Genomic DNA, 113,162 nt, shown 5'->3' with positions numbered 1-113,162 from the left:
TGGGGATATTGGACGGCGGCGGATTTTGCCTCTCATCCGGAGGAGTCGGCCTATTTGCGCGCTCACCAGCTCGGATGGGACGTCACCGATTTCGGATCGAACCGGTTTGCCGAATGCGGCCTCGTGCTGTTTTGCCTGCGCAATGGCATCGTCGATACCGGGGGCCACCGCACCTATGCCGAAAAGCTGCTTTTCGTCGAAGAAGGGCAGCTCACGCCGGCGCACCGGCATGCGGCGAAGATGGAAGACATCATCAATCGCGCCGGCGGCGATCTCGTCATCGAATTTGCCGCAACCGATGCCGACGGCAATCTGCTGAAGGAGGATGTGACGGTTCCGGTCGACGGCCTGCCGCACCGGCTGGCTGCATGGGAACCGCTGATCCTCAAGGCCGGCCAGAGCGTGACGATCCGCACCGGGCTTTACCACCGCTTCTACGGCCGCAAAGGCGGCGGACCCGTGCTCGTCGGCGAGGTCAGCCAGGTCAACGACGATAACAGCGATAATTTCTTCCTGGAGCCGATCGGCCGCTTTGCCGCGATCGAGGAAGACGAGCCGCCGCTCAGGCCCTTGTGGAACGAAGGGGACTGCTGATGCGCCATCACGGCAGTCGGAAAGAGGGCGGCATCGTGTGCGCCGGCAACTTCATCGTCGATCGCGTCCACACCCTGTCCTATTGGCCCGAACAGGGCAATCTCGCCCATATCCTGCACCAGGATCTCGGCGTGGGCGGCGGGGCGGCCAATGTCGTCACCGATCTGGCCTCGCTCGGATTTTGCGGAAAGCTGGCAGCGGCCGGGTGCATCGGCGCCGATCCGGACGGTGAGATCGTCAAGGCCCGCCTTGCGGTCGCCGGTGTCGATATCGGGGGGCTGACGGCACTCGCCGACCGGGTAACGGCGCACACCCATGTCATGAACGTGCCCGGCCAGAACCGGACCTTCTTCTATCATGGCGGCGCCAGCGATGCCGTCACCGACAAGCTTATTTCACCCGCGACCTTCGCTGAGGCCGGCTACCGGCTGTTCTATCTCGGTTATCTCATGCTGCTGCCGGGTCTCGACCGCATCGGTCCCGACGGCCGTTCGGGAGCGTCGCGCCTGCTCGAAGCCGCGCGCCGCGCCGGGCTGACGACCTGCGTGGACTTCGTCTCGAGCGAAGACCCGGAATTTGCAGCCAAGGTCGGCGTCGCTCTGCCCTTCTGCGACTACTTGATCATCAATGAGATGGAGGCCGGCCGGGCGACCGGCGTTGCCGTCCGCGACGCCAAGGGAGATTTGATCGAGGCGGGGCTTTTGACGGCGGGTGAACGCCTGCTGGCCGCAGGCGTCGCCAAGGGAGCGATCATCCACGCGCCGGAAATCTGCTTCTGGTTTGCGCCTGGCGCTTCGCCGATCAGGACACAGTCGCGCGCCGTCGATCCCGATGACATCGTCAGCACGGTCGGCGCGGGAGACGCCTTTTGTGCCGCCGTGCTCTACGGCCTGCATGAGAGCTGGCCGGTCGAGCATATCTGCGCCGTCGCCCATGCCGCGGCTGCGCGCTGCCTCAAGGGTGCGACGGCCACCGACGGCATTCCCGATATATCAGTCCTCCTTTGCGAGGCAGAGGAGACGAACGCGCAACCCGCTTAGCCCCAGACGCCGCCTCAGGGGAAGGCAACGGCGATCGGCGTCGAGTCAGAATGGAGGAGCAGAAATGAAGCTATTCGTTATGTCAGCCATGCGCGGCACACTCGTCGGCTTAAGTGCAACCGGGGAGGCGGGGCGATGACCCATACGGAAACGGCGCGGCTCTGCGGCAAGGTGGCGCTGGTCACTGGGGGAGCAAGCGGCATCGGCAAGGCGGTATGCGAACGCTTCGCCGCCGAGGGCGCCAAGGTTGTCGTAGCGGATCTCGATGGCGAACGATGCGCCCGGGTGGCGGCAGCGATCGGTCCGCATGCCTGGGGCGTGGCGCTCGATGTGACCAGCCAGGACAGCATCGAAGACGCTGCACGCTTCACGATATCGACCGCCGGTCAGATCGACATCCTGGTCAACGCCGCCGGCATTTACGACGTCGAGTCCATTCTTGAAATATCCCGGGAACGGACCGCTCGGGTCTTTCAGGTCAATATTGAGGGCCTGATCTTCATGACGCAGGCCGTCGCCCGGCACATGGTGGAGAGAGGGGCAGGTGGACGCATCATCAATTTCTCGTCCCAGGCCGGGCGTCGGGGCGAAGGACCTGCCGTGGCTTACTGCGCGTCCAAGGCGGCCGTCATCAGCATCACGCAAAGCTGCGCTCTGGAACTGATCCGTTACGGGATCAATGTCAACGCCATCGCTCCGGGCGTCGTCGATACGCCGATGTGGGACGTCGTCGATGCAAAACTCGGCAGCCGGGAAGGGTTGCAACCCGGCGACGTCAAGCGCCGCGTGGCGGCCGCCGTTCCCGCCGGGCGATTTGGCGCCGCTGAGGAACAGGCCGCCATGGCTGCCTTCCTCGCCGGGCCGGATGCGGCATACATCGTGGCGCAGTGTTACAATGTCGATGGCGGCAATGTCATGAGCTGAGCGCTTCGCTTCATCGGCAGGAATAGGCAATCGAGCTTGAGGTCTGGAGGAGTGGAATGAGAGCTGTACGCTTGGAGTCGATCGGGTCTTTGACCATGCGCAGCGTTGAGAAACCGGTTGCCGGGCGGGGCGAGCTGCTTGTCCGGGTCGTCGCCGCCGGCATCTGCGGTTCCGATCGCCACATGTACAAGGGCGAATATCCGACCGCGATCCCCGTCACGCTGGGCCACGAATTCTGCGGCATCGTCGAAGAGATCGGTGATGGCGTCACCCGCTTTGCCGGCGGCGAACTGGTGACGGTCGACCCGAATATCGCCTGCGGCACCTGTCCGGCGTGCACGCGGGCGCGGCCGAACCTGTGCGAAAGACTGACCGCCATCGGCGTGACGCGGGATGGCGGCTTTGCCGAATATGTGGCCGTGCCGCATGCGCAGGCCTTCATCCTGCCGGCCGGCCTCGATCCCGTTCACGGCGCCTTCTCCGAACCGCTGGCCTGCTGCATCCACGCCATCGACAAGGCCCGGATCCGTCCGGGCGACAGCGTCGCGATCCTCGGCGGCGGTGTGATCGGCCTGCTGATGGTGCAGCTGGCCCGTCTGGCGGGGGCATGCGAGATCATTTTGGTCACGCGGCAGCAATCGAGACGCCAGGCCGCCCTGCGCCTGGGGGCGACGCACACCTTCGACCCGAATTCTTCGGACACGGTCGCGTCGGTTCGAGAGCTCACCAAAGGCGGCGCCGATGTGGTCATCGAGTGCGCCGGCGTCAGCGACACGCTGCAAAGCGGTCTGAGAATGGCGCGGCGCGGCGGCACCTTCGTGCTTTTCGGGGTCACGCCTGCGGGCGTCGAGGTGCCGGTTCTGCCCTTCGATCTGCTGGTCAACGAAGTCGATATCAGGCCGGCCTACCTCAACCCCTTCACCCATTCGCGCGCTGCGGCAATGGTCGCAAGCGGAGCATTGGAACTGGACGCGTTGGTTACCAGAACCATCGGTCTGGAGGAGGTCGCCGACGTGGTCGGCAATGCGCCATTGCCGGGCGAGATCAAGGTCATCGTCCGGCCCTAACTTCGCAGATCCATCTGCTCAGTTGCGAACGGGACCGGTGGAGTCGCGCGCGATCAGCCTGACCGGCACTTTGACGATCGCACCCTGCCGGGATTCGTCGCCTGTCTGCTGCGCCTCGATCAGCGCTTCCAGCAGCCGCGCTGCCTGCTGCCCGACATCGCGGATCGGCTGTGCGACCGTTGTCAGCCGTGGAAAGACGTAGGCGGCCTCCGGCAGATCGTCGAAGCCGACGACCGAATAGTCGTTCGGAACGGAAGATCCGCGATCCTGGATGGCATGGATGGCGGCAATCGCCGAAATGTCGGTCGTGCCGATAATCGCGGTGACCTCAGCGCGCGACGCCAGCAATTCCCGCGCCAGCCGGTAGGTCTCGGCAAAGCTGTGCTCTTCCGCCATCGCCACGACGGCAGGCGCGATCCCGTCTTTTGCCATTTCCGCCGTGATGCCCTGAAGGCGAAGCTGGATCGGCTGGCTGTGTGCCGGCGCCCCGACGATGGCGATCGCCCGGTGGCCGAGGCCGATCAGATGGCGCGCCATCAGCCGTCCGCCTTCCTCGTGATCGGCCATGACAGCGTCGTCGGCGATGCCGTTCAACTCGCGGTCGATGGCGATGACCGGAATGCCCGCGTCCCGCAGCACTGCGAAATGCTCGATGCTGCCGAAAGCGCTTGCGACGATGACGCCGTCGACACGCTGGGCGAGCAGCATGGAGAGATAGCGCACCTCGTGATCCATATTTTCCGCCGTGCTGCAGATCAGCGTCTGATAGCCGTGCTGGAACAATTCCTGTTCGATGGCATGGGCGAGGATGCCGAAGAAAGGCACGTCGATTGACGGCAGCATCAGTCCGATCATCCGGCTTGGCGCACCGCGCAGCATGCGCGCACCCTTGCTGGGCGTGTAGTTCAGCGTTCGGATCGCCGCTTCGACGCGGTCCCTGAGTTCAGGCGAGGCATAACCGCTGTTGTTGAGCACGCGAGAGACCGAAGAGACTGACGTTCCCGCAAGTTTGGCGATATGTCTGATGCTGGTCGTCACGTGCTCGCATTTCTTTCTGGCGGTCGAATGGGACGGATGCTGAACTTCACCTCCATTTGTCAATCACTAGATCACTAGCGGGACGCCGCATCAAGCGCGCCGCAACAATGGAGCGCTTCGGACGGATGGCTATCCGGCATTGGTCGACAACGTCCCTCTTGAAAGCTACAGGATAGTGCTGATCGATAGCGGCACGTTGGCGGATCCATGATGAACGACACGGTCATCCTTTTTCACGGGATTGCCCGGACAAGAAGAAGCATGCAGAAGCTCGCCAACTTCCTGTCCGGCAACGGCTATCGGGTTGTCAATGTCGGCTACCCCTCCACCAGGTTTTCGATCGGCGACCTCGTCGGCATCGTCCGGCCGGAGATCGACGGTGCCGTGAAGGCGGCAGGCGAGGGCCGTGTCCATTTTGTCGGTTATTCGATGGGTGGACTGATCATCCGCGCTTTTCTCAGGAACGATCGCCCAGCCAATCTGGGCAGGGTGATCATGGTCGGAACGCCGAACAACGGCAGTCAGGTTGCCGATTTCCTCAAGGACTGGCCGCTATACAGGACGTTCTATGGACCGGCGGGCCAGCAACTGATTACCGATCAAACCGCAATGACCGAGCTGTTCGGCACGGTCGATTACGAACTCGGCATCATCGCCGGCAACAGGACCATCGACCCGGTCTCCTCCCTCATCATTGGTCGAAGGGTGCCGAATGATGGGAAGGTGTCGGTGGAGAGCACCCGTCTCGACGGCGCGGCAGCCCATATCGTCATTCCCGCAAACCACACTTTCTTGCCCGTCAACAGGACCATGTGGAGCCAAGCCCTGTCGTTTCTGAAAGATGGGCGGTTCACAGCCTGAATTTCCGGATATTCAAACATCCGCCACATGCCCTCGTCTTAATCTCTGCCGCACCGGTATCGAAGGAAAATGCAATGACCGCCATCTTGCGAAAGAAAGTTCACGGCGCCTTCACGCGCGGGCAGGTGATCGATGGCGCCGAAGATATCGGCGTCGCCTATCAGGTGTTTTCCGATACGGTGATCGAAGACGTTATCGTCAAAAATTCACCGCGCGGCTTCAAGTTCCACAATGGCAAAAACCTCACGATCCGGCGCTGCGAAACGGAGAACGTCAACGGCGACGGCATTTACCTGACGAAGACGACGGACGTTCTTCTGGAGAACAATCGCATTGGCGCAGCACCCGGTCAGGGGGCGGACTGCTGCCAATTCGCCTACGAAAACAAGGACGACTATGTCAGTTCCAATGTCGTGATCCGCGGCAACCTCCTGCTTCAGTCGCCGACCAGCACCTCCAACAAGGGCGCGCTGGTCTGCGATAAAACCCGAAACTACCTCGTCGAATACAACTTCATCGGCGGCAAGAATTTCTCCTTTTCGTCGATCGGCGATGGTGCCGTCGTGCGCAGCAACATCATGCGCGACGGCAGGATGAATGATTATTCCTTCGGCTACGGCATCGGCGACAAGGTCGACCATACCGGGCACCACGTCTATGACAACTGGATCGAGAACACCAATCGTGGCGTCAGCCTCAGCGGCTTTTCGGATCAGGAACAGGCATTCCGCAAAGACATCGATATCCACGACAACGTCATCAGCCAATGCGACATCGCATTCTTCGCCAACCGCCCGTGGTCCGGCAGTTTCCGGCGCAACATATTCCTGCGCTGCGAGCAGGATATCGTTCTGAAGGGAAGGGGCAAGGAGACCGCCGGCGATGTCGACGGCAATTATGCCAATGACGGCAGCTTCCTGAACGTCACCCCGCCGCCGCTTGTCTTCAAACCGGACGGAAAAGCCTCCGTTTCATCAGGCCAATGGACATCCGAGCCCGATGAGATCCGCATCCAGTGGCGCGACAAGGGGATCGACATCCCAGGCGCCAACCGGCCCTCCATCGCCGTTGCGCCCGGCATGGAATTGTCCTGCGTGCTCTTGGCCCGCAAGGATCAGAACTGGATGCTGGCGATCGCCGAGACCGCCTATGACGACTTCACGCCGCGCGCATGGCAGGAGCACAGGCTGCCTTGGCAGAAGCGCTATCTGTCGATTTGAGCGGCGTGGTGGTGTCGCGTGCAGTTGGGGCACGCGACCGCCATAAGCCCACCCGATGGCCGACAAAGATGACCGCGACGAGAACGGTGGAATGAGGCGCTCAGACGTCGAGCACCCCTCAAGTCTGGCGCAGATTCCGGTTTGTCCGCAACCTCGGACGCAGTTCCGAGAGCGCGATGACCATATGTGGCCAGAGAATGAAAGGTGCCAGCATCATGCCTGCCTCGGTCATGGCTCCAAGCATGATGAGGATGATGATAACGATCTCCTTTCGCCTCGCGCCGGATTCTGCCGGGTCGGGGTCGACGATCGTCATCTTCCTGAACAGGCGGGTCAGCAAAAATAACGTCCATGCGGTGATGCCTGGAATGCCGATATTCAGCGCCAGCTCGAGATAGGTGTTGTGGGTCGATCGTGCATCGAAGGTAACCTTGACATACTCCTCCATGACCTCCGGCTGGCGGAACATCGCAAAGCCGTAACCTGTCAGAGGCCTGTCCCATATCAGCGGCAACAGTTGTTCCCAGATATTGGTGCGGCCAGAGAAGGTAATATCTTTGCCGAATGCTTCTGCAACGGCTGAGGCTACTCCGAGATAGACGAAGCTGGCGCCGAAGCCGACGATCAGGAACAGCAGGAAGACGACGAAGGAACGAAAAAGACGGTTCGGGTAGATGTGAATCACGCGAACGCCATACAGCATCATGCTGCCGAACATCGTCAAGACAACAGCCGTCGAGGACTTGGTTGCGACGATCAGGACGAGAAGGCAAAGCATTGCAGCCCAGCGTATCAGGGTACTGTAACGAAGCCGGCCGAGCTTCTCCGTCGACAGCAGGCAGACAAAGCTGACCGAGCAAAACTGCCCCAGCGTGTTCTTATGGTAAAAGGCACCCTTGACCATGCCCGCATAGCTGCCGCGCATGATGGCGAATTGCGGGAAAGCGGCTGTGTAGACGACGTTGATAAATGCGGCGGCAATCGCAAAACGCCCGAGTACTTTGAAGGCTTCGACATTGCCGTAGCGCGCGCGGTAGAGAAGAGGCGGAACCGCAAGAACGATGACCGCAGCCAATCCCTTCAAGGATGCGCCTCTGTCGATCGAGAAGGCGATGGATGTGAGGCAGGAAATGCCGACAACGACGATAAACGGCGAAATCCGTGAGAAGACCCGCAGGAATTGTCGTTGCTCCAGCAGAAAATATAAGCCCGATAAGGGAATAAGGCCGTAAAGCAGGAGTTTCATCGGCAACGGGTCGACCGCTGCGCCATCGTCGAAGTTCGCAGGCAGGCCGTACCACATGCCTGTCGCCCGCCAAAGCGACGCGTAAAATGCGATCGTCAGAACCAGCTTTGCCAGCACATCGCGCCTGACGCGCCACCGGGGTGCAGCCCGCCGATGGTAGCCGGCTGGATAGTGGTTTCTTGCTAGTGCTGCATTTTCTATCGTCATCAAAGGCTCTTATAAATCAATCTGCAGAAGCCCGGCGTTCGCCTCGATCAAGGCATGCCGGTATTCGATTGAACGGAGGCGGGAGCTGATTTTGTGCATCCTCGCTTCCTCTCCGGAAGAACGAATTCATTTGGCCGTTCGGCAACTTCCCAGTTTCGCAAACTGCCCTTCCGGTGGGCGAAACAGCCAGGGCAAGCTTGTCCAGTGGCTTCAAGCCTGTTGAAGCGGCACTCTCACTTCGCCATGCGGCGCGACCTTAAGCGAACTTATTCCGTGAATCCAGCCGATAAAACCATGTCATCATGTCGCGCCGTTCTCCGTCCGATCGGCAGTCCAACAGAAACTGCGGCGCAGCGGGTTTAACGGCAGCGTTCATCGGTTGCGTTTTCGAGCTGTTGGAAGAGCCGGGCGCCATTGGCAGAAAACCGCAATTTTTGGAACCAAACACCGCATCCGCCGTTGATTGCCATGCCCAACCGTGTCCGGGAGGCAGGACAGACATGGCACGTCAGACATTCTGGAAAGGCTATCTCAAACTCTCGCTGGTCACCGCCGCCGTTTCGCTGACGCCGGCGACGACGGAAAGCAACAAGGTGCGGTTCCATGTGCTCAATCGCCAGACGAAGAACCGCGTCGAAAGCCGCTATGTCGACAGCGTCACCCATAAGCCGGTGGCCGATCGGGACCAGGTGAAAGGCTATCCGCACGGCGAGGACGATTATATCATGCTCGAAGACGAGGAGATCGAGGAGGTCGGGCTCGAAAGCACCCGCACCATCGACATCGACACATTCGTGCCGCGCGGCTCGATCGACTGGATCTGGTACGACAAACCGCATTTTCTGGCCCCCGAGGATAAGGTCGGGGTGGAAGCCTTCTGCGTCATCCGCGAGGCGATGAAGGCGAATGATGTCGTCGGCATCGCTCGCCTCGTGCTCTATCGTCGCGAGCGTGCCGTGCTGCTGGAGCCGCAGGGCAAGGGCATCGTTCTCTGGACTCTGCGTTATGGTGACGAGGTGCGCGAACCGGTGGCCGAGCTCGACAGCGAGGCGGCGATCGACAGCAAGCTGCTGGCGCTGATGAAGCAGCTGGTGAAGGAAGAGACGAAGGATTGGAGCCCGGCCATGGTGCAGGATCCGATCCAGAAGCGCCTGAAGTCGATGATCCGCAGCAAGCAGAAGAGCCTGAAGCAGGCCGCGCCTGCGAAAAAACCCGCACCGGTGAAATCGACCGGCAACATCATCAATATCATGGATGCGCTGAAAAAGAGCCTGGCCGCGGAGGACGGGAAGCCGTCGCCTTAAATCACGTCACCTGATAGGTTCGAAGCCGCCTCAGCTTGCCTTCTTCCTATGGCTGTCGCCGCGCGCCGGCGTCTTCTTCGCCGGGGCCTTCTTTGCCGAACCCTTGCTGCTCATGCCGGCGCTCTGGCGCAGTGCTTCCATCAGGTCGACGACCTTGCGTTCCGGCGGCTGTTTCTTCTTCGGCGGTGCCCGGCCCTCGATCTTCGCCTTGACCAGTTCGACAAGGGCAGCCTCGTAGCGATCCACATATTCGCTCGGTTCGAAACTGCCCTGCTTGGTGCCGATGATATGGCCGGCAAGCGCGATCATCTCCTTGTCGAACTTGATGTCGGGAATGTCCTTGAAGACGGTGTCGGCCGAACGCACCTCGTAGTCGAAATTCAGCATCGTCGCGACGATGCAGTCGTCATGCGGGCGGATCAGCAGCGTCCGGTTGCGCCGGAACAGCACGGCTTCGGCGAGTGCTGCGACCTTGCCGTCGCGCATGCCCCTTGCGATCAGCGACAACGCCTCTTCGTCATGCGCGTCGACGGGGGCGAGGTAATAGGGGCGGTCGAAATAAAGCTTGTCGATACCGTCATAGCCGATGAAGGCCGTGACATTGAGGATCTTGTCGCTTTCCGGCATGAGTCGGGCGATCTCATCGCCCTCGATGACGATGTAATCGCCATTCTCCATCTGGTAGCCCTTGACCTGATCGTCCCGCTCGACCGGTTTGCCGGTCTCGCTGTCGACGAATTGCCGTTCCACCCGATGGCCGGTCCTGCGGTTGATGATATTGAAGGAGACGCGGTCGGAGGAGGAAATGGCGGTGTAAAGCCCGACGGCGCAGGCAAGGTCGCCCACCTTCAGATGACCTTTCCAGCTTGCCCGCGCGGCCATTCCATCCTCCGTTGTCAATCAGAGCCGACCGTTGCTCTTGTCGGTTTCGAGTTCCTGAAATGCCCAGCCGCGCCCATCGGGCGCGGGATAGGCCAGCAGCGCGTCGCCATCGCCGATCTTCTGGCGCGACGCGGCGTCCCTGGCGTGAACGATCGCTTCCTCGGCCGTCGCATAGGTTTCCGACAGCGTGTCGCCGAGCTTGTAGGCCCAGCCCTTGTCATGCGGCACGACCTGATAGGTAATATCGGCCATTTCGGATCTCCTCTTCTCAATTGGATAGGGAGCATGACGGCATCATACTCTAATTTCGATTGGTTTTGCGCCTTTCGTCGAGGGCGATGATTTTCTCCACCGAAGCGATATCCTCGCTGGTGACGACGGGAACCGGATCGGTGGCAATCGCCTCCAGCACCTCTTGAGAGACGGCGCCGTTGCGGATCGCCCATTCCAGTGTCTCGCGTGTTTCCCGCTCGGCCTTGAGCTGGGCATAGAGCGCGACGATCAGCCGATCGCGTGCGTCCATGCACCCGCCCTGGCGATCCATTCTGCGGACATGCGCCATCGCAATCCACCTTTGTCACTGATTTCGTTCAGGTGTAATCAACTGCTGACGGATGGAAAGGTTCCGAAACCGGCAGCCAGCCATTGCCCGGTGCGGCGCCGGGCTGACATTGTCGTCTGCAGAATGTTCACGAGAGGATTTCATCATGGTCGATCTCAAGGCTCGTCCCCGCCCGACCGGCGCCACCGCCGTTCTCGGCCGCACCGGTTTTCCGCATGTCACCTCCGCCACCAGGGGCGAGATCGATATCGTCACATCACCGTCGCAGCCGGGCTTCAATCCGCTCGACCTGCTCTATTCCTCGCTGTCTGCCTGCCTCGTGCTCAGCGCCCGCATGGCCGCCAGCCAGTTGGGCGTTCTCGACAGGATCAGCGAGATCACCGCCGAGGTCACCGGCGAGAAGGCGACCGAAGGCCTTTCGCGGGTTGCCAGGTTCAACATCGCCTTCTCGATCAAGGGCGATATCGACGAGGAAAGCCGGCGCAAGATCGTTCATGCGGCGGAGGATGAGATCTGCACGGTGAGCAATACGATCCGCGGCAATCCCGATTTTTCGACGACGATATCCGGATAGGCTGAATCTACATAATAATTATAGACAATTGCCGGCAGAGGATTGCGCGAGCAATATCCGACTTCTATGCTCGGACATCGCAAGCAACATCCCGGCCGCCATGCATTCCAAGTCTCCTCCGACGTCCGAACCGCCCGTCGTCGCCATCATCGGCGGCGGCGTCTCCGGCGCGGGTGTTGCCTATCATCTCGCCCGGGCGAGCCGCGGCGAGCATCCTGTCATCCTGGTCTTCGAGCCGCGCGCCGAGCTCGGCCGCGGCCTTGCCTATGATACCGACGATCCGGCCCACCGCATCAATGTTCCAGCCGCCAAGATGAGCCTGCAGCCCGACGAGTTGGGCGAATTCCAGGCATGGATCGAAGCCCGTGACGCCGCCGCCGACGATCCCGGGGCAAAACGGCCCGATGGTTCGCTCTTTCCGCGGCGCCGGCTCTTCGGCGATTATGTCGCCTCCCTGCTGAAACCGTTGCTGGAAGACGGCAGCGTCCGTCACTGCCGCGCTGCGGTGACCGGCGTCGAGCGCCATGCCGGTCGCTGGACGATCCGCGACGATAAGGGCGGCGTCACGCAGGCCGATATCGTCGCGATTGCCACCAGCCATCCGCCGCCCGCCGCCCCCGGCCGGCTTGCGAGCCGGCTTGCAGCCCATCCCCGTTTCGTTGCCGATACCACTAGGCCCGGCGCGCTTGCCGTGGTCCGCCCGCATGACCGGGTGCTGGTCATCGGCAACGGCCTGACGGCTGCCGATGTCATCGCCTCGCTGGCCGAGCGCGGCCATGACGGTCCGGTCACTGCGATCTCGCGCCGCGGCCTGCGCTCGCGCGGGCATGCGCCGGTGCCGCAGCAGCTCTTCGGCGATTTCATTTCCGATGCGGCCCATTCTGCCGTGTCCCTGCTGACCGCGATCCGCGCCGCCATCGACGCGGCGAAGGCGCAGGGCATAAGCTGGCACGGCGTGCTCGATCAGGTACGGGCGCAGGGATATGATCTCTGGCAGGCGCTGCCCATTGCCGAACGCCGCCGCCTCGTCCGCCATCTCAGACCCTATTGGGACGTGCACCGGTTCCGGATCGCGCCGCAGGTCGAAGCCGTGCTCGACACGGCGGTGGCCGCCGGCCGCCTCGAAATCCTCGCCGGCTCTGTCGCCGATGCGCGCGTCGACGGCGAACTCATCCTGGCCACGCTGCAGCCACGCTATCAGCGCCAATCGTTGCAGCGGAGCTATGACGCCGTCGTCGTCACCACCGGCCCGGCGCATGGCGGCATTCTCGAAACTCAGCCCTGGCTCGCAGCCCTGGCCGCAAGCGGCCACCTGTCGCTTGATCCCACAGGCCTCGGCCTTGCCTGCACCGAGCACTCTGAGGCGATCGGCCCGTCGGGAAAGGCAGATCCTTCGCTGCTGATCTCCGGCCCTTTGGCGCGCGGCACCTTCGGCGAACTGATGGGGCTGCCACAGGTGACCGAGCATGCCTTCTTCATCGCCACCGAGATCGCCGGGAAGTTGCGGGTGAACGACACGCATACCGCCTGAATTTATATCCCAATGTCGTTCATCGGCTGTCGTTGATGAGCGACTTCTGATAGGCAGGCGGCAGCCACACCCCACCGCCTGCTTTAGGCCATCAGAAAATATCGAGATCATGTCACAGGCTGCCTCCACCCATTCCGAAGCCGCGCCTTCCAGCCGCCTTCCCCTGGCGGCGCTCGTTCTCGGCGGGGCGGCGATCGGCGGCTCGCCGATCTTTGTCCGGCTTTCCGAGGTCGGGCCGATGGCGACGGCCTTCTGGCGCGTGGCGCTGGCGCTGATCCCGATCGTCTTCGTCTCGCTCATGAAGACGGAGAGGGGACGGAAGCCGCAAAGCCTTTCCGACTACGCCCTGCTCATCCTTCCGGGCGTCATGCTGTCGCTCGATCTCGCTGCCTGGCACCTTTCGATTACGATGACATCGGTCGCCAATGCGACGCTGCTCGCCAACCTCGCGCCTGTTTTCGTCACCGTGATCGCCTTTCTGTTTTTCAAGGCGCGGATCAGCCGCGTCTTCCTGCTCGGGCTTGCCTTGGCGCTCGCCGGCGTCGTCGTCTTGAAAGGCGGACCGGCAGCGATCGGCAATGGAGACCTGCACGGCGACGGCCTGGCGATGATCGCCGCCTTCTTCTATGCCTGCTACATCCTTGCGCTCGGCAGCCTGCGCAGCCGGTTCGATACGATGCGGATCATGCTGTGGAGCACGGCGTCTGCCGCCATCTGCATCTTTCCGGTCGCCTTCTTCATCGAAGGACACATGCTGCCGGCGACCGTCTATGGCTGGTCGATGGTCTTTGGCCTCGCCTTCATCAGCCATGCCGGCGGGCAGGCGGCGATCACCTATGCGCTGGCCTATCTGCCGCCGGCCTTTTCTTCGCTGACGCTGTTGCTGCAGCCGGTCATCGCCGCGATCCTCGCCTGGGCGCTGCTCAATGAGGCGATCGGGCCGATGCAGGCGCTGGGCGGCGCCATCGTGCTTGCCGGGATCATGGTTGCCCGAACATCTCGTTCTCCGGCTTGATCGCCTGCTGCTGAAGCGGCGGTGGATCGTCGCCCATTCTCTGCAGCAGCCACTTCTGGATGATCGGCACATCGGCATCGCCGAGGTCGTGGCCGCCGGCGATGACGTCTGAATCGACGGTGGCGCCCGAACTTTTCAGCCTTTCCTCCAGCTCGCTCGCATATTTGCCATAGGCGTCCGTCTTGCCGCTGATGACGAGCAGGTCCGTGCCCTTCAGATCGGCATGCGGGTAGTCGCTGAGGACAGGCATGGAGCGCAGCAGCACCGCCTTATGAACCAGGTTCGGGTGCAGGTAGAGCAGCGAGTTCAACAGATTGGCGCCGTTCGAATAGCCGACATAGACGATCTTCTTGGGATCGAGCCCATAGGATTTGACGGCGCCCTCGATGAAGGCCGCGAAGGCCTCCGCCTCGGTCTTGATGTCGTTCTGGTCGAAGGAGAACGGCGTAATGCGCTTGTACCAGCGCGGAAACCCTTCTTCCGTCGCCCGGCCACGCACGCCGAGCAGCGTCGCGCGCGGTGCCGCCTTGTTCAACAGCGGCATCAGCGTCGTCTCGTTGCCGCCGGAGCCGTGCAGCAGCACGAAGACACTGCCGTCGGGATCGGGCGGCGTATAGAAACGGTGGACGAAGGGCAGCTCGCGATAATTGATGCGCGGCTGGCCGGGCATCGAAAATTGCGGCAGCACCACCTTCAGATCGTGGAGATTGGTGATGGCGTCGGGCGGCGCGAACAGCTTTGTCCCAAGGGCTGCATGCTCTTCGTCGACGATCATGCCCGGCTTGTCGGTCGCAAGCTCTATCAGCGTGCCGCCGGGCTCGCGGGCATAGAGCGAGCGGAAATATTTGCGGTCGTGCAGGTTGGTCGGCGATGCGTCGGTGGTTTCCAGCGCCTTGCGGACGGACAGCAGCGTCGCCTCGTCGGCGGCGCGGAAGGCGACGTGATCGACCGTGCCGGTGCCGGGCGCGCCGGACCAGAAGCCGCGCGCATCGCGCACGTCGATGACGTCGCCGGATTGCGAAACCAGCCTGTCGATCGTGCCGCGATTGGCCTGGAAGCGGTAGCCGAAATGGCGCTCGAGAAAGCCCCGGCTTTCGGCGGGTTTCTCCGTCAGCATGGTTGCACCGCGCACGCGCTGGACGGCATGCTCGACCGGGATCGAGCCGCCGTCCCAGACATCAGCCGATGTCAGGTTCTTGGCGCCTGCGAGCTTGAGGATGATGTTGTCGGGGTCCTTCAATCTCAGCACAGGTTCGCCGAATTCGTCGGCCGGGCCTTCCGAGCGCAGGCCGAAGCTCATGGCGCGCGTCAGCCAGTAGCCGATGCTGGCGGGGTCGATCGACAGCGATATTTCGCTGATCTGGCCGTAGCCGGCCCGGCCGGGCGCCCCATCTTCCCAGGCGAGGAAGGTCAGCAGCGACCCCGGTGTTCCCGCCGCATCGCCGTAGAAGAGATGCAGTTGCGTCGCGTCCTCGTAACCGGCCGTCTGCTTGACGAGCCGCATGCCGAGAAAGCCGGCGTAAAAGTCCACATTCGCCTGCACTTTTCGGGTGACGGCTGTGATGTGATGTATGCCTGATACCATCTGGAGCAGTCCTGATTGAAGCGGCGTCGTCAGGAGCGCGAGTATGAAAGCTGCGAAAGTCATACCGTTGCCAATGACCATCGCTTAGTTTTGTTCCGCACAAAGTGCAAGCGAATCGCCGCGCTGCAGCAATTCCAGATGATCGACATCTTCGAGGGCCTCCTCCAACTGCTGCAGGGTCGGCGGCTTGACCATATAGGCGCGCGCGCCGAGATTTCTGGCCCGCCGCCTGTCGCTTTCGTCGCTTGACGTGCTGAGAATGCAGACCGGGATTTGGCAAAGGCGGACATCGGCGGAAAGCGCATGCAGCACCTCGAAGCCATCCATGATCGGCATGTTGATGTCGAGCAGCATCAGGTCGATCTGCGGTACGTCGGCGATGCCGGCGCGTTCTTCCAGCAGCCGCATCGCCTCGCGTCCGTTGGTGGCGACATGCAGGTTGAAATTCACCTTGTCCCGCCGCATCAGCTTGATCTTCAGAAGCTGGATGTCGGCCGGGCTGTCCTCGACCAGCAGCACTTCGGCGAGCCTGCCTGCCCCTTCGCCCGGATGCTCGGCCGGTTTGCCGCTATGCGGGATGGCCGGTGTGGCTGGCGGCGCGGGCCTCGCCTCGGCGAGCGGTACGTCGACAATGAAGGTGGCGCCCGGCCCGTTTTCCGCCTCGCACCAGATCGCGCCGCCGTGCAGCTGTGCAATGCGGCGGCAGATGGCAAGGCCGAGCCCGGTGCCCTCTATGCCGCGGCCGACGAGACGCTTGAACGGCTGGAAGATCAACTCGCGATGCTGCGGATCGATGCCTGGTCCGTTGTCGCGCACGGTGAGGCGGCACATGTCGCCATGCGCTTCGCCCGAGATCGTCACCTCGGGAATTTTCTGCTCGCAGTAGCGGACGGCATTCGACACGAGGTTCTGCAGGAGCTGGGTCAGCAGCGTCGCATCGCTCATGACCTCCGGCAGTGCGCCGCGGATGATGACGGCGCCGCGGCTTTCGGTCTGCTGGCGCAGATTGTTCTCCACCTGATCGAGCACGTCTGAGAGCGAGACCGGCGTCAGCTCAGGCCCACCGGAAGCCTCGAGCCTGGTGAAGCCGGAAACCTTGACGATCAGGTCTTCCATATGGTCGGCGGCGCTGAGCACGTAATCCAGCAGTTCCCGGTCGTCGGCCGGCAGTGCTTGAGAACCGTGCAGGATGCGGCTGAAGGATTTGATCGTCCTCAGCGGCTCCTTCAGATCATGGGCCATGGCGCGCGTGAAAATCTCGAGCGATTGCCGCTTCTGCTCCAGCCTTGCTTCCAGCATGCCGTGCATGATGGCGTTCTGGATGCAGCGATGCAGGGTTTCCGGCGACAGCGAATCCTTCGTCAGATAGTCGCGCGCGCCGCTTTTCATCACCTCGACGGCGACGGTTTCGTTACCCTGGCCGGTCAGCATGATGACGTTTGCGACCGGGTCGTGTTCCAGGATATCGGCCAGAACGCCGAGCCCGTTGCGTCCCGGCAGCGAATAGTCGAGCAGGATGCAGTTCGGCCGTTTGCGGCTGTTCAGCGCCAGGCCCTCTTCACCCGTCTCCGCCTCCAGGACGGTATAGGCGGTGCTGGAGACACGGCCCAATATCCGGCGATAGACCTCGCGATCGTCGATATTGTCGTCGATGATGAGAATGCTGCAGTCTTCCGCCAATCTGTCAGTCCTCGAGCGGCAGGATGGCGATTTCGAACCAGTATTCCTTCAGGCGCTGGATCGCGGCGAACAGCCCGTCGAGATCGACCGGCTTCTGCACATAGGTATTGGCGCCGAGCGCATAGCAGCCTTCGATGTCGCGCTCGTCGTCGGAGGTGGTCAGGATCACCACCGGGATTTTACGCCAGCCGGCGTTCGATTTGATCGCCTCCAGCGTCTTGCGGCCGTCGAGACCCGGCATGTTGAGATCGAGCAGGATCAGCCCCGGTTTCGGCACCATCGCCGCGAGCATGTCGAGCGCTTCCTGCCCCGAGGCCGCCCAGCGAATCGAATTGCGCAGGTTGGTGCGTTTGAAGGCCCGCATCGTTGCTTCGAAATCGTCTTCGCTGTCCTCGACGATCAGGATCGGTTGCGTGTCACGCTGCTGCATTCTGCCCCTCGCGCTTTTTTCCCAGGGTGAAATAGAATGTGGTGCCGGCGCCGACCTCCGATTCCAGCCAGATATCGCCATTGTGCCGCGCGATGATCTTGCGGACGAAGGTCAGGCCTGCACCGGTGCCGTCGTCTGAATCCTGCGACTTTTCCAGCCGTTTGAAAATGCGGAAAATGTCCTCATGGAATTCCTGGGGTATGCCCTTGCCGTTATCCCTGACGAAAAACACGTTGCGGGCGATCGTGCCGTCCTTGCCGACGAACCGATCGAGATAGCCGATCGACACGAGCGGCGCCGGCTTGTCATTGTATTTGATCGCATTGGTGATGAGGTTGCGGAACACTTCCGTCAGCCGCGGCGCGTCGCAGACCACGTCAGGCAGTTGGCCGTCGATGATGACCTTGGCATGCCGCTCCTCCAGCAGCAGTTCCATCGTCGCCACGACATCCTTGACGATGAGGCCGATATCGGTGCGTTTGACCGCCAGCTGCTGCCGCCCGAGCCTAGAGAAATAGAGAAGGTCGTTGACGAGTTTCTCCATGCGCTGGCTGAGCCGCACCAGCCGGTTCAGCCGGCGCACGCCGTCGACGTCGAGCTTGTCCTCATAGTCCTCCAGCAGGAAACGGGAGTGGTTGTGCAGGCCGCGCAGCGGTTCCTTGAGGTCATGCGAGGCGATATAGGCGAATTCGTCGAGGTCGTGGTTGCTGCGCTCGAGTTCGGCCGTATAGGCCTCGAGCTGGGCCAGCGTCGTTTTCATCCGCTCTTCCTGCCGGGCGCGCTCGCTGATGTCGCGCACGATACCGACGAAGATCTTCGAATCGCCGGTGGCGACGGCGCTGATGGAAACGTCGATCGGAAAGACGATGCCGCTCTTGCGCCGTCCGGAAACCATGCGCGTCGTGCCGATGATACGCTCCTCGCCGGTCTGCCGGTAATGGGCGAGATAGCCGTCATGCTCGGAATGGTAGGGTTCGGGCATCAGCATCTTGATATTCCGGCCGATCGTCTCCTGCGGGGCGTAACCGAACATGTTTTCGGCCGCCGGGTTGAAGCTCCTGATCGTTCCACTCTCGTCGATGACGATGACGGCATCGGGCGTTCCGCGCACCAGCGCGCCGAAGCGGACCCGCTCGGTTTCGAGGTTATGATTGTTGCGCATGAAATAGAAGACTAGGATGGCGATCAGCCAGAGCGTCGCCGCCGTGATCGTGCGGTTGGCGATCTCCTGCCAGAATGCCACCTCGTTGTGCCTGACGGCGAAAAAGCCGAGCATCAGGAGCACGGTGCAGACAAAGGCGAAGAAAAGCGGCGCGTTCCTGTTGCCGAACCAGAGCGCCGTCAGGACCAGCGGCACGTAGAGAATGCCGTTGGCCACACCGAGCGGCGTGTAGAGATCGACGAGAAGGCCGGTGAAGCAGACCGCAGCCGGGATCCAGAGCGGGATCTGCGCCCGGTTTGCCGGCTGCCTCCACCAGGAGCGGGCGAGAAGCCCCGAGCCGAAGATCACCATGCCGACCGCCGTATGCAGCGCCATCGCCGCATAGGGGCCCCAGCGGTAACCCTGTTCGGCATCGGTGACATAGCTGGCGAGCGCGATCATGCCGAGGGTGATGACGACGTAGCTCGTCAATTCCTGCACGACCTGGCTTTTCCGTTCCGCGTGGAGAGCGAGCAGCAGCGAAAGATTGGCGATCAGGAACACCAGCGCCGTGTTCGGCCCCATGCCGCCGCCGATCTCGGCGATGAATTCCGGTGGAACCAGGAACTGCGTGATCAACACATCGACATTGTGGAAAGTTCGCCCGATGGTGATGATTTCCAGCAGCCGGGCCGCCGCGAACGCCGCCGCAAGCCCTGTCACGATCGTTGCCGCCAACCGAAAGCGACGGGCAGCCAGCGTCGAGGCTGCAAGCCCCAGGCCCGAAAGCACGAAGCAGAGCGCGGTGTTGAAGGCCATCGACGGGAAGCCGGGGACGAGCGAAATGATCACCTTGATCTGCAGCAGCCAGCCGGCAATCGCGCTCAGCCCAAGAAGGACCATCAGGCAGCCGACCGCAATCGCAAAGCCACGGTAGCGTTGCCGCCGCCGCTGGTCCTGAAGGTCCACGTTGCCCTTATCCTGCACCCGTCGTGTCCTCCTCGCTTCGCGTCGCCATTTTTTCCGAAATCGAGGAATACTCAATAGGCAGTGGAGGGCGGCGCTCCGCTTTTCGCGAAATGATTTTTCGATCAGATGGATCGAATTTTCGTGAAATCGCGGTATCGTGACATTGAAGGACAACGAAGTTCATTCGAACAATATCCAAATCACGGTGCTGGATGCCTACCATAATTTACGTCGACGACAGCAGGGATGATCTCTTCTATCTCGACTATATCCGCAGGAAGCAGCAGCTAGAGGTCGACCTATTCTGTTTTTCGACCGCCGAGACGGCGCTGGCGGCGCTGGAACAGCGCGCGGCGGAAGGTTGGGCTCTGCCGGAACTGCTGGTCGCCGATCTCTACATGCCGCTCGACAGCGGCATCGGCCTGGTGAGCAGGCTGCGTCTGGACGATCGTTTCAAAGCGATGCGGCTTGCCGTCTGCAGCGGATCGGATGCGGCCGAGGATCGGGCGCGCTCACTTGCCGCCGGCGCCGATACCTATCTGGAAAAGCCCCTTGACCTTGCCAGCATTCTTCTCAATCTTGAGATGTAGGAAACGGCGCAGGCCCGCCAAGCCGTTCCCTGTCCTTTGTCCCGGCCATATGGCAAGCTGCGATTGACAAGGTCGAGGACGCATCACAAGATGCAACCGAAGCGAAGGAAATGCTTCGCAAAATAAGCGTTGAGAGAGCCGATCAACCCGTGTTCGCCGCCACGAACATCAGCCAACCCCTTAGCTGAATGGGCCGCCAGCTCTCTCTCGCGCTTACGTCTGGCACTGCCTTCGCGCATTCATGGATGTTGAATGCGCGAAGAATACGACACCCAGGTAAGAACTACTGCCCTCAGTAAATTAAACCCGTGCATCACCTGTAGTTGAGATAATTGATGATTTCCGCCTTAGATATCGAAAGTCCCCGTTTTCGATCTCCGTCATCAACCGTCTCGCAATTTTTGTAGCTCTTCGCGTTTAGGACGTATATCCCAAGATTTCGGGATTGGAGGCATTGGCGGAGGAGAGGACGAGTGGGAATGAATAATGCCCCGGCAATTCCCTTTCATGCCGGACCGGAGCTCAGCCGGGCGATCAACCGCACCGATTTTTTCCGGCTGCTGAAGTCGGCGGCGCAGCACTACAACTTCGATAATTTCGTGCTGGCCCGCATTTCCGAGGCTTCGGCCCCTTTCGGTGAACGCGATATCGTCATCACCAATGTCGCCGAACGGCGTGTCGGGCTTTTCATTGCGACGTTGAAGGAAACGCTCGGCACTGTCCGGGCAAAATCGGCCCAGTTTCTGGCAACGCCGGTTCATGGCAGGGGCGCACGGCCGGAAGATTATCGGTCCGATCTCGTTTTCAACGAGTTCCTGAGCGGCGTCTTTCTGTTCATCCCGTTGTTCACCCCGGAAGGGCGGCGCTATTGCCTGGTGCTCAGCGGCGAGCGTCAGGAGCCGGATCAGAGCGAAATCGCCGACATGCTTCTCGACGCCATGCGCATTTTCGACAAGCTTTACGAGGAAATCCTGACGCCGGAAATGTCCGGACGGCTGACCCAGCGCGAATCGGAAATCGTCAAATGGACGAGCGAAGGCAAGACATCGGCTGAGATCGCGATCATTCTCGGTCTCTCCGAACATACGGTCAATTCGCACATCACCGCGGCCGCGCGCAAACTTGACGCTGTCAACCGCGTTCATATGGTGGCGATCGCCTTGAGAAACGGTTTGGTTACGTGAAGCTGGTTTCGGGATTGGGGAATTAAGACGATGATCACCGAAGCGGGCCGAAGGAACGCCGTAAAGGTTCTTTTTGTCGACGACGAATTCATCGAATTCCGTGCGCTCAAGAAGAAGATCGCCGATCTCTCCGAGCCGGCCGTCGAGGTTGAATATTCACCCTCGATCGGTGATGCGCTGGAAAAGATCCGCCTGGCGCGTTTCGATCTCATCCTGCTCGACAACCGCCTTCTGCCGAACGTCGATTTCCGCGAAACCGTGCCGGAACTGCGCGGCATCGGTTACACCGGCCCGATCGGCGTCGTCTCGACCGATATATCGGGCGGCTATTTCCAGGAATTCCCCGATTACGGCGTCGATTTCCGCATCGGCAAGGATGAAATCGATGCCCAGACGCTGCAGCACATCATCCGCGAATATGTGAACTATGACGTCCCGGATTTCTGGAAGGACGATTACAGCATCTAAACCTCCAGCAAAACTGCAGCGGTTTTGCTGGAATTGCGCGACGGCAAAGGGGAGAGCCTTCCCCGGGGGAAAGGCTTGAGCCTCAGGCAATCGGAAGGCGGATGATGAAGCGGCTGCCGCTTGCATCCGAATGCTCCAGGCCGATATCGCCGCCAAGCGCGGTCAGGAACTCCCGCGCCGTCGTCAATCCGAGGCCGGCGCCCTGGACCGTTCCCGCCTTCGGCAATTTCCAGAACGGCTCGAATATCCGCTCGCGATAGGCGGGATCGATACCCGTCCCATTATCGGAAATCCGGATGAACCAATCTGTTCCCTTTCGCTCCGCCGCAATCGCCACATGCAGCGGCGATTCGCTGCGAAAGGTCAGCGCGTTGGCCAGCACATGCCTCAGCACCAGGCCGAGCAGGGCAGGATCGGTGCGGATGGAGGGCAGGCCCCCGCTTTCAAGCGTCGCCTCGCCAATCTCGGTTTCGTCGGTCAGCTCGCCCCAGACATTTTCGGCCAGCGCCTGCAGATCCACCTCTTCGGGTGTCACCTGAGGGGCTCCGCCGGCAAGGCTCATCAATGCCTTGGTGAGGCGTTGCGCGGTCTGCGCTTTCTCCATGATCATCCTGAGGCTCTGAAGCTGTTCGCCGTCCAGCGTTTCCCCGAGGTCGTCGAGCAGCAGCTCGGCATACATGGCGATATGGCGCAGCGGCGATTGCAGGTCGTGCGAGGCGGTCGCGAGAAATCGTTTGATGCGCTCCTCGTTGTCGCCGGCAATATTGGGTTCCGATTGTCTCGTCGGGTCGGATGACATCTTACGGTTTCCGATCTCTGTGGCAGCGCCGCGTTTCTTTTCAGACGCGCAAGGGACGCTGTAATCCTTTGAAAGGCTGCATGATTTTATCCTTGCAGTCACCGACAATAGAAAGAGGGCGCCGGCTCTGCAACCGGCGCCCTCTTCAAGCATGCGTCAACAGCAAATTTTTTAGCTTGCCGACTTGCGGGAGCGCCCCTGTTCCGGCGGGATGATTTCAACGGCCGTATCGTCTCCCGATACCGCCTTGGCGTGGCGGCGGCGCCAGTCGCCGAGGAAGAGCAGGATCGGGGCTGCGATAAAGATCGAAGAGGCGCCGGCGACGAGAATGCCGAAGACCATCGGGATGGCGAAGCTCGAGACGGCGCTGCCGCCCCAGATCGCCATCGGCACCAGGGCGAGGAAGGCCGTCGCATTGGTGTAGAGGCTTCGGGCCAGGGTTTCGTTGATCGACTTGTCGATGATTTCGCGCAGCGGCATCGATTTGTAGAGGCGCATGTTTTCGCGCATGCGGTCGTAGACCACGACCTTGTCGTTTACCGAGTAACCGACGAGCGTCAGGACGGCGGCGATGGCCGTCAGGTTGAAGTCGAGGCCGGTGATCGCGAAGAAGCCGATCGCCTTGGTGACGTCGAGCACCAGCGTGACGATGGCGCCGACGGCAAACGGCCATTCGAACCGCACCCAGATATAGATGAGCATCGCGAGGCTGGCGATCACCACCGACAGGATGCCGGCCGAGGCAAGCTCGCCGCTGACCTTCGGACCGATGACGTCGGTGCCTTCGACGGTGGCGTTCGGGTCGATCTTGGCGACTTCGGCCTTCAGCTTGGTCACCGCAGCCGTCTGCGCCTCTTCGCCGCCTTCCTGCCGCTGCGCGCGCACAAGAATGCTGCTGTTGTCGCCGAAGGTCTGCAGCGTGATTTCGCCGAGGCCGAGACTATCGAGACCCTCGCGGAACTTCGCAAGATCGGCCGCGCCTTGAGTCTTGACCGACATCTGGATGCCGCCGCGGAAGTCGACGCCGTAGTTGAGGCCGGGATGGATGAACAGCAAGATGGAGGCGATCGACAGCAGCGCCGAAACGCTGACGCCGAAGAAGCGCGCCTTCATGAACTGGATGTGCTTGTCGTAAGGGCTGAAGGGGATCAGCGGCCGGATGTTCAGCACCTTGAACTTGCGGCGGCGGGTGATCTCGATCATCGCGACGCGAACGAAGGCGACCGAGGTGAACATCGAGATGATCAGGCCGAGCGCCATGGTCACGGCGAAGCCGCGAACCGGCCCGGAACCGAAGTAGAACAGGATGGCGGCCGCGATCAGGGCCGTCATGTTGCCGTCGATAATGGTCGAATAGGCACGGTTGAAGCCGGTATCGATGGCGGCAAAGGCGCTCTTGCCCTTGCGGGTTTCTTCACGAATACGCTCGTTGATGAGGACGTTGGCGTCGACCGCAAGGCCGATGCCGAGAACGACACCGGCAATGCCTGGCAGGGTCAGCGTCGCACCCACCAGCGTCAGCGCCGAGAAGGTCAGGATCGTGTGGATCAGCAGCGCCACATTCGCGAGGATGCCCCAGGTGCCGTAGAGAACGAAGATGAAGAGTGCGACGAGCGCAAAGCCGACGAGGCCGGAATAAATACCCATCTTGATGGCATCGGCGCCGAGGTCGGCGCCGACGGTGCGTTCCTCGATGACCGTCAGCTTGGCGGGCAGGGCGCCGGCGCGCAGCATGGCGGCAAGCGTCGTTGCGCTGTCGGCCGAGAAATTGCCGGAGATCTGGCCGGAACCGCCGGTGATCGGCTCGCGGATATTGGGCGCGCTCAACACCTTGTCGTCGAGGACGATGGCGAAGGGATTGCCGACATTCTGGCGGGTGATATCGGCAAAGCGGGTGGCGCCGGCGCTGTCGAAGCGGAAGCTGACGACCGGCTCATGCGTGTTGGGATCGAAGCTGACGCGGGCGTCCGAAAGGCGGTCGCCGGAGATTTCGACGCGGTCGAGAACAGCATAGGACCGGCCTTCTTCGTCCTGCATCATGGTGATGCCCGGGCCGGGCTGATTGTTCGGCGCCACCATGTGGAACGACATCTTCGCCGTGGAGCCCAGAAGCTGGCGCAGGCGCGACGGGTCCTGCGTACCCGGAAGCTGAACGAGCACGCGGTTGGCGCCGATGCGCTGGATGGTTGGTTCGGAGACGCCGACCTGGTCGACGCGCTGGCGAATGACTTCAAGGCTCTGCTGGACCGCGTTGTCGACATTGGCGGAGATGCCGGCCGGCGAGAAGCCGATGGTGATCGTGGCGCCGTTGGCGGTGACATCAAGATCCGCCTTGCCGGCGCTGATGCCGGTGCTGATCGGATTGGCGAGCGTCTTGAGGTCGGTAACGGCGGCATCGCTCTGGGTGGCATCGGCGAGCGTCACGACGATCTGGTTCTGGTTGCGTACGACGGCCTTCGGCTGGATGCCCTTTTCGCGCAGCACGCGGCGTGCGTCCTGCAGCAGCGATTGCAGCCGCTCCTTGGTCAGATCCGCTTCGTCGACTTCCAGAACGAGATGCGAGCCGCCGCGAAGGTCGAGGCCGAGCGACACTTGTGCATGCGGCAGCCATGCCGGCACGCGCTGGAGGACGGATTGCGGCAGGACGTTCGGCAGGGCGATCAATAGGCCGAAAAAGATGATCACCGTATAGGTGAACACCAGCCATGGTGAAGTACGCATGTTGTATTCCTTAGATAATCGGGGGCCGGCGTTCGGGCGCTGGCGGCATGTCGTCAGATGTCGGAAGCGCGCTCGGCGCAGACGTCAGGCAGCCGGCGGTGCGCGCGGCTGATGGGTCTTGGAGACCGCGGCATGAAGCAGAACTTCGGATGCCGGAAAGACGGCTGATGTGTTCCAGCCGGCGAAATCGAAAGCCGGGGCGGCGGCAAGGGCGGGAGATCCGCTGTCATGGGCTGCCTGCTTTGGCGCAAGCTTGCGCTCGGCGGCGAGCAGCCCGCGCACGGCGTCGCGCGCAGTCAGCTGCGGCGGCTGCGGATCCCGGCCGGAAGAGGACAGCGTATTGACGGCAGCAGTCGGTGAGATGATCAGATTGCCGCCGAAAAGCAGGCCGAGATAGGCGAGGATGGCAACGAGGAGCGAAGCGGCGACACGGCTGGTCAGACGGTGCTGGTCCAGCTCCATCTTCTCCGTCCCGGCGATGTCACTCCCGTATCGGCTCAAAAGCGCGCCAATCTCTCATTCTCTTTGCGGCGGAGGGTCATCCGCCGGGATAATTGTATCAGGCCCATGCCCGTCTTCATAGGGCACACTGTCATGATGCACTTGGGCGAGCCGGTCAACCATGCCAAGCGCAATTTCACGCTCGCCCATGATGACGGTGTCGGCGCCGTATTGCTTCAATTCATCGACTTCGGCGTCGGAATGGGCGCGGGCGACGATGAGGATCGACGGATTGACGCTGCGCGCCTGCTCGGCGATGCGGCAGGCCTCGAAGGCGTTCGGAATGGCGATGGCAATGCTGCGGGCGCCGGCAAGATTGGCGAGGTCGAGCGTTTCCCGCATCACCGCATTGCCCATCAGGGTTTCGACCCCCTGCACCTTCAGCTCACCGATGCGCTTGTCGGAATCCTCGATGACGAGAAAAGGTGTGGCTGACGATTTGAGATTCTGTCCGACGATGCTGCCGACCCGCCCGTAGCCGACGAGAATGGCGTGGCCGTTGAGCGCCGTCGGATGCACCTCGTCGTCTTCGGGCGGCGTCTCCTCCGGCACGGCTATCGCATCTGCGGCGGCAGGGTCCGCCACGATGTCTTCACGCTTTGCGCCTTCGAAAAACGGCCGCATGCGGTCGCAGAGGAAGAACAGCAGCGGATTGAGGATGATCGAGATGATGGCGCCGGCAAGGATCAGATCGCGGCCTTCCTCCGGCAGCAGCCCGAGTTCGACGCCGAGGGCGGCGAGGATGAAGGAGAATTCGCCGATCTGGCCGAGACTGGCGGAAATCGTCAGCGCCGTGCCGAGCGGCTTCTTGAAGGCGAGCACGATCAGCAGCGCGGCGACGGACTTGCCGATGACGATGATGAAGATGGTGGCGAGGATCGGCAGCGGCTTGTCGATCAGGATGTTCGGATCGAACAGCATGCCGACCGAGACGAAGAAGAGCACGGCGAAGGCATCGCGCAGCGGCAGGCTTTCCTGGGCGGCGCGATGGCTGAGCTCGCTTTCGGCCAGCACCATGCCGGCAAAGAAGGCGCCGAGCGCCAGTGACACGCCGAAGAGCTTTGCGGCGCCGAAAGCGACGCCGAGCGCGATTGCCAGCACGCCGAGCCGGAACAGCTCGCGCGACCCGGTATGGGCAATGCGGTGCATCGTCCATGGAATGAGCTTGCGGCCGAAGACCAGCATCAGCGCCACAAACAGCGCCACCTTCACCAGCGTCATGGCGATCATGCCGCCGATGCCGAGATCGAGCCCGAACAGGCGGTTCAGCCCGGCCGAGAGCGGCTCGACAGGAGCGTGACCCTCACCGCCGATGCTGGCCGCGGCCGGGATCAGCACCAGCGCCAGCACCATGGCGAGATCTTCGACGATCAGCCAGCCGACGGCGATCCTGCCGCGCTCCGTCTCGACCAGGCGCCGCTCCTGCAGGGCTTTCAACAGCACCACGGTGGAAGCGACGGAAAGCGCCAGGCCGAAGACCAGGCTGCCGCCGGTCGGCCAGCCCATGAAGGCGCCGAGCCCCCAGCCGAGCAGGGTGGCAAAGGCGATCTGCGCGATGGCGCCCGGCACCGCGATGCCGCGCACCGAGAGCAGGTCTTTCAGCGAGAAATGCAGCCCGACCCCGAACATCAGCAGGATGACGCCGATTTCGGCAAGCTCCGGCGCCAGGCTTTGGTCCGCCACATAACCCGGCGTGTGCGGCCCGACCAGCACGCCGGCGATCAGATAGCCCACCAGCGGCGGCATGCGCAGCCGATGGGCAAAGGCGCCGAAGATGAATGCCAGCACGAGGCCGCCGACGATTGTCGAAATCAAGGGCGTATCGTGTGGCATCGCCGTCTCCCGATCTGGAAATCCCGTTCGTAATGTGACATATATGATCTATATCGACCAATATGGGTAAATTGAAATCATGGGTCAAGGCGCAAGGGAAACAATTCTCACCCCGGCTCTCTGCCGGGCGGCACGCGGATTGCTCGACTGGACCCAGACCGATCTTGCCGAAAGGGCAGCCGTCTCGCGCAGCACCATCCGCGATTATGAGGGTCGTCACCACGACATCCACCGCGCCACCGAGGCGCAGCTGCGCCTCGCCTTCGAGGAAGGCGGCGTCAAATTCGTGGAGATCGAAGGGGCGGGCACCGGCCTCTGCATGGCTCCTTAGATTGGAATCCGCTCAGGGCGCCAGGCAGGCGGCGGAGACCTTGTAGAGGGAGAGCGCCTTGCCCTTGTAATAGCCTTCGGTCGGCTGCCAGTTCTTCAGCACCTCGGGCGTCTCGGTGGCGCAGCTGAAGGACCCGAGCGTCAGGTAAAGCACCTTGCCGGTAATGTCGGCCGGCAGGGCGAATTCCTGCTCGTAATAACTCTCGGGAAGGCCCGCCGGCGGGCGGGCATAGATCCTGTAGGATGTGCCGCGCAGCGTATAGAAAAGATCGGCGACCATATCGCGATCGTTGGTGACGATGATGTCGGTGCCGGCCTGGCCGGCCACGGCCGCGGCCTGGCGGCTGACCTCGGCACGGCCGAGATAGCGCTTCATCACCTCGTCGCCGTTCGGCAGAAGCAATTGTTGCGGAAAGATTGTCGCCAGCGGAAACAGCAGGCTGGCGATGCCGTTGATGGTGAGCGACAGCCTGAGCCCTTTCGGCCAGAACCGATGGAGCAGCCAGACGGCCAGGATCGTCCCGGCGACATAGGCGGTCACGGCCCAGTTGGCATAGGCCTTGGCGACCGTTGCCTGCAACGTGATCAGCAGCACCACCGGCATCGACAGCCAGACCAGCAGCTTTTCCCGGTCGTCGCTCCTGCCCTTGATCATGCGATAGACCGCCCAGAGCATCGCGAAGAAGACGATCGGCCCGACGACGCCGAATTGGGCGGAGAAGAATTCAAGCCCGCGACGGAGATTGATGCCGAGCTCGCTCCAATGGGCGATGTCCTGTGTGTGGCGCACCGTCGTATTGTCGTGCTGCAGGTTCCACCAGAGATTCGGCAAGGCGACGACCGCGGCGACCGCGACCGCGATGATGAAATCCCGAATGGCGATGCGCGCCGAGGGAATGAGGAGGAGGGCAAGCGCGCCGCCCGGCACGACGAACAGTACGGCATATTTCGTCAGGAAGGCGAGGCCGACGCCAAGGCCCATGACCAGCGCCAGCCCCGCCGAGCGCCGCTGCGTCAGGCCGAAATAGGCAAGCAGGGCGATCGCGATGAAGAACAGCAGGATCACGTCGGTCGAGAAGAACACCGAAGACAGCGCGACGCCCGGCAGCGTAATGTAGGTAGCGCCCGTCCAGCCTTCGATCTCCGGCCCGACGAAACGCTTTGCCACCTTCATCAGCACCAGCGCCGCCGCCATGTGGATCAACGGTCCGGCGAGCCTGATCCAGTAGATGGCGTCGGAACCGGAAAGCTCGGTCATTGCCCGGATCACCCAGGCGATCATCGGCGGCTTGGAATAATAGCCGAAATCGAGATTCTGCGACCAGAACCAGTACTGCGCCTCGTCGACGAACAGATCGGTCGCATCGAAATGCAGCGTAACGACGCGCCAGAGCGTGAAGCCGAGAACGATGAGGAGACCTGATCTGGGGGACATGAACCGACTGTTCCGCTGACATGAAAGGCGCGAGTGCGATTACACCAAAGGCGCCGGACTGCCAACGGGAAAGCTCCAAAGCCTGTCGCGACAAACTGTGCAGCGGCTTTGCGGCAACGAGATGCGTAAAAATAAGGAGCTGAAGCGCAAAGGCGAATCTGAAAGATCGCGACGCGCGTTAGAATACCCGAAGCCCGCGGATATCGCGGCTTGCGGTGAGAAAATCGAGGCAGGCGACGGCGGCAAGCAGCGTCATTGCAATCAAGCAGGAACCCAATCCGAGAACAATCATTGCTCAGTCCTTGTCGACGTCATGTCTTGGTTATCGACCGGCCTATAACACAGAGCTTGCGTGTGCCTTGTAGCAGCCGTGCAACTCCGCAGCAGTATTTATTGCCAACGGCCTTGAATTGCTTCAAAAGCCGGCATTGCGAAAAGGCTTATTAACCTTCAAGCAAGGAATTAACCATAAACATTGGTTTACACGTCGGAATGGGAAGATGCACTCGTTCCCACCAGGCATGACGCCGTCCCGCCGTACCGGGTTGATCCGGTATCCATCTCTTCAGACAGCTCCGAAACATAGCTGATCAGGGGGCTCGACCCGCCGGTTGTCGCCGGTGGCAAGAACCGTCTCCACGCTTGGCGTTTATCGGATGCTGCGAAAGTTTTTAGCCGGGCATCTGCCTGGAAAGCGGGTTGGGGACAGGTGTTGAGGCAGGACATGCCATCAGATCAGGCTCGTGGAGCGCAGGCAGGCAGCTTGCGCGACCGTCTGCGCTTTGCCGGTCTCGATGCCGAGCAGTGCGACCTGGTGCGCCGCAACCGGCCGGCCCTCGAAGCCCATCTGAAGGCGGGTCTCAGGGATCTCTTCCACCGGTTCCAGTCGTTCCCCGACGCGTCGCGCAATTTCGAGAGCGAGCGCCAGGTCGAGCGCCTGCATGATCTGCAGTCCTCGCATTGGGACGTGCTGACCGATGCGCGGTTCGACAGCCTCTATGCCGAGCGCGTCAAGGTTCTCTCCGATACCGAGAGCAAGATCGGCCTCGACCCGCGCTGGCACGTGGCCGGCCATGGCGTGATGCTGGAGCATGTCGTTTCCGGTCTCGCCGAGGAAATTGCCGGCCGTCCGCTGCTGCCGTCTGCCAAGCGCCGCGCCCGCGAAATCTCCGATCTGATGACGGCGATCATCCGCATCGTCATGGTCGATGTGGAAATTGCCGTCTCGCTCCGCTTCAACGCGCAGCGTGCCGGAGAGCAGCGTGCGCTCGCCAGTCAGCGCGCCGACAACGAGGCCGAGATCGCCAGGATCTTCGGCGATGTCATCGAAGGCCTGTCCGCCCGCGACCTGACGCGGCGTGCCCCCGTCGAAGGCGAGGGCGCCTATGCCGGGATCGCCGCCGCGCTGAACGGCGCGCTGGATGGTCTCCAGGCCGAATTCACAGCCATTTCCGAGCGCACGCTCAAGGCCGAAGCGGCGACCGGTTCGCTGGCCGGCCTGTCGCGGCAGTTCGCCGGTACGGCGTCCGGCCATGCCGACCGGCTGCAGCTTTCCGCCGCTGCCCTTGCCGGCATCGCCGGCAGTGTGCGCGACGGTGCTGCCGAAAGCCGCGCTGCCGAACAGGCGGCCGCCTCGACGCGCGCCGCGGTCGAGGAAAGCGGCGAGGTCGTCGGCCGCGCCATCAGCGCCATGGCCGATATCGAGCAGTCGGCCGAAAAAATCGGCCAGATCATCGGTGCGATCGACGAGATCGCCTTCCAGACCAATCTCCTGGCGCTGAACGCCGGCATCGAGGCCGCCCGCGCCGGTGATTCCGGCCGCGGTTTTGCCGTCGTCGCTCAGGAAGTCCGCGCGCTGGCCCAGCGCTCGGCCGAAGCCGCCCGCGAGATCAAGACGCTGGTGACGGTGACCAAGGCGCAGGTCGATGCCGGCGTGCAGATGGTTGGCCGCACGCAGGATTCGATCGGCAGCATCGTGCGCCAGGTCACCGACATCAACGCTGCCATATCAGGCATCGCCACCCGAACCGGCGAACATGCCGAAAGCCTCGACAGCGTCACTTCTGACGTCAAGAGCCTGGGCGGCGAGGTGGCCGGCAGCGCCGGCTTTGCGGAACGCTCCGCCGAAGGCGCCGATCACCTGCACACCGTCATTGTCGAGCTCGGCCAGACGATTCGCGAATTTCGCATCGCCCGGGAAAATGCCCATGCCGGGCGCTTGGGCCCGGCGCGCGTGACACCGCCGCGCGCCATCGAGGCCGCCGCCCGTCCGGCACCGGCCGAGAACGAATATGAAAATGATGATTTTAGCCTTCCGCAGCCCTTCGCAAGCGTCGGAGGTGGGCGGAATGTTTACTAACCTATCGGATGATTACCCCAGCTCGTCTTCTCGAGCCGGGGACAAGGGGACAAGGAAAAGCTGATGGCAGCAAAGAAGAGTGGCAAGACGCTGGATCTGACAGCGGTGCTCGACCTCAACGAGGCTTCCGCCTTGCGCGATAAACTCCTCTCCCTCAGGGGCAGCGGTCTGTCGATCGACGCTTCCAGCGTCGAACGGATCGGTGCCCTTTGTGCCCAGGTTCTGATGTCCGCCGAGAAGACCTGGGAGCAGGACAAGCAGCCATTCACCTTTTCCAAGGTGTCCGACGCATTTCAGAAAACCATGCAGCTGGTGGGCGTCAATATTGATCACCTGCTTGCCAAGGAGATTCGGCAATGAAGAAAAAAGTTCTTACCGTGGATGATTCCCGCACCATCCGAAACATGCTTCTCGTGACGCTGAACAATGCCGGCTTCGAGACGATTCAGGCGGAAGACGGCGTCGAGGGCCTCGAGGTTCTCGAAGAGTCCAATCCCGACGTTATCGTCACCGACATCAACATGCCGCGCCTCGACGGTTTCGGCTTCATCGAAGGTGTCCGCCGCAACGAGAAATATCGGGCGATCCCGATCCTGGTCCTGACCACCGAAAGCGACGCGGAAAAGAAGAACCGCGCCCGCCAGGCTGGCGCCACGGGCTGGATCGTCAAGCCTTTCGACCCGGCCAAGCTGATCGATGCCATTGAGCGTGTAACCGCTTAAACCCAGGATTTTCTCCTATGGATATGAACGAAATCAAAGAGATCTTTTTCCAGGAGTGCGAGGAACAGCTCGCCGAGCTGGAATCCGGTCTTCTGAAAATGAATGATGGCGATCGCGATCCGGAAACCGTCAATGCGGTGTTCCGTGCCGTGCATTCGATCAAGGGTGGCGCCGGCGCCTTCGGCCTTGATGATCTGGTTGCCTTCGCCCATGTTTTCGAGACCACTCTCGATTGCGTTCGATCCAACAAACTCGAGCCGAACCAGGACGTCCTGAAGGTAATGCTGAAGTCGGCCGACGTGCTCGCCGACCTGACGAATGCTGCGCGCGACGGCGGCAGCGTCGATGAAAGCCGCAGCCGCGGCCTCGTCAAGGAGCTCGAGGCACTGGCCAATGGCGAATTGCCGTCTCCCTCGGCAGTTGCCGACGCACCGGCGCCGAAGGCCGCCGCAAAGCCCGCGGCCAAGGCCGTTGCGGCCGCTCCGGCACCGGCCGTCAAGCCGACCGACGACAGCGGCTTCCAGCCGATCCCCTTCTCCTTCGACGATTTTGGCGGCGAGGGCGACGAGCTGCCGGCCTATGAAATCACCTTCAAGCCGCGCTACGAACTTTATTCCAAGGGCAACGACGCCACGCTGCTGCTGCGCGACCTCTCGCGCCTCGGCGAAATGACTATCTATTGCAATACGGATGCTCTGCCCGGCCTCGACGAACTCGATCCGGAAGGCGCCTATCTTTTCTGGAACGTCACGCTCAAGACGGACAAGGGTGAGGACGCCATTCGCACCGTCTTCGAATTCGCCGAGTGGGATTGCGAACTGACGGTGAAGCCGGTCGAGGACGCAAGGGGCGACGCGGCCAGCAACGAGGAACTGCCGATGGTGCCGGTTCCCTTCGATCTGTCGATCCTGGATGAATCCGGCGCAGCCGAAGAGGTTTCCGGCGCTGCCGCCGATACCGCCGCCGCCGTTGCCGCTGCAGAGACTGCCTCCAACGTCACGCAGATGGCTGCCGCTGCCGCCCGCGTCGAGAAGAAGGAATCGGCCGCCGCCGCAGCGGCTGCTGCAAGTGCTGCCGCCCAGAACAATGCCGCCGGCGCCGGCCAGACGATCCGCGTCGATCTCGACCGCGTCGACCGCCTCATCAACCTCGTCGGCGAACTCGTCATCAACCAGGCGATGCTGTCGCAGAGCGTCATCGAGAACGACACGACCGGCACATCCTCGATCAACATGGGCCTGGAAGAGCTGCAGCAGCTCACCCGCGAGATCCAGGACTCGGTCATGGCGATCCGCGCGCAGCCGGTGAAGCCGGTGTTCCAGCGCATGTCGCGTATCGTCCGCGAAATCGCCGACATGACCGGCAAATCGATCCGTCTCATCACCGAAGGTGAAAATACCGAAGTCGACAAGACGGTCATCGACAAGCTGGCCGAGCCGCTGACCCACATGATCCGCAATGCCGTCGACCACGGCATCGAAACGCCCGAAAAGCGCGCCGCCGCAGGCAAGAACACTGAAGGCACGGTCCGTCTGACCGCCAAGCACCGTTCGGGACGCATCCTGATCGAGCTTGCCGACGACGGCGCCGGCATCAACCGCGAAAAGGTCCGCCAGAAGGCGATCGACAATGACCTCATCCCGGCCGATTCCAACCTGTCGGACGAGGAAATCGACAACCTGATCTTCCTGCCGGGCTTCTCCACGGCCGACAAGATCTCCGACATTTCAGGCCGCGGCGTCGGCATGGACGTCGTCAAGCGTTCGATCCAGGCGCTCGGCGGCCGCATCAACATCACCTCCAAGCCCGGCCACGGCTCGGTCTTCACCATGAGCCTGCCGCTGACGCTTGCCGTCCTCGACGGCATGGTGGTCACCGTCGCCGGCCAGACTCTGGTCGTGCCGCTGACGGCGATCGTCGAAACCCTGCAGCCGGAAGCGGCCTCGATCCATTCCTTCGGTGCCAACCACCGGCTGATCTCGATCCGCAATTCCTTCTGCCCGCTGGTCGATGTCGGCCGCATCCTGAACTTCCGCGCGACCCAGGCCAACCCGGTCGAAGGCGTGGCGCTCCTGGTGGAATCCGAAGGCGGCGGCCAGCGCGCCCTGATGGTCGATGCCATCCAGGGTCAGCGCCAGGTGGTCATCAAGAGCCTGGAAGCGAACTACACCCATGTGCCGGGTATTGCCGCCGCCACCATTCTCGGTGACGGGCGCGTCGCTCTCATCCTCGATGTCGACGCTGTTGTCGGCGCCTCGCGCGGCCAGTCGCTCAAAGCGGAAATGTCGTTAGCAGCGGTAGGATAAGGGCATGTCGTACGCCGTAAAAAATCTGAACGAGGGGGATCGCGAGCTGATCGCGTTCCGCATCGGGAATCAGGAATTTTGCGTGAACATCATGTCGGTTCGCGAGATCCGGGGCTGGACCCCGGCGACCGCGATGCCGCACTCGCCTGCCTATATGCTCGGTGTCATCAACCTGCGCGGCGCGGTGCTGCCGATCATCGATCTTTCGGCCCGGCTCGGCATGAAGCCGGCCGATCCGACGGCCCGCCATGTCATCATCGTCGCCCAGGTCCGGCGCAAGGTCGTCGGTCTCCTGGTCGATGCCGTCTCCGATATCCTGACGGTCACCGACGAGACCATCCAGCCGACGCCCGAGATCTCCTCCGAGCTCGAGCGTCAATTTGCCCGCGGCATCCTTGCCATCGACAAACGCATGATCTGCCTGATCGAACTAGAATCCCTCTTTCCCGAGACCGAAAGCGAAGCCGCATGAGTGCAATGGGCGCAAAAGATCAGAGGCAGGGAGCCGACGAGGTCCTGGCGAGCGGAGAATATCCGCTGACGCGCCGCGACCTCACGGAGATCGCCGCGATGATCTATTCGGATGCCGGCATCTTCCTCAACGAGACGAAGGCCTCGCTCGTCTATTCGCGCCTGTCGAAACATATCCGCAATCTCGGCCTCTCCGGCTTCCGCGAATATTGCGACCTCGTCGCTTCGCCGGCCGGTGCTGCGCCGCGCCGCGAAATGCTGTCGCATCTGACGACCAATTTTACCCGCTTTTTCCGCGAGAACCATCATTTCGAGCATCTGCGCGACCATGTCCTGCCGGAGCTGCTGCAGCGGGCGCGATCGGGCGGCCGGGTGCGCATCTGGTCGGCGGCTTCCTCCGACGGGCAGGAGCCCTATTCGATCGCGCTCACCGTGCTGTCGCTGATGCCGAACGTCGCCGATTACGACTTCAAGATCCTGGCGACCGACATCGACCCGAAGATCCTGGCGATCGCCCGGGCAGGCGCCTATGACGAGAACGCGCTCGAAACCGTTTCGCCGGCCATGCGCAAGCAGTGGTTCAGTGAAGTCGAAGTGCAGGGCCGCAGGAAGTTCCAGGTCGACGACCGCGTCAAGCGGCTGATCACCTACAACGAGCTGAACCTGATGGCGCAGTGGCCGTTCAAGGGCAAGTTCGACGTCATCTTCTGTCGCAACGTCGTCATCTATTTCGACGAACCGACGCAGATGAAGATCTGGCAGCGTTTCGCCGGCCTGCTGCCGGAGGGCGGCCATCTCTATATCGGCCACTCCGAGCGCGTGTCGGGCGAGGCGAAACACGTCTTCGACAATATCGGCATTACGACCTATCGCTACACGACCAAAGGTCTCGGGAGGAAGGCATGAGCGCTCCGGCAAGAGTTCTCGTTGTTGACGACTCGCCGACCATGCGAGGGCTGATCACGGCCGTCTTGAGCTCCGACCCGGAGGTCAATGTCATCGGCCAGGCCGGCGACGCGTTGGAAGCGCGCGAGGCGATCAAGCGGTTGAACCCCGACGTCGTGACCCTCGACATCGAGATGCCGAACATGAACGGCCTCGATTTCCTCGAAAAGATCATGACGCTGCGTCCGATGCCGGTCATCATGGTCTCCACCATGACCCATCGCGGCGCCGAGGCGACGCTTGCGGCGCTGGAGATCGGCGCCTTCGACTGCGTCGGCAAACCGGGGCCGGGCGATCTGCGCCCCTTCGGCGACCTCGCCGAGAAGGTCAAGGCCGCCGCGCGCACGCAGCGCCAGTTCTCCCAGCCGGTGACGGCCGCCGCGGCACCTCCGCCCTCCGTCGCCGATTTCCGTGTCGGCCGCAAGATCGTCGCGATCGGCTCGTCGACGGGCGGCGTCGAGGCGCTGATCGCCGTGCTGCAGAAGTTTCCGGCCAATTGCCCGCCGACGGTTATCACCCAGCATATGCCGCCGACCTTTACCAAGAGCTTCGCCGAACGGTTGAACCGCCTCTGTGCGCCGGTGGTGCAGGAAGCGACCGATGGTGCCCGCCTGGAAATCGGCAAGATCTATCTGGCGCCCGGCGGCGAGCGTCATCTCCAGGTCAGCGGCGCCTCGGCGCCCTGCTGCCGTCTCGTTGACCGCGCACCGGTCAACGGCCACCGGCCATCGGTCGACGTGCTGTTCGATTCGGTCGCGGAACTGGCGGGCCGTAACGCCGTCGGCGTGATTTTGACCGGAATGGGCCGCGACGGCGCCGCCGGATTGTTGAAAATGCGCCACGCGGGCGCCAGAACACTCGGCCAGAACGAAAAAACCTGTGTCGTTTACGGAATGCCAAGGGTTGCCCACGAACTTGGCGCCGTTGAGCAGCAGTTGCCCCTGTCTGCCATCGGGGAAGAAATATTGAAAATGACAGCCGCCCGAAAGGAAGGGACCGAATAAATGTCGATCGCGGAGAAAATCAAAGTTCTGATCGTCGATGATCAGGTAACGAGCCGGTTGCTGCTCAGCGATGCGCTGACCCAGCTCGGTTTCAAGCAGATCACGTCCGCAGGCGACGGCGAGCAGGGCATGAAGATCATGGCCGAACAGCCGCACCACCTGGTGATCTCGGACTTCAACATGCCGAAGATGGATGGCATCGGCTTTCTTCAGGCCGTGCGCACCAACCCGAACACCAAGAAGGCGGCCTTCATCATCCTGACTGCCCAGGGCGACCGCGCGCTGGTGCAGAAGGCAGCCCAGCTCGGCGCCAACAACGTGCTCGCCAAGCCGTTCACGATCGAAAAGATGAAAGCGGCTATCGAAGCCGTGTTTGGAGCCTTGAAATGATCAATGAGGGGGCCGCCCGTCGCGTGCACATCATTCAGGGCGAGTACAAGGTTCTGAGCGATCCGAATGCGGTCCTCTCGACCATTCTCGGCTCCTGCGTGGCTGCGTGCCTCCGGGACCCCGTCGCCGGCATTGGCGGAATGAACCACTTTCTGCTGCCCGGTTCGGCGACGTCGCCGACCTCTGGCGGCGATGCCACGCGTTATGGCGTGCACTTGATGGAACTGCTGATCAATGGTCTTCTGAAGCAGGGCGCCCGGCGCGACCGGCTGGAGGCAAAGATCTTCGGCGGTGCGAAGACGATCTCGACATTCTCCAATGTCGGTGAGCAGAACGCGGCCTTCGCCATGCAGTTCCTGAGGGATGAAGGCATTCCGGTGGTCGGTTCCTCCACCGGCGGAGAGCATGGACGCAAGCTTGAATATTGGCCGGTCTCCGGTCGTGCCCGGCAATACCCCCTGACCGGTGCCGAAACGCAGAGAACCGTCGCACTCGAGCAGCGCCCCGCCGCTCCGTCGAAGCCCGTCGAAACCAGTATCGAATTCTTTTGATGGTGAGGATTTTTATATGACATTTAACCCGGTCATGGAGCCGCCTGCGCCCGTCGAAGCGCTGAGCGACATCCTGATGCGCATCGTTTCCGAACTTCACGATGTTGCCTACCTCATCGAGCGCATCGAGCCGCAGCTTCTCGACCTCGGCGGCGCCGAAATCCTCAATTCGCCTGATGCCATGAAGGTCATGCAGGGCATCGATCTGGCCGTGCAGAAATCCCGCGGCCTTGCCGAGTTCATCGACACCATCACCGGCGAAATCCCGCACGGCTGGGCAGTTGACGTCGCGACCGCGCTGAGCCTCGTCAAGCTGGCGGAGATGCAGAAGGCGCTGGGTGGGGCCACCCGCCACGGCCATTCCCAGCCGCTGAGCAAGGCGGCCGGCGACTTCGATTTCTTCTGATGCATGCCGCCGCGACGTGTGCCGCGGTTCCGGGATAACGACTGCATGAAACAGGGAGCCTTTCGCTCCCGCACGCGCTTTACGAAACGCTCGCACAAGTTTCGCCGATTATTCGTCAGATGAGGCAATAAGCCTGCTTTGTCTTTGACGGATCGCGCGAGAACAGAATGAATCTGTTAAATCAATTAGTTCAGATCTTTAAGAACTTCGGTTCCCTTGGCCGAACACGCCTGATGATTCTCGGAGGCGTCGGCGCCGTCTCCATCGCAATCGTCCTTGCGGCCGCCCTTTTCGTCAACAAACCGGCACAGGAAACGCTCTATGTCGGTCTGGACCAGCCGGATCTCAACCAGATCAGCATGGCGCTTGCCGAAGCCAACATCAATTTCCAGGTTGGTACCGACGGCTCCAGCATCAGCGTTCCCGCTGGCATGACGGGCAAAGCCCGCCTGATGCTTGCCGAGCGTGGCCTGCCGAACAGCGCCAATGCCGGTTACGAACTCTTCGACAATGTCGGTTCGCTCGGTCTGACTTCCTTCATGCAGGAGGTGACGCGGGTTCGAGCGCTGGAAGGCGAAATCGCCCGCACCATTCAGTCGATCTCGGGTATCACCGCCGCGCGCGTGCATATCGTCATGCCGGAGGTCGGAAACTTCCGCAAACAGGAGCAGAAGCCGACAGCCTCCGTCATGATTCGCGCCAGTGCGGTCACCGGGCGGAGTGCGGCGACCTCGATCCGCCACCTCGTCGCCTCGGCTGTGCCGGGGCTTGACGTCGATGACGTGACGATCCTCGATTCCGCCGGTCAGTTGCTCGCCTCCGGCGACGACGCAAGCAACAGTTCGCTGAACCGCTCGCTCGGCATCGTCCAGAACGTTCAGCAGGAAGTCGAATCCAACATCGACAAGGCCTTGGCACCCTTCCTCGGCATGGACAACTTCCGCTCCAGCGTCACCGCCGACCTCAATACGGACGCCCAGCAGATCCAGGAAACGACCTACGATCCCGAATCCAAGGTCGAACGCTCGGTCCGTTCGACGAAGGAAGCCCAGCAGTCGCAGCAGAAGCAGTCCGATAGCGCAACGACCGTCGAGCAGAACGTTCCGCAGGCCGCTCCCGAGGCCGGCGGCTCCGGCGGACCGCAATCGGAGGACAAGTCCGACAAGCGCGAAGAGCAGACCAACTACGAAATCAACAGCAGGACGACGGCGACGACCCGCAACAGCTACAAGGTCGAGAAACTTTCGATCGCCGTGGTGGTCAACAAGGGCCGCATCGCCAAGATGGTCGGCGAACCCGCCGACCAGACCAAGATCGACGCCTATGTCGCCGAGATGCAGAAGATCGTCGCTTCGGCGGCCGGCATCGACGCCAAGCGCGGCGACGTCGTCACCGTTACGGCCATGGACTTCCTCGAAAACCAGCTGCTCGAAGACGCCACCGGCGGTGTCCGCGTCATGGACATGCTGAGCCGCAACCTTGCCGGCATCATCAACTCGCTGGCCTTCGTCGCGGTCGCCTTCGTGGTGGTCTGGATGGGCCTGCGGCCTCTGGTGCGCAGCGTCAGCGGCAATGGCACCACCTCGGTTCTCGGCGACGCGACACCGGAAGCGGCCGGCCTCGAGCTTCCGGACTTCGCGCCGGCGGCGGGCGCCCCCGGAGGCGCGCTCATGGACGGCTTCGGCTCCGACTTCGGCTTCGACAGCACCGAAGATCTGCTCAGCCTCGGCGACGACGACGGCAACTTCAACCGCCGCGTCAAGGAAGGCCCGGAACGCAAGCTCTCCCGCATGGTCGAGATCAACGAGGAGCGCGCCGCGAAAATCCTCCGGAAATGGGCGATCGACGACGCAGCATAAGAAAAGAGGCCGGGCAACCGGCCTTTTTTCTATCGGTGCCAAGCTTCATTTTCTGGAACGGGTTGTGAGTATCCACCATCCCCCGCATTGAATGCCGCTGCCGGGAACTCGATGGCCTGACTCGCGTAAAAGGCGAATGAAGTTGCGAGACCGCCAGAATCATCTTAGCCTCCCCATATCTTGATGGGGGTAGAATTGATCATCGAATCAGTGCATGGGCGGCAGCGGAAGTAAATCCCTAGAAGTCGGAGATGGCGATTTGCATCGGCTGGCTTACCCTTAGGTGATTCGAAATGGGATTCGAGCGGGACTTGAATTGAATCCCTTATACAAAAATTGCTGTTGCACCGACTTTGATCGTTTCTCAGCCGCAGGACATTGCCAATGGATATGGACGTAATTCAGGCGAGCAAGGGCGAGAGGCAAATGTCGAATTTCGCGAGCGCGGTGGTGGCGGATCTGTTGCCGCGCGATGAACTGCTCCAGCGCCTGCACGGTGTCGCCGACACTGGCAGGTTGCAGTCTGGTCTGCGCGCGCTGACGGAGTATGTCGGTGCGTCGCACTACCTTCTGGCGCGCTGCGATCTCCTCCAGGAAAGCGGCCTCGATTTCATCGTTTCGTCCGATTGGCCCTTCGACCTGGTCAGGGATATCGCCAATGATCTGGTGCGCGGCTATGCCCGTTCGACGGAGCTGGAAAAATGCATGCAGGTCTTCCAGCCGAATTTTGCGCTTATGCCTGATAGCGCTGACGTGCCGGACGGCGCCAGCCGCCAATATTGTTCGGTGACCTTCAATGTCGGCCGGTCGCGACTGGCCCTGATGTTCCTGTTCGGCGAGGGCTTCATCCTTTCGCCGGAGCGCCTGCGGGATGTCGGCCTGCTTGCAGGTTACGTCGCGAGTTTCCTTCGCTGCGGCGGTACCAGGGTCGACCGCGATTTCGATTTGACGGATCGCGAGTTGGAATGCCTGTTCTGGATCGCCGAGGGCAAGACCAGCGACGAGATCGCGATGATCCTCGGAATTTCCCGCAACACCATCAACAACTACATCACCAGCGTGATGCGCAAGACGGCGACCAAGACCCGGTCCGAGGCGATTGCCTTCGCCGTCCGCAATAATCTCGTATAGGGGGATCTATGGGGCATCCATCAGCCAGGACGATGAGCAGCGCCGAGCAGCTGCGCATGGTGCGTGTGAACAGGATTTCCAGCCGGTCCGATCTTTTCCCGCGGCTGATTGCGATGCAGAAGCTTGCCGATGCGCAGGGGTTCGCGATCTTTCGCGTCAGCGGCTCGGGTATTCCGGCAAAGCAGCGCCTGGTCTGCGAACTCGAGAATTGGGGTTCTGCCAATGCCGGTTTCGGCAAGGCTTTCACGGATGCCTACGGCGATATTCTTCTCGACCATATCGAAAAATCGTTGTTGCCGCTCTCCTGGGCCGGCGGTTACGACCGCGCGGCGCCCGGTCCTGCCGACTTCGCGCCGTTCATGACGCGGCTGCAGGACGGTATCCTGCCTTTTTCCGGCCTTGCCTTTCCGGTGCGGCTCGGCGCCGTCGGCAACGGTTTCATCCTTTTCACCGGCGACGAGATTGATCCCTCGAGCGATACCATTGTCGAGCTGCACGGTCGCTGCTGCCATATCATGATGGATCTGCTCTCGCTCGACGAACGCCGCACGGCTGCCGCCGAGGCGCTCAGCGAACGCGAGATCGCCTGTCTCCAGCTTGCCGGCGACGGCCGCATCAGCGAAGAAATCGCCGACAAGCTCGGCCTCTCCGTGCACACCGTGAACGCCTATCTCGGCTCGGCGACCATCAAGCTCGATTCCGTCAACCGCATCCAGGCGATCGCCAAGGCAATCCGGCTCGGCTACATCAGCTGAACCCGACCGCGCATGGCACGCTGACGGCCAGGCCCGGGCTATCCATGAGTAGTTTCGCTCACGATGATGGGTCCGAGACCGCTATCGCTGCAGCAGCGGCCCTCCAGCACCTTGTCGCGGTTGAGAATCGCTCCCGGATCGAGCGCTTCCTTGACGCGGTGCATGAGGGCCAGTTTCGCCGGACTTGCCGTAGCCCGCAGGGATCCCGCTCTCTTTGTGCCGATTCCATGTTCGGCCGAGAAGGATCCGCCGATCGCGCCGAGATCCCTGTAGAGGATCGCCTCGATAGCTCCTGCCTTTTCAGCCGGGACCTGCCCGCCGGCTGCGTTGAGCACAATATGCAGATTTCCGTCGGCGAGATGGCCGAACACATATGGATCGAGCGCGGCATCCAGTTCTTTCAAGGCGGTGAGGGTGCGATCGAGATAGGGTTTGACCTCCGAAAGGGGGACGGAAACGTCGTAAGAGGGAGCGCCCGGATATCTGCGGTATATGAGGTCCGTATCCTCGCGCAGCCGCCAGATCTCCGCCTCCTGCGCACCTGATGATGCGACGACGGCCGACGTATCGGGATGATCCGCAATGACATCCCCATAGATATTCTCGAGTTCGGTCTGTAGCGCCGCCTCTTCACCACCGCCGAGCGATATCAGCAGGTTGACCGGATGGTCGGACCTATAATCCGTGGCAGACCAGCGGTGATGGCCGGAAGTCAGGCCGAAATAGGTCTTCCAGATCGCCTCCGCCGCGCGCAACTGTCCGTATTGTGCGTAAAGTCCTCGACGAACAGTCGCGAGTGCCGCATCCACCGATGGCAAGCCAAGCAGCATTGTGGCGGCTGCGGACGGCTGGGGTTCAAGCCGGATTGCGAGACGGGTAATGACGCCGAGCGTGCCTTCGCTGCCCACGAAAAGATGCTTGAGATCGTAGCCTGCGGCATTCTTTATGACCCGTGTAAGATCGCAATAGATGGAGCCATCCGCGAGCACGGCTTCCAGACCGAGAATGCGATGCCGCATGACCCCGTAGCGAAAGGCGGCGATGCCTCCGGCGTTGGTCGCCGCCATGCCGCCGACAGTTGCCGAGCCGCGCGACGGAATATCGATACCGGCTTCGAGACGATGTTCTGCCGCGGCCGTCTGCAGCGCCTGCAGGGTCACGCCGGCCTCAACAACCGCAACATTCTCTATTGGTGAAATGCTCTGGATGCGATTGAGGCGGGCGGTGGAGAGCACCAGTTCGCCCTGCCGGGATATTGCTCCGCCGACGAGCCCGGTCCGTCCTCCGTGGGTCACGAGCGGGATCGCGTTGGCGCGGCAAGATTTTACCACCGCCGCCACTTCCTCTGTCGTTGCCGGCAGGACAACGACGCCTGCGCCGAGGTTTTCAGGCGCCACGCCATAGTCGAGGGTCGACGTGGCCTCTGCCTCTTTGAGATTGGCGCCACCGACGATCTTGCGGAGTTCGGCGATGAATTCTGGTGGCAGGCGATGCATTGGAGACTTCCTGTTGCGGGTGTGAGGCGATCGTGGAAAATCGTTCAAGGCATGACTAGCGAGGCAGGTAGCGCGTGAGATGTGCCTCCAGGAGGCGGACGAACGTGATCAGGACCAAATTGATCAGGAGGTAGAGCACGCCGGCGATGGCGAATACCTCGAGGATCGCATAGGTCTGGCTCATAAGGCGCTTCGCATGGCCGGTGATTTCGAGAACGGTGATCGTGGAGGCGAGGCTCGTACCTTTAACGACCAGCACGAGTTCGTTGCCATAGGCCGGCAGCGCTTGCCGGATGGCGAGGGGAAAGGTGATCCGGCGAAAGCGCAGAAACCGCGACATGCCACAGGCCTGAGCCGCTTCGACGAGTCCTGCGGGAATTGACATAAGGCCGCCGCGCAGGATCTCCGACGTATAGGCCGCCGTGTTGAGGGCCAGCGCCATGACGGCGCAGTGAGCTCCATCACCGACGATCCACCAGAGTACGGGGTTGTCGCGTACGATCGAAAGCTGGCCGAGACCGTAGTAGAAGAGAAACAGCTGGACCAGCAGCGGCGTACCTCGGAAGACGGTGCTGTAACCCTTGGCAAAGCCGCTGAGCATTCTGTTTTTCGACAGGCGCATGACCGCGAGCGTCAGTCCGAGATTGAAGCCAATGGCGACCGAAGCTAGCGTCAGCATGGCGGTCAGCCACAATCCTTTGGCAAGAGTCGGAACGGCAAGGCGAACGAGTTCAAAATCCATGACCTATGTCCTCGCACTTGGGCGCAGAAGGCGTTCGATCCGGTCGAATCCACCCTGGCTGACCAGCGTGATCGCGAGATAGACGACGGCTGCGATGAAATAGAAGACGAAGGGATGGCGGGTCGATCCCGCCCCGACGAAGGCGGCGCGCATCAGTTCCTGCAAACCGACCACGGAGACGAGGGCCGTGTCCTTGATTGTGGTCTGCCACACATTGTTCATGCCAGGTACCGCAATACGCAGCATCTGCGGTGCGATGATGCGGCGGAAGATGCGTCCTCCCGGAATGCCAAGCGCCCGTGCTGCCTCGATATGACCGCCGGGAATGGCCGCGAGCGCGCCGCGTACTACCTCGGTCGAATAGGCTCCAGATATGGCCGCGATCGCAACGACGGCAATGACGAAGGCATAGCCGTTTCCGGCCAGCCCCTCATAGCCGAATGCCGCAGCGACGCGGGTCGCGAATTCGACGGAAGAAAAGAAGAGAAGATAGATGATCAGGAGTTCCGGGACGCCGCGCACGATCGAAGTGTAAAAGTCGACAACCAGCGTCAGCGGAAAAAGCCGCGCCCATTTGATGAGGCCGCAGGCAACGCCGATGATGATGCCGAAGGCCATGCTCGCGCCCCCCAGGGCGATCGTTATCGCTGCGCCACGCAGGATCGCGGTAATCCAGCCGCCCTCCCATACCTGCCATAATCCGAGTTCCATCGAACCTGCCCAACCTGTCTGTTTGTCCTGTCTGATGCGGCGTTCCCGAGGAAAGCGTCTTCCCTCGGGAACGCCGTGTCGGCGTTACTTGCAGGGACGGGAGATGTCCGCCTTGAACCAGGTCTGGCTCGCCTTGCCGATCGAGCCGTCAGCGATCAGTTCGCAAAGCGCTTTGTCGATGCGAGCCTTCAGTTCGGTGTTCTCCTGCGAAATGCCGACGCCTATGCCTTCGCCGAGCGATGGATCGAAGGTGCTCTGCACCTTCACGTCGACGAATTGGAAGTCTTTGCCATCGGGACGGGCAAGGAAGTCCTGAAGAGCTGATGCGTCTGCGAAGGCGGCCTCGACGCGACCGCTGGCGAGGTCGATCTGCATCTGGTCGAGCGTGTCATAGGTCTTCAGCACGGCGGAGGAGGCGCGCTTTTCCATGAAATGAGCATGGGTTGTGCCGGCTTGCACGCCGACAGTGCGGCCGTCGAGCGCTTTCAGCAGTGTGTCGATGTCCTTGATGCCGGCAAGATCGGAATCCTTCTTCACAACGAACATGTTTGCGAGTTCCGCATAGCCGACAGAGAAGTTGATCTGCTTCTTGCGCTCGGCAGTGATCGACATGCCGGAAATGATGATGTCGAACCGCTTGGCTTTCAGCGCCGGAATGAGGCCATCGAAGGCCTGCACAACGAAGTGACACTTCATTTCGAGTTTTGCGCAGAGCAGGTTGCCGACATCGGCATCGAAACCGGTCACGTTTCCGGCGGCGTCCGCCATGCTCCATGGCGGGTACTCGCCCTCGGTGCCGATAGACAATTCGCCTTCGGCCGCATGAGCCGCACCGAGGCCGGCGGCGAAGAAGGTGGCGAGCAGCAGACTTTTTAGCTTCATGTTCTGGTTCCCCATTTTTTACCGTTGTTGTTAAATCCCGTCCGGGATGTCTCGGACGGGCGATGGCCGGCGAAACGTCAGAGCGTACGGGCCAGGAACTGGCGCATGCGGTCCGAACGCGGATTGGTGAACACCTCCGCCGGGGCACCCTGTTCCTCCACCTTTCCCTGGTGGAGAAACAGGATCTTGTGCGAGACCTCGCGCGCGAACTGCATTTCGTGCGTCACGAGGATCATCGTATTTCCTTCTTCGGCAAGTTGCCGGATCACGCGCAGAACCTCCCCGACCAGCTCGGGATCGAGCGCGGAAGTCGGCTCGTCCAGCAGGATCAGCTTCGGGCGCATGGCAAGTGTGCGGGCGATGGCGGCGCGCTGCTGCTGGCCGCCGGAAAGTTGGCCCGGATACTGGGCATGCTTTTCGCTGAGGCCGACCTTCTTCAGGAGGGCATGGGCATGGTCGATGGCCGCCTGCCGCCGCTCTTTCAACACGTGCAGCGGCGCCTCGATGATGTTTTCAAGAACCGTCAGGTGCGGCCAAAGATTGAAATTCTGGAACACCATGCCGACGCGAGAGCGAATGCGTTCTACCTGACGCGTATCGACCGGGATCGCATTGCCGGTCGACGTTTTCTTCATACGGATTTCCTCGCCGTCAATGACGATACGGCCGTCATACGGTTGCTCAAGAAGGTTGATGCAGCGCAGGAAGGTGCTCTTGCCCGAGCCTGAGGAGCCGATCATCGAAACGACTTCGCCGGGCTGCGCCGAAATGCTGACGCCGTTGAGTACCGAGATCGGGCCGAAGCGCTTGTGCAGGTCGTGCACTTCGAGCGACGGCCGTTCGTTTGCTCGTGGCATCGCCGTCTCCGCATGAGTGACGATGGCAATGGTGGCGCTAGGAGCGATGGGCTTTTCAGCGCCTGCGCCACCGATGGACTTGAGGTCGGCTAAAGCGCGGTCGAAATATCGCAGCGAGGCCGTCACGCAGGTGCGTTGCCAATCCACGTCTTCAGGAATGAAGGCAGCGCGAAGAGTCTCCTTGATCCGGCCACCGAGCGGCGTGTCCACCTTGCCGAACAGGTGAAGCCAGTTGTCTGCCTGAACCGCGTCAGAGATTGCGGCCGCATCGAGGGTCCCGCATTCGATCACCAGTGGCAGGACGCGGGCTTCAGACAGCGCCTTTCGCACGGCCGCCGAGACATAGCCGGTCGCCGTCGCGGCGATACCGGTAAGAGTTGTCGCCTTGTCGCCGGTGAGGACAATGGAGAGGGCAGGTCCGAAAGTGCGCCGTCCCCATTCCAAGCCGGCATGCTCGCCTTCGGTAACGGAGAGCAGGGCAGGGTAGCCATAAGGCCCCGCGCCGGTATGCAGGTCGAAAGCGATGACTTCGACGGCTCGTTGCGCGAATGTCGAAAGGATTTCGACGAGGGTGCGGTTCGACCAGACAGGACCGTTGCCTCCATAGAACAGGCCGTCTGGAAAGTCGTACTGGCCGGCTTCCACGATGGGGGCGACGCCGGCATAGCCGGCAAGTCGCTGTTTGGCCGCTTCGTAGGCCTGCGTTGCTGCATCCCGCTCGGGACCTTCCCAAGCACGACAGACGAGGGCCCCGTGCAGTTCAGCATAGTATTCGTTCTTCGGCGGTGCCTTGTGCCAATCCACAAAGTTGCGGTTGACGTCGACATTGTCTTCGTTCACTCGCCGCGACCAGGCGGTGCCCCACGGGTTGATGAGGTGGATCATGAGAACAGCGGTGTCGTCTGGAAGTTGCCAGGGAGAGTTTTGCGAGAGCCAAGCAGTCTGGCACGCCGAGCCGAAAGCACCTTCTACGCCGTGCGTACCGGAAATCAGCACCATGAGTTTCTTGGCGTCGTCGCGCCCAAGATAGGCAACATCTGTAGCAAGGCGCTCGCCGGTCGGGCCATGCAGCGGATGCAGGTATTCGACCACGCTGGCTCCGGCTGTGCGCGCGGCGGCAATAAAACGGGCACGGAGGGCGGAGAAGTCGCCGGCAAGAAGACCGGATGGCGCTGAAGGGGACATGTGAAGGGGCTCCCGGTTTGCTCTGTGCAGATTTGCGTTTGCGCTCATTTTTCGTTCCCGCGGGGTCGTGGTCCGATCCCTGTTTTCTCGTGGCTTGACGGTCGCTGACGCATCACCCGGTAGTGAGCATACGAAGGGCGTCTATAAAGCGGTCGTTCTCCGTTGGACTGCCGATCGTCACGCGGATGAAAGTCTCGTAGCCTTCTTCCTTCCACGGTTTGACGATGATGCCTTGGGACAAGAAGTGGTCGAGGGCCGACTGGCTGTCCCTGCCGATGTCGATGAACAGAAAGTTCGTCTGCGATCTGGCGGCCGACAGTCCCATGAAGGCGACTGCATCGGCCACGCGAGCCCGCTCGCGCTTCAATGCTACGACGGACGAACGCATCCACGCCTCGTCGTCCAGAGCGGCGACGGCGGCGACCTGCGCGGCAGCATTGACGTTGAACGGCGTCTTGGCGGCGGCCACGGCGCGGGCCAGCCTGGCATCCGACGTCACCGCGTAGCCCACGCGCAGGCCCGCCAGGCCATAGGCCTTGGAAAACGTTCGCAGTACGACCCAGGAAATGTTCGTGCTCGACAGCGCGGCAAGGCCGTCGGGCATGTCGTCGTCCGTAAATTCGAAATAGGCTTCGTCCAGCACGAGAAGTGTCTGCGGCGCGACCGCTGTGAGAATACGGTTAAGGCTTTCACCATCGAGCGCCGGGCCGACCGGATTGGAGGGCGAGGATAGGAAGAAGATGGCGGGCTGCCGTGCCAGCATGGCGATGATCGCCGGTACATCGAAGTCGAGGTTCGGCTGCATGCCGACCTTCTCGACCCAGGCACCGTTGGCGAGCGCTTCGATCTCATGCAGTCCGAATCCGGGGGAGATCATTGCGACGAGGCTGCCGGGACAGACGACCGCCCGGCACACAGCAGCGATCATCTCTTCTGAGCCGTTGCCGGCAACGATGCGTTCAGGGGGGATGCCGAGTTTGTGGCTGAGCGCCGCCCGCAGTGTCGTACAGGCCGGGTCGGAGTAACGCGAAGGGTTCAGGCCGGCGAGCGCCACTGCGACATGCGGCGAGCAGCCGGCCGGATTCTCATTGCTGGCAAGAGCCGCGATGTCCGGTCGACCGCAGTGTTTCTGTGCGGCGGCGATGTTCAAGCCGGCATTGTACGGCGGCAAGGCTGCGACATGGGGGTTGAGCGGGATTTCGATACGCAGCGGCTTGGTCACGGTTTTTCCTTCAACGGATTGGACGGCATGTTCGGGCCAGGGCTTCATCGTCGGAGTGGCTAGAGATCGAGCACGATTGAGGATCTCGGTCTGGTGCAACACAACAGGACTCGGCCCTCCGCAATCGCATCGAGCGGCTCCTCAAAATAGTCGACCTCTCCAGAAACGAGGCTCTGCTCGCAGGTTCCGCAAACGCCCGCCCTGCAGGAGAATTCTGGCTCCATGCCCTGCGCCTCCAGGAAGGCAAGGATGGATTCGCTTACGCCGTCCCATGCGAGGCTACGCCCGGACTTCTGGAGGACGATACGAGGACTGCTCCCCTGGGCTGCGGATGCTGCCGCCGGCGGCGTCTTGGGCTGCGCCGATACTCGTCCGGCTTCAGACAACAAGCTCGCCGGGCCGAAAAATTCGTAGGCGATACGTTCCTGACGCACCCCCAGGCCGGTGAGAATGTCGTAAAGAGCGCGCATGAAGGGCGGCGGCCCGCACATGTAAATCTCGTAGTCATCCAGCGGCAAAAGGCTCTGGAGCGTGGCGCGTGTCAGGAACCCGGCCGAGTGACACCGAACCGTATCGAGATCGTCGGCAGCGGCAAACCGGTAGCAGAAATGTATGGAAATGCCTGGCCGCAAGGCTGCGAGATACTCGACCTCTTCCCGCATCGCGTGAACGGCCGCATTGTCGCAGGCATGGATAAACCAGACGGGACGCTGGCTTGCCCGCGCCAGTACGTCCAGCATCGAGATAGTAGGGGTCAGGCCAACGCCGCCGGAGAGAAGCACGACGGGCCGTGTGCTCGCGCCGTCGAGCTTGAAGGCGCCACGCGGCGGGTCGATCTCGATGACTGATCCCGGCTCGACCTCGTCATGGAGCCAACACGAACTCAAGCCCTCCGGCACGTCCTGCGATGGCGCGTTCTCGCGTTTTACGGTGATCCGGTAGCTGCCCTCCTGATGCGGGGAAGAGGAAACCGTATAATTGCGCAGGACATATCCGCCGCTGCCGTCCGGCACCCGCATCGTGAGGAACTGTCCCGCCTCGAACGGCCGCCAATGCTGCGCATCAATAGGCTTTAGTCGGAAAGACGTGATAGTGGTGCTTTCGCGCACCTTCGAGACGACTTCGAAGGGGCGGAAGCGCGAGACGGCTTCATCCAGCATCCGGATCGATCCCTATTCAGCCGCTTCGCTGGCGGTCTCGGCCTTGGCTTCGGCGGCAATCAACTGAGCAAGCTTGCGGCGGAAGCGCATCGGGCCGACGTCGATCTTCAGATCCAGATTCGGCGTCTGCTTGTTGGCCATGCCCTGATGGACCGCCTCCAGCACGATACGGTCCTCCTCGAAGGCACCGCGCACAGATTTGGCAAAACGCTCGGAAACCTCGGCATCATCGGGCGCGAAGTTGCGCATCTGGAACCAATAATATTTTGTTCGGTGTTCATCGACCGGCGTCATGAAATTGTAGCTGTCCATCAGGAAGGTGTTATCGGGCAGCGCACGGCCCTCACCACCCGTGAAGGCCGGCGCGAAGATGGCTTTGATGATCGCGTTGCTCGGATAGCGCACCTCATAATGCTGCTTGCGGTCGGTATTGCCCTCGAACTGCAAGAAAGGTGCGTAGAATGGGGCCGGCTCGGAATCGATCATCCAGCGCCAAACGGTGACACCGTCGTCCTTTACCGTGGTCTCTAGGGGTGTTTCCTCGCATGCAGAACTTGCAAACGACGACTGATGGACCCAGGCGACGTGGGACGGGTCCAGAAGGTTATCCGTCATGTAAAGATAATTGCAGTTGAGCGTCATGGACTCGCCAAGATTGACGCCCCATGCCGGGTCGCCGAAATACTCGACTTCGAAGATATCCTTTGGATTCGCCGTGTCGGCATCGCCCATCCAGATCCAGAGCAGGCCGTAGCGCTCGTGCACCGGGTAGGACCGCACCTTGGCGACGTGCGGAATCCGCTCGGCGCCGGGAACCCGCGTGCAGGTGCCCGAACAGTCGAAGGTCAGCCCGTGATAGCCGCATTCGACGTCGTCGCCCTTGATGCGGCCCATGGAAAGCGGCAACTTGCGATGGGGACAGGCATCCTCGAGCGCGGCGGCCCGGCCATCCTGCCTGCGGTAAAGGACGATGTTTTCTCCAAGGATCGTGACGGGTTTCAGCGCGCGGCCGACCTCGTGGTCCCAGGCGGCGACGTACCAGGCATTCTTGAGAAACATCTCGCTCTCCTTGCTTTTTGATAATTCAGTGTTTGCTGTTTTTTTTCCGCCAACAAGTTGCCAGGCACTGCATTCTTTTTTAGAAAATCTAAATTGGAGATCTCTTTAGGGAGCAAAAGACAGTGCCGAATCCGTCCTTGCGCGGCTTGCAGGCATTTGAAGCGATTGGACGGTGTGGCTCGGTCAGCGCCGCAGCGGAGGATCTCGGCGTGTCGCCGGGCGCTGTCAGCCAGCTCGTACGAAATCTGGAACAGTGTCTTGGCCTGACGCTGCTCGAGCGGCGCGGTCGAAGGGTCGAATTGTCGTCATGGGGACGGTTGTACTACGTCGAGGTCGCCAAAGGCTTTCAGCAGCTTTCCCATGCCGCCAACGTGCTCACGCGTGCCAGGAATGAGACGGCAATCACGGTCAGCGCGCTGACGTCGGTTGCCAACAGATGGGTCGGCCGAAAGATTTTCGACTGGCAGTCCCTCTGTCCGGAATCCAGCGTGAGGGTTTTCGGCCACGAGCAGGAGCCTCGCATCGGCGTCGAGCCGGTGGATTTCCGTATTACCTACGGCCGTCGCGCCCACGTGCACGAACACGTCGCCAATCTCTTCACCGATTGGGTCGTGCCGGCCTGTTCACCCGCGCTTATCCTCGGCCATGTCTTGACCTCTCCGCACGATATTCTCAAATTCCCGCTGCTCAACGTTGAATGGGAGGCAGACTATAAGGCCTCACCACAATGGAAGGATTGGGCAGCCTTGGTGCAAGCCGATGGTCGCCAGACATTCTCTGGCCTTTCCTTCACCCTGTCCAGCAGCGCCATTGATGCGGCCGTCAGCGGACGAGGATTCGTACTCGCTCAGATTTCGATGATCCAGGACGAGCTTGCCTCCGGAACCCTGGTCGTTCCTTTCGACATCCGCATGAAACTGTCCGAAGCCTACTATCTCGCCTGGGACAGGGCGGCGCTGGAGAAGCCTTTCGGTCAGAAATTTCACAAATGGCTGCTTGGAATTGCGAAGCAGCAGCATCTTATGTCGACGCCTAGCCTTCCCGGGTTGGATTGAGCCAACCCCTCTCGCAGATTTGCCTCGCGAATCTGAGACTTAGAAATCGCCGGACGCACCTGGCATGTCGCGCAAAACCGCTGCACAGTTCTGCGCGACATGCTCTATGCGCTGTCGAAGGGCGGATTCGGTTATCCTGAGAGACCTCAGCTGGCCAGTGCCCGTGGCGGCTGGTTGACGTTGTAACGCGATTCCCGAAGGCTCTTTTTCAGGAAGATGGTGTTCTCGTCGGGATCGGCCGAGGGATTCTGGAACGCGATATGGTTGATCTCGATGCCGGCATGGTCTTCGGCAAGGGTGAGCTGGGCGTAGACGGTGACGCCGCGCGGCTTGATTTCCAGATCGAGCACGACTTCAGGCTTGCCGCCCCATTCCAGCGTATAGTTGCCGCCCAGGCCGAAATTCACCGTGCCGGGATGAAAGAAAAGCTCGGCTGCCGAGGCGACGAGATCGGAAAGATTGCCGTAATACTCGAAGCGCAGCAGTGAAATAAGGTCAGAGGCATCCAGAAGGCGCAGTTCGGTGGCGACCGGGCTGATCGCTTCTGCCAGGATTTTCTCACGCTGGGTAGAGTGGGGGCATTTTTTCATTCGGCTTATCTTACCCGTTTGTTCTTGGCGTCTGCGGCGTAGACCCGGTGGATCAGCTCCGCAACGGCCTTATAGAAGACTGACGGGATGACACTATCGACCGAGACTTGCGCAAACATGGAGCGCGCAAGCGGCGGATCTTCGAACACCGGGATACCGTTCTGCTCGGCGATCTCCCTGATCTTGAGCGCGATGAGGTCCTGGCCCTTGGCAAGCACCACCGGCGCGTCGTTCTCTTCACGCGCGTAACGCAGCGCCACCGCATAGTGCGTCGGGTTGGCGATGACAAGCGTTGCGCGGTGCACGTCGGCGATCATGCGCCGGCGCGCGCGGTCGCGCATCAGCGAGCGCTGCCGGCCCTTGACGAAAGGGTCGCCCTGCGCCTGCTTGTTTTCTTCCTTGACCTCGTGCCGTGTCATCTTCAGTTCGGTGAACCAGTGATGGCGCGTCCAGAAAATATCGGCGATCGCCACGATCGCGGTCGCGATCAGCACGACGATGATGATCTTGCGCATCGCCGTCGTGATCCGCACGAGGATCGTCTGCGGGTCGGAAAACATCGCGTCGATCGAGTTGAAATATTCGCTCCGGAGCACGAAAAACAGGATCACGCCGACGACGACGACCTTGAACAGCGACTTTCCGAACTCGATGAGGCCTGGCAGGCTGAACAGCCGTCCCCAGCCTTTGGCGGGAGAGATGCGCGAGGCCTGCGGACGGATGCGTTCGAGCACCGGCGTCGGCAGGTTCTGGAAGACGGAGGAGGCGATGCCGAACACCATGAACATGATGAGAGCCGGCGCCACCAACGCCGCGGTTGCCCAGCCGAGCCGGACGAACAGCGAAAGGATGTCCGGCCCCGTCTCGATCTTCCATTGGTCGGGCTGCTCGAAGATGTCGCGCAGCGTTTCCGTCATGCGCGCGACGCCCTCGGGGAGGAAAAACACCAGGTAGATGTAGGTGGCAAGGATGGTCGCGAAAATCGACAGCTCGCGTGAAGACGGCAAATTGCCTTTTTCCGCGGCGTCGGATTGCTTTTTCGCGGTCGGGGCTTCTGTTTTGCTGTCCTTGTCATCGTCTGCCAAGTCGCAGCCCTCCATAAAAGAAACAGGCCGCAGCCAATGCATGCCCGCCGAAACTGCGAAGTGGTGTTCGGATGGCGGTCTGCATCAGCATAAAGAGCGAAAGCGCATCGCGTGAACCAGGTCCGTGCGAGGCGCTTTAGCGCAACCTATTGCAGGAAGGGTAGTCGCCTCAGCGATGGCGATCAACAGCCGCCGTTCGGCATGCCTGATTTGTCAACAGTCTCGCGGTACCAAAGCATGTCGCCCGGAAGGGCGCAGCGCTTCCGGGCGACATGATGAAACGAAGGGACTGAAGTGCGTCGCATGAATTCAATGCGATCCGCTTTACGCGGCTGCCGAAGCGTCGCCTTCCTTCTCCTTGAGCTCGATCTGACCTGAGTTGGCCAGGCGAATCGCCTCCTGCGCCACGGCGCGCCGCGCAATGGCGATCTCGCGCGGATTGACGCCGCCCATGCCGCTCTGCAGATCCGATTCGATCATGCGGCGCTGGCGCGGGCTGATGGCGGAGAGAACCGATTCGCGAATCTCGGCCGGCGAGCCGCGCAGCGCGACGGTGAGCACATCCGTCGAGATGTCGTTGAGCAACAGCACGCGGCTGCGCTGCGGCATGTACATGAGGTCTTCGAACAGGAAGATCTTCGGGCGGACCTTGTTGACCGATTCGCGGCTGATCGATTCGAGCGAGGTGAGCAGCGTATCGACCTGCGGCTTGTCGAGTTCGTTCATGAGATCGGCGACCTTCGTCGAGCCGGCGGCATTGCGCTCTGCCTCGATCTCGGCAAGCAGCGTCATCACCTGGTTCTCGATGATCTGCGCAGCCTTCGGGCTGACGGTCTTCATGTTGACCGTTCGGTTCATGATGTCGGCGCGGCGATTATCGGGAAGCTGCAGCAGCACCTTGGCGCCGAAGTTGGAAGGCATCATCGAAAGAATATAGGCGACGGTCTGCGGATGTTCGCGCAGCAGGAACTGGGCGACGAACGTCGGCTCCGCCTCGCTGAGGCGATCCCAGATCGAGGTTTCGTAGGCCTGGAATGCCGTGCGGCGGCCGAGCAGGCTGTCGACCTCGTCGGGCGTCAGGCCTTCTTCCAGAATGGCCTCGATCGCCTTGGCGTTATCCATCAGTCCGGCGCCCTCGGTGAAGAGGTCTTCGAATTCGGAAACGAGCGACAGGAGCTCGTCCGGCGGAATGGCGCGCAGCGACTGAGCGGATGCGATAATGGTCTGCAGTTCGGCCTGGGTGAAATATTTCAACAGCCGGCCGGCGACTCCCTTTCCCATAGCGAGAAGAACAGCCGCCGCCTTTTCAGCCTGGGTCAACGGTTTCCCGGCTAGCGCGCCGCCGAAATCGTCAAAGTCCATCATGGTCTAACCTCTCCGTCCCACACAGGGATCAGGCTTTTTTCGTACTCAAAACTTCTATCAGTTTCACACCGAATCGGGTGTCGTCGTTATCAAGCACCGTAATTTCGCCGCGGGCAATCCTGCGGCCGTTCACCATAATCTCGACCGGTTCGCCGATTTTCTTGTCGAGGGCGATCGTCGCCCCTTCATTGAGGTTCATCAGGCCGGAGACCTGCATGCGGCTGGTGCCGAGCATGATCTGGACGTCGATCGGGATGTCCATGATCAGTTCGAAGTTGGAATTCAAGGCGCTGCCGAGCGGAGCCGGAGAAGCCTCGAAGGAGGAGCTGCTGCCGAAATCCATGCCCGCCGCCGCGCCGGCATTGCCGCCGCCGAAATCCCCACCGAAATCGCCGCCGCCGAACGGCGTTTCCGAAGCCTCGCCGCCGAAAGCCGCCAGGTCCGTTCCGGTTGCGAAGGGGTCATCCTGCAGGTCGCCGCCAAACTGCGACAGGTCGCCATCGGCATCCTGCTTCAGGACGCCGCGCAGATCGTCGATCGCCTGGTCGAGATCCGCTTCGCTGCCCGGAAGATCCAGGGAGAGGTCGCTGTTCTGCTGTGTTTTCTTCGTTGCCATGAAATCACTATTCCAGTTGAAACTTGCCTCAAACTGCCTTTGCAGCCCAAAAGCCAGAGAACCGATTAATTCATTAAATGACGGATGAGTTCGTCATCCGAGTTCATCGTATCCTTGACGCGGACCATGTAGTTTTCGCCTGAACGCCCGAACTCGCACACATACAATTCCTTGCTGTTGGCACTGACCTCGACGCGCACGTCGCCGCTGTCGTGGAAGGGAATGACGTCGCCGACCATCAGCTTCGATATCGTGCGCAGCGTCAGGTCCTGCAGCCTGATCTTGGCCTCGAGCGTGACATGCGAACGGCGGACCTGGTCGCCGAGCTGTTCGGTCCATTCCGCCGATTGGCCGGTCTGGCGCTTCGGCTTCGGCGGCGTCACCTTGGTCTTGAGCAGCGCCGTCTGCGGAACGATCAACGAAAACTCCGAAACGATGCCGGCAAGCGTGATCGACATGTTGATGGCGGCGGCGAATTCGTCCGGGCGGTCTTCCGGCGGCCGGGCGCGCATCTCATGGGCGTGCGGGGCCGAAAGGCTCGGTTCGAAGCCGCCGGGCGCGTTGACGGCCGAGCGCAGCACCTTGGCGATCTTGTCGAAAACCATCACCGCCAGATCGGTTTCGATGATCGACAGCAGCCGCTCGGCCGGTTCCTCGATCGTATCGGCGGTGGCGCCGAGCAGGTGCTCCATCAGCGTGATGACAAAGCCGTTGCCGCAGGCAAGCGTGATATTCTGCGACCAGTTGCGCAGCGTCGCATCGACGAGCGTGACGTTGGTGCTCAGGTCGTCGATCAGGTGGTTCTTGTAGCCGATCTCGCAGCCGAGATAGTTGACCGTCACCTCGAGGCCGGTCTCGCTCTTGATCACGTCGGGAAAGAATTCGCTGTAGATTTCCCCGAAGGAGCTGCAGATCTTGGCAACCCTGCCCCTGTCACCAAGCCCGCCTGTGAGCTTGGCGAGAAGCGCGGGATCCATTGCCGGTTTGTCATGCGAAGCATTGCTCATGGTCATTTAAGCCGCCTTGGTTTCGCCGCCTGGGTTCATCATTTCCTGTTCGACCGCATCGATGGAAGGACGCTCGTAAGCCGAGATCGTCTTGCGGCCGTATTCGAGAGCGACCTGCGGCACCGAGCCGTTCATGTAGGCAAGCAGCGTCTGCTTGACGATGACGTAGAGGCGGTGCTGCTTGTTGCGGACGACCTTGATCTGGGAGACCAGCGGCGAGCAGAGGCAGTAGGATAAGAGAATGCCGAGGAAGGTGCCGACGAGCGCCGAGCCGATCAGATGACCGAGCACCTCGGGAGAGTCGTTGATGTGGGCCATCGCCTTGATGACGCCGAGAACGGCCGCGACGATACCGATCGCCGGGAAGGAGTCGCCCATGATCTGGATGGCGTGGTAGGGCTTCATCTTGTCGTGCATGATGGTGTTGAGTTCTTCGTCCATCAGCGCTTCGATCTCATGGCTGCGGGCATTGCCGATGATGATCAGGCGCACGTAGTCGCAGATGAACGCCGTCAGTTCCTTGTTCTTCAGAACGGTCGGAGCCGACTGGAAGATGGTCGATTCTGCCGGATTGTCGATATGGGCTTCGATTTCGTTTCGCGACTTGGTGCGCAGGTCGCGCATCAGCGAATAGAGCACACCGAGCGTATCGAGATAATTGCGTTCCTTGGGAACTGCGTGCTTGAAGGCTTCGCCGAGCGCCTTGCCGGAATCCTTCACCACCTTCATCGGGTTTGCCATGATGAAGCTGCCGAGACCGGCGCCGCCGATGATGACGAATTCGAAGGGCTGGAACAGGGCGTCGACGTGGCCGCCCATCGCCATGAAGCTGCCGATGATACAGCCGCAAACAACTACAAATCCAATAATAATGTTCATCGTCAGCCCAATCTGAACGTTACTTTTCTTTGAGACGGATAGGGTTTCTGCCTTGCGTGAGGCTGATGAAAGGCCGTCCGCAAGGCATTTTCGCGTGCCAGCTTCGCGCAAGCATCTGCCGTCAGTCTAAAGGAGACGAATGGGTCACCGCGCCCGTTTCTGAGATGCCGCCTCAGCGAAATCCCGGCCGAACCAGACAGACGACGCCCGGCTTTTCGTTCCGTTCATCGCCAATGCTTGGAGCTTACCGACATGCAATCCGGTCTTTATGTTTCTCTGTCGTCGCAGATGGCGCTTGAAAAGCGCCTGACCACCATCGCAGACAACATGGCGAACGTGAACACGACCGGCTTTCGCGCCACCGAGGTGAAGTTCGACGAGATGGTGGCGGCGACCAAGAACAAGCTGAACACCAAGGTCGCCTTCGTTTCCCAGGGCAATGACTATCTGAACGAAAGCAACGGCGAACTGCAGCATACCGGCAACATGCTCGACTTCGCCATCAAGGGCGATGCCTGGTTTGCGCTCGATACGCCGGCCGGCCGAGTTCTGACGCGGGACGGCCGTTTTACGCTCAAGGATACCGGCGAACTCGTCTCGATCCGGGGATATCCGGTTCTCGACGCCGGCGGCGCGCCGATCCAGCTCGACAGCAAAGGCGGCGAACCGGCTGTCGGCACCGACGGCATCATCTATCAGAACAGCCGCCAGGTCGCCTCGCTCGGCCTGTTCGAGGCCGATATCAGCAAGGGTTACCTGCGCTACGAAAACAGCGGCATCATGACCACCGAACAGCCGCGCGCCGTCGTCGACCGTTTCAATGTCGGCGTCGAGCAGGGTTATCTCGAAAACTCCAATGTCAACGCCATGCGCGAGATCACCCAGTTGATCGAAGTCAACCGCGCCTTCGAAAGCGTCTCTTCGCTGATGCGCGACAGTGAGGATTCGTTCAAGGAAGCCGTCCAGACGCTTGGGGGCAGCCGCTGAGCATGAACACCACGCTCCTGCCCGAGGACGGCCTTTCCCCGAAATTGGCGCATCTGGCCGATCTCGTCGACCGATACGTATCGCCGGATTTCGCCGTCGCCCATGGCGGTCGCGTGCAGACCATCGCCGCCGGTCATTATACGGTTCGCGGCCTCTCCCGCCATGTACGCCTCGGTGAATTCGTCGCCCATAAATCGGCGACCGGCATCCATCTCGGCGAGGTCGTTCGCGTCGAGCCGGATCTGATCTATGTCTGCCCGATCGAACCTGGCGAGCCGATCGGCATTCACGATACGGTCATCCGCAAGGGCGCCTTCCGCATCTCACCGGCAGACAGCTGGTGCGGGCGCACCGTCAACTCGCTCTGCGAGCCGATCGACGGGCTGGGGCCGATCGCCGAGGGCCTCGATCGCCGCTCGATCTCCAATACCGCGCCGCCCTCGATGACGCGCAAGCGTGTCGCGACCGGCTTCAAGACCGGCGTGCGCGCGATCGACATCTTCTCGCCGCTCTGCCTCGGGCAGCGCCTCGGCATCTTCGCCGGCTCCGGCGTCGGCAAGTCGACGCTCTTGTCCATGCTCGCCCGCGCCGATGCCTTCGACAAGGTCGTCATTGCGCTTGTCGGTGAACGCGGCCGTGAGGTGCGCGAATTCATCGAGGATACGCTCGGCAGCAATATGAAGAAGGCGATCGCCGTCGTCGCGACCAGCGACGAGAGCCCGATGCTGCGCAAGATGGCGCCGCTGACGGCGGTCACCATCGCCGAGCATTTCCGCGACAAGGGCGAAAACGTCCTCTTCATCGTCGACAGCGTCACGCGTTTCGCCCATGCGATCCGCGAAGTGGCGACGGCCTCCGGCGAGCCGCCGATCGCGCGCGGTTATCCCGCCTCCGTCTTCACCGAGCTGCCGCGCCTGCTGGAGCGTGCCGGCCCCGGCCCCGAGGGCGCCGGCACGATCACGGCGATCATCTCGATCCTCGTCGACGGCGACAACCACAACGACCCGATCGCCGATTCGACGCGCGGCATTCTCGACGGTCATATCGTCCTGCAGCGCAGCCTCGCCGAAGAAGGGCGTTATCCGCCGATCGATCCGCTCGCCTCGATCTCGCGTCTTGCCCGCAAGGCCTGGACGCCGGATCAGGAGAAGCTGGTGTCGCGGCTGAAGGTGCTGATCCACCGCTTCGAGGAAACGCGCGACCTGCGCCTGATCGGCGGTTACCGCCAAGGCGCCGATCCCGATCTCGACATGGCGGTCAAGCAGGTGCCCATCATTTACGACGTCCTGAAACAGTCTCCGGGCGATCGCGACTCGCCCGATGCCTTCGCCGATCTCGCCGGCGCGCTCAAAGCTGCAGCCGGCATGGGCAATCAGGCCGCCGCCATCCAGAGGAGATAGACGTGGCTGAATTTGACGACGAACGCATCGCTTCCCTGAATCAGCACAGGAAGACCGTCATGCTGGATCGGTTTTTGACCTTTACCGGCCTGGCGCTTGCCGGCGCTTCCGCCTTCTTTCCATGGTACGTGTTCTTCAACGCCGACAAGTTCGGCATGAATGTCGCCGCCAGCAGCAATTCGCGCGAACTTCCGAATTGGCCGGCGCGCAACGTCTTCAGCGTTTCGCCGCTTGCCATGGTCAACAAGAATGAGGCGGACAGGAAGCAGCCGGCGGTCGACCCGCTGACGACGGCGACGGTCTCGGATCTCGGCAAGGAACGCCAGGGCCGCGCCATACTGGAAGATCAGCCTTTCCCCGGCACATCCTCCTTCCGGCTGCTGCACGTCTCCAACGGCCGGGCGCTGATCGAGGATCCCTCCGGCATGTATGTGGTGCGCGTCGGTTCGATCCTGCCCGACCAGAGCCGCCTTGCGACAATCGAACAGCGCCAGGGCAAATGGGTGATCGTCACCTCCAAGGGGGAGACCTACCAGAACAACTGAACCTTACGGCAGAGACTGAAGGAAAAAGGGCTCCGCCGTAAACCGGCCGGAGCCCGGTTCATTTGTGGCGGAAGCTTTCGCCGAAAAGCGTCTCGAAGCCGGAATTCCCGTAAGTCCCACGCAAGATTACCACACTAGGTTCGGGGCAGTAAAAACGGAGAGTTCTCATGCAACCGATCCAACTTTTCGACTTGGCTTCGCGACAGGCGGAATGGCTGACGATCCGTCAGCAGGTTGTTGCCGGCAACATCGCGAATGCCAATACCCCGAAATTCCATGCCAAGGACGTCACGCCCTTCGATGCCGTGCTCGATAAGTCCGACATCACCATGGCGCGCACCAATCCGGCCCATCTCAGCGGCAACGATTTCAGCGCCAGCGGCGATATCGACGTCAAGGACGCCGCACTCGACCAGGAAATCGGCGTTCAGGAATCCGGCAACACGGTCGGTTTGGCCGAGGAGCTCTCCAAGTCGGGCGATATCAAGCGCCAGTACGATCTGAACACCTCGCTGGTCAGTTCCTTCAACCGCATGATGTTGATGACCGTCAGGAAGTAAAAGTCATGGATCCGCTTTCAGCCGCAATGAAAATCGCCGGTTCCGGCCTCGAGGCGCAGTCGACCCGCCTGCGCATCGTTTCGGAAAACATTGCCAACGCCCGCTCGACCGGCGACACGCCGGGGGCCGACCCCTATCGCCGCAAGACGATCACCTTCGGCCAGCAGATGGATCGCACCAGCGGCGTCGAGACGGTCAACGTCAAGAAGGTCGGCGAGGACGAAGGCGATTTCAGCACCGAATTCGATCCCAGCAATCCGGCTGCGGACCAGAAGGGCGTCGTCAAGCTGCCGAACGTCAACATCCTGGTCGAGATGGCCGACATGCGTGAAGCCAACCGTTCCTATGACGCCAATCTGCAGACCATCAAGCAGACCCGCGATCTCATCTCCTCCACGATCGACCTCCTGAAGAGCCAATAATAATGATCAGCAGCGTCCAGAATGTCAGCAACCTTTCGATGACCCGTGCGCTCGGCGCCGTCGACACCGAAAATTCCGCCTCGTCGTCGGCCGCCACCACCATGCCGGGGACCGCGGGTGCAGCCAACGGCATGAGCTTTGCCTCCGTCATGGGCAACATGGCGACAGACGCGGTCACCAGCCTGAAGGGTGCGGAAAGCATGTCCTTTGCCGGGATCAAGGGCACGGCGACGACGCGAGAGGTCGTCGATTCCATGCTCCAGGCCGAGCAGACGCTGCAGACCGCGATCGCCATCCGCGACAAGGTCGTCTCGGCCTTTCTCGAAGTCACCAAGATGCAGATGTAACTGATTTGAGGACGAACACATGAGAGCGCTCGCCATCGCAGCAACGGGCATGGATGCCCAGCAGACCAATCTGGAAGTCATCGCCAACAACATCGCCAACATCAATACGACGGGCTTCAAGCGCGCGCGCGCCGAATTCTCCGATCTTCTCTACCAGACCGAACGGGCCAAGGGTGTCGCCAACCGCGCCAACCAGGCCGTCGTTCCGGAAGGCGCCAATATCGGTCTCGGCGTCCAGACCTCGGCCGTCCGTAACCTGCATCTCCAGGGCGAACTGACCCAGACCGGCAACGACCTCGACGTGGCGCTGATCGGCAAGGGTTTCTTCCAGATCCAGTCGACCGACGGTACGACGCTCTATACCCGCGCCGGCGCCTTCAACAAGAACGACCAGGGCCAGCTCGTCACCGTCGACGGCTACGAGGTCCTTCCCGGCATCACCATTCCGACGGGCTCGACCGAGCTGACGATCAGCCGCTCCGGCGAGGTTTCGGCCAAGCTGCCGGGCGCGACGAGCGCGACCACGCTTGGCCAGCTGACGCTTGCCGACTTCGTCAACGAGGCGGGTCTCCAGCCGATCGGCGACAATCTCTTCCAGGAAACCGCCGCCTCCGGCGATGCCGTCATCGGCAATCCTGACGAGGAAGGCTTCGCCTACATGAAGCAGGGTTATCTGGAATCGTCGAACGTCGACCCGGTGAAGGAAATCACCGAGCTGATCTCGGCCCAGCGTGCTTACGAGATGAATTCCAAGGTGATCACCACCGCTGACGAAATGGCCTCCATCGTCAGCAAGAACCTGAAGTAAAGGGAAGGGCCGAAACATGATGTTTTGCCGGGCAGGACACATCTCAGGATGGGTGGCGGCAGCCACGATCGCAGTCGCGGGCATTTTCTTGCCCGCGAAGGTGGATGCCGGCATGGGTTATGCCGTCGTCCCGACGACGATCATCTACCCCGGCGACACATTGTCGGCCAGCCAGCTTCAGGAGGTCGAGGTCACCAACCCCAACCTCGCCGGCGATTTTGCCAAATCCATTTCCCAGGTCGAAGGCCTGGTCTCCAAGCGAACGCTGCTGCCGGGCCGGACCATTTCGGTTTCTGGCCTGCGTGAAGCCTATACGGTGACCCGCGGCTCTTCGATCCGCCTGGTCTTTTCGCTCGGCGCGATGACGATCTCGGCTGCCGGCACGCCGCTCGAAGACGGCGCGACGGGGCAGCTCATCCGCGCACGCAATATGGATTCCGGTGTTATCGTCAGCGGCACGGTGCTTGCGGACGGCACGATCCATGTGAGGGCAAAATGAAATTGTTCTTCCGCTTTTTAACCCTTGTCGCGGTTCTCGCCATGAGCTTGGCCGATGTCGCGCCCGCTTGGGCGCTGACATCCCGCATCAAGGACATCGCCTCGCTTCAGGCCGGCCGCGACAACCAGCTGATCGGCTACGGCCTGATCGTCGGCCTGCAGGGAACCGGCGACGGCTTCCGTTCGTCTCCTTTCACCGAGCAGTCGATGCGGGCGATGCTGCAGAACCTCGGCATCTCGACGCAGGGCAGCCAGTCCAACGCCAAGAACACGGCGGCGGTGATGGTCACCGCCAATCTGCCGCCCTTCGCAAGCCCCGGCAGCCGCATCGACGTCACAGTGAGCTCGCTCGGCGACGCAACGTCGCTGCGCGGCGGCACGCTTGTCATGACCTCGCTTTCCGGCGCCGACGGCCAGATCTATGCCGTCGCGCAAGGGGCGGCCATCGTTACCGGTTTTCAGGCCCAAGGCCAGGCGGCGACCGTGACCGAAGGTGTCACCACTGCCGGCCGGGTGCCGGGCGGCGCCATCATCGAGCGCGAACTGCCGTCCCGCTTCAAGGATTCGGTCAATCTCGTCCTGCAGCTGCGCAACCCCGACTTCTCGACGGCGATCCGTATCGCCGACATCGTCAACGGTTATGCCTCGGCCCGCTTCGGCGGCCCGGTCGCTGAAGCCAAGGATTCGCAGGAAGTGGTGATCCAGAAGCCGCGCACGGCCGATCTCACCCGGTTGATGGCCGACATCGAAAATCTCATCGTCGAGACCGATACGCCGGCCAAGGTCGTGATCAACGAGCGCACCGGAACGATCGTCATCGGTTCGGATGTCCGCGTCTCGCCGGTTGCCGTCAGCTACGGCACCCTGACCGTGCAGGTCACCGAGACGCCGCAGATCATCCAGCCCGAACCCTTCTCGCGCGGCGTAACTGCGGTCCAGCCGCAGACCGATATCGCGGCTCAGCAGACTGGAGGGCGCGTCGCCATCATCGACGGTCCCGACCTCAGAACCCTCGTCGCCGGCCTCAACAATATCGGCGTGAAACCGGATGGCATCATCGCCATTCTCCAGGGCATCAAGTCGGCGGGCGCCCTGCAGGCGGAGCTCGTGCTGCAATGAAGACGATTCTCAATCCCGACATGACGGTTGTGCAACTGCTGCGCCGGCTGGCGCTGCCGGCGGCAGTCCTCACGCTCCTGTCGATCCCCGGCGCCTTCGCGCAGGAGCATGCGCCGGCGGGCGACATCACCTCCCAGGACGAGATCAAACAGTTCTGCACCAATATCGCCGACCCCGCCCGCGATCAGCGTTACCTCCTGCAGAAGCAGGAACTGGAAAAGCTTCGCGCCGACATCGACGCCCGCGTGGCCGAGATGGACAAGCGCAAGGCCGAATATCAGGACTGGCTGAAGCGGCGCGACGATTTCCTGAAGCAGGCCGAAGCCGGCCTCACCGAAATTTACAAGAAGATGAAGCCGGATGCCGCGGCACTCCAGCTGCAGGATATGAACATCGAGGTGGCCTCGGCCGTGATCATGCGGCTCAGCCCGCGCCAGTCGAGCCTCATCCTCAACGAGATGGACGCGAAGAAGGCCGCGGCCATCGCCAGTATCATCGCCAGTGCGTCCGATCCCAATACGTCGAAGGATCCTTCATGAATATGCGTTTCCCGGCCGCGATCGCCGCCCTCGCACTCCTTGCAGGCTGCCAGTCTCCGACCGCGGTCAGCGAGATCGGCCGTGCGCCCGCCATGAGCCCGATCGGCAGCGGCCTTGCCTACGGCCAGACGCCGCAGATGGCGCTCTATCCCAAGCAGCCGCGCGCCGTTGCCCAGGGTTATTCGCTGTGGAGTGATTCGCAGGCAGCCCTCTTCAAGGATGCACGCGCGCTCAACGTCGGCGACATCCTGACCGTCGACATCCAGATCAACGACAAGGCCTCCTTCGACAACGAGACCAATCGCAGCCGCACGAATTCGAGCGGCATGAACTGGGACGTCAACGCCCAGATCTTCGGCTGGACGCCTCAGTCCAAGACCGACCTGACCTATGGCTCCGACACCAGCACCGACGGCAAGGGCAAGATCGAGCGCACCGACAAGATCACCCTTCTGGTCGCCGCCGTCGTCACCGGCATTCTCGAAAACGGCAACCTCGTCATATCCGGCTCGCAGGAAGTCCGCCTGAACCAGGAACTGCGCATTCTGAATGTCGCCGGCATCGTTCGTCCGCAGGACGTCAATTCCGACAACCAGATCTCCTACGACAAGATCGCCGAAGCCCGCATTTCCTACGGTGGCCGTGGCCGCCTGATGGAAGTGCAGCAGCCTCCGCGCGGCCAGCAGGCCGTCGATCTTTTCTCGCCGCTTTGAGGCTGAACGACGATGGCAGACGAAGACACAAGCGCAGGCCAACCAAAGAAGAAATCCGGCCCGCTGATGACGATCATCGGCATCGCCGTCCTGACGCTCCTCGGCGCCGGCGGCGGCTGGGCGGTTGGCACGATCGTCGCGCCCAACATCAAGGGCGCCAAGGAGGCCGAGCAGGCCAAGGACGCCGATGCCAAGAAAAAGGCCGAGGAAGGCCTGGCCCGCATCTCGACCGAGGCCAACAACATCGTCCAGCTCGAGCCGATCACCTCGAACCTTGCCTACCCCTCGGAAAACTGGGTGCGACTCGAGGTCGCGCTGATGTTCAACGGGCCGCCTGACGTGAAGGTTTCCGAGGATATTCATCAGGATATCCTCGCCTATATCAGGACCGTTTCCCTGCAGCAGATCGAGGGGCCGCGGGGCTTTCAATATCTCAAGGATGACATACAGGAACGTGTTGACCTTCGCTCGCAAGGGCGGGTATCGAAGGTCATGTTCAGGACATTTGTCATCGAATGATTCGTCTCATAGTTTTCCTTGCCGCCATGATGGTGGTGCCGGAACTGGCGGTGGCACAGCAGCTGCCGACTGACTTGTTGAACGTGCCGGTCGATGGCTCCGTCGCCGCGTGGATCATCCGCACATTCGGCCTGCTGACCGTTCTTTCGGTCGCGCCGGGTATCCTGATCATGGTGACGAGCTTCCCGCGCTTCATCATCGCCTTCTCGATCCTGCGCTCGGGCATGGGTCTTTCCTCGACGCCCTCCAACATGATCCTGCTGTCGCTGTCGCTGTTCATGACCTTCTACGTCATGTCGCCGACCTTCGATCAGGCCTGGCAGAACGGCGTGCAGCCGCTGCTTGCCAATCAGATCAACGAGACCGAGGCGGTCCAGCGTATTGCCGAACCCTTCCGCACCTTCATGGCGGCCAATACTCGCGACAAGGATCTGGCGCTGTTCGTCGATCTGGCGCGCGAACGTGGCCAGAACATCCAGACGACCGATCCGATCGACTACCGCGTGCTGATCCCGGCCTTCATGATTTCCGAGATTCGCCGCGGTTTCGAGATCGGCTTTCTCGTCGTGCTGCCGTTCCTCGTCATCGACCTGATCGTCGCCACCATCACCATGGCGATGGGCATGATGATGCTGCCGCCGACCTCGATCTCGCTGCCTTTCAAAATTCTCTTCTTCGTGCTGATCGACGGCTGGAACCTGCTCGTCGGCAGCCTGGTGCGCTCATTCCACTGACCGCCTGCGGCCTTTGCTTTGGTCACGAGGAACTTCGGTTCCTCGATAGGCCGGTTTCTGCTATGCGCGGTTCGCGAAATCCATCAGCAATTCCAGACCTTCGGGCCAATCACCCAGATCACTTTGGCCATTGATGTGGCCGGCCGCGCCGATGATTTTCAATTCGCTGCCCCATTGCTTTGCCCGCGTTTCGGCATAGGGCAGCGAACCATAGGGGTCATTGGTGCTTGCAACGATCAGCGATCGAAAGCCGAACGGCGTTTGCGGTACATCTGCAAAGCCTGCAGCGTCCGCAGGAAAGTGCGAAGACAGAGGGTCTGGCACGGCGGCGAGGAACGCTCCCTTGATCGGCGAAGGGGCACGCTGGTGCCAAAGTGCTACAAGCAGGCAGGCAAGACTATGCGCCACGAGGACAGGTGGTGTTCTGGCTCTGCGCACCGCTTGGTCCAAGGCTTCGACCCAGTCGGAAAGATCCGGCTGATCCCAGCTCGCTGGCGCAAAACGGCGTATGGCTGGATTGGCATTTTCCCAACGGCTCTGCCAGTGTGTGTGTCCGGAATTGCCGATGCCCGGCAGATGAATGAATTCGGTCATATCTCGCCTCTTCTTCGCTTCAGCGGAAGTATGGCGGTTTACACCTGCGAACCAAATTGGCATCTATCGGAAAAGTACGGGGTAATCCGATAGATTGAAGGTTGATGGCAAAGCGCACCGATACCACACCGGATCTCGATCCGACCGACATCGCCATCATCGAAGTCTTGCAGGATGATGGACGCATCAGCGTCTCCGAGCTCGGAAGGAAGGTCGGCCTTTCGCAGCCGGCCACGTCGGAGCGTCTCAAACGGCTTGAAGAACGCGGTATCATCGAGGCCTACAGAGCCGTCATCGACCCCGCCGCGGTCGGACTTGGCATGATGGCCGTTATCCGCTTGCGCACCACGCACGAGCATATCAAGACATGCCTGAAGCAGTTTTCCGATATGCCTGAGATTATTGAGGTTCTAAGGCTGACAGGAGAGGATTGTTTTCACCTGAAAGCCATTGTTCCCACGCCGGCCCACCTTGAAAGCATCGTCGATGCCATTGCACGCTACGGCTCGGTCACGACGGCCATCGTTCTGCGGAGAGAGCCGCCTAAACGTATCGGGCGTGAACTGATTGCAAAGAGGTAAATTCCCGCTGAGGCGAACAGGATCGCTTCAGCGGGTATTCCGTCTCAAAAAGCCTCACTCGGCCGCGAACGGCGCCGTGCGCGGCGGCAGCGCCGCAATGTCCATGTGGTCGGGTGCGAGACCCTGCTTGGCGCGCCCGGCCATGATTTCATAGGCCCGCTCCAGATGGTGGCAGAAGCGTTCGGCATCGAAGAGCGGCGCGATATAGCGCTTCTCCTTGAGGTGCGCCTTGTATTCGGCGATCCGCCCTGGATTTTCGGCCAGCTCGACGGCAAGGTCCTCGTAGGCCTGCAAGTCGTCTGCCACGAGCTCAGGCAGATCGATGGCTCTCAGCAGGCTCTCGCTGACGCGTGAGGCGAAGTTGGTGCCTTTGAGGGTCAGCACCGGCAGGCCGCCCCAAAGCTGCTCCGAGGTGGTCGTATGGCCGTTGACCGGGAACGTATCGATGCCGATATCGGCCGCCTGCTGCCGGTCGATGTGGTCTTCATAGTGAGCGCGCGGGCAGAAGATGATCCGCTTCGGCGAAATCCCCGCCGCCTGGAATTGCTTCAAGAGATTTGCCTGGTTGCGCGGTGTGTTCGCCATCAGCCAGAGCACGCTGTTCGACGCGCGCTTGAGAATACGGCACCAGCTATGGACGACCTCAGGCGTAATCTTGCGGTTGCCGTTGAAGGACGCGAAGATGAAGGCGTCTTCCGGCAGACCGAGCTGCTCGCGGGTGACGGCGCGCGGCTTCGGACGGTGCATCGGGTCGTTCGGCTGATAGCTTTCCGGCAGCCGGCAGAATTTCTCATGATAGAAGGGCTTGGCCACCTCGGGCAATACCGAATGGTCGCCGATCACGTAGTCGAGGTCGATGTTGACGGTGCTGCCAGGGAAACCGAGCCAGCCGACATGCACCGGCGCCAGCGGCAGGTTGAAGGCTGTCGCGCGACTGCCGGAGGTATGGCCCTTCAGGTCGACCATGATGTCGATATTATGCTCGCGCACGACTGAAAGCACCGCTTGGTCGGAGAAGCCGTGAATATCGACGATCCGGCCCCAGCGGCTGCGGTCGGTCACGTTGTGCTTCAGGTATTCCGGACCCGTATGACAGAAGAGCGTCACCTCGAACCGGTCCTTGTCGTGCAGTTCCAGGATGCGCTGCAGGAGCTTCATCGTCGCATGGCGATCCCAGAAGTCCGATGACATGTAGCCGATCCGGATCTTGTCCGACCAGCTGTGCGGCTGGTTGCGGCGGAAGGCTACCCGTTCCGGATTGAGGGGGGTAGTACCGATCGTTGCATAGCGGTTATGGTCTTCGTTGCCGCACCAGTGCAGATGATAGAACGGATTATCCTTGCGCAGGATATCGAGATCGCCCTTTGCGAGTGCAGCGTCGATCACCGCCTGATGTTTGGTGGCCTCTTCGAACTCATTGAATTCGCGGGCGAAAACCAGATGTAGAAAGCGGAACGCGTGATTGCCGGGAAACCGCTTGAAGAGGTTGCGCGAGAGGCTCTGGTTGGTCGCGTCGTTCAGATCGTCGCTCAGAAGCAGGGCGGCCAGGCGCATATGATCGGGATTGGCACTCTGTGACAGCACCGTCTTGAACGGACGAATGATATCGCGCTGCTGACGCTTCAGATAGATCGCCGTGATGATGAAGGCGAGTTCGGCATCCTCCTGTGCCTTCGCGAGGTTGCGCATGGCGATCAGCAGCGCATCGTCATCGTTGCCGGTCTCGTAATGCAGCTTGGCAGCCTGTTTCTGGTATTCGTAGGCATTCGGTCCTTCGCAATTACCGGCCAGGCCATAGGCTTTCGCGGCATCGGCCTTGAAGCCGAGCTGCACGAGGTTTTTGGCCAGCAGCGCATAGGTCTTGGCGTCCTGCTGGATATCCATGAGCTGGTTGAGCGTCGCCAACGACTGTGTGTAGCGGCCCGCCTGGTAGTCTCTGGATGCCGCAGAGAACGAAACTTTGCTGTTCAAAACCCAACTCCGTAAAGGAAATGTTCTGGCATGGCTGTCGATCGCCGGGCGGGCACGAGCCGTCCTCCACCGAAAACAGGTGGATCGATCCGATGATGCTCTCCCGGCGGCTGCCACATTGGCATGCGAAGCTTGCTTGAAACCGGTGCGCCGCACGAAGACGCTTCCTTTGCAGACAGGAAACGGTTTCTTTCCCCGTATGTTAGCATGCGAAGGAATAGATTCAGTCGGCATTAACTATGCGATGTAAGGGGCCGGCACGGGCGCTCCATTTTTAAGAAGTTGGCAAGCATTGGCTGCGAGATTGCCCTGGACATGACGGGTTTGGGCCAAACAAAAAAGGCGCCGAGTAGCATGAAGCTGGTCCGTCATCGCCGGTACTACAGTCCGGTATGTCCTCCTTTTTGTATCTAGTTTCCAGGGGACAGATTTATGACAAGCATTAACACCAACACTTCCGCACAGGCCGCTCTCCAGACGCTGCGCAACGTCAACCAGGGTCTGCAGTCAACCCAGGCTCACGTTTCGTCCGGCTATCGTGTCGGCAAGGCATCCGACAACGCGGCTTATTGGTCGATCGCAACGACCATGCGCTCGGACAACAAGGCACTTTCTGCCGTTTCCGACGCTCTCGGCGTAGGCGCTGCGAAGGTCGACACCGCTTACACCGCCATGGACAGCGCCATCGACGTCGTCGGCGACATCAAGGCCAAGCTGGTTGCCGCCACTGAAAACGGCGTCGACAAGGCCAAGGTCCAGGAAGAAATCGGCCAGCTGCAGCAGCAGCTCCTGAGCGTGGCTCAGTCGGCTTCCTTCAACGGCGAAAACTGGGTCGCCGGCGCTTCCGGCACCAAGAGCGTTGTCTCCTCGTTCGTCCGCGACGGCTCCAACGCCGTTTCGGTCACCACGACCGATTACGTTCTCAACAACGGCTCTGCGGGCAACGTTCTGTTCGGCATGAGCGGCGGTTCGGTCGAAACCTCGACGGGTATCCTCGGTACGTCGACTGGCGCGACCGGTTCGATCTACTCGATGAACATCACCAACTTCACCGCTGGCCAGATCCAGACGGCTCTGAGCAACGTCGAATCGGCTCTGAAGTCCATGACCAGCGCCGGTGCTGCTCTCGGCTCGCTCTCCAAGCGCATCGACAACCAGGACAGCTTCGTCAGCGCCCTCAGCGCCTCGATCGACTCCGGTGTCGGCCGCCTCGTCGACGCCAACATGGAAGAAGAATCGTCCAAGCTCAGCGCCCTGCAGACCCAGCAGCAGCTGGCGATCCAGTCGCTGTCGATCGCGAACTCCTCTTCGCAGAACATCCTGTCGCTCTTCCGCTAAGAGCGGTCGGCACAAGGTTTCCAAGTTTCGCGGCCCGGGTCACCCCCCGGCCGCGAAATGTTTTAATATAAGGTTAATGAAAATCCATCTAAGTGCCCGATATTTTTACGTTATTTTCAATTCCAATTTAGCTTTCCTTAACCATCTTGCTGTTTTCTAGGCCCATCGAAACGGCGAGTTAACCTTAACGAGAATGGTTAACAGGCATGATGCTGATCGCTGTGGGCCGGCCGAAATCCGGAATGTCCCTTCTTAAAATCTGCCAACAAGGGGCAAACAAACTATGACGAGCATCAATACCAATAACGCTGCAATGGCAGCCCTCCAGACTCTGCGTGGCGTCAACCAGGGTCTCCAGACGACCCAGGCCCACGTTTCGTCCGGCTATCGCGTCGGCAAGGCTGCCGACAACGCTGCCTACTGGTCGATCGCAACGACCATGCGTTCCGATAACAAGGCGCTTTCCGCTGTTTCCGACGCTCTCGGCCTCGGCGCCGCCAAGGTCGACACCGCTTACTCCGCCATGGACAGCGCCATCGATGTCGTCGGCGACATCAAGGCCAAGCTGGTTGCCGCCACTGAAAACGGCGTCGACAAAGCCAAGGTCCAGGAAGAAATCAGCCAGCTGCAGCAGCAGCTCCTGAGCGTCGCTCAGTCGGCTTCCTTCTCCGGCGAAAACTGGGTTGCCGGCGCTAACGGCACCAAGAACGTCGTTGCCTCCTTCGTCCGCGACGGCTCCAACGCCGTTTCGGTCGTGATGACCGACTATGTTCTCAACAACGGCTCCGCGGGCAACGTGCTGTTCGGCATGAGCGGTGGCGCGGTCGAAACCTCGACGGGTATCCTCGGTACTTCGAATGGCGCGACCGGTTCTGTCTACTCGATGAACATCACCAACTTCACCCTCGGCCAGATCCAGTCGGCTCTGACCAACGTTGAAGCGGCTCTGAAGTCCATGACCAGCGCCGGCGCTGCTCTCGGCTCGGTTTCCAAGCGTATCGAACTGCAGGAAAACTTCGTCTCCGCGCTCAGCGACTCGATCGACTCCGGTGTCGGCCGTCTCGTCGACGCCGACATGGAAGAGGAATCGTCCAAGCTCAGCGCCCTGCAGACCCAGCAGCAGCTGGCCGTCCAGTCGCTGTCGATCGCGAACTCCTCTTCGCAGACCATCCTCTCGCTGTTCCGCGGCTAATAACCCGCAGAAATATCGGCCCGCCGATCTCCGGCGGGCCCCCAGCAATCAAGCCGCGCTTCGATGGAGCGCGGCTTTTTTAATGTCTGTTAACGATCGATTAACCATAATGCTGTCTTCTGCCTCCAACGAGACGGCGGGTTAACCAAATTTAAGAACCGGTTAACAGGCATGAGGCTGGTCCCCGTTCCCGGTAGCTTTCCGGAATGTCCCTTCCTTTCAACTGCCAACAAGGGGCAATCATTTCATGACCAGCATTTTGACGAACGTTGCGGCGATGGCCGCTCTTCAGACACTCCGTGGAATCAATGACGGCCTTGAGGCGACGCAGAACCGCGTATCGTCGGGTTATCGCGTCGAAAAAGCGTCCGACAACGCCGCCTACTGGTCGATCGCAACGACCATGCGTTCTGACAACAAGGCACTCTCCGCCGTCTCCGACGCTCTCGGCCTCGGCGCCGCCAAGGTCGACACGGCTTACTCCGCAATGAGCAGCGCCATCGACGTCATCAGCGAAATCAAGGCGAAGATCGTCGCCGCGACCGAAAAGGGCGTCGACAAGACCAAGGTCCAAGAAGAAATCGGTCAGTTGCAGCAGCAGCTGCTCAGCATCGCCCAATCCGCTTCTTTCTCCGGTGAAAACTGGGTTGCCGGCGCTAACGGCACCAAAAGCGTGGTTTCCACCTTCGTGCGCGATGGCAACGGCAATGTGTCAGTCAAGACGACGGACTACATTCTGGACACGAGCTCTTCGGGCAACGTTCTCTTCGGCATGACCTCGACCGGCACGATCGACACGACCTCCGGCATTATCGGCACGTCATACGGCACGATCGGTTCGATCTATTCGATGGACATCAGCACCTTCGGCTCGGTTGAGATCTCCATGGCCCTGACGTCGATCGAGGCCGGCCTGAATGCGATGACTAAGGCTGCATCGCAGCTCGGCTCGATTTCCACCCGCATCGACTTGCAGGAAAACTTCGTAGGAGCGCTGAGCGATTCGATCGACTCGGGCGTCGGCCGCCTCGTCGATGCCAATATGGAGGAGGAGTCGAGTAAGCTGACGGCGTTGCAAACCCAGCAGCAGCTGGCCATCCAGTCGCTGTCGATCGCCAACTCCAGCGCTCAGAACATCCTCACGCTGTTCCGCAGCTAAGCCAGGCGCTGAAGCTGGACCGAATCTTGCGCCATTGCCTGGCCGCAAGCCAAAAACCTCGCGAACCGCGCCAGAAACGGCGCGGTTCTTTCATTTATATCAATGGTTTACTTCGGTGTACGCTCCGCGTTCGGCGCTCGTCGCTGCGCTCTTGCCGAACAGGTTGATATCGAGTTACCTTTGCCTGGAGTTGATTTGCTTTGCGATACGCCGGTGGAAATTTCGCCGGAGGCATGACGCCATTTCGGTCGCCGCCGGTAATCCGGCCTGCCCTGTCACCTTATTCCGAGACCTGTCGATGACCGTTAAGATTACCAGCGCGGCCGCGGTGAATGCGCTTGCGGTGCTGCGCAGCATCAACAAAGAAGCCAGCCAGACCCAGCAGCAAGTTTCCTCGGGATATCGTATCGAGACGGCGGCCGACGATGCGTCCTACTGGTCGGTTGCGACCGTTATGCGCTCGGACAGCACCAATCTCGGAACGATCGGGGATGCGCTCGGTCTCGGCGCTGCCAAGGTCGATGCAACCTACACGTCGATGAATTCGGCGATTGATCTCATCGGCCAGATTCGCGCCAAGCTGGTTTCGGCAAGAGAGCCTGGTGCCGACAAGGATAAGATCAACGCTGAGATCAGCGAATACAAGCAACAGCTGCAGACCGTCGTCGAATCGACGTCGTTTGCCGGTGAGAATTGGCTGTTGAACGGGGATTCCGCCGCGCCGCCGACATGGTCGGTCATCTCGGGCTTCGTGCGCGCGCCAACCGGCGAATATCAGGCCCAGAGCATCGATTTCCCGTCGTCGCAGACCATTCTCATCGACAAGAACGATGCAAGCGGCGGTCTGTTCACCAAGGCGGTCGATGCCAACGCGATCAACAACAGCGGTCCGACACCGCGCAATTATTATCTGCTGAACGCCAACTCGACCACGCCGGCGACGGGTACGGAAGTTGCGATCGACAAGAACACGACCGACTCGCAACTCGCCGACATGCTTGATGTGACCGACTCGCTGCTCTCCTCGCTGACGACGACGGCCGCTTCGATCGGCGTGATGAAGACGCGCATCGACGATCAGATAGACTACACCGCCGATCTCTCCGATTCGATCGACAAGAGCGTCGGCGCCCTCGTCGATACCGACATGGACGAGGCTTCGATCCGGCAGAAGGCGATCGAAACCCAGAAGCAGATGGCGGTCGAGGCGATTTCGATCCTCAACACGGCTTCGAGCAAGATTCTGATTCTGCTGGAGTAAAGCTGGGCGCGATCTCGGATGGCGGCGCCATTCATCCTCGCGCAAGTTTGACTTCCTAGTTTCCGGCATGAGGGCATCGTCCGAATCCGTGCCGGCGCAAGGTCAAGCCCTTGTCCGCTTCGAAGGGGACATGCCGGCGCGCAAGGTCATTTTGAGCGGAGCGAGTATGCTGCCGCCTCCCGCATGGGATGGATTTTTATGAGCATTACGCTTTCCCGGTATTTGAAGGATTTCGGTGAACCGGAACCGCCGGCACCGATCATCGACATGGATGATTTCGCCAGCGATAGTTTCGCCGAAATGCCGAGCGAACCGGCGGTCGACGTCGAGGCGGAACGCCTCGATGCCTATGCGGAAGGTCATGCCGCAGCGACGGCCGATTTGACCGGGAAATACGAAGGGGAGGCGCGGGCGCTGGCTGAGGCCCATGCGCGTGAGGTCGAGGAACTGAAGCTTCGCTACGAAGTCGAGGCGGCGGCGATCATTGCTTCCCGCATCCGCGATATCGCCGAAGAGGTCGCGCAGATGGTCAGTGCCGGCGCCGCCGAGGTCATCGCCCCGGTGATGACCGAAGCGCTCGCTGCCAAGGCCGCCGAAAACCTCGCCGTCCTGCTGCGCGATGCGATCCTTGAGGGTGCGGCCGGACCGATCGTCGTCAAGGGTCCGGCCCGGCTTTTCGAGATATTGCAGGCCGAACTCGGCGAGCATGCCGAGGCGGTTCGCCATTTTGAGACCGACGATATCGATCTCGCCGTCGAAATCGGTGAATCCGTCATCGTCACCCGTATGTCGGCCTGGGCGGCCAGCTTGAAGAAAGTTCTCGAATGAGCGACGGCGAAAACCATCACCACGGCAAGAACGAGATCATCATCGTCAAGAGACATGGCGGTGGCGATCACGATGGTGCCCATGGCGGCGCATGGAAAATCGCCTATGCCGATTTCATGACGGCGATGATGGCGTTCTTCCTTGTCATGTGGCTGGTCAATGCCGCCAACGAGGAGACCAAGGCCTCGGTCGCGACCTATTTCAATCCGATCAAGCTCTCCGACGAAAAGCCGACCGAGAAGGGACTGAAGAAGCCTGTCGACAACGCCGAGGGTGAGGAGAAGCAGGAAAAGTCGAAGCAGAAGGAAGAAAATCCGAACGACGGCAAGGCCTCGGCGGATGGTGACGACCAGACATCGACATCCGGCGACCAAACCAATTATTCCGAGGCGGATTTCTTTGAAAATCCTTATTCGGTTCTGGCCGAGATCGCCCAGGAAGTCGGACAGCAGGCCAATGTCAGCGCCAAGGGCGATGGCGGTGCGGCCGATTCCGGCCCGGCCACCGGCGCCGATGGCGGCGAGGCCTATCGTGATCCCTTCGACCCGGATTTCTGGACGAAGCAGGTCGAGGTCACGACGGCCGGCAAGTCCGCGCCTCCCGGCAAGAACGACCAGCAGGCGGCCGAGAGCGGAACAACCGAGATCGCCAAGGCAGAGGATATGAAGCCGATACCGCTGACCCCGGATCAGAAGGCCGCCCCGGAAACCAAGAAAACAACGGAAACCAAGGACGCGGCCGAGGCCAAGGACGGCAAGGCGCCGGGCGACAAGAAGGCTGACGACAAGAAGGCCGGAGATAAGAAGGTTGGCGACAAGAACGCTGGCGACAAGAACGCCGACGCGCAAAAGGACGCCGATCACCAGAAGGATGCGGACAAGAGCGCGGCCGAGGCCCAAGAGCAGAAGCAAGCAGAGCAGTTGCAGGCAGAGATCGCCCAGCAGATCGGTGGCGTTGCCGGCAAGCTTGCCGAAGGTCTGACCGTGACGGCAACCGAAGGCGGGCTGCTGGTCAGCATCTCCGACCAGACCGACGATTCGATGTTCAATATCGGTTCGGCGGTTCCACGCCAGGAAATGGTGCTCGCCATGCAGAAGATCGGCGCGATCCTGAAGGAGAGGGGCGGGGCGGTCGCCATCCGCGGCCACACGGACGGGCGCCAGTACAAGGGCGCGCAGAACGAGAACTGGCGGCTTTCGATGGACCGCGCCCAGAGCGCCTACTACATGCTCGTGCGCGGCGGGCTCGACGAGAAGCGCATCTCCCAGGTCTCCGGCTTTGCCGACCGCCGGCTGAAGCTGCCGGACGACCCGTTCAACGCGACCAACCGCCGGATCGAGATTCTGGTGCAGGCGGATCGAGGATAATAGGATGGCGCGTCGGCAGCATCGCTATGTCGGATTTGTGGCCCTCGGCCTGGCGATGCTTTCGCCGGCCGCAGGCAAGGCACAGGATCCGGATGATCTCGCGCCGTACAAGATGCTGCGGTCGCTGCAGTTCGTGCAGGATTCCGTCGTCGGTGGCGATCATTCGGCCGGTGAGATGCAGCGCTTCATGCTGGGCACGATCGACCAGCGGCTACGCACCGTCGAGACGTCGGTTTTCGAGGACGACCGCAACGTCGACGCAGCGCTGATCTACGCAATGAGCGGCGGCAATCCGCAGACGCTCGAATATCTGATCGCCCACGACGTCAACGGCTATTTCGACAACCGCGTCACCGATGTGCTCAGAAAATATCTGAGCGGCAAGGGGCTGCTCGTCGCCAAGACGCTGGAGGAGATGGCCAGGGAATATCGCGATAAGAAGATCGGTCCTTACCTGGCGCTGATCGGCGGCAACGTGCTGATCGCGACGAAACCGACCGATGCGCTGGATCTCTACGACCAGGCGCGCCTTGCAGCACCCGGTACGATCGTCGAGGAAGCGGCGTTGCGCCGCTCCGTCGCCATCTGCGTCGACAAGGGCCTGCTCGACAGGGGAATGGCCTATTCGCAGCGTTATACAAGGCGCTTTCTGCATTCGCCCTATGCCAGCCAATTCGCCGATCTTTTCGTCGCACTCGTCGTCGGCCACGATCACGACGTGAAACCGCAGGATGTCGTCGACATCCTCTCCTTCATGGACGCGCCGCGCCAGCGCGAGGTCTATCTGCGTATCGCCCGCGCGGCCGCGATATCAGGCAAGCCGGAACTGGCGCATATGGCGGTCGAGCGTGTGCAGTCGCTCGGCGCCGGCACGGACAATGCGTTCGGTCCGCTGGCGGATTTCTATGGCGGCATGGCCGGCCTTCCCACCGAGGATATCGACCGGGCGGCGAAGAATGTCAGCGGCATCGCCGGCAATGCGCTTTCGCCGCGCGATCAGGCGCTGCAGGCGGCGGCGCGATCAGTTGCCGAGCAGATCCTCAGCGCTCCCGATCCGGCAAGCCTGACGCAAGCCTCGAATCCTAACACTGACCATCAAGAAATCACTTCTGAAAAGGCTGCGGCCACAGTTCCGCAACCGGGAGCGCCAGGCGCGCTTCCCGAGCCTGTTCCGGGAGGCGTGGCATCGACTGGCCAGAGCCAGGCTGCCGACCCCTCATTCAACGCATTTGTGACGACCAATCGGTCCAAGCTCGACGAGATCGACGGTCTTCTGGCGCAGGAAGGCAACGAACAATGATGGATATGAGCGTCTCGGGCGGAGCCGGTGCGGAGACGGCTGCGGTTGCGAAATCTGTGCGGCCGGCCGGAAAAGATGATGCCAGCGGCCAAAAGAACGGCTTCGGCGACGCACTTGCCAAGGCAAGCAGCGGCGCCGTCAATGACGACGCGAACGATGCGCAGCCGGGTCAGGGTGTGGTTGCCGATGCCGCTGCCACCGCCGAGAAAGTAGCGCGGACGATCCGCAGCCGCAACGGCGCAAAGCCGTTGATCGATCTCAGCGACGCGGCACTGAAGGCGCAGGCTGAGAGCGCCCCCGAGATCGTCAATGTCGAAAAGGCCGGGGCAAAGTCCGCAAAGGCCGAGGTCAAAATGCCGGCGGATCTCGCCTTTGGCAAGCTCGACCCGAAGGACCGCTCGGCCGACGAGATCGCCCAGGCCGCCAAAGGCGGCAAACACGCCAAGGCCGACGCGCTGGAAACCGAAACGGACGAGGACAGCGCCGATGATGACGGCGGCATTTCCGACGTCCTCGGCCTGCTGAAGCGGAATCCTGCCGACGGTGCGGTTGCTTTGCCGGTGGTCGGCGCGCGTCACGCCTCTGCCGGAGCCGATGAAGTCAAGCCCGCCGACAAGAAGGTCGACGGTATCGACGCCAAGGCAGGCGGTCATGCTTCCGACGCGCTCGCAGCCGTCAGCGGCAACCTCGAAAGCGCTAAGGCGGATGTTCCCGGAGCGGAAAATGCCGAAGCCGCCGATGGCAGGACGTTCAGGATCAGCCGCGCCGACGGCCGCGGCGTGTCGATGGATGTGCACCTCGGCACCGATCAGGCAGAGGCAAAGGACGGCGCCAAGAAGAGCGATGTCGAAAACGTCGCGGTGCTGGAATCGCGCCGCTATATCGGCCTGATGCAGAATTCGAATTCCGCCGCCGTCACTGCCGCTCTTTCGGGCGATTCCGAGTGGGCGCGCGCCATGGAGCCGAGCTCGGCGCTCTCCAACGCGGCGGAGTGGACGATCACCGGCAAGGTGGTCAATACGCTGAAGATCCAGATGAACCCGCTCGATCTCGGCCTGGTGACCGCGACCATGCGTCTGTCCGGCGACGCCTTGAACGTCGATCTCAAGGTCGAAACCGGGGCGGCCTATCGTCAGATCAAGGAAGATCACGGCAAGATTCTCGAAGCTCTGCGCAGCCAGGGTTACGCCGTCGACAACGTTACTATCAGCATGGCGCCGGTCGAGCGTAGCGACGCCGGCAACCAGTCAGGCAGCCAGGGCCAGGCCTCCCAACAGCAGTCGCTCGCCCAGCAGGGGCAGGGCGGCGAGGCGCGCGAGCGCCATAATCAGACGGCACAGCGAATGGGCGGGGGCTTCAATGGCGCAGGCGAGACCGGGATTGAAGACGTTTCTGCTGGCCGCAGCAGCGGCACTGGCGGCGTTTACCTCTGAGGCCAAGGCCTCCACCGGCGCCTGCGAACGCGAAATCCAGTCGGCGGCTGCCAAATACGGCATCCCGGTCGGCATCCTCTATTCGGTCGGTCTGACGGAGACCGGCCGCAAGGGATCGCTCTATCCCTACGCCATGAATGTCGAAGGCAAGGCGATCTTTCCGCCCTCGGAACAGGATGCAATGAGGCAGTTCGACGTCGCCCGCAGCAGCGGCGCCAAGCTCATCGATATCGGCTGCATGCAGATCAACCACTATTATCACGGCGAAAATTTCGCCTCGGCCGAGGATATGTTCGACCCGCATCGCAACGTGGAGTATGCGGCAAAATTCCTCCGCAACCTGCATGACCGTCACGAGACATGGACGATGGCGGTAGCCAGATACCATGCGGGCCCCAACAATGACCCCGCCCAAAAGCAATATGTCTGCCGCGTCATCGCCAATCTGGTCGCTACGGGCTACGGCAAGTGGACTCCCAATGCGAGTAACTTTTGCCAAAATTGATTCAACCGAAGATGGAAGAGGCCCATTGTGACGAAACTGTGTCACAATATGGCAGGAATCCGGCATGAATCGCCTGCGCAAGTCATAATTAAGGGAGCGTTAACTTTTCCACGAATTTTTGGTGTGCATAATCAATCATACCCACTAGATATAGATCAAATCGCTACCCGGATCTTAATCAATTATTAATTTCTGCCATTAACTTTAACGAGTTGTCGCCGATTCGCACGATTCGTACCCATAGATCATTGAAGTGCCACACTGATTCGGAGGCGGACGAATGATCGTCGTGGTTGATGAGCGTGAGCTCGTGAAAGATGGATATACATCTCTGTTCGGCCGTGAGGGCATTCCCTCCACCGGCTTTGATCCAACCGAATTCGGCGAGTGGGTGCAGACCGCTGCCGATTCCGATATTGCGGCAGTCGAGGCCTTCCTGATCGGTCAGGGTCAGCGCAACTACGAACTGCCCCGGGCGATCCGGGATCGTTCGATGGCGCCAGTGATTGCGGTCAGCGACCAGCACTCGCTCGAAAACACCCTTGCGCTGTTCGATTGCGGCGTCGACGATGTGGTGCGCAAACCGGTACATCCGCGCGAAATCCTCGCAAGGGCGGCTGCAATCCGGCGCCGGCTGAAGGCGATCGCCAATTACACCGAGATCGGCGGCATCCGCGTCTTCTCGGATGGTCGTGACCCCGAGATCAACGGTGAAGTCTTCGCGCTTCCCCGGCGCGAGCGCCGCATCCTCGAATATTTGATCGCCAATCGCGGTCGCCGGGTCACCAAGACCCAGATCTTCAACGCCATCTACGGCATCTTCGATGAAGAAGTCGAGGAGAACGTCGTCGAAAGCCACATCTCGAAGCTGCGCAAGAAGCTGCGCAAGAAGCTCGGAGTCGATCCGGTCGATTCCAAGCGTTTCCTTGGTTACTGCATTGATTGGGGCTGATTTTTTGGGCCGGGCGGCGGCGCCCGGCTGAACCTCGATGTTGGCCTCGCGGCTCGCCATGACAGACAGCTTCACGCAAGGCCCGACAAATACTCTTGAGCTTAACAGGTAAAACGAGGTTTTCAGATGAGCATTTTCGGCAGCATGAAGACGGCGGTATCGGGGATGAACGCGCAGGCGAACCGTCTCAGCACCGTCGGCGACAACATCGCCAACGTTAACACGACCGGTTACAAGGCCGTGTCGACGAGCTTCTCGTCGCTGGTTCTTCCCTCCTCGGGCGGCAATTACAATTCCGGCGGCGTTCAGACCTCCGTCCGCCAGGCCGTCTCCGACCAGGGTGATATTTCCTACACCACGTCCACGACCGACCTTGCGATCTCCGGCGACGGCTTCTTCATCGTACAAGGCCCTGACGGCACGCCGGTTCTGACCCGTGCCGGCGACTTCCAGAAGGACGATGAAGGCAATCTCGTCAATGCCGCCGGCTTCGGCCTGATGGGGTATTCCTACGACGCCGGCTCTCCGGCCGTCGTGGTCAACGGCTTCGATGGCCTCGTTCCCATCAACGTCAACCAGGAAGGCCTGACCGCCATCGCCTCGACATCCGGGGTCTTCAAGGGCAATCTCGATTCCGGCGCCAATATCGCCCCGGTCGCTCCTGCGACGCTGCCGAGCGCCAACGCCGCCACCACGACGACCGATACCAAGAAGTTCTCGATGGTCGCCTACGACACGCTCGGCAACAAGGTGATGTACGACTTCTACTTCACCAAGACCTCGGTCGCGGCGACGCCGCCGCCGGCGCCGCCTGCCGTTAACAGCAGCTGGCAAGTTGCGATCTTCCGCAACGCTAATGCGGCAACGGGCGGCACGAGCTCCTTTCCCTACAGCGCTGGCGGCGCCGTTGGCACGACCACGCTCGATTTCGACGCCAACGGCAAAATGACCAACTCGACGGGCACTGTTAACATCGCCGATACGGTGACCGGTCAGACCATCAAAATGGATCTCTCCGGCTTCACGCAGCTTGGCGCCGCCTTTGCCGGCACGGGGACGCCGAACGGCCAGGCTGCAAGCCCGGTCAAGGACGTCACGATTGATGGCGACGGCATCGTCTACGCCAAGTACGAGGATGGCACCAACAAGCCGCTCTACCGTATCCCGCTCGCCAACGTCGCGAGCCCGGACAAGCTGACGCTGATGAGCGGCAACGTCTACAGCGCCAACGGCCAATCGGGCGTCACCGTCACCGGCTTCCCGCAGACCAACGGTCTCGGCACGATCAAATCGGGCGCTCTCGAGGGTTCGAACGTCGACCTCGCCGGAGAACTGACCGAGATGATCGAGGCGCAGCGCAGCTATACCGCCAATTCCAAGGTGTTCCAGACGGGGTCCGACATCATGGACGTTCTCGTCAACCTCAAGAGATAAGCAGGGTAACGGGTAAGCCATGTCGCTCACGTCAGCACTGAATACCGCGCAGGGAATATTCAACAATACGGGCACGCAAAGCAGTGTCGTATCGAACAATATTTCGAATGCCGGCAACAAAGATTACGTGCGCCGGCAGGCGATGCTCACCACGTCCCTAAACGGCGCTCAGGTCGTCAAGATCGACCGCGCTCAGGAAGATGCCCTGCTGCGTCAATATCTGAAGTCATCCTCGCAGGACAGCGCCCAGCAGGCATTGCTGGGCGGTCTCAATGACCTCAAGTCGATCATGGGCGGCAACGACTACGAAACGTCGCCATCCACCTACCTCGGCGTTTTCCAGCAGAAGCTTCAGGCCTTCCGCACGGCGCCGGGCAGCACCGTTGCCGCCCAGGGCGCCATCACCGCCGCCCAGGACGTCGCCAACTCGCTGAACAACGCCTCGCAATCCGTTCAGGACGTCCGCGCCGGCGCCGACAAGCAGATCGCCACCGACGTCGATAAGCTGAATACGCTCCTCAGTGACTTCGAGAAGGCCAACAATGCGGTGAAAACCGCGACGGCCTCGGGTGCGGATGCATCCGGCGCCCTCGACGAACGCGAGAAGGCGCTCAAGCAGATTTCGCAGATCGTCGGCGTCAACACGACGACGCGCGACAATAACGATATGGTGCTGAGCACGACCGACGGGACGATCCTCTTCGAGACGGTCCCGCGCAAGGTGACGTTCAAATCGCAGGATGTCTATACCGCCACGATACTCGGCAATTCGGTTTATGTGGACGGTGTGGCGCTTCAGCGTGGCAGCGGAGCGACGACGACAGGGCAGGGGAGCCTCCAGTCGCTCCTCCAGGTCCGCGACGAGATCGCCCCGAACTTCCAGAAGCAGCTCGACGAAATCGCTCGCGGCCTGGTCTCGCTTTTCAAGGAGCAGAACACGGCAGCCGGCCCGGCCTATGTGCCCGGCCTCTTCACCTGGAGCGGCGGCACGGTCGATACCGGCGCCACCGCGGTTGCCGGCATGGCGTCCACCATCACCGTCAGCAGCCGGGTCATCACCTCGCAAGGCGGCGACCCGATGCGCCTGCGCGATGGCGGCGTCAACGCCACTGGCCTAGTCAGTAACCCCACCGGCCTCAGCGGTTATACGACAGACCTCGATCGCCTCTATACGGCGCTGGGCTCCGACATCGATTTCGACCCCGCGGCTGGGCCAGCAGTCGGTTTTGATGCGACGACGGGCATCGATTCGAACGTCAGCATCATGGAATACGCTACCAATTCCCTTGGCTGGCTCGAGCAGTATCGCAGCAATGCCACGACGGCGGCGGAAAATACCTCGGCTGCGCTGTCACGCTCCGACGAAGCCTATTCCAACGAAACCGGCGTCAACCTCGACGAGGAACTGACGCTGCTCCTCGACATCGAGCAGTCCTACAAGGCGGCGACGAAAATCCTTAACGCCGTTGACGAAATGTTGAAGTCATTGCTGGATATTGCGAGTTAAGCCATGAAGAGCTCATTTATTTCAAGTTCGGCCATTCAGAATGCGATGCGCTTGACCATTCGTCAGGGGCAGAACCAGATGACGAAGGCGACGATGGAAGCAACGACGGGAGTCTATGCCGATATCGGGGTCTCGCTCGGCGGCAATGCCGCCCGAAGCGTGGATTTCAGCCGCGAGGTCGACAGGATCGACTCGATCAAATCGAGCAATTCGCTGGTCACCGCGCGCATGGAATCCTCGCAGCTTGGTCTGTCCAAGATGAAGGACGTCGGTGATGGCCTCGTTTCGAAGCTGACGGCGCTCCAGGGCAGTCACGATCCAGGCAGCATTACCGTCGCCATCCAGTCGGCGACCAGCGCGCTCTCCACCATGATGGATACGGCCAATACCATGGTAAACGGCGAATATCTGTTCTCGGGGATCAATACCGATGTGCAGCCGCTGACCGACAAGACGACCGCGACGAGCGCAGCCATTGTCACTGCACTGAACACCTATGCAGGCGCTCTTGTTCCGCCGAAGGCGGTCAGCGCTCTTACCGGCGCCGAAATGCAGACCTTCATCACCACGACGGTCGAGCCGATGTTCAGCCAGGCAAACTGGACCAACGCGACGACCGGCTGGTCGCAGGCATCAAGTCAGAACATGACGAGCCGCATCAGCAACTCCGAAGTGATCGAATCCTCGACCAACGCCAATTCCGAAGGCATGCGCTACATGGCACTCGCCTCGGTGATGACCTCGGCGCTGCTCGGTCAGAACCTCAGCGCCGATGCGATGAGCACGGTGTCCAAGCAAGCGATCACTTACACGACGAAGGCGACCAGCGGCCTCGTGACGCAGGCAAGCCAGCTTGGCCTTTCCCAGGAGCGCGTCAAGAAGTCCAACGACGCTCTCGACGCCCAGTCGAACATTATCAAGAACAAGCTCGTCGATCTCCAGGGCGTCGATCCCTACGAAGCCTCGACCCTCGTCAAGACTTTGGAAACGCAGCTTGAAACGGCTTACACGATCGTCTCGAAGATCCAGCAGTTGAGTCTCGTAAACTACCTTTGATGATCAAAGGCGCGCACAGAAGGATGCATGAATGTATCAGTTCTCATATGCCGAAGTCATGCAGGACTCGGTGGCCGACGCGAAAGAGCGGGAATGGCAGGTCCTTGACCGGTCCATAGACCTGCTGTCGTTGGCGCGCGATAAGGAAAAATACGGCCGGGAAGCCATCGAAGCCCTGTTTTATACGCGCCGGGTGTGGATCAGCTTCATCGAGGATCTGAAACATCCCGACAACCAGCTGGAGATCGAGCTGAGGGCCAATCTCATCTCGATTGCGATCTGGATATTGAAGGAATGCGACAGGATACGAAAACGTCTGTCTAATAACTACCAGGGCATCATCGACGTTACCACCATCATCAGGGATGGACTTAAATGAAAAGTACACTTCGCATTTCTCTGAAAGCCGGAGAAAGAATCTTCATCAACGGCGCCGTCCTGCGCGTCGACCGCAAGGTCGCGCTGGAATTCCTGAATGATGTGACATTCCTTCTCGAAAACCACGTTCTCCAGCCGGAAGGCGCCACGACGCCGCTGCGCCAGCTCTATTTCATCGCGCAGATGATCCTCATCAATCCCGAGGGCAAGGACCATTCGACGGCGATGTTCCGCAAGTCGATCACCATGCTGCTCACCTGTTTCAAGAACGAGGAAATCCTCGCCGAACTGAAGCGCATCGATGCGCTCGTCTCGACCGGCCGCGCTTTCGACGCACTGAAGGCGATCCGCGGCCTCTACGCGATCGAAGACAATATCCTCAACAACCACGAAATGCCGCCGACGATGGTCGAGCAGATTCGTAGGGAGATCGCACCATGGCGGTAGATGCAACCTCAGGCGTAGGCAGTTCGACCTCGACGAGCACGTCGAGTTCGGCCAAGAAGGCGACGCTCAACTACGACAATTTTCTTCAGCTGCTCATCGCCCAGATGAAGAACCAGGATCCGACCTCTCCGATGGATGCCAGCCAACAGGTCGCGCAGCTTGCAACTTTCTCCCAGGTCGAGCAGACGATCCAGACCAACACCAAGCTGGACACGCTTCTGGCAAGCTCGAGCCTGACCCAGGCTGGCAGCTATGTCGGCAAATACATGGAAAGCGCCGACGGCACCGTCAAAGGAATCGTCGATTCCGTCAAGGTTTATTCCGACGGCATCATTGCAACGACCAAGGCTGGCGGTAAGATACTCGTGCAGGCGGGAATCACGGTTTCCAACGAAGCGCCGACAACGACGACCACCGCGACGACGACCAGCGACAGCAGCAGTAGCTGATACCGCGGCGCCGACGGGTAATCCAATCAATCGCGGCCCTGATATGGTGGGGCCGCCTCAAGGCGATATGAGGTTGCCTTCGGATGAATGAAGCTGATGCATTGGATCTGTTCCAGGCCGCAATCTGGACCGTCCTGATTGCCTCCGGTCCCGCCGTCCTTGCCGCGATGGTGGTGGGCCTCGTCATTGCCTTGATCCAGGCGTTGACCCAGGTGCAGGAAGCGACATTGACCTTCGTGCCGAAGATCGTCGCCGTGCTGGTTGTGGTCGGTGTCACCGCGCCTTTCGTCGGCTCGCAGGTTTCGATTTTTACCAATCTGGTCTTCTCGCGCATCCAGTCGGGTTTCTGAGCAATTCCAGCAAAAGTGCGCAGCGGTTTTGGCAGGCAAAGCGCAAAGCGCTTTTGCCGGGGATTGCGTAGAGACAAAAGGTTAGAGCGGTTCTACGCTCTCATGAAAAGCTGAACCGCTCTGAGCCACCTTCGCGCAAGCTTCGCCATCTAATTGTCGATCCGAATTGGCGGACCTCATGTCCGCTCCTCTCATGAAGAGACGGAACAGTTATGGCGCAACCACCTGCAATACCCCTTCCGAAAGTCGTTCCGAGTCTGCGCGATGTCGGTTTCGCCCTCGGCATCATCGGCATTATCTGCATTCTCTTCCTGCCGATCCCGCCATTCCTGATCGATATGGGACTGGCCTTCTCGATCGCCTTCTCGGTGCTGATCCTGATGGTCGCGCTGTGGATCCAGAAGCCACTCGATTTCTCGTCTTTCCCGACCATTCTGCTGATCGCGACGATGACTCGGCTGGCGCTGAACATCGCCACGACCCGCGTCATCCTGTCCCACGGCAATGAAGGCCACGATGCGGCGGGCGGCGTCATCGCCGGTTTTGCAAGCCTTGTCATGTCCGGCGACTTCGTCATCGGTCTGATCGTCTTCCTGATCCTCATCACCATCAACTTCATCGTCATCACCAAAGGCGCCACGCGTATCGCCGAAGTCGGCGCGCGTTTCACTCTCGATGCCATCCCCGGCAAGCAGATGTCGATCGACGCCGATCTTTCGGCCGGCATCATCGACGAGAAGGAAGCCCAGCGCCGGCGCAGAGAACTCGAAGAGGAAAGCTCCTTCTTCGGTGCGATGGACGGTGCCTCGAAATTCGTGCGCGGCGATGCCGTCGCCGGCCTCATCATCACGGCCATCAACGTCTTCGGCGGCATTATCATCGGCTATTTCCGTCACGGTATGCCGATCGGCGAAGCGGCCGACGTCTTCGTCAAGCTCTCCGTCGGCGACGGCCTCGTCTCGCAGATGCCGGCCCTCATCGTTTCGCTCGCTGCCGGCCTGCTCGTCTCGCGCGGCGGCACCACCGGCTCCACCGACCAGGCGGTCGTCAATCAGCTGAGCGGTTATCCCCGTGCGCTCTCGGTCTCGGCCGTGCTGATGTTCGTGCTCGCCCTGATGCCGGGCCTGCCATTTATCCCCTTCGTGACCCTCGGCAGTCTTCTCGCCTTCGGCGCCTGGTTCATTCCGCGTCAGGTCGAAGCGGAAAACATGCTTCGCCGCGAGCAGGAGGAAAAGAAGGTCGTCCAGAACAAGGAACTGGAAAAGGATTCGGTCAAGTCGGTGCTGCGCACCTCCGAGATCGAACTCGCACTCGGCAAGATGGTCTCGACGCGTCTGCTCGGCGCCCACCAGGAGCTCGCCTTCCGCGTCGGCAAGATGCGCAAGAAATTCGCCACGCAATACGGCTTCGTCGTGCCCGAGATCAAGGTGACCGACGATATCGCCATCGCCGAGAAGTCCTACCAGATCCGCATCCACGGCACGACGGTCGCCTCCAATCTCTTGCGCGTCGGTGAAGTCCTCGTCGTCACCGGCGCCGGCCGCCGGCCGAGCATTCCGGGCGACGAAATCCGCGAACCGGCTTTCGGCATGCCTGCCGTCTCGATCCTGGAAAACTTCGCCGACGATCTGAAACGCGAGGGCTTCCAGCCGATCGACAACGTCTCCGTCGTGCTGACCCATATGAGCGAGGTCATCCGCAACAACCTGCCGCAGCTTCTGTCCTACAAGGACGTCAAGGTGCTGATCGACCGACTCGACCCCGAATACAAGAAGCTCGCCGACGAGATCTGCTCGTCGCACATGTCTTATTCGGGCCTGCAGGCGGTGCTCAAGCTGTTGCTGGCCGAACGCGTCTCGATCCGCAACCTGCACCTCATTCTCGAAGCGGTGGCCGAACTCGCCCCGCATGTCAGGAAGACCGAGCAGATCGTCGAGCATGTCCGCATCCGCATGGCCCAGCAGCTTTGCGGTGACCTCGCCGACAACGGCGTGCTGCGCGTGCTCAGGCTCGGCAGCAAATGGGATCTCGCCTTCCACCAGGCACTGAAGCGCGACCCCAAGGGCGAAGTGATCGAATTCGACATCGATCCGCGCAGCCTCGAGGAATTCAGCGAACAGGCCACCAAAGTTATCCGTGAGTTCATGGATCGCGGCCTGCCATTCGCCCTTGTCACGTCGCCGGAAACACGCTCCTATGTGCGCATGATCATCGAACGGCTGTTCGCCACGCTCCCGGTGCTGTCGCATGTCGAACTGGCCAAGGGCATCGAGATAAAGATTTTGGGCTCTATTTCATGATAACAGACCCGCAAGGGACCGTTCTCGCGCTGTTCCTGGTTTTCTGCCGGATCGGTGGCTGTGTGCTGGCTCTTCCGGGTTTTTCCTCGGCGCGTGTGCCCGAACAGCTGCGCGTCTTCATCGCCGGCGCACTCTCGATTGCCGTCATGCCGCTGCTCTGGGACACGGTCTATCCGGCCGTCCACACGGGTTCGCCAACCTATATCGGCCTGATTTTCAGCGAATCGCTGATCGGCGTGATGTACGGCTTGCTGGCGCGGATCTACACGCTCGGCATGCAGTTCGCCGCGACGATCCTTGCCACGATGGTCGGCTTTACCCAGCCGGGTGCGGCCGACATCATCGAAGACACGCCGGAGAGCAGTCTGTCCGGTTTCATCACCTTTGCCGGCATCATGATTCTCTTCATGATGGATTTCCATCACATCGTCTTCCGGGCGCTGATCGATTCCTACACCACCATGCCCTTCGGCGGCCTGATGCAGATGCGTGCGACGCTGATCTCCTTTACCGACACGCTGGAGCAGACCACCTACATCATGCTGCGGCTGGCGAGCCCGTTTCTGATCTACGGCCTGATCTTCAACGTCTCGATCGGCTTCATCAACAAGCTCGCGCCGCAGATCCCCGTCTACTTCATCTCCACGCCCTATCTGCTGATGGGCGGGCTCTTCCTGATCTATTTCTCGATTGCGGCGATGGTCAGCCAGTTCGGCCAGTCCTTCGGCTCGATCTATATCGGGCGATGAGGCAGATATGGTCGAAAAGAACCGCTCCCAGAAGCTCAAGCGACTGCTCTTGGTGCAGCGGCATCTCGAAAGGATGGCCGAGAACGACCTGGCCGAAACCAGCCGCCAGCGCGTCGAGGTCAATGCGGCGATGGACGACGTCATCCTCGCGCTCGGCTCCATGGATCCGGTCCACCATGCTTTCTCGCAGAATTACGCCGACCGATTCGGCAGGCTCAGCATCAAGGACCAGCAGCTGACCGGCATGCAGCAGATCCACGAGATGCGGCTGGCGCGCGAGCGCGCCAAGGGCGATCGTTTCGAAGAAAGCATGAACGACGCCCTCGAGGCCGAGCGCCGCGAGGCCGATGACAACGCCGTCTACGATGTCATCGATCAGCAATTCGCAACACCAGCCTCCAGCAAGCTTCGAAACCCATAGTCGTTACGATCTTAAATTAGAGGATTGTAACGTGGCTATTTCGCCCCCCAGTGATCTGGTCCTGGACGTTGTCAAAGCCGCCGACCCCATGGAGGTTCAGGCGGCCCAGGAAAAATTGAAGGCAAACCGTGCGGCCTTTGCCGCAACGAGCCTCGCCGAGAACGGCAAGGGCTTCTCCAATACGGTCGATATTCTCGACCATGTCAGCCAGAAGAGCGGCGTCAACAACATCCAGAACCGCACCAAGGCCGAGGAAGTGCCGGAAAGCTACCGGAAATTCGAGGCCATGGTTTTGCAGAATTTCGTCAAGTCGATGCTGCCGAGCGAAAGCGAAGACGTCTACGGCAAGGGCGCGACCGGCGATATCTGGAAAGGCATGATGGCCGAACAGCTCGGCAACACCATGGCCAAGGGTGACGGCATCGGCATTGCCAAGCAGATGTACAGCGAGCAGCTGCGCCGGCAGGAAGGCAAGATCGCCAATGCCACAACCGATGATCGTGATCGCAACACTGCACTCAGCATGATCGATGACTTCCAGCGCAAGACATTTGGCACGCCGACCGCCGACGCCAAGTCGGCAAGCGACGCATAACCGAGGGTACCATGGAAATAGTTTCGAACGAATACAGGATCAAATCCGTTCTCGGACGCCTCGAAATGATCATCGACAATGAGAACACCCGGATCGGCAGCGATCCGCAGTTCGATCTCAAGGTCTCCAATGCGCATAAGAGCCGCTGCCTCTACGAGCTGTCGATGCTTTTCCGCGACACCGATCCGGCCGAGCTTGCCGCTACCCATCTCGATCAGCTGCACGGCCTGAAGAAGAAGCTGGTTCTCAATGCCCGCCGGGTCGAGGCGCATCTCGAAGCGGTTCGCGCTGTCGCCGACCTGCTGAAGAACGCCGTTCAGGACGCCGATGCCGACGGTACCTATTCCCAGGAACAATTCGCCGCGCGTGGTAACTGATGATCAAGCTCGTCCTCACCGGCGTCTGGGTTTGCGCCATCACCTTGGCATCGGTCTATTTCTCGGTGTACCTGGCGACCGCGCCGGCGCCCGCTGCGACGGATTCCAAGCAGAGCGCGCTCGAACTGGTGAAGGGTGAAACGATCACGGTACCGATCATCGGCGACGGCGCGATCACCGGTTATTTCCTTGGCCGCGTTTCCTTCATGATGAACAAGGAGATGTTGAAGGGTGTGACGCTGCCGCTGGCCGAGATGACGACGGACGAGCTTTTCAGCCTGCTCGTCGGCAACAAGATGGTCGATATCGCCCACATCAAATCCTTCGATCCGAAGGCCTTTCGCGATGAGATCAAGAAGGGCATGAACGAGCGCCTCGGCGGCGAATATGTCGCCGACGTGATGCTGGAGCAGCTCGATTATCTCTCCAAGGAAGATGTCAAGGAAAGCTCCGCCGGGCAGCCGAAGAAGGTGAGTACACCCGTCAAGATCGTCGAGACCGCACCGGCCGGCGATGCGCCGGCACCGGCCGCCCACTAAAGCTCTTTGCCTTTATGCACGTCGTTATCCCGGAACCGCTGACACTTCCGGGCGACATGCATTAATACCATCCTGTCATTGAGATAAGCGGCGCCGCAGGGCGCCGTTTGTCGTTGGCGCATGTGGTTAATAAACTACTTATGCGCGCATGGAAATCCAAGGAATTTTCCTAAGGGTTGTTTGAAGCCGTCCTGTTATATCAGGTGCCACAGCTTGGCACGTGCCGCTTCCGGGTTCGGGGCGATGCCGTCCCGGCGGGACGCGACCGGCCTTTCGAGCGCCGATGCGGGAAGTGTGGGCTTGTTTTCCGGGATGTCGGGCGGATGAAGCATCCTCGGCAGGAGGTTGGAATGAATCTGATTGCAAACTTCGCGGTGCTCGCATCGCGGCGGACGATCTTCGATCTGCCGGTCTGCGACCTCGGCTGGGACGACGCCCTCGTTTTCATCAACGAGCTGGCCTCCATTCCCGTCGGCCAGACCGTGGTTTGCTTCGTCAATGCCCACAACATGCTGACCGCGCTTCGCGACGATGAATATTACCGGATCATGTCGCACAATCTGGTGCTGCCGGATGGCATCGGCCTGAACATCGCGTCGCAGATCGCCCATGGTTCGCCGTTCCCCGCCAATCTGAACGGCACCGATTTTGTACCGGCCTTCCTGACCTTCATGGAGGCCCCGCGTCGCATCGGCCTCGTCGGCGGCACGCGTTCGGTCGTCGAGACGGCGGCGGAAAATTTCCGCAAGCATACGCCCTGGCATGAATTCGTCGTCGTCTCCGACGGTTATTTCGACAAGGACGATCCCTCTCTCGTCATCGCGGAGCTCGAGCGGCAGAAGGTCGATATCCTGATCGTCGGTATGGGAACGCCGCTGCAGGAGAAATGGGTTCACGACCACATCCGCGCCGATCATGCCCGCCTGGTGCTGACCGTCGGCGCGCTTTTCGACTTCGTGTCCGGCGCCGTTCCGCGTGCGCCGAAGACGGTGCGGATGATGCGCATGGAATGGGCCTATCGCCTGATCCAGGAGCCGGCCCGGCTCTGGCGCCGCTACATCATCGGCATCCCGGTCTTTCTCTACCATGTGCTGCGCTATCGCTTCCAACGGCGGGAAAGAATTCTCAGCCATCCGGAAGAACACCAAACCGTGCTGCAGCCGCCGTCGAGCCACAAGAAGGCGAGCTGAATCGAACAATTCAGCCAAACTATGCTGCGGGTTTGCGTAAAATTAAGAAATGAGCATTGCCTGATTTCTCGGAAATCAGGCAATGCTCTCATTTCTTGCCGGCTCGGTTAACCATTTCTTTGCCATGAATATTTAGAGTCGTTTAATCATCGGCATCGCGTGCGGATGAGCGAACTCGGCCATCCCCGTGCATGAGATGTGGCGCAAATGTACGATAGCAGAGCCAGAAGCAGCTTTCACGATCGCGCCGCCGCCCGGCCGACGGCGCCCGCAATGGCGCGCGCCCATGACGATGCCTACGGATTGCCCCGGTCGAACCGGCCTGATATCGCGCCGCCCGAGGCCGAACTGCTGCGCGCCATCGGCCGCGCACTGGAAGAGCAGCGGGCAAAAGCGGCGCTGACGGCGCCGCTGGTCGACCGCATCGAAACCATCCTCGGCAATCGCCTGCGGGCCGCCAACGATGTCGGCCATCCGCTTCCTCAGGAACCGGTGCGCCATGCGGAACTTGCTGCTCCGGCCGGCGAGCCGATGATCTCGCCCGAACCGCCGGCGGTGATCCGTGAGGGACCGGCAGCGCCGTTGCGGCGTTCAGGCGGCATTGGTCTTGCGATGACGGTCGCCGCTGCGACGATCATCGGCGCGGGCCTGCCGGCGCTGATGCCGGTTTCGCCAGCCCTCTACCGCGCCGAAGCGACGCTCGGCGTGAAGACCGATGCCGCAAGCCGCGCCGCCTTCACCCAGGCTGCGGCGAAAGGACTGCTGTCGGCACGGGTGGTCGCTTCGACGGTCACCGCTCTGAAACTGGATCATGATCCCGAATTTGCCGGCCGCAGCGCCGATGCATTTGGCGTTGCGCTCGACCTCCTCTCGGCGACCGGTGCTGCTGCCGATCCGGCCTCGCGCGCCGAGTCGACGTTGAAACATGCGGTCGAGATCCTGCCCGATGCCGCCGCCGGTACGATCCTCGTCAGGGTGACGACAGGCGACAGCGGTAAATCCATGCGCATCGCCGCAAGGCTTGCCGAGGCAGTTTCCGCCGGAGACACCCCTGGCGGCAGCGCTGAAGCCGACGCCGCCCTGCGCAAGGCCTATGACGAGGCGAAGGCCGAACTGACGGCTTTCACGGCAAAGAGCGGCGAGGGCAACGTCAAGGTGGCGGTCGATCTTCGCCGCCAGATCGACCGGCTCGATGCCGATCTGAAAGAGGCCGACCAGGCTATCCTGACCGCCAAGGCACAGGCCGATCGGCTGAAGGCGGCAAAACTTGCCGAAGTGCTCGCTGGTTCGTTGCCCGCCGATATGCTTTCGCCGGCGCTGCAGGATTGGCGAGACAAATATGCCGTTGCCAAGACGGCGCTGGCGCAGCTTTCGGCCGAACTCGGCCCGCGCCATCCGCGCCTCTTGCAGCAGCAGGCCGAGACCGATGGCCTGAAGGAGAATATGAGCAAGGAACTTACCCGTCTTGCTCAGGCTGCCAACGCCGCTGCCAAGGCCGCCGTCGATGCGCGCAAGAGCCTGAACGATCGCCGCAACACGCTGATCGCTCAAAGCCGCGATACCGGCGTCGATCTTTCCCGGCTGACCGAATTCAGCGAGAAGGCGGCTGCCGCACGGTCGCGCCTGGACGATGCGGCTTCCGTATCGGCGGGAACGGCCGCCGACGGCCATATCGCTCTCATCAAGCCGGCGCTGGCAACGGCGGTATCGGCAACCGATGGCCGGACCGGGCGCTCGCTCGCCGGCGCTGCCGCGGGTTTCATCACAGGCCTTGCTGCTGCTTTGCTGCTGCGCCGGCGTAAGCCTACGGCTGTCGTCGAAGAGGAGATGCCGGTGTCGCCATCGCTCCCTTCCGTGCGGGCATCCCAACCGGTCCCGCCTCCGGTCGACGAGGTGGAGGTGCTGCGTTCCGAGATCTCCGGCCTGCGCGACCGGCTGCGTGTTCATGCGCTCGAAGGGCGCCAGCCGCTGCGCTGAACGAACATTTCCTTGCAAGTTTGATATTGCATTGCGGCTTTCCGACAGGATAGGGCGTTAGCGGGCATTTGACGCTCGTCAACTATGCATAGATTGACGCAAAACAGGGCGGAGAGACGCGTGACGACAGTAATCGACGGCAAGAACGTAGCTGCATCCGTAATTCAGACGGTCAAGAGTGCGACGGCAGCGCTGGAAAAGAGCAGCGGCGTCACCACCGGCCTTGCCGTCATCATCGTCGGCGACGATCCGGCGAGCCACGCCTATGTCGGCTCCAAGGGCCGCATGGCCAAGGAATGCGGCTTCAAGTCCATCCAGCACACGCTGCCGGCCGAGACGAAGCAGGAGGATCTGGCCGCGCTCGTCGCCACCCTCAACGCCGATCCGTCGATCCACGGCATCCTGGTGCAGCTGCCGCTGCCGAAGCCGCTCGACAGCGAGCCGATCATCCAGTCGATCCTGCCGGAAAAGGATGTCGACGGCCTCAGCGTCGTCAATGCCGGCAAGCTCGCCACCGGCGATCTGAAGACCGGGCTGGTGTCCTGTACGCCGGCCGGCGCCATGGTCTTCGTCCGCCGCACCCATGGCGAGGATCTCTCCGGCCTCAACGCCGTCGTCATCGGCCGCTCCAACCTGTTCGGCAAGCCGATGGCGCAATTGCTGCTCAACGCCAATGCGACGGTGACGATCGCGCACTCCAGGACCAAGAACCTCGCCGAGGTCTGCCGCAACGCCGATATTCTGGTCGCTGCGGTCGGCCGGCCGGAAATGGTCAAGGCCGATTGGGTGAAGCCCGGAGCGACGGTCATCGACGTCGGCATCAATCGCGTGGCGGCCCCCGAAAGAGGCGAGGGCAAGACCCGGCTCGTCGGCGACGTTGCCTTCCAGGAGGTTTCCGCGGTCGCCAGCACCATCACCCCGGTTCCCGGTGGCGTCGGCCCAATGACCATCGCCATGCTGATGGCCAACACTGTTATCGCCGCCCATCGCACCGCGGGGCAGACCCCGCCGCAGTTTTGATTAGAGCATGTCGCGCAAAAGTGTGCAGCGGTTTTGCGATAACGACATGCTTAAAAACAAGGAGCTAAAGCGCCAGAGCGAATCTGAAAGATCGCGACGCGCTTTAGACCTGCGGGGCAGGGCCGGTCGAGGCCCTGACGATCAGCTCGGTCTTCCAGAGTTCCTGGTCGGGGAAAGGGCCGGCCTGTTTCACCGTGCCGATCAGCCGCTGGGCGATGCGGGCGCCGGCGGCTCTGAGCGAGGAGCGCGTCGTCGTCAGCGGCACCGAGAAGTTTTCCGGCTTCAACAGCGGCAGCACGTCGTCATGGGCGATCAGCGAAATATCCTCGCCGAGCCGCAATCCCGCCTGGTTGACCGCGCGGATCGCGCCAAGCGCCAGCACCGTGCTGGAGCAGAGGATCGCCGTCGGCCGCTGCGGCAGTTGCAGGAACTGTTCCATCGCCAGCAGCCCCTGTTCGTCGGTCATCAGCGCGTGGCTGACGCAATCCTCCTCGAGCGCGAGCCCGCGCTCGGCAAGGGCAGCGACCACGCCGTTTCTTCTGCGGATGGCGAAATCCAGATGCATCGGTCCGTTCATCAGCGCAAAGCGCGTATGGCCGAGCTGCAGCAGGAGCCGCGTCGCATCGTAGAAGGCGCCCTCATTGTCGATGTCGAGATAGGGATAGTCGGGCTCCGAACCGAAGGAGCGGCCATGCACGACATAGGGGATGGAGAGCGATTTCAGCATGGGAAGCCGCGGATCGTGGCCGCGCATATAGGCGACGAACAGCGCATCGACATTGCCGCTGATCGCAAGGCGCCGCAGTGCCGCCACCTCGTCGTCGGGGTCGGCCGGCATGATGACGAAATGGAAATCGTGGCGCACCGCCTCCTCGCCGAGCCCGGCCAGGAATTCGCCGAAATGCACGTCGGACTGGTGGCCGGGCGCCGTCGGCATGACAAGGCCGATCGAGCCCGCCTTGCCGGTCGCCAGCCGCTGCGCCGCCTTGTTCGGCCGGTATCCGGTTTCCTTGACGGCCTGGAGCACACGCTCCCGGGTCGCCTCGTTGACCTCGGGATAGCCGTTGAGCGCTCGGCTCACCGTCGTCTGCGACAGTCCCAGCAATTCCGATAGCTGCTTGAGGTTCACCTGCGATGCTTCCTCCCCGCCCGCTCTTTAGCCGTCTTGAAAAGGCTTGTCGCCTCCCCGGGGCATCCAAAGCGCTTTCAATTATGTAGCATTTGGTGCGCTTGACTCAAGAAAAATCGCTCCATATTTCCCGACAGGCGCTGCTGCGCTGCGATATTCCGCCTGTGCACAGCCGGTTTTCGCGAAATGACTTGACTCCGTTCCACCGAAAGTGAAATGAGTTGGGTGTCAAAGCGCTTTGAAATTTCTTTTTGAGGGAATTCGGCGCGGTTGGGATTGTGATGGGAGGATGATCACATGAAAAAGTCATTTTTGATGGGCGTTGCCGTGGCGGCGCTTTTTGCCGGTGCTGCGTCCGCGGCCGATCTGAAATTTGCCCCGGGACAGGATTCCAAGTTCAATTGGAAGAGCTATGACGAATTCAAGGCCGCGCATGCCGATCTGAAGGGTCAGCCGCTGACGATCTTCGGACCGTGGCGCGGCGAGGACGAGGCGTTCTTCATGAGCGTTCTTGCCTATTTCACCGAAGCCACCGGCATCGAAGCCAAATATTCCTCTTCCGAAAATTACGAACAGCAGATCGTCATCGACACGCAGGCGGGCTCGCCGCCGAACGTCGCCATCCTGCCGCAGCCGGGCCTCCTGGCCGATCTCGCCAGCAAGGGCTTCCTGACGCCGCTCGGAGATGACAACTCCAAGTGGATCAAGGACAATTACGGCGCCGGCGACAGCTGGGTTGGTTACGGCACCTACAAGGGCAAGGACGGCAAGGAAGCCTTCTACGCCTTCCCTTACAAGGCCGACGTGAAGTCGCTGGTCTGGTATGTTCCGGAGAATTTCGAAGAGGCCGGCTACAAGATCCCGACGACGATGGAAGAGCTGCATGCCCTGACCGATCAGATCGTCAAGGACGGCGGCGTTCCCTGGTGCATCGGTCTCGGTTCCGGCGGCGCCACCGGCTGGCCGGCGACCGACTGGGTCGAGGACATCATGCTGCGCACCCAGCCGCCGGAAGCCTATGACAAGTGGACGACCAACGAGCTGAAGTTCACCGATCCGGCCGTCGTTGCCGCGATCGACGAATTCGGCAAGTTCGCCAAGAACGAGAAATATGTCGACGGCGGCGTCGCGGCCGTGGCCTCGACCGATTTCCGCGACAGCCCGAAGGGCCTCTTCGCGGTTCCGCCGAAGTGCTACATGCACCATCAGGCCTCGTTCATTCCGTCCTTCTTCCCTGAGGGCACGAAGCTCGGCCAGGATGCCGACTTCTTCTACATGCCGACCTTCGCGTCGCATCCCGAACTCGGCAAGCCGGTTCTCGGCGCCGGCACGCTCGTCTCGATCGCCAAGGACTCGAAGACGGCCCGTGCCTTCATCGACTTCCTGAAGACCCCGATCGCACACGAGGTCTGGATGGCGCAGTCGAGCTTCCTGACCCCGTATAAGGGCGTCAGCACCGAGGCCTATGCCAATCCGCAGATGAAGAAGGAAGGCGAGATCCTGACATCCGCCACCACCTTCCGCTTCGACGGTTCCGACCTGATGCCGGGCAAGATCGGCGCCGGCGCCTTCTGGACGGGCATGGTCGATTTCGTCGGCGGCAAGTCCGCGCAGGACGCCGCAACCGAAATCCAGAGCGCCTGGGACGGCATCAAGTAATCCTCAAAACGGTGCCGCCGGCTTGCCGGCGGCATGGCTTGCATGACTGGCCGGGTTCGCAAGCAGCCCGGCCAACGCATCATATATTTTGGGCAATCAAAGATTGACGATGACCGGCGCTGACCCGTCAGAATAACAACCGGTCGGAATAAGATCAGGGGAAGCAGGGGAGGGGCGAAATGCTGTTGCAGATTGTGTCCGCTTTGGGCGTCGTGGTCGGGGCCGTTATCGCGTGCTCGGCCTATTTCTTTTTCTCGAACATGGCTCTCGATCTCGCCCTGCCGGTGAAGGACGGTGACATCCGTCAGGCCTCGCGCAACCTGAATCGGCGCGCGATGATCCGCCCCTGGCTGTTCCTCGGTCCGGCGCTCTTCCTGTTGATCGTCTACCTTGTTTATCCCGTCGTTGCGACCTTCATCCTGTCCTTCTACGACCGGTCGGGCAACCAGTTCGTCGGCGCGACGAACTACCTGTGGGCCCTGAACGACCGCGAATTCCGCCAGTCGATCTTCAACAACATCCTCTGGCTTGCCGTCGTGCCGGCCGCCTGCACCTTCTTCGGCCTCGTCATCGCCGTGATGACCGATCGCATCTGGTGGGGTAATATCGCCAAGAGCATCGTCTTCATGCCGATGGCGATCTCCTTTGTCGGCGCCTCGGTCATCTGGAAATTCATCTATGAATATCGCGGCAGCAACGACGTCCAGATCGGCCTGCTGAACGCCATCGTCCAGACCTTCGGCGGCACGCCCGAGGTGTGGATCTCCATACCCTTCTGGAACAACTTCTTCCTGATGGTCATCCTGATCTGGATCCAGACCGGTTTTGCCATGGTCATCCTGTCGGCGGCACTTCGCGGCATCCCCGAGGAGACGATCGAGGCCGCCGTCATCGACGGCGCCAATGGCTGGCAGATCTTCTGGCGCATCATGGTGCCGCAGGTCTGGGGCTCCATCGCCGTCGTCTGGACGACGATCACGATCCTCGTCCTCAAGGTCTTCGATATCGTGCTGACCATGACCAACGGCCAGTGGCAGACGATGGTTCTGGCCAACCTGATGTTCGACTGGATGTTCCGCGGCGGCGGCGATTCCGGCCGAAGCGCCGTCATCGCCATCATCATCATGCTCGCCGTCACGCCGATCATGGTCTGGAATGTGCGCCGCGCCAATCGCGAACTGAAGGGGCATTGAGATGACCGCTGCCGGAAGCTACTTCAAGATCGGCCCCGCCCGCCTCTTCGTTCACGCCGCCGTTCTGCTGATCGTCATCGTCTGGCTGATCCCGACGCTCGGCATCTTCGTCAGCGCGCTGCGCGACAAGGACCAGATCGTCGTCTCCGGCTGGTGGACGGCCTTCGTCGGCTCGACGCAGACCGTCGCCGTCCGTCTCGGCACGCCGGACCAGCAGAAGCAGGAAGGGACTGTCTACGTCATTTCAGGCAACGTGCTGGAAGGCCAGACCGGCCGCTCGGTCAAGGCCTTCGGCAACCGCGTGCAGCAGCCGGCCGCCTTCGAGGCCGGCGAGACCGCCGATCTCGGCGACGGCGAAACCCTGCAGATCAACAGCGACGGCAGCTACCGCTATGTGAAGAATGCGGCTTTTTCGCCCGATGAACGCCCGCGGCGCATCTATGCCTCCGTCTCGGCGCCGCCGGAATTCACCATGCAGAACTATAAGACCGTTCTGACCGGCGAGGGCATCGGCCAGTCCTTCATCAATTCGCTGACGGTAACGATCCCGGCGACGATCATTCCGATCCTGATTGCCGCTTTTGCAGCCTATGCGCTGAGCTGGATGGAATTTCCCGGCCGGGCGCTGTTGATCGCGCTCGTCGTCGGCCTCATCGTCGTGCCGCTGCAGATGTCGCTGATCCCGCTGTTGCGTCTCTATAACGAGATCGGCACCATGCTCGGCCAGCCGTCGAAGACCTATCCCGGCATCTGGCTGGCGCATACCGCCTTCGGCATGCCGCTCGCCATCTATCTCCTGCGGGCCTATATCGCCGGCCTGCCGAAGGAGATCATCGAATCCGCCCGCGTCGATGGCGCCAGCGACTTCGAGATCTTCACCCGCATCGTATTGCCTCTGTCCTTCCCGGCACTCGCCTCCTTCGCCATCTTCCAGTTCCTGTGGGTGTGGAACGACCTTCTCGTCGCCATGGTCTTCCTCGGCACCGACAAGGACCACCTCGTGCTGACCGGCAGCCTCAACGCGCTGCTCGGCTCGCGCGGCGGCAATTGGGAGATTCTGACGGCGTCGGCCTTCGTCACCATCATCGTGCCGCTGCTCGTCTTCTTCGGGCTGCAGCGTTATCTGGTGCGCGGTCTGCTGGCCGGTTCGGTCAAGGGAGGCTGACCATTTCCGAACGTGATTTCAGACAGGATATCCCATGAACGTGGCTTCCCAATCGATCTCGACCCCTGACAAGGACTGGTGGCGCGGCGCGGTGATCTACCAGATCTACCCGCGCTCCTACCAGGATTCGAACGGCGACGGCATCGGCGACCTGAAGGGCATCACCGCCCGCTTGCCGCATGTGGCAAGCCTCGGCGTCGATGCGATCTGGATCTCGCCCTTCTTCACCTCGCCGATGCGCGATTTCGGCTACGACGTCTCCGACTATGAGAATGTCGATTCGATCTTCGGCACGCTGGTGGATTTCGACACGATGATCGCTGAGGCCCATCGCCTCGGCATCCGGGTGATGATCGACCTCGTCATCTCCCACAGCTCAGATCAGCATCCCTGGTTCGTGCAAAGCCGCTCCAGCAAGACCAACGCCAAGGCCGACTGGTATGTCTGGGCCGACGCCAAGCCGGACGGTACGCCCCCGAACAACTGGCTGTCGATCTTCGGCGGCTCGGCATGGGCGTGGGATCCGACGCGCATGCAATATTACCTGCATAACTTCCTGACCTCGCAGCCGGATATGAACCTGCACAATCCGGAAGTGCAGGATCGTCTGCTCGACGTCGTGCGCTTCTGGCTCAATCGCGGCGTCGACGGCTTTCGCCTCGACACCATCAATTTCTATTTCCACGATCCGCTTCTGCGCGACAATCCGGCGCTTGCCCCCGAACGCCGCAACGCCTCGACGGCGCCGGCGGTCAATCCCTATAATTTCCAGGAGCATATCTACGACAAGAACCGGCCGGAGAACCTTGCCTTCCTGAAGCGCTTCCGCGCCGTTCTCGAGGAATTCCCGGCGATCGCCGCCGTCGGCGAGGTTGGCGACAGCCAGCGCGGTCTTGAAATCGTCGGCGAATATACCTCCGGAAACGACAAGATGCATATGTGTTATGCCTTCGAATTCCTGGCGCCCGATCCGCTGACGGCCGAACGCGTCGAAGAGGTGATGCAGGATTTCGAAGCCGCAGCACCCGATGGCTGGGCCTGTTGGGCTTTTTCCAACCACGATGTCGTGCGCCATGTCAGCCGCTGGGGCGGGCTGGTCGCCGATCACGACGCCTTCGCCAAGCTCTATGCCTCGCTGCTCATGACGCTGCGCGGCTCTGTCTGCCTCTATCAGGGCGAGGAGCTGGCATTGACCGAGGCAGATCTCGCCTATCAGGATCTTCAGGATCCCTATGGCATCCAGTTCTGGCCGGAATTCAAGGGCCGCGACGGCTGCCGCACGCCGATGGTCTGGGACAGCCAGGTCGCCCAAGGCGGTTTCTCCACCGTCAAGCCCTGGCTACCGGTGCCGGTCGAGCATATTCTCCGCGCCGTCAGCGTCCAGCAGGGCGACGAGACCTCGGTGCTGGAACACTATCGCCGCTTCATCGCCTTCCGCAAGCTGCACCCGGCTTTTGCCAAGGGCGAGATCGAGTTCGACGAGCCGCAGGGCGACGCGCTGGTCTTCACCCGTGAATACGGCAATGAGAAGCTGCTTTGCATCTTCAACATGAGCCCGGCCGAAACAGACGTCATCTTGCCTGCGGGAGAATGGCAGGCGTTGACGGGGCATGGCTTTATCAGCAACAACTATGGCGACAAGATCGATATTCCGGCCTGGGGGGCGTATTTCGCCCGTCTGGCTTAAGGATCAGGGGAGAGAGACATGACTGGACTGACGCTGAAGGATATCCGCAAATCCTACGGTTCCGTGGACGTTCTCCACGGGATCGACCTCGATATCAAGCAAGGCGAGTTCATCGTCTTCGTCGGTCCGTCGGGCTGCGGCAAGTCCACGCTTCTGCGCATGATCGCCGGTCTCGAGGCGATCACCGGCGGCGAGATGTATATTGACGGCCATCTCGTCAATGACGTGCCGCCCTCCAAGCGCGGCATCGCCATGGTCTTCCAGTCCTATGCGCTCTATCCGCACATGACCGTCTTCGACAACATGGCCTTCGGCATGAAGATCGCCGGCGAAAACAAGCAGGAGATCGACCGCCGCGTGCGGGCCGCGGCCGAGAGCCTGCAACTGACCAAATATCTCGACCGCCTGCCGAAGGCGCTCTCCGGCGGCCAGCGCCAGCGCGTGGCGATCGGCCGCGCCATTTGCCGCGATCCGAAGGTCTTCCTGTTCGACGAGCCCCTGTCCAACCTCGATGCCGCGCTGCGCGTCGCCACCCGCATCGAGATCGCCCGCCTGAACGAACAGATGGCCGATACGACGATGATCTACGTGACCCACGACCAGGTCGAGGCGATGACGCTTGCCGACCGTATCGTCGTTCTCTCCGCCGGCAATATCGAGCAGGTCGGTGCACCGCTGGAACTCTATGAGCGCCCGGCCAACCTCTTCGTTGCGAAATTCATCGGCTCGCCGGCCATGAATATCATCCCGGCGACGGTCGCCGGCACCGGGAGCCAGACGACGGTGACGCTGACCGGCGGCATGTCGGTGACATTGGACGTGGCGACCGACGCGTCCGAGAAAGGCAAGCAGGCGAGCTTCGGCGTCCGCCCGGAGGATCTGAGGATTGCCGATGGCGCCGACTATCTTTTCGAGGGCGAGGTGTCGATCGTCGAAGCGCTCGGCGAAGTGACGCTGCTCTATATCGAGGGCCTGGTCCCGGGTGAGCCGATCGTCGTCAAGCTGCCCGGCATCTACGATGTCCACAAGGGTCAGAGGATGCGCTTTGCCGCCGACCGGCAGAAGCTGCACCTCTTTGACGCGACCGGTCATACCTACCGGAAATGAGACGCCCATTTTTGGGGTGATAATCGTAAGAATTGTGCGCGACAGGCCCAATTCTCACTTTCTGTTAAAGAACGGCTGCTACCTTTTCCCAGTCAATTTATGAGGGGGATAAGCAAGTGGCCGCTTCCAATCCGTCACAGCCAAAGTCTCATTTCCTGAGCAAGGAAGAATCCTTCATGTACGACCGCGAGGCGCGGTTCAAAATGGAGGATACGATGAATGCCGCGCGCATCGAATATACGGAAAAGGGCGTCATGCACGCGGCTTCGCGCCGCTGCGATATTGTCCGGATTTCGATGAGCAGCGCGACACTGGCGATCCTGACCCAGTTCAACCTGCCGAAGCAGTTCTATCTGGATATTCCGGATGCCCGCATCACCAAGGTCGGCTGCCTGCTGATGAAGGTCAACGCCAACAATACGGTCGAAGTCCGCTTCCTGCGCCTGCTGACGCAGAAGGAACTGAACAAGATCTTCGTTTACAGCACCCATCCGGCGCACCGCGACTACGTGCTCGATATCCGCGCCTGACGGATAGCCGGGACTGATACAGAAAACCCGCGAGTGCTTTGCGCGCCTCGCGGGTTTTTGTTTGCCGGGTCGTCAAGTTCGGCTTCGCTCTGACAGCGCTCGTCCTGTCCGACGATGTTGCTTTATCCCCTGAGCACTCAACTGACGACGGATTGCACATCAGGCGCAGCATGCACTCTTTCCCGTCGAAGGGCCGCAGCACGATTGAGCTTGCTGCTCGGCAAGCCAGCGGTCCCGCGGCTTGCAGCTGGCCGGCCGCGGCGACAGCTCGACGTGGATGCTGCCCGCGCCAAGCGTTGGCGACGCAGCGCAGTAGAGCCGCAATGGCTGCACGCCGTCGCTGACTTCGAAGGTTAGTTTTGCACTATCCTCGAGCTCTACGTGCTCCGTGACCTTGCGGATAATCCCATCGAATTTGCCGGCAGGCATATGGCTGCGATCTCCCTCTTCTATATCCCAGAGCTGGATAAAGATCTCCGTCCAGACTTCCGGATTGCCGCCGCAATCAAGCGCTGAGAACCGGCCCGCCTTCACCTCCGTGACGTGGTAGCCGGGTTTCACCGGGCGGCCGTCATAGTAGAAAATCAGCGATGAGTTCCTGGCCGCCTTGAGCGCGCCCATAAGGTCGCCGAGGCAGATATCGTCCTTCTGCATTTTGCGGTTGTCGATCGCGTTCATCTGCGTTAATCCTTGTTTCAATTATTCAAGGATTGTTGAAATATGGATCAACGTCAAGCCCTCGTCTCATTCGCGGCACTCTCGCAGGAAACCCGGCTTCGGATTGTCCGTATGCTGGTGATCGCCGGTCCGGAGGGCATGGCGGCTGGTTTGATCGCTGAAAAGGCGGAGGTCTCACCATCAAACGTCTCCTTCCACCTGAAGGAGCTGGAGCGCTCAGGATTGATCGACCAAAAGCGGGAATCCCGATCGATCATTTACACCGCAAACTACGAAACCCTCAGCGGTCTCGTCCGCTTCCTGATGGAAGACTGCTGTGGCGGCCGTCCTGAAATTTGCGCACCGGCTGCAGAAGTCGCCGCCTGCTGCGCTCCGGCGTCGGAAACCCACCTTCGACAGACCGGTGCCATGGAAGGCGCGACCGTAAAACCATCCGAGGCGAGCTGATGAACGGCTTCGATCTGCCGCGCCGGCTCGTCGCCGAGGGATTTGGCACTGCCATGCTGGTAGCAACGGTTGTCGGCTCCGGCATCATGGCCGCGTCGCTGACGCAGGACATCGGTCTGGCGCTGCTGGGGAATACGCTGGCGACCGGCGCAATCCTTGTGGTGCTCATTACCGTGCTCGGGCCGATCTCCGGCGCGCACTTCAATCCGGTGGTCTCAATGATCTTTGCGATCTCGCGCGAATTGCCGAGGCGTGATTTTGCCGGTTACGTCCTCGCACAGATCATCGGTGGCATAGTCGGCACCATCGCCGCGCATCTGATGTTCGAACTGCAATTGGTGGAACTATCCACAAAGGTTCGAACCGGAGGGGCGCAATGGTTCTCCGAAGCCGTGGCGACCTTCGGTCTGGTCGCCGTTATCCTTGCCGGCATCAAGTTCGAACAGAAAGCGGTGCCGTGGCTGGTAGGGCTCTACATTGCCGCGGCATACTGGTTCACGGCCTCGACCTCCTTTGCCAATCCCGCTGTCGCGCTGGCCCGCTCGCTGACGAATACCTTCTCCGGCATTCGCCCTGTCGATCTTTCCGGGTTTTGGATCGCCGAGATCGCCGGCGCGATTGCAGCGCTCCTGCTGTTCACCTGGCTCTTGCATCCAAATGCTTCCTCAACCGTATCGTCAGAGGCGAAACCATGAACGTCACGATTTACCACAATCCGGACTGCGGCACGTCGCGCAATACGCTGGCAATGATCCGAAATGCCGGCATCGAGCCGACCGTCATCGAATATCTCGCCTCGCCGCCGTCACGCGACGAACTTGCAAAAATGATCGCCGATGCCGGCCTGACGGTTCGCCAGGCGATCCGGGAAAAGGACACACCCTACGCGGAACTCGGCCTCGATGATCCGAACCTCACTGACGATCAGTTGCTCGAGGCCATGATGAAGGATCCGATCCTCATCAATCGCCCGTTCGTCATCACGCCGCTTGGGACCCGCCTGGCGCGGCCGTCGGAAGCGGTTCTCGACATCCTGCCGGACACCCACAAGGGGCCTTTCACCAAGGAGGACGGCGAGAAGGTGCTCGACGAGCACGGACAGCGCCTTGTCTGACGTACCGACAGCGCCGCACGTCTGAAAAGGCACGCGGCGCTGTAACGCTTTTGCCGCCGATTCAGCTGTGGAACAGCACGCTCGCGCCCTGATCCGAAGCGCCGACGGCGCGGCGGAAGGGTGCGAAGAGCTCGCGGCCCATGCCGAATTCATTGTCGGAGAGATCGACGGTCACCGGCTCGCGCTCGGCCATATCGGCCGCATCGACGAGCAGCTCGAGCGTGCCCTTGATCGCGTCCAGGCGAATGATATCGCCGTCGCGGATGCGGGCGATCGGGCCGCCGTCGACCGCTTCCGGGGTGACGTGGATCGCCGCCGGCACCTTGCCGGATGCGCCGGACATGCGCCCGTCGGTCAGGAGCGCCACGCGGAAACCGCGGTCCTGCAGCACGCCGAGCGGCGGCGTCAGCTTGTGCAGTTCCGGCATGCCGTTCGCCTTCGGGCCCTGGAAGCGCACGACCGCGATGAAATCGCGGTTGAGCTTGCCTTCCTTGAAGGCGTCCTGCAGTTCCTGCTGGCTATGGAAGACGATCGCCGGCGCCTCGATGATGTGGCGTTCCGGCTTGACCGCCGAGATCTTGATAACAGCCTTGCCGAGATTGCCGCGCAGCATCTTCAGCCCGCCATTTGCCTGGAAGGGTGTTTCGATGCTGGAGAGCACCTTGGGGTCGTGGCTCTTTTCCGGCGACGGCTCGCGCAGGACGCCGCCGTTTTCGCCAAGACGGGCATCGACCGTATAGGCTTCGAGGCCCTGGCCGAAGACGGTGCGCACGTCGTCATGCACCAGGCCGTGCTTCAACAGTTCCTTGATAAGGAAGCCCATGCCGCCGGCCGCCTGGAAATGGTTCACGTCGGCAAGCCCGTTCGGATAGACGCGGGCCAGCAGCGGGACGACTTCCGAAAGCTCGGCGATATCCTGCCAGGTAAGCTGGATGCCGGCTGCCCGCGCCATGGCGACGAGGTGCAGCGTGTGATTGGTCGAGCCGCCGGTCGCATGCAGGCCGACGACACCATTGACGACCGAGCGCTCGTCGATCATCTCGCCGGCCGGCGTGAACTCGTTGCCGAGCGCGGTGATCGCCAAGGCCCGCTTGGCGGCTTCGCGTGTCAGCGCTTCGCGCAGCGGCGTGCCGGGATTGATGAAGGAGGAGCCGGGCATGTGGAAGCCCATGATCTCCATTAGCATCTGGTTGGAGTTCGCGGTGCCGTAGAAGGTGCAGGTGCCGGGGCCGTGATAGGACTTCGATTCCGCTTCCAGCAGTTCGGCGCGGCCGACCTTGCCTTCGGCGAAAAGCTGGCGCACGCGCGACTTCTCGTCGTTCGGCAGACCTGTCGTCATCGGGCCGGCGGGAACGAAGATCGACGGCAGATGCCCGAAGGACAATGCCGCAATGACGAGGCCCGGCACGATCTTGTCGCAGACGCCGAGGAAGAGGGCGGCATCGAACATATTGTGCGACAGGCCGACGCCTGCCGACATGGCGATCAGATCGCGCGAGAACAGCGAAAGCTCCATGCCCGGCTGTCCCTGGGTGACGCCGTCGCACATGGCCGGAACGCCGCCGGCGACCTGCGCCACGCCGCCGGCCTGAGCGGCCGCTTCGCGGATGATCGCCGGATAGGTCTCAAACGGCTGGTGGGCCGAGAGCATGTCGTTATAGGCAGTGATGATGCCGAGATTGGGGATGCGGTCACCGGCGAGCGCATCCTTGTCGGCGGGGGAACAGACTGCGAAGCCGTGGGCAAGGTTGGCGCAGCCGAGCACCGAGCGCTGCACACCCTGGGAGGCTGCAGCGCGCAGGCGTTCGAGATAGCGCTCGCGGGTCGGCTTCGAGCGTTCGACAATGCGGTTCGTAATCGCAGCAATGCGTGCGTGAGCGGACATGGAAAATCCCTGCCTTGTTCTGGTTCGTCTCTATGTGTTCGCCGGCTCCGGCGGCCTGTCAGGCCGATCAGGGAGCCCAGTAGATCTCGACCGGGGAAGTGGCCCGGCGCAGAATGGCGCGGATCGGCATTTCCGCCTCTTCGCCCTTGCCTTCTGCCTTGGCGAGAACGTCTTTTTTACCTTCGCCCTCAATATGGAGAACCAGAAGTGCGGCATCCTGAAGACTGGAGAAGGTGAAGGTCAGGCGCGGCTCGCCGGCCCCTTCCGCTTCCATGGTGATGATGCCGCGCGGCGTCGATGCATCGAGCGCCTTGGCAAGATTGCTGCCGCCGGGAAAGAACGAGGCCGTGTGGCCGTCGCCGCCCATGCCGAGGATGACGACGTCGAAGGGAATGCCGATCTCGGCGCTCTTTTCCGTCGCCAGCCGGGCGGCCTCCTCGACGTTGGCCGCGGGCTGGTAAAGCGGCACGAAACGCGCCGACTTCGCCTTGTTCTGCAAGAGATTGGCATCGACCAGCAGATGGTTCGAGCGCGGATTGTCGGCCGGCACGAAACGCTCGTCGACGAGCGTGATCGTTACCTTGTCCCAGGCGAGGTCGCGTGTCGACAGCGCCTGGAAGAAGGCCTTCGGCGTCGAGCCGCCGGAAACGGCGATCGACGCCGTTCCGCGGGCTGCGATTGCCGCCGAAAGCCTATCGGCGACCTTGTCGGCGAGGTTGCCGGCAAGGTCTGCGGCGCTAGCGAAGGAATGCAGGGTCGATGCCATCGGTTTCGTCCTAGATATCGTCGTGCCAGGTGCGGCCGTCGCGCTCGATCAGCGCGATGGCCTGACTCGGGCCCCAGGTGCCGGCCGTATAGCCCTGCACCTGCTGGCCGGTCGTCTCCCAACCCTTGAGGATCGGATCCACCCATTTCCATGCGGCTTCGACTTCGTCACGGCGCATGAACAAGGTCTGGTTGGAGCGGACCACGTCCATCAGCAGGCGCTCGTAAGCGTCGGGATTGCGGACGTTGAAGGCCTGGGCGAAGCTCATGTCGAGTGAGACGTTGCGCAGGCGCATGCCCCCCGGGCCCGGATCCTTGATCATCAGCGACTGCTTGACGCCCTCGTCCGGCTGCAGCCGGATGATCAGCTGGTTGGCAACGATGCGCCCGGCGGCCTGGTCGAAGATCGCATGCGGGATCGGCTTGAAGGTGATGACGATCTCCGACATGCGGCCGGTCAGGCGCTTGCCGGTTCTGATGTAGAAGGGAACGCCGGCCCAGCGCCAGTTGTTGATCTCCGCCTTGATGGCGACGAAGGTCTCGGTGTTCGAGACGCCGCCTTCGAGCTCTTCGAGATAGCCTTTGACCGGGCCGCTGCCCGATGCGCCGGCGCGATACTGGCCGCGCACCGTCGCCTGCTCGACATTGGAGGCATTGAGCGGCTTCAGTGCGCGCAGCACCTTCAGCTTCTCGTCGCGGACGGCTTCCGAATCCATCGACGAGGGCACTTCCATCGCCGTCAGGCAGAGCAGCTGCAGAATGTGGTTCTGCACCATGTCGCGCAATGCGCCGGCTGTATCGTAGTAGCCGGCGCGACCTTCCAGGCCGACCGCTTCGGCCACGGTGATCTGCACGTGATCGATGTAGTTGGCGTTCCACAGCGGCTCATAGAGCGCGTTGGCAAAGCGCAGCGCCATCAGGTTCTGCACCGTTTCCTTGCCGAGATAGTGGTCGATGCGGAAGATCTGTTCTTCCTTGAAGGCGCGGCCGATCGTGTCGTTCAGCTGCAGCGCCGAGGCGAGGTCGCGGCCGATCGGCTTTTCGACGACGATGCGGGTCGATTTGGTGATCAGCTTGTGGTCGTGGATCTTCTGCGAAATATCGCCGAAGATGCCGGGCGCGACGGCGAGATAGAAGGCGCGCACGCGATCCTTGCCCTCGTCGAGCAGCTTCTTCAGCTGATCCCAGCCGGTATCGGTGCGGGCGTCGACCGAAACGTAGGAGAGGCGGGCACAGAACTTCTCCACCTCGGCTTCGTCATACTCACCCTTCTTCAGGTGCTCCTTCAGCGCGTCCTTGGCGAATTTGCGGTATTCCTCATGCGAAAGCGGGCTGCGCGAGGCGCCGATGATGCGGGTCGGTTCGGAGAACTGGCCCTCGATCTGGCGATGATAGAGCGCCGGCAGAAGCTTGCGTTCGGCAAGGTCGCCGCTGCCGCCGAAGACGACGTAATCAAAAGGCTCAACGGGAATGATCTGGCTGCTCATGAGCTTGTCTCTCAATCATGCTGGTTGGCGGCCCTTTTAATCTAATCGATTTAAAAAAGCCAGTGTGCAGTGCAATGAATCTGTCAGGCACCGGTTTTAGAGCGAATTTCACAAAGAGGAAATCCGCAAACGGACTAAAACTTGTCGCGAAGAGCAAACCACGACAAGGCAAGAAAAAGCAGCGGAGCCCGCATGCGCTGACCGCCGGGAAAGGCCGGAATATCGAGCGATTTGAACAGGTCGAGATCGCTGGATTTTCCAAGCACCGCTTCAGCGTAGAGCTTGCCACAGTAGTTTGACAGCATGACGCCATGGCCGGAATAACCGCCGATCGAGATGACGCCGGGCATGACCTCGCGCACGAAAGGCTGGCGCGGCATGGTGATGCCGACGCTGCCGCCCCAGGCATGGGTGATCTCGACATCTCTCAGCGCGGGGTAGATCTCGGCGATCTGCCGGCGGATGTGCTGCGAAATGTCCTTCGGATTATCCGACGTATAGGCCTCGCGTCCGCCAAACAGCAGGCGGCCGTCGCCGAATTTGCGGAAATAGCGCACGACGAAGCGCGAATCGGCGACGGCTTCGCCGCCGGGCAGCACTTGCGGATGGCGGTCGAGCGGGACGGTGGCGCCGATGAAGGAACGGATCGGCATGACATGACTTGCCGTCACCGGTTCGAGGCCGTCGATATGGCCGTCGCAGGCGATCAGCGCGCGGCTGGCGGTGATCGTTCCCCTTTGGGTTTCGACCGTCACCTTGCCGCCGTTTTGACGGATCGCTTTCGCCCTGGTCATCTCGAAGATATCGGCGCCGGCATTGGCGGCGACCCGTGCCAGCCCGATCAGCAGTTTCAGCGGATGGATATGGCCGGTGCCGACATCGCGCACGCCGCAGTAAAAACGCTTCGAACCCAGCCGCTCCTGCGTTTCCTTCTCGTCCATGAAGCTCAAATGCGGATAGCCATAACGCTCTGCGGCGATCTCGGTATTTTCCTGATAGTCGCGTCGGTAGCTCGCCTTGTGCGCGACGTTGAGCTGGCCAGGCGCATAATCCATCTCGATCTGGTGCTCGCGGGAAAAATCGATGAGATGGCGCTTGGCCGCCTCGGCAAGATCGAACAGCGCCTTCGAGCGTTCGTAGCCGATCTTTTCCTCGAGTTCTTCCGGCCACCACCGCTGGCCGGTGCCGAGCTGGCCGCCATTGCGCCCGGACGCCCCGTCGCCGACGCGGCAGGCCTCGATCAGCGCCACCGAAACGCCCGCCTTGGCCAGGTGATAGGCGGCCTGCAGGCCGGTATAGCCGCCGCCGATGATG

112 protein-coding genes and 1 pseudogene (2 of these 113 only partly in view) are annotated in these 113,162 nt (G+C 61.3%); 77 read left to right on the top strand and 36 right to left on the bottom strand.

Features of this window, described 5'->3' with window-relative positions:
• The 4 genes from GGD57_RS07640 to GGD57_RS07625 all read left to right on the top strand — a co-directional run.
• Window positions 1–594, top strand: the 3' portion of a protein-coding gene (locus tag GGD57_RS07640; protein WP_184468396.1) for a D-lyxose/D-mannose family sugar isomerase. 78 nt of this gene lie to the left of the window's left edge; only the last 594 of its 672 coding nucleotides appear in the window; its start codon lies off the left edge, out of view; the stop codon is at window positions 592–594.
• Window positions 594–1,634: a carbohydrate kinase family protein gene (locus tag GGD57_RS07635; protein WP_184468394.1), complete on the top strand. Its 1,041-nt coding sequence runs from the start codon at window positions 594–596 to the stop codon at window positions 1,632–1,634. Before GGD57_RS07640 ends, GGD57_RS07635 begins: the two co-directional genes overlap by 1 nt.
• A gap of 135 nt (window positions 1,635–1,769) precedes the next feature.
• Window positions 1,770–2,558 carry an L-iditol 2-dehydrogenase gene (locus GGD57_RS07630; RefSeq protein ID WP_184468392.1) on the top strand — a complete coding sequence of 263 codons (789 nt, stop codon included), beginning with the start codon at window positions 1,770–1,772 and terminating at the stop codon, window positions 2,556–2,558.
• A 56-nt stretch (window positions 2,559–2,614) separates the two neighbouring features.
• A complete protein-coding gene (locus GGD57_RS07625) occupies window positions 2,615–3,625 on the top strand; it encodes a zinc-dependent alcohol dehydrogenase family protein (RefSeq protein ID WP_184468390.1) in 1,011 nt (336 codons plus the stop codon).
• An 18-nt stretch (window positions 3,626–3,643) separates the two neighbouring features.
• On the opposite strand, the gene GGD57_RS07620 is transcribed toward GGD57_RS07625, so the two are convergent.
• Window positions 3,644–4,663 carry a substrate-binding domain-containing protein gene (locus GGD57_RS07620; RefSeq protein WP_184468388.1) on the bottom strand — a complete coding sequence of 340 codons (1,020 nt, stop codon included), beginning with the start codon at window positions 4,661–4,663 and terminating at the stop codon, window positions 3,644–3,646.
• Window positions 4,664–4,873: 210 nt separating this feature from the next.
• On the opposite strand from GGD57_RS07620, the gene GGD57_RS07615 reads away from it, so the two are divergent.
• Together GGD57_RS07615 and GGD57_RS07610 are read left to right on the top strand one after the other, a co-directional pair.
• Window positions 4,874–5,524: an esterase/lipase family protein gene (locus GGD57_RS07615; RefSeq protein ID WP_184468589.1), complete on the top strand. Its 651-nt coding sequence runs from the start codon at window positions 4,874–4,876 to the stop codon at window positions 5,522–5,524.
• Window positions 5,525–5,598: 74 nt separating this feature from the next.
• Window positions 5,599–6,744, top strand: a complete 1,146-nt coding sequence (locus GGD57_RS07610) for a right-handed parallel beta-helix repeat-containing protein (RefSeq protein ID WP_184468386.1) — start codon at window positions 5,599–5,601, stop codon at window positions 6,742–6,744.
• Window positions 6,745–6,862: 118 nt separating this feature from the next.
• On the opposite strand, the gene GGD57_RS07605 is transcribed toward GGD57_RS07610, so the two are convergent.
• Window positions 6,863–8,197 (bottom strand): O-antigen ligase family protein, encoded by a 1,335-nt coding sequence (locus tag GGD57_RS07605; RefSeq protein WP_184468586.1) that lies wholly within the window; start codon window positions 8,195–8,197, stop codon window positions 6,863–6,865.
• 500 nt (window positions 8,198–8,697) lie between these two features.
• Between GGD57_RS07605 and GGD57_RS07600 the strand changes: the two genes are divergently transcribed.
• Window positions 8,698–9,501, top strand: coding sequence for a Ku protein (locus tag GGD57_RS07600; protein ID WP_184468384.1), 804 nt, complete (start codon window positions 8,698–8,700; stop codon window positions 9,499–9,501).
• Window positions 9,502–9,531: 30 nt separating this feature from the next.
• On the opposite strand, the gene GGD57_RS07595 is transcribed toward GGD57_RS07600, so the two are convergent.
• Genes GGD57_RS07595 through GGD57_RS07585 form a run of 3 tightly spaced genes read right to left on the bottom strand, consistent with a single transcriptional unit; the run spans window position 9,532 to window position 10,945 of the window.
• Window positions 9,532–10,383: a Ku protein gene (locus GGD57_RS07595; RefSeq protein ID WP_184468382.1), complete on the bottom strand. Its 852-nt coding sequence runs from the start codon at window positions 10,381–10,383 to the stop codon at window positions 9,532–9,534.
• A gap of 18 nt (window positions 10,384–10,401) precedes the next feature.
• Window positions 10,402–10,635 carry a DUF2188 domain-containing protein gene (locus tag GGD57_RS07590; protein WP_184468380.1) on the bottom strand — a complete coding sequence of 78 codons (234 nt, stop codon included), beginning with the start codon at window positions 10,633–10,635 and terminating at the stop codon, window positions 10,402–10,404.
• A gap of 49 nt (window positions 10,636–10,684) precedes the next feature.
• Window positions 10,685–10,945: a hypothetical protein gene (locus GGD57_RS07585; RefSeq protein WP_184468378.1), complete on the bottom strand. Its 261-nt coding sequence runs from the start codon at window positions 10,943–10,945 to the stop codon at window positions 10,685–10,687.
• A gap of 145 nt (window positions 10,946–11,090) precedes the next feature.
• On the opposite strand from GGD57_RS07585, the gene GGD57_RS07580 reads away from it, so the two are divergent.
• From GGD57_RS07580 to GGD57_RS07570, 3 genes and pseudogenes are all read left to right on the top strand, one after another.
• Window positions 11,091–11,519 (top strand): OsmC family protein, encoded by a 429-nt coding sequence (locus tag GGD57_RS07580; RefSeq protein ID WP_184468377.1) that lies wholly within the window; start codon window positions 11,091–11,093, stop codon window positions 11,517–11,519.
• A gap of 53 nt (window positions 11,520–11,572) precedes the next feature.
• A pseudogene (locus GGD57_RS07575) lies at window positions 11,573–13,050 on the top strand (FAD/NAD(P)-binding protein).
• A gap of 109 nt (window positions 13,051–13,159) precedes the next feature.
• A complete protein-coding gene (locus tag GGD57_RS07570; RefSeq protein WP_184468375.1) occupies window positions 13,160–14,065 on the top strand; it encodes a DMT family transporter in 906 nt (301 codons plus the stop codon).
• Here the strand turns inward: GGD57_RS07570 and GGD57_RS07565 are convergent.
• The 4 genes from GGD57_RS07565 to GGD57_RS07550 are packed head-to-tail and all read right to left on the bottom strand — an operon-like array spanning window position 14,031 to window position 19,888.
• Window positions 14,031–15,713, bottom strand: a complete 1,683-nt coding sequence (locus GGD57_RS07565; RefSeq protein WP_246713575.1) for a VOC family protein — start codon at window positions 15,711–15,713, stop codon at window positions 14,031–14,033. The two genes, GGD57_RS07570 and GGD57_RS07565, sit on opposite strands and share 35 nt — an antisense overlap.
• A 21-nt stretch (window positions 15,714–15,734) precedes the next feature.
• Entirely contained in the window at window positions 15,735–17,330 is a 1,596-nt protein-coding gene (locus GGD57_RS07560; protein WP_184468373.1) for a response regulator, read from the bottom strand.
• Between the two features lie 4 nt (window positions 17,331–17,334).
• Window positions 17,335–17,760: a response regulator gene (locus tag GGD57_RS07555; protein ID WP_085736129.1), complete on the bottom strand. Its 426-nt coding sequence runs from the start codon at window positions 17,758–17,760 to the stop codon at window positions 17,335–17,337.
• Window positions 17,747–19,888, bottom strand: a complete 2,142-nt coding sequence (locus tag GGD57_RS07550) for a PAS domain S-box protein (RefSeq protein ID WP_184468372.1) — start codon at window positions 19,886–19,888, stop codon at window positions 17,747–17,749. The genes GGD57_RS07555 and GGD57_RS07550 overlap by 14 nt, the downstream gene beginning before the upstream one ends.
• A gap of 194 nt (window positions 19,889–20,082) precedes the next feature.
• On the opposite strand from GGD57_RS07550, the gene GGD57_RS07545 reads away from it, so the two are divergent.
• The 3 genes from GGD57_RS07545 to GGD57_RS07535 all read left to right on the top strand — a co-directional run bounded on the left by GGD57_RS07545 (window position 20,083) and on the right by GGD57_RS07535 (window position 22,112).
• Window positions 20,083–20,460 (top strand): response regulator, encoded by a 378-nt coding sequence (locus tag GGD57_RS07545; protein WP_184468371.1) that lies wholly within the window; start codon window positions 20,083–20,085, stop codon window positions 20,458–20,460.
• Window positions 20,461–20,939: 479 nt separating this feature from the next.
• On the top strand, window positions 20,940–21,644 hold the full coding sequence (locus GGD57_RS07540) for a helix-turn-helix transcriptional regulator (protein ID WP_097613194.1): 705 nt from the start codon (window positions 20,940–20,942) through the stop codon (window positions 21,642–21,644).
• Between the two features lie 30 nt (window positions 21,645–21,674).
• Window positions 21,675–22,112: a response regulator gene (locus tag GGD57_RS07535; RefSeq protein WP_184468370.1), complete on the top strand. Its 438-nt coding sequence runs from the start codon at window positions 21,675–21,677 to the stop codon at window positions 22,110–22,112.
• Between the two features lie 82 nt (window positions 22,113–22,194).
• Here GGD57_RS07535 and GGD57_RS07530 read toward each other — a convergent pair whose 3' ends face one another.
• From GGD57_RS07530 to ybaL, 4 genes are all read right to left on the bottom strand, one after another.
• On the bottom strand, window positions 22,195–22,911 hold the full coding sequence (locus GGD57_RS07530) for a sensor histidine kinase (protein ID WP_184468368.1): 717 nt from the start codon (window positions 22,909–22,911) through the stop codon (window positions 22,195–22,197).
• Between the two features lie 171 nt (window positions 22,912–23,082).
• Window positions 23,083–25,632 carry a protein translocase subunit SecD gene (gene secD / locus GGD57_RS07525; protein ID WP_184468366.1) on the bottom strand — a complete coding sequence of 850 codons (2,550 nt, stop codon included), beginning with the start codon at window positions 25,630–25,632 and terminating at the stop codon, window positions 23,083–23,085.
• An 84-nt stretch (window positions 25,633–25,716) separates the two neighbouring features.
• Window positions 25,717–26,094, bottom strand: coding sequence for a hypothetical protein (locus GGD57_RS07520; RefSeq protein WP_184468364.1), 378 nt, complete (start codon window positions 26,092–26,094; stop codon window positions 25,717–25,719).
• Between the two features lie 54 nt (window positions 26,095–26,148).
• Window positions 26,149–27,966, bottom strand: a complete 1,818-nt coding sequence (gene ybaL, locus GGD57_RS07515; protein WP_184468362.1) for a YbaL family putative K(+) efflux transporter — start codon at window positions 27,964–27,966, stop codon at window positions 26,149–26,151.
• Window positions 27,967–28,045: 79 nt separating this feature from the next.
• Between ybaL and GGD57_RS07510 the strand changes: the two genes are divergently transcribed.
• Window positions 28,046–28,297, top strand: a complete 252-nt coding sequence (locus GGD57_RS07510) for a helix-turn-helix transcriptional regulator (protein WP_184468360.1) — start codon at window positions 28,046–28,048, stop codon at window positions 28,295–28,297.
• A 12-nt stretch (window positions 28,298–28,309) separates the two neighbouring features.
• Here GGD57_RS07510 and GGD57_RS07505 read toward each other — a convergent pair whose 3' ends face one another.
• A complete protein-coding gene (locus GGD57_RS07505; RefSeq protein WP_184468358.1) occupies window positions 28,310–29,731 on the bottom strand; it encodes an ArnT family glycosyltransferase in 1,422 nt (473 codons plus the stop codon).
• A 724-nt stretch (window positions 29,732–30,455) separates the two neighbouring features.
• On the opposite strand from GGD57_RS07505, the gene GGD57_RS07500 reads away from it, so the two are divergent.
• The 13 genes from GGD57_RS07500 (at window position 30,456) to visR (ending at window position 42,630) form a co-directional block, all read left to right on the top strand.
• Window positions 30,456–32,090, top strand: a complete 1,635-nt coding sequence (locus GGD57_RS07500) for a globin-coupled sensor protein (RefSeq protein ID WP_184468357.1) — start codon at window positions 30,456–30,458, stop codon at window positions 32,088–32,090.
• A 63-nt stretch (window positions 32,091–32,153) separates the two neighbouring features.
• Window positions 32,154–32,450, top strand: coding sequence for an STAS domain-containing protein (locus tag GGD57_RS07495; RefSeq protein ID WP_184468355.1), 297 nt, complete (start codon window positions 32,154–32,156; stop codon window positions 32,448–32,450).
• On the top strand, window positions 32,447–32,812 hold the full coding sequence (gene cheY1, locus GGD57_RS07490; protein ID WP_003570362.1) for a chemotaxis response regulator CheY1: 366 nt from the start codon (window positions 32,447–32,449) through the stop codon (window positions 32,810–32,812). Before GGD57_RS07495 ends, cheY1 begins: the two co-directional genes overlap by 4 nt.
• A gap of 17 nt (window positions 32,813–32,829) precedes the next feature.
• Window positions 32,830–35,118 (top strand): chemotaxis protein CheA, encoded by a 2,289-nt coding sequence (locus tag GGD57_RS07485; protein WP_184468353.1) that lies wholly within the window; start codon window positions 32,830–32,832, stop codon window positions 35,116–35,118.
• 4 nt (window positions 35,119–35,122) lie between these two features.
• Window positions 35,123–35,590 (top strand): chemotaxis protein CheW, encoded by a 468-nt coding sequence (locus GGD57_RS07480; RefSeq protein WP_184468350.1) that lies wholly within the window; start codon window positions 35,123–35,125, stop codon window positions 35,588–35,590.
• Window positions 35,587–36,495: a protein-glutamate O-methyltransferase CheR gene (gene cheR / locus GGD57_RS07475; RefSeq protein WP_184468348.1), complete on the top strand. Its 909-nt coding sequence runs from the start codon at window positions 35,587–35,589 to the stop codon at window positions 36,493–36,495. Before GGD57_RS07480 ends, cheR begins: the two co-directional genes overlap by 4 nt.
• The gene (gene cheB / locus GGD57_RS07470; RefSeq protein ID WP_184468346.1) at window positions 36,492–37,538 is read left to right on the top strand and encodes a protein-glutamate O-methylesterase CheB; all 1,047 of its coding nucleotides are present in this window, start codon (window positions 36,492–36,494) and stop codon (window positions 37,536–37,538) included. The genes cheR and cheB overlap by 4 nt, the downstream gene beginning before the upstream one ends.
• A complete protein-coding gene (locus GGD57_RS07465; RefSeq protein WP_003556488.1) occupies window positions 37,539–37,928 on the top strand; it encodes a response regulator in 390 nt (129 codons plus the stop codon). It abuts the gene before it with no gap.
• Window positions 37,925–38,479, top strand: coding sequence for a chemoreceptor glutamine deamidase CheD (gene cheD, locus GGD57_RS07460; protein WP_085736156.1), 555 nt, complete (start codon window positions 37,925–37,927; stop codon window positions 38,477–38,479). Before GGD57_RS07465 ends, cheD begins: the two co-directional genes overlap by 4 nt.
• Window positions 38,480–38,495: 16 nt before the next feature.
• Entirely contained in the window at window positions 38,496–38,885 is a 390-nt protein-coding gene (cheT, locus tag GGD57_RS07455) for a chemotaxis protein CheT (RefSeq protein WP_003584234.1), read from the top strand.
• Between the two features lie 167 nt (window positions 38,886–39,052).
• The gene (gene fliF, locus GGD57_RS07450; RefSeq protein WP_184468344.1) at window positions 39,053–40,744 is read left to right on the top strand and encodes a flagellar basal-body MS-ring/collar protein FliF; all 1,692 of its coding nucleotides are present in this window, start codon (window positions 39,053–39,055) and stop codon (window positions 40,742–40,744) included.
• A gap of 384 nt (window positions 40,745–41,128) precedes the next feature.
• The gene (gene visN / locus GGD57_RS07445) at window positions 41,129–41,875 is read left to right on the top strand and encodes a transcriptional regulator VisN (RefSeq protein ID WP_184468343.1); all 747 of its coding nucleotides are present in this window, start codon (window positions 41,129–41,131) and stop codon (window positions 41,873–41,875) included.
• Window positions 41,876–41,883: 8 nt separating this feature from the next.
• Window positions 41,884–42,630: a transcriptional regulator VisR gene (gene visR, locus GGD57_RS07440; protein ID WP_126908728.1), complete on the top strand. Its 747-nt coding sequence runs from the start codon at window positions 41,884–41,886 to the stop codon at window positions 42,628–42,630.
• Window positions 42,631–42,668: 38 nt separating this feature from the next.
• Here the strand turns inward: visR and GGD57_RS07435 are convergent, their stop codons facing one another.
• From GGD57_RS07435 to GGD57_RS07400, 8 genes are all read right to left on the bottom strand, one after another.
• On the bottom strand, window positions 42,669–44,126 hold the full coding sequence (locus GGD57_RS07435) for an FAD-binding oxidoreductase (RefSeq protein ID WP_184468341.1): 1,458 nt from the start codon (window positions 44,124–44,126) through the stop codon (window positions 42,669–42,671).
• Window positions 44,127–44,181: 55 nt separating this feature from the next.
• A complete protein-coding gene (locus GGD57_RS07430; RefSeq protein WP_184468339.1) occupies window positions 44,182–44,868 on the bottom strand; it encodes an ABC transporter permease in 687 nt (228 codons plus the stop codon).
• 3 nt (window positions 44,869–44,871) lie between these two features.
• Window positions 44,872–45,579, bottom strand: a complete 708-nt coding sequence (locus GGD57_RS07425; RefSeq protein WP_184468337.1) for an ABC transporter permease — start codon at window positions 45,577–45,579, stop codon at window positions 44,872–44,874.
• Between the two features lie 84 nt (window positions 45,580–45,663).
• Window positions 45,664–46,461, bottom strand: a complete 798-nt coding sequence (locus tag GGD57_RS07420; RefSeq protein WP_184468335.1) for a transporter substrate-binding domain-containing protein — start codon at window positions 46,459–46,461, stop codon at window positions 45,664–45,666.
• A gap of 77 nt (window positions 46,462–46,538) precedes the next feature.
• The gene (locus GGD57_RS29500) at window positions 46,539–48,503 is read right to left on the bottom strand and encodes a DUF2817 domain-containing protein (RefSeq protein ID WP_184468333.1); all 1,965 of its coding nucleotides are present in this window, start codon (window positions 48,501–48,503) and stop codon (window positions 46,539–46,541) included.
• Window positions 48,504–48,615: 112 nt separating this feature from the next.
• Window positions 48,616–49,725, bottom strand: a complete 1,110-nt coding sequence (locus GGD57_RS07410; RefSeq protein WP_348645957.1) for an aminotransferase class I/II-fold pyridoxal phosphate-dependent enzyme — start codon at window positions 49,723–49,725, stop codon at window positions 48,616–48,618.
• Window positions 49,726–49,784: 59 nt separating this feature from the next.
• On the bottom strand, window positions 49,785–50,885 hold the full coding sequence (locus GGD57_RS07405) for an FAD-binding oxidoreductase (protein ID WP_184468331.1): 1,101 nt from the start codon (window positions 50,883–50,885) through the stop codon (window positions 49,785–49,787).
• Between the two features lie 12 nt (window positions 50,886–50,897).
• Window positions 50,898–51,944 (bottom strand): aromatic ring-hydroxylating dioxygenase subunit alpha, encoded by a 1,047-nt coding sequence (locus GGD57_RS07400; protein ID WP_184468329.1) that lies wholly within the window; start codon window positions 51,942–51,944, stop codon window positions 50,898–50,900.
• Between the two features lie 122 nt (window positions 51,945–52,066).
• On the opposite strand from GGD57_RS07400, the gene GGD57_RS07395 reads away from it, so the two are divergent.
• A complete protein-coding gene (locus GGD57_RS07395) occupies window positions 52,067–52,999 on the top strand; it encodes a LysR family transcriptional regulator (protein ID WP_184468327.1) in 933 nt (310 codons plus the stop codon).
• 146 nt (window positions 53,000–53,145) lie between these two features.
• Here the strand turns inward: GGD57_RS07395 and GGD57_RS07390 are convergent, their stop codons facing one another.
• The 6 genes from GGD57_RS07390 to motA all read right to left on the bottom strand — a co-directional run bounded on the left by GGD57_RS07390 (window position 53,146) and on the right by motA (window position 58,541).
• Window positions 53,146–53,589 carry a hypothetical protein gene (locus tag GGD57_RS07390; RefSeq protein WP_184468325.1) on the bottom strand — a complete coding sequence of 148 codons (444 nt, stop codon included), beginning with the start codon at window positions 53,587–53,589 and terminating at the stop codon, window positions 53,146–53,148.
• A gap of 5 nt (window positions 53,590–53,594) precedes the next feature.
• Complete coding sequence (gene flhB, locus GGD57_RS07385) at window positions 53,595–54,674, bottom strand: flagellar biosynthesis protein FlhB (RefSeq protein WP_184468323.1); 1,080 nt, start codon at window positions 54,672–54,674, stop codon at window positions 53,595–53,597.
• A gap of 324 nt (window positions 54,675–54,998) precedes the next feature.
• Window positions 54,999–56,039 carry a flagellar motor switch protein FliG gene (fliG, locus tag GGD57_RS07380; protein ID WP_184468321.1) on the bottom strand — a complete coding sequence of 347 codons (1,041 nt, stop codon included), beginning with the start codon at window positions 56,037–56,039 and terminating at the stop codon, window positions 54,999–55,001.
• Window positions 56,040–56,067: 28 nt separating this feature from the next.
• Window positions 56,068–56,655: a flagellar motor switch protein FliN gene (fliN, locus tag GGD57_RS07375; RefSeq protein WP_085736169.1), complete on the bottom strand. Its 588-nt coding sequence runs from the start codon at window positions 56,653–56,655 to the stop codon at window positions 56,068–56,070.
• Between the two features lie 65 nt (window positions 56,656–56,720).
• On the bottom strand, window positions 56,721–57,668 hold the full coding sequence (locus tag GGD57_RS07370) for a FliM/FliN family flagellar motor switch protein (protein WP_184468319.1): 948 nt from the start codon (window positions 57,666–57,668) through the stop codon (window positions 56,721–56,723).
• The gene (gene motA, locus GGD57_RS07365) at window positions 57,669–58,541 is read right to left on the bottom strand and encodes a flagellar motor stator protein MotA (protein ID WP_184468317.1); all 873 of its coding nucleotides are present in this window, start codon (window positions 58,539–58,541) and stop codon (window positions 57,669–57,671) included.
• 252 nt (window positions 58,542–58,793) lie between these two features.
• On the opposite strand from motA, the gene flgF reads away from it, so the two are divergent.
• From flgF to fliP, 13 genes are all read left to right on the top strand, one after another.
• A complete protein-coding gene (gene flgF, locus GGD57_RS07360; RefSeq protein WP_184468315.1) occupies window positions 58,794–59,528 on the top strand; it encodes a flagellar basal-body rod protein FlgF in 735 nt (244 codons plus the stop codon).
• Window positions 59,529–59,530: 2 nt separating this feature from the next.
• Complete coding sequence (gene fliI / locus GGD57_RS07355) at window positions 59,531–60,928, top strand: flagellar protein export ATPase FliI (protein ID WP_184468313.1); 1,398 nt, start codon at window positions 59,531–59,533, stop codon at window positions 60,926–60,928.
• A gap of 2 nt (window positions 60,929–60,930) precedes the next feature.
• A complete protein-coding gene (locus tag GGD57_RS07350; protein WP_184468311.1) occupies window positions 60,931–61,473 on the top strand; it encodes a flagellar protein in 543 nt (180 codons plus the stop codon).
• A 167-nt stretch (window positions 61,474–61,640) separates the two neighbouring features.
• Window positions 61,641–62,033 (top strand): flagellar basal body rod protein FlgB, encoded by a 393-nt coding sequence (gene flgB / locus GGD57_RS07345; protein ID WP_085736181.1) that lies wholly within the window; start codon window positions 61,641–61,643, stop codon window positions 62,031–62,033.
• 5 nt (window positions 62,034–62,038) lie between these two features.
• Window positions 62,039–62,455: a flagellar basal body rod protein FlgC gene (flgC, locus tag GGD57_RS07340; RefSeq protein ID WP_184468309.1), complete on the top strand. Its 417-nt coding sequence runs from the start codon at window positions 62,039–62,041 to the stop codon at window positions 62,453–62,455.
• A 2-nt stretch (window positions 62,456–62,457) separates the two neighbouring features.
• Window positions 62,458–62,802 carry a flagellar hook-basal body complex protein FliE gene (locus GGD57_RS07335; protein WP_085736185.1) on the top strand — a complete coding sequence of 115 codons (345 nt, stop codon included), beginning with the start codon at window positions 62,458–62,460 and terminating at the stop codon, window positions 62,800–62,802.
• A 19-nt stretch (window positions 62,803–62,821) separates the two neighbouring features.
• Entirely contained in the window at window positions 62,822–63,610 is a 789-nt protein-coding gene (gene flgG, locus GGD57_RS07330; protein ID WP_184468307.1) for a flagellar basal-body rod protein FlgG, read from the top strand.
• A 16-nt stretch (window positions 63,611–63,626) separates the two neighbouring features.
• Window positions 63,627–64,109 carry a flagellar basal body P-ring formation chaperone FlgA gene (flgA, locus tag GGD57_RS07325; RefSeq protein WP_085736189.1) on the top strand — a complete coding sequence of 161 codons (483 nt, stop codon included), beginning with the start codon at window positions 63,627–63,629 and terminating at the stop codon, window positions 64,107–64,109.
• On the top strand, window positions 64,106–65,227 hold the full coding sequence (locus tag GGD57_RS07320; protein WP_184468305.1) for a flagellar basal body P-ring protein FlgI: 1,122 nt from the start codon (window positions 64,106–64,108) through the stop codon (window positions 65,225–65,227). The genes flgA and GGD57_RS07320 overlap by 4 nt, the downstream gene beginning before the upstream one ends.
• Window positions 65,224–65,766, top strand: a complete 543-nt coding sequence (locus tag GGD57_RS07315; RefSeq protein ID WP_184468303.1) for a MotE family protein — start codon at window positions 65,224–65,226, stop codon at window positions 65,764–65,766. The genes GGD57_RS07320 and GGD57_RS07315 overlap by 4 nt, the downstream gene beginning before the upstream one ends.
• Entirely contained in the window at window positions 65,763–66,479 is a 717-nt protein-coding gene (gene flgH / locus GGD57_RS07310; protein ID WP_085736195.1) for a flagellar basal body L-ring protein FlgH, read from the top strand. The genes GGD57_RS07315 and flgH overlap by 4 nt, the downstream gene beginning before the upstream one ends.
• A 12-nt stretch (window positions 66,480–66,491) precedes the next feature.
• Window positions 66,492–66,998 (top strand): flagellar basal body-associated FliL family protein, encoded by a 507-nt coding sequence (locus GGD57_RS07305; RefSeq protein ID WP_184468301.1) that lies wholly within the window; start codon window positions 66,492–66,494, stop codon window positions 66,996–66,998.
• Entirely contained in the window at window positions 66,995–67,732 is a 738-nt protein-coding gene (gene fliP / locus GGD57_RS07300; RefSeq protein ID WP_085736198.1) for a flagellar type III secretion system pore protein FliP, read from the top strand. The genes GGD57_RS07305 and fliP overlap by 4 nt, the downstream gene beginning before the upstream one ends.
• A 60-nt stretch (window positions 67,733–67,792) precedes the next feature.
• Here fliP and GGD57_RS07295 read toward each other — a convergent pair whose 3' ends face one another.
• Window positions 67,793–68,326, bottom strand: coding sequence for an RBBP9/YdeN family alpha/beta hydrolase (locus GGD57_RS07295; RefSeq protein WP_184468299.1), 534 nt, complete (start codon window positions 68,324–68,326; stop codon window positions 67,793–67,795).
• A 104-nt stretch (window positions 68,327–68,430) separates the two neighbouring features.
• Here GGD57_RS07295 and GGD57_RS07290 point away from each other — a divergent pair, with 104 nt between their 5' ends.
• A complete protein-coding gene (locus GGD57_RS07290; RefSeq protein WP_184468297.1) occupies window positions 68,431–68,907 on the top strand; it encodes an Lrp/AsnC family transcriptional regulator in 477 nt (158 codons plus the stop codon).
• 54 nt (window positions 68,908–68,961) lie between these two features.
• On the opposite strand, the gene GGD57_RS07285 is transcribed toward GGD57_RS07290, so the two are convergent.
• Window positions 68,962–70,878 (bottom strand): glycosyl transferase, encoded by a 1,917-nt coding sequence (locus GGD57_RS07285; protein ID WP_184468295.1) that lies wholly within the window; start codon window positions 70,876–70,878, stop codon window positions 68,962–68,964.
• Window positions 70,879–71,310: 432 nt separating this feature from the next.
• Between GGD57_RS07285 and GGD57_RS07280 the strand changes: the two genes are divergently transcribed.
• From GGD57_RS07280 to folD, 26 genes are all read left to right on the top strand, one after another.
• A complete protein-coding gene (locus GGD57_RS07280; RefSeq protein WP_184468294.1) occupies window positions 71,311–72,216 on the top strand; it encodes a flagellin in 906 nt (301 codons plus the stop codon).
• A gap of 283 nt (window positions 72,217–72,499) precedes the next feature.
• Window positions 72,500–73,408, top strand: a complete 909-nt coding sequence (locus GGD57_RS07275) for a flagellin (RefSeq protein WP_184468292.1) — start codon at window positions 72,500–72,502, stop codon at window positions 73,406–73,408.
• Window positions 73,409–73,655: 247 nt separating this feature from the next.
• Window positions 73,656–74,567, top strand: a complete 912-nt coding sequence (locus GGD57_RS07270; RefSeq protein ID WP_184468290.1) for a flagellin — start codon at window positions 73,656–73,658, stop codon at window positions 74,565–74,567.
• 298 nt (window positions 74,568–74,865) lie between these two features.
• Window positions 74,866–75,828, top strand: coding sequence for a flagellin (locus tag GGD57_RS07265; RefSeq protein ID WP_184468288.1), 963 nt, complete (start codon window positions 74,866–74,868; stop codon window positions 75,826–75,828).
• A gap of 198 nt (window positions 75,829–76,026) precedes the next feature.
• The gene (locus GGD57_RS07260; RefSeq protein ID WP_184468286.1) at window positions 76,027–76,656 is read left to right on the top strand and encodes a hypothetical protein; all 630 of its coding nucleotides are present in this window, start codon (window positions 76,027–76,029) and stop codon (window positions 76,654–76,656) included.
• A complete protein-coding gene (locus tag GGD57_RS07255; RefSeq protein ID WP_184468284.1) occupies window positions 76,653–78,023 on the top strand; it encodes a MotB family protein in 1,371 nt (456 codons plus the stop codon). Before GGD57_RS07260 ends, GGD57_RS07255 begins: the two co-directional genes overlap by 4 nt.
• 4 nt (window positions 78,024–78,027) lie before the next feature.
• Entirely contained in the window at window positions 78,028–79,323 is a 1,296-nt protein-coding gene (motC, locus tag GGD57_RS07250) for a chemotaxis protein MotC (RefSeq protein WP_184468282.1), read from the top strand.
• Window positions 79,320–80,756, top strand: a complete 1,437-nt coding sequence (locus tag GGD57_RS07245; protein ID WP_184468280.1) for a flagellar hook-length control protein FliK — start codon at window positions 79,320–79,322, stop codon at window positions 80,754–80,756. The genes motC and GGD57_RS07245 overlap by 4 nt, the downstream gene beginning before the upstream one ends.
• The gene (locus tag GGD57_RS07240) at window positions 80,704–81,261 is read left to right on the top strand and encodes a lytic transglycosylase domain-containing protein (protein WP_097613154.1); all 558 of its coding nucleotides are present in this window, start codon (window positions 80,704–80,706) and stop codon (window positions 81,259–81,261) included. The genes GGD57_RS07245 and GGD57_RS07240 overlap by 53 nt, the downstream gene beginning before the upstream one ends.
• Window positions 81,262–81,541: 280 nt before the next feature.
• On the top strand, window positions 81,542–82,213 hold the full coding sequence (rem, locus tag GGD57_RS07235; protein ID WP_085736218.1) for a transcriptional activator Rem: 672 nt from the start codon (window positions 81,542–81,544) through the stop codon (window positions 82,211–82,213).
• 126 nt (window positions 82,214–82,339) lie between these two features.
• The gene (locus GGD57_RS07230) at window positions 82,340–83,647 is read left to right on the top strand and encodes a flagellar hook protein FlgE (protein ID WP_184468278.1); all 1,308 of its coding nucleotides are present in this window, start codon (window positions 82,340–82,342) and stop codon (window positions 83,645–83,647) included.
• Between the two features lie 19 nt (window positions 83,648–83,666).
• The gene (flgK, locus tag GGD57_RS07225; protein WP_184468276.1) at window positions 83,667–85,154 is read left to right on the top strand and encodes a flagellar hook-associated protein FlgK; all 1,488 of its coding nucleotides are present in this window, start codon (window positions 83,667–83,669) and stop codon (window positions 85,152–85,154) included.
• A 3-nt stretch (window positions 85,155–85,157) separates the two neighbouring features.
• Complete coding sequence (locus GGD57_RS07220; RefSeq protein WP_184468274.1) at window positions 85,158–86,210, top strand: flagellar hook-associated family protein; 1,053 nt, start codon at window positions 85,158–85,160, stop codon at window positions 86,208–86,210.
• A 31-nt stretch (window positions 86,211–86,241) separates the two neighbouring features.
• Window positions 86,242–86,589, top strand: a complete 348-nt coding sequence (gene flaF, locus GGD57_RS07215) for a flagellar biosynthesis regulator FlaF (protein WP_003570294.1) — start codon at window positions 86,242–86,244, stop codon at window positions 86,587–86,589.
• The gene (gene flbT / locus GGD57_RS07210) at window positions 86,586–87,035 is read left to right on the top strand and encodes a flagellar biosynthesis repressor FlbT (protein ID WP_003570292.1); all 450 of its coding nucleotides are present in this window, start codon (window positions 86,586–86,588) and stop codon (window positions 87,033–87,035) included. The genes flaF and flbT overlap by 4 nt, the downstream gene beginning before the upstream one ends.
• The gene (gene flgD / locus GGD57_RS07205) at window positions 87,026–87,484 is read left to right on the top strand and encodes a flagellar hook assembly protein FlgD (protein ID WP_184468272.1); all 459 of its coding nucleotides are present in this window, start codon (window positions 87,026–87,028) and stop codon (window positions 87,482–87,484) included. The genes flbT and flgD overlap by 10 nt, the downstream gene beginning before the upstream one ends.
• 83 nt (window positions 87,485–87,567) lie before the next feature.
• Window positions 87,568–87,834, top strand: coding sequence for a flagellar biosynthesis protein FliQ (fliQ, locus tag GGD57_RS07200; RefSeq protein ID WP_010067422.1), 267 nt, complete (start codon window positions 87,568–87,570; stop codon window positions 87,832–87,834).
• A gap of 212 nt (window positions 87,835–88,046) precedes the next feature.
• Window positions 88,047–90,134 (top strand): flagellar biosynthesis protein FlhA, encoded by a 2,088-nt coding sequence (flhA, locus tag GGD57_RS07195; RefSeq protein ID WP_184468270.1) that lies wholly within the window; start codon window positions 88,047–88,049, stop codon window positions 90,132–90,134.
• A complete protein-coding gene (locus GGD57_RS07190) occupies window positions 90,131–90,883 on the top strand; it encodes a flagellar biosynthetic protein FliR (protein ID WP_184468268.1) in 753 nt (250 codons plus the stop codon). Before flhA ends, GGD57_RS07190 begins: the two co-directional genes overlap by 4 nt.
• 7 nt (window positions 90,884–90,890) lie before the next feature.
• A complete protein-coding gene (locus GGD57_RS07185; RefSeq protein WP_184468266.1) occupies window positions 90,891–91,304 on the top strand; it encodes a hypothetical protein in 414 nt (137 codons plus the stop codon).
• A 31-nt stretch (window positions 91,305–91,335) separates the two neighbouring features.
• Entirely contained in the window at window positions 91,336–91,899 is a 564-nt protein-coding gene (locus tag GGD57_RS07180) for a rod-binding protein (RefSeq protein WP_184468264.1), read from the top strand.
• 11 nt (window positions 91,900–91,910) lie between these two features.
• Window positions 91,911–92,276: a hypothetical protein gene (locus GGD57_RS07175; protein WP_085736230.1), complete on the top strand. Its 366-nt coding sequence runs from the start codon at window positions 91,911–91,913 to the stop codon at window positions 92,274–92,276.
• Window positions 92,276–92,815: a hypothetical protein gene (locus GGD57_RS07170; RefSeq protein ID WP_085736232.1), complete on the top strand. Its 540-nt coding sequence runs from the start codon at window positions 92,276–92,278 to the stop codon at window positions 92,813–92,815. The genes GGD57_RS07175 and GGD57_RS07170 overlap by 1 nt, the downstream gene beginning before the upstream one ends.
• Window positions 92,816–93,165: 350 nt before the next feature.
• Window positions 93,166–94,005 (top strand): WecB/TagA/CpsF family glycosyltransferase, encoded by an 840-nt coding sequence (locus tag GGD57_RS07165; RefSeq protein ID WP_184468262.1) that lies wholly within the window; start codon window positions 93,166–93,168, stop codon window positions 94,003–94,005.
• Between the two features lie 207 nt (window positions 94,006–94,212).
• Window positions 94,213–95,982 (top strand): succinoglycan biosynthesis protein exop, encoded by a 1,770-nt coding sequence (locus GGD57_RS07160; RefSeq protein WP_184468260.1) that lies wholly within the window; start codon window positions 94,213–94,215, stop codon window positions 95,980–95,982.
• A gap of 120 nt (window positions 95,983–96,102) precedes the next feature.
• Window positions 96,103–97,002: a bifunctional methylenetetrahydrofolate dehydrogenase/methenyltetrahydrofolate cyclohydrolase FolD gene (gene folD, locus GGD57_RS07155; protein WP_184468258.1), complete on the top strand. Its 900-nt coding sequence runs from the start codon at window positions 96,103–96,105 to the stop codon at window positions 97,000–97,002.
• Between the two features lie 103 nt (window positions 97,003–97,105).
• Here folD and GGD57_RS07150 read toward each other — a convergent pair whose 3' ends face one another.
• On the bottom strand, window positions 97,106–98,131 hold the full coding sequence (locus GGD57_RS07150) for a substrate-binding domain-containing protein (RefSeq protein ID WP_184468256.1): 1,026 nt from the start codon (window positions 98,129–98,131) through the stop codon (window positions 97,106–97,108).
• A 297-nt stretch (window positions 98,132–98,428) separates the two neighbouring features.
• Between GGD57_RS07150 and GGD57_RS07145 the strand changes: the two genes are divergently transcribed.
• The 6 genes from GGD57_RS07145 to GGD57_RS07120 all read left to right on the top strand — a co-directional run bounded on the left by GGD57_RS07145 (window position 98,429) and on the right by GGD57_RS07120 (window position 105,472).
• A complete protein-coding gene (locus GGD57_RS07145; RefSeq protein ID WP_184468253.1) occupies window positions 98,429–99,790 on the top strand; it encodes an ABC transporter substrate-binding protein in 1,362 nt (453 codons plus the stop codon).
• A 179-nt stretch (window positions 99,791–99,969) separates the two neighbouring features.
• Window positions 99,970–100,983 (top strand): carbohydrate ABC transporter permease, encoded by a 1,014-nt coding sequence (locus tag GGD57_RS07140; protein WP_184468251.1) that lies wholly within the window; start codon window positions 99,970–99,972, stop codon window positions 100,981–100,983.
• 1 nt (window position 100,984) lies between these two features.
• A complete protein-coding gene (locus GGD57_RS07135; protein ID WP_184468249.1) occupies window positions 100,985–102,148 on the top strand; it encodes a carbohydrate ABC transporter permease in 1,164 nt (387 codons plus the stop codon).
• A 34-nt stretch (window positions 102,149–102,182) separates the two neighbouring features.
• Entirely contained in the window at window positions 102,183–103,835 is a 1,653-nt protein-coding gene (locus GGD57_RS07130) for an alpha-glucosidase (protein WP_184468247.1), read from the top strand.
• Window positions 103,836–103,853: 18 nt separating this feature from the next.
• Window positions 103,854–104,942 (top strand): ABC transporter ATP-binding protein, encoded by a 1,089-nt coding sequence (locus GGD57_RS07125; RefSeq protein WP_184468245.1) that lies wholly within the window; start codon window positions 103,854–103,856, stop codon window positions 104,940–104,942.
• 176 nt (window positions 104,943–105,118) lie between these two features.
• Complete coding sequence (locus GGD57_RS07120; protein ID WP_008523602.1) at window positions 105,119–105,472, top strand: hypothetical protein; 354 nt, start codon at window positions 105,119–105,121, stop codon at window positions 105,470–105,472.
• 159 nt (window positions 105,473–105,631) lie between these two features.
• Here GGD57_RS07120 and GGD57_RS07115 read toward each other — a convergent pair whose 3' ends face one another.
• Window positions 105,632–106,150, bottom strand: coding sequence for a DUF6428 family protein (locus tag GGD57_RS07115; RefSeq protein WP_184468244.1), 519 nt, complete (start codon window positions 106,148–106,150; stop codon window positions 105,632–105,634).
• 42 nt (window positions 106,151–106,192) lie between these two features.
• Here GGD57_RS07115 and GGD57_RS07110 point away from each other — a divergent pair, with 42 nt between their 5' ends.
• The 3 genes from GGD57_RS07110 to arsC are packed head-to-tail and all read left to right on the top strand — an operon-like array spanning window position 106,193 to window position 107,711.
• Complete coding sequence (locus GGD57_RS07110; RefSeq protein WP_184468242.1) at window positions 106,193–106,597, top strand: ArsR/SmtB family transcription factor; 405 nt, start codon at window positions 106,193–106,195, stop codon at window positions 106,595–106,597.
• On the top strand, window positions 106,597–107,292 hold the full coding sequence (locus tag GGD57_RS07105) for an MIP/aquaporin family protein (RefSeq protein WP_184468240.1): 696 nt from the start codon (window positions 106,597–106,599) through the stop codon (window positions 107,290–107,292). The genes GGD57_RS07110 and GGD57_RS07105 overlap by 1 nt, the downstream gene beginning before the upstream one ends.
• Window positions 107,289–107,711: an arsenate reductase (glutaredoxin) gene (arsC, locus tag GGD57_RS07100; RefSeq protein WP_184468238.1), complete on the top strand. Its 423-nt coding sequence runs from the start codon at window positions 107,289–107,291 to the stop codon at window positions 107,709–107,711. The genes GGD57_RS07105 and arsC overlap by 4 nt, the downstream gene beginning before the upstream one ends.
• 61 nt (window positions 107,712–107,772) lie before the next feature.
• Here the strand turns inward: arsC and edd are convergent, their stop codons facing one another.
• From edd to GGD57_RS07080, 4 genes are all read right to left on the bottom strand, one after another.
• Window positions 107,773–109,596, bottom strand: coding sequence for a phosphogluconate dehydratase (edd, locus tag GGD57_RS07095; protein ID WP_184468235.1), 1,824 nt, complete (start codon window positions 109,594–109,596; stop codon window positions 107,773–107,775).
• A gap of 67 nt (window positions 109,597–109,663) precedes the next feature.
• Complete coding sequence (gene pgl, locus GGD57_RS07090) at window positions 109,664–110,362, bottom strand: 6-phosphogluconolactonase (RefSeq protein WP_184468233.1); 699 nt, start codon at window positions 110,360–110,362, stop codon at window positions 109,664–109,666.
• Window positions 110,363–110,372: 10 nt separating this feature from the next.
• Window positions 110,373–111,848: a glucose-6-phosphate dehydrogenase gene (gene zwf / locus GGD57_RS07085; protein WP_184468231.1), complete on the bottom strand. Its 1,476-nt coding sequence runs from the start codon at window positions 111,846–111,848 to the stop codon at window positions 110,373–110,375.
• Window positions 111,849–111,982: 134 nt separating this feature from the next.
• Window positions 111,983–113,162 carry the 3' portion of an NAD(P)/FAD-dependent oxidoreductase gene (locus tag GGD57_RS07080; protein WP_184468229.1) on the bottom strand. 119 nt of this gene lie beyond the right edge of the window, so the window shows 1,180 of its 1,299 coding nt (coding positions 120–1,299); its start codon lies off the right edge, out of view; its stop codon occupies window positions 111,983–111,985.

The organism is Rhizobium esperanzae (assembly GCF_014197615.1).
Taxonomy (GTDB): Bacteria; Pseudomonadota; Alphaproteobacteria; order Rhizobiales; family Rhizobiaceae; genus Rhizobium; species Rhizobium esperanzae_A.
The sequence above is the reverse complement of the archived record's forward strand: the minus strand, read 5'-3'. Positions and strand labels throughout refer to the sequence as shown.

Excerpts from the sequence above, each read along its gene's own strand:
- GGD57_RS07635 (WP_184468394.1), top strand. The coding sequence starts at position 594 with ATGCGCCATCACGGCAGTCGGAAAGAGGGCGGCATCGTGTGCGCCGGC.
- GGD57_RS07630 (WP_184468392.1), top strand. The coding sequence starts at position 1,770 with ATGACCCATACGGAAACGGCGCGGCTCTGCGGCAAGGTGGCGCTGGTC.
- GGD57_RS07625 (WP_184468390.1), top strand. The coding sequence starts at position 2,615 with ATGAGAGCTGTACGCTTGGAGTCGATCGGGTCTTTGACCATGCGCAGC.
- GGD57_RS07615 (WP_184468589.1), top strand. The coding sequence starts at position 4,874 with ATGAACGACACGGTCATCCTTTTTCACGGGATTGCCCGGACAAGAAGA.
- GGD57_RS07610 (WP_184468386.1), top strand. The coding sequence starts at position 5,599 with ATGACCGCCATCTTGCGAAAGAAAGTTCACGGCGCCTTCACGCGCGGG.
- GGD57_RS07605 (WP_184468586.1), bottom strand. The coding sequence starts at position 8,197 with ATGACGATAGAAAATGCAGCACTAGCAAGAAACCACTATCCAGCCGGC.
- GGD57_RS07600 (WP_184468384.1), top strand. The coding sequence starts at position 8,698 with ATGGCACGTCAGACATTCTGGAAAGGCTATCTCAAACTCTCGCTGGTC.
- GGD57_RS07595 (WP_184468382.1), bottom strand. The coding sequence starts at position 10,383 with ATGGCCGCGCGGGCAAGCTGGAAAGGTCATCTGAAGGTGGGCGACCTT.
- GGD57_RS07590 (WP_184468380.1), bottom strand. The coding sequence starts at position 10,635 with ATGGCCGATATTACCTATCAGGTCGTGCCGCATGACAAGGGCTGGGCC.
- GGD57_RS07585 (WP_184468378.1), bottom strand. The coding sequence starts at position 10,945 with ATGGCGCATGTCCGCAGAATGGATCGCCAGGGCGGGTGCATGGACGCA.
- GGD57_RS07580 (WP_184468377.1), top strand. The coding sequence starts at position 11,091 with ATGGTCGATCTCAAGGCTCGTCCCCGCCCGACCGGCGCCACCGCCGTT.
- GGD57_RS07570 (WP_184468375.1), top strand. The coding sequence starts at position 13,160 with ATGTCACAGGCTGCCTCCACCCATTCCGAAGCCGCGCCTTCCAGCCGC.
- GGD57_RS07565 (WP_246713575.1), bottom strand. The coding sequence starts at position 15,713 with ATGACTTTCGCAGCTTTCATACTCGCGCTCCTGACGACGCCGCTTCAA.
- GGD57_RS07555 (WP_085736129.1), bottom strand. The coding sequence starts at position 17,760 with ATGCAGCAGCGTGACACGCAACCGATCCTGATCGTCGAGGACAGCGAA.
- GGD57_RS07545 (WP_184468371.1), top strand. The coding sequence starts at position 20,083 with ATGCCTACCATAATTTACGTCGACGACAGCAGGGATGATCTCTTCTAT.
- GGD57_RS07540 (WP_097613194.1), top strand. The coding sequence starts at position 20,940 with ATGAATAATGCCCCGGCAATTCCCTTTCATGCCGGACCGGAGCTCAGC.
- GGD57_RS07535 (WP_184468370.1), top strand. The coding sequence starts at position 21,675 with ATGATCACCGAAGCGGGCCGAAGGAACGCCGTAAAGGTTCTTTTTGTC.
- GGD57_RS07530 (WP_184468368.1), bottom strand. The coding sequence starts at position 22,911 with ATGTCATCCGACCCGACGAGACAATCGGAACCCAATATTGCCGGCGAC.
- secD (WP_184468366.1), bottom strand. The coding sequence starts at position 25,632 with ATGCGTACTTCACCATGGCTGGTGTTCACCTATACGGTGATCATCTTT.
- GGD57_RS07520 (WP_184468364.1), bottom strand. The coding sequence starts at position 26,094 with ATGGAGCTGGACCAGCACCGTCTGACCAGCCGTGTCGCCGCTTCGCTC.
- ybaL (WP_184468362.1), bottom strand. The coding sequence starts at position 27,966 with ATGCCACACGATACGCCCTTGATTTCGACAATCGTCGGCGGCCTCGTG.
- GGD57_RS07510 (WP_184468360.1), top strand. The coding sequence starts at position 28,046 with ATGGGTCAAGGCGCAAGGGAAACAATTCTCACCCCGGCTCTCTGCCGG.
- GGD57_RS07505 (WP_184468358.1), bottom strand. The coding sequence starts at position 29,731 with ATGTCCCCCAGATCAGGTCTCCTCATCGTTCTCGGCTTCACGCTCTGG.
- GGD57_RS07500 (WP_184468357.1), top strand. The coding sequence starts at position 30,456 with ATGCCATCAGATCAGGCTCGTGGAGCGCAGGCAGGCAGCTTGCGCGAC.
- GGD57_RS07495 (WP_184468355.1), top strand. The coding sequence starts at position 32,154 with ATGGCAGCAAAGAAGAGTGGCAAGACGCTGGATCTGACAGCGGTGCTC.
- cheY1 (WP_003570362.1), top strand. The coding sequence starts at position 32,447 with ATGAAGAAAAAAGTTCTTACCGTGGATGATTCCCGCACCATCCGAAAC.
- GGD57_RS07485 (WP_184468353.1), top strand. The coding sequence starts at position 32,830 with ATGGATATGAACGAAATCAAAGAGATCTTTTTCCAGGAGTGCGAGGAA.
- GGD57_RS07480 (WP_184468350.1), top strand. The coding sequence starts at position 35,123 with ATGTCGTACGCCGTAAAAAATCTGAACGAGGGGGATCGCGAGCTGATC.
- cheR (WP_184468348.1), top strand. The coding sequence starts at position 35,587 with ATGAGTGCAATGGGCGCAAAAGATCAGAGGCAGGGAGCCGACGAGGTC.
- cheB (WP_184468346.1), top strand. The coding sequence starts at position 36,492 with ATGAGCGCTCCGGCAAGAGTTCTCGTTGTTGACGACTCGCCGACCATG.
- GGD57_RS07465 (WP_003556488.1), top strand. The coding sequence starts at position 37,539 with ATGTCGATCGCGGAGAAAATCAAAGTTCTGATCGTCGATGATCAGGTA.
- cheD (WP_085736156.1), top strand. The coding sequence starts at position 37,925 with ATGATCAATGAGGGGGCCGCCCGTCGCGTGCACATCATTCAGGGCGAG.
- cheT (WP_003584234.1), top strand. The coding sequence starts at position 38,496 with ATGACATTTAACCCGGTCATGGAGCCGCCTGCGCCCGTCGAAGCGCTG.
- fliF (WP_184468344.1), top strand. The coding sequence starts at position 39,053 with ATGAATCTGTTAAATCAATTAGTTCAGATCTTTAAGAACTTCGGTTCC.
- visN (WP_184468343.1), top strand. The coding sequence starts at position 41,129 with ATGGATATGGACGTAATTCAGGCGAGCAAGGGCGAGAGGCAAATGTCG.
- visR (WP_126908728.1), top strand. The coding sequence starts at position 41,884 with ATGGGGCATCCATCAGCCAGGACGATGAGCAGCGCCGAGCAGCTGCGC.
- GGD57_RS07435 (WP_184468341.1), bottom strand. The coding sequence starts at position 44,126 with ATGCATCGCCTGCCACCAGAATTCATCGCCGAACTCCGCAAGATCGTC.
- GGD57_RS07430 (WP_184468339.1), bottom strand. The coding sequence starts at position 44,868 with ATGGATTTTGAACTCGTTCGCCTTGCCGTTCCGACTCTTGCCAAAGGA.
- GGD57_RS07425 (WP_184468337.1), bottom strand. The coding sequence starts at position 45,579 with ATGGAACTCGGATTATGGCAGGTATGGGAGGGCGGCTGGATTACCGCG.
- GGD57_RS07420 (WP_184468335.1), bottom strand. The coding sequence starts at position 46,461 with ATGAAGCTAAAAAGTCTGCTGCTCGCCACCTTCTTCGCCGCCGGCCTC.
- GGD57_RS29500 (WP_184468333.1), bottom strand. The coding sequence starts at position 48,503 with ATGTCCCCTTCAGCGCCATCCGGTCTTCTTGCCGGCGACTTCTCCGCC.
- GGD57_RS07405 (WP_184468331.1), bottom strand. The coding sequence starts at position 50,885 with ATGCTGGATGAAGCCGTCTCGCGCTTCCGCCCCTTCGAAGTCGTCTCG.
- GGD57_RS07400 (WP_184468329.1), bottom strand. The coding sequence starts at position 51,944 with ATGTTTCTCAAGAATGCCTGGTACGTCGCCGCCTGGGACCACGAGGTC.
- GGD57_RS07390 (WP_184468325.1), bottom strand. The coding sequence starts at position 53,589 with ATGAAAAAATGCCCCCACTCTACCCAGCGTGAGAAAATCCTGGCAGAA.
- fliG (WP_184468321.1), bottom strand. The coding sequence starts at position 56,039 with ATGATGGACTTTGACGATTTCGGCGGCGCGCTAGCCGGGAAACCGTTG.
- fliN (WP_085736169.1), bottom strand. The coding sequence starts at position 56,655 with ATGGCAACGAAGAAAACACAGCAGAACAGCGACCTCTCCCTGGATCTT.
- GGD57_RS07370 (WP_184468319.1), bottom strand. The coding sequence starts at position 57,668 with ATGACCATGAGCAATGCTTCGCATGACAAACCGGCAATGGATCCCGCG.
- motA (WP_184468317.1), bottom strand. The coding sequence starts at position 58,541 with ATGAACATTATTATTGGATTTGTAGTTGTTTGCGGCTGTATCATCGGC.
- flgF (WP_184468315.1), top strand. The coding sequence starts at position 58,794 with ATGCAATCCGGTCTTTATGTTTCTCTGTCGTCGCAGATGGCGCTTGAA.
- fliI (WP_184468313.1), top strand. The coding sequence starts at position 59,531 with ATGAACACCACGCTCCTGCCCGAGGACGGCCTTTCCCCGAAATTGGCG.
- flgB (WP_085736181.1), top strand. The coding sequence starts at position 61,641 with ATGCAACCGATCCAACTTTTCGACTTGGCTTCGCGACAGGCGGAATGG.
- flgC (WP_184468309.1), top strand. The coding sequence starts at position 62,039 with ATGGATCCGCTTTCAGCCGCAATGAAAATCGCCGGTTCCGGCCTCGAG.
- GGD57_RS07335 (WP_085736185.1), top strand. The coding sequence starts at position 62,458 with ATGATCAGCAGCGTCCAGAATGTCAGCAACCTTTCGATGACCCGTGCG.
- flgG (WP_184468307.1), top strand. The coding sequence starts at position 62,822 with ATGAGAGCGCTCGCCATCGCAGCAACGGGCATGGATGCCCAGCAGACC.
- flgA (WP_085736189.1), top strand. The coding sequence starts at position 63,627 with ATGATGTTTTGCCGGGCAGGACACATCTCAGGATGGGTGGCGGCAGCC.
- GGD57_RS07320 (WP_184468305.1), top strand. The coding sequence starts at position 64,106 with ATGAAATTGTTCTTCCGCTTTTTAACCCTTGTCGCGGTTCTCGCCATG.
- GGD57_RS07315 (WP_184468303.1), top strand. The coding sequence starts at position 65,224 with ATGAAGACGATTCTCAATCCCGACATGACGGTTGTGCAACTGCTGCGC.
- flgH (WP_085736195.1), top strand. The coding sequence starts at position 65,763 with ATGAATATGCGTTTCCCGGCCGCGATCGCCGCCCTCGCACTCCTTGCA.
- GGD57_RS07305 (WP_184468301.1), top strand. The coding sequence starts at position 66,492 with ATGGCAGACGAAGACACAAGCGCAGGCCAACCAAAGAAGAAATCCGGC.
- fliP (WP_085736198.1), top strand. The coding sequence starts at position 66,995 with ATGATTCGTCTCATAGTTTTCCTTGCCGCCATGATGGTGGTGCCGGAA.
- GGD57_RS07295 (WP_184468299.1), bottom strand. The coding sequence starts at position 68,326 with ATGACCGAATTCATTCATCTGCCGGGCATCGGCAATTCCGGACACACA.
- GGD57_RS07290 (WP_184468297.1), top strand. The coding sequence starts at position 68,431 with ATGGCAAAGCGCACCGATACCACACCGGATCTCGATCCGACCGACATC.
- GGD57_RS07280 (WP_184468294.1), top strand. The coding sequence starts at position 71,311 with ATGACAAGCATTAACACCAACACTTCCGCACAGGCCGCTCTCCAGACG.
- GGD57_RS07275 (WP_184468292.1), top strand. The coding sequence starts at position 72,500 with ATGACGAGCATCAATACCAATAACGCTGCAATGGCAGCCCTCCAGACT.
- GGD57_RS07270 (WP_184468290.1), top strand. The coding sequence starts at position 73,656 with ATGACCAGCATTTTGACGAACGTTGCGGCGATGGCCGCTCTTCAGACA.
- GGD57_RS07265 (WP_184468288.1), top strand. The coding sequence starts at position 74,866 with ATGACCGTTAAGATTACCAGCGCGGCCGCGGTGAATGCGCTTGCGGTG.
- GGD57_RS07260 (WP_184468286.1), top strand. The coding sequence starts at position 76,027 with ATGAGCATTACGCTTTCCCGGTATTTGAAGGATTTCGGTGAACCGGAA.
- GGD57_RS07255 (WP_184468284.1), top strand. The coding sequence starts at position 76,653 with ATGAGCGACGGCGAAAACCATCACCACGGCAAGAACGAGATCATCATC.
- motC (WP_184468282.1), top strand. The coding sequence starts at position 78,028 with ATGGCGCGTCGGCAGCATCGCTATGTCGGATTTGTGGCCCTCGGCCTG.
- GGD57_RS07245 (WP_184468280.1), top strand. The coding sequence starts at position 79,320 with ATGATGGATATGAGCGTCTCGGGCGGAGCCGGTGCGGAGACGGCTGCG.
- rem (WP_085736218.1), top strand. The coding sequence starts at position 81,542 with ATGATCGTCGTGGTTGATGAGCGTGAGCTCGTGAAAGATGGATATACA.
- GGD57_RS07230 (WP_184468278.1), top strand. The coding sequence starts at position 82,340 with ATGAGCATTTTCGGCAGCATGAAGACGGCGGTATCGGGGATGAACGCG.
- flgK (WP_184468276.1), top strand. The coding sequence starts at position 83,667 with ATGTCGCTCACGTCAGCACTGAATACCGCGCAGGGAATATTCAACAAT.
- GGD57_RS07220 (WP_184468274.1), top strand. The coding sequence starts at position 85,158 with ATGAAGAGCTCATTTATTTCAAGTTCGGCCATTCAGAATGCGATGCGC.
- flaF (WP_003570294.1), top strand. The coding sequence starts at position 86,242 with ATGTATCAGTTCTCATATGCCGAAGTCATGCAGGACTCGGTGGCCGAC.
- flbT (WP_003570292.1), top strand. The coding sequence starts at position 86,586 with ATGAAAAGTACACTTCGCATTTCTCTGAAAGCCGGAGAAAGAATCTTC.
- flgD (WP_184468272.1), top strand. The coding sequence starts at position 87,026 with ATGGCGGTAGATGCAACCTCAGGCGTAGGCAGTTCGACCTCGACGAGC.
- fliQ (WP_010067422.1), top strand. The coding sequence starts at position 87,568 with ATGAATGAAGCTGATGCATTGGATCTGTTCCAGGCCGCAATCTGGACC.
- flhA (WP_184468270.1), top strand. The coding sequence starts at position 88,047 with ATGGCGCAACCACCTGCAATACCCCTTCCGAAAGTCGTTCCGAGTCTG.
- GGD57_RS07190 (WP_184468268.1), top strand. The coding sequence starts at position 90,131 with ATGATAACAGACCCGCAAGGGACCGTTCTCGCGCTGTTCCTGGTTTTC.
- GGD57_RS07185 (WP_184468266.1), top strand. The coding sequence starts at position 90,891 with ATGGTCGAAAAGAACCGCTCCCAGAAGCTCAAGCGACTGCTCTTGGTG.
- GGD57_RS07175 (WP_085736230.1), top strand. The coding sequence starts at position 91,911 with ATGGAAATAGTTTCGAACGAATACAGGATCAAATCCGTTCTCGGACGC.
- GGD57_RS07170 (WP_085736232.1), top strand. The coding sequence starts at position 92,276 with ATGATCAAGCTCGTCCTCACCGGCGTCTGGGTTTGCGCCATCACCTTG.
- GGD57_RS07165 (WP_184468262.1), top strand. The coding sequence starts at position 93,166 with ATGAATCTGATTGCAAACTTCGCGGTGCTCGCATCGCGGCGGACGATC.
- GGD57_RS07160 (WP_184468260.1), top strand. The coding sequence starts at position 94,213 with ATGTACGATAGCAGAGCCAGAAGCAGCTTTCACGATCGCGCCGCCGCC.
- GGD57_RS07145 (WP_184468253.1), top strand. The coding sequence starts at position 98,429 with ATGAAAAAGTCATTTTTGATGGGCGTTGCCGTGGCGGCGCTTTTTGCC.
- GGD57_RS07140 (WP_184468251.1), top strand. The coding sequence starts at position 99,970 with ATGCTGTTGCAGATTGTGTCCGCTTTGGGCGTCGTGGTCGGGGCCGTT.
- GGD57_RS07135 (WP_184468249.1), top strand. The coding sequence starts at position 100,985 with ATGACCGCTGCCGGAAGCTACTTCAAGATCGGCCCCGCCCGCCTCTTC.
- GGD57_RS07130 (WP_184468247.1), top strand. The coding sequence starts at position 102,183 with ATGAACGTGGCTTCCCAATCGATCTCGACCCCTGACAAGGACTGGTGG.
- GGD57_RS07125 (WP_184468245.1), top strand. The coding sequence starts at position 103,854 with ATGACTGGACTGACGCTGAAGGATATCCGCAAATCCTACGGTTCCGTG.
- GGD57_RS07120 (WP_008523602.1), top strand. The coding sequence starts at position 105,119 with ATGTACGACCGCGAGGCGCGGTTCAAAATGGAGGATACGATGAATGCC.
- GGD57_RS07115 (WP_184468244.1), bottom strand. The coding sequence starts at position 106,150 with ATGAACGCGATCGACAACCGCAAAATGCAGAAGGACGATATCTGCCTC.
- GGD57_RS07110 (WP_184468242.1), top strand. The coding sequence starts at position 106,193 with ATGGATCAACGTCAAGCCCTCGTCTCATTCGCGGCACTCTCGCAGGAA.
- GGD57_RS07105 (WP_184468240.1), top strand. The coding sequence starts at position 106,597 with ATGAACGGCTTCGATCTGCCGCGCCGGCTCGTCGCCGAGGGATTTGGC.
- arsC (WP_184468238.1), top strand. The coding sequence starts at position 107,289 with ATGAACGTCACGATTTACCACAATCCGGACTGCGGCACGTCGCGCAAT.
- edd (WP_184468235.1), bottom strand. The coding sequence starts at position 109,596 with ATGTCCGCTCACGCACGCATTGCTGCGATTACGAACCGCATTGTCGAA.
- pgl (WP_184468233.1), bottom strand. The coding sequence starts at position 110,362 with ATGGCATCGACCCTGCATTCCTTCGCTAGCGCCGCAGACCTTGCCGGC.
- zwf (WP_184468231.1), bottom strand. The coding sequence starts at position 111,848 with ATGAGCAGCCAGATCATTCCCGTTGAGCCTTTTGATTACGTCGTCTTC.